Raw genomic sequence first — 115,343 nt, forward strand, 5'->3', positions numbered from 1 at the left:
ATGTACTCGGGTGTGAATCAAGTTCTTGTCAGTGTTTCGTATCGATTGGTCAATGATGAAGTACGGGGATTGTTAGACCTGAAAGATCCGATTTGGTCGAAGAAAATGGTGATTAAAAAAGTAAATCTAAAACTCTAAGGGGATATCCCCTTAGTTCATTTCGACTTTAATAATAAGATCGTTTCCCTCTTCAACAATTGAAAAATTATGTTTTTGACAAAATGTTTCATTCATCTCTTCAGCCCACTCTTTTGCTTCAATTAACGCATCATCTTTGTTTGCAAATGTTTTAATGCTTTCCATACCGCTTCGTTTGAAACAGCCGCACTCTTTTTCCATTTTTACATTGAACATATTTGACTCCTGGTAATTTAGATTGATTTTTTGGAAGTATAGTTCTAAAAGTTTAAAAAAATCAGACAAAATATAAACGATTTGAAACTAAAGGTTATCTTTATGTTTTCTAATACTGATACTATCATGGTATTTTATGTAAACTTCAGCTATAATTCCATTTGAATTTTGGGTACCTTCTAAAGAGATTGACGAATCTTTTTCAAAGGTGCCCTCGCGGATGAGAATCCAACTTATCCTCACTAAAATTTCTCTCCCCCATGAGTGGGCAAGCGTAACTGGTCGGAATGGTTTCCGATGGCGTATATAAAAAGGTAAATCATGAACGTAATAGAAACACCAATCACAGAAGAAAATCTCGCGACATTTGAAGATTTCGGTCTCCGCGAAGAGATTATGCAAAGCATCCGTCATGCCGGATTTAAAACACCAAGCCCGATTCAACAAATGGTTATTCCGGTTATTATGGAAGGGCGTGATGTTGTAGGACAAGCCCATACCGGTACCGGTAAAACAGCTGCTTTCGGTCTTCCTGCATTGAATAAAATGCATTTAAAAGGGGGAATTGAAACCCTTATCATCACTCCGACACGTGAACTTGCGAATCAAGTCAGTGATGAAATTTTCAAATACGGTAAGCACTTGGGTGCACGTACTGTAACGATTTACGGCGGTTCATCATACAACCGTCAGATGGATTTGATCGAACGCGGTGCGCAAGTCATCATCGCAACTCCGGGACGTTTGTTGGATATGTTGAGCCGTAATATGCTTAAAGGATTTACCCCTTCAACCGTCATTTTGGACGAAGCGGATGAAATGCTTGATATGGGCTTTTTGGACGATATCAATGAAATTTTCAGCTATTTGCCGACTGAACGTCAAACATTGCTTTTCTCTGCAACAATGCCGGCTCCGATTAAACAGTTGGCTGAACGTATTTTGGTAAATCCGTTTTTTGCTTCGATTACAAAATCTGAGACAACGAATACGGATATTACTCAACAATACTATGTTATTGAAGAATCAGAGCGGGATGATGCGATTATCCGTTTGATGGATGCGGAAGATGCGAAAAAAACAGTCGTATTCTGCCGAACCAAGAAAGAGGTTGATCGTCTCTCCAATGTCCTCTCAGCTGCCGGATACTCAGCAAAAGGACTTCACGGAGATATGGAACAACGTCAACGTGAGAGTGTTATTAAAGGGCTTAAAACCGATGCAGTGGACGTATTGATCGCAACTGACGTTGCAGCGCGCGGATTGCACATCGATGATGTTACACACGTTTTCAACTACCATATCCCGTTTGACCCTGAGAGTTATGTTCACCGTATCGGCCGTACCGGCCGTGCAGGTAAAAAAGGGGTAGCGATTACCCTGGTAACTCCGATGGAATTTAAAGAGCTTCAACGTATCCGTGCAAAAGTCGGAACTACGATGGAACATGCTTATATTCCAAGTAAATTGGATGTTAAAGAGGCTCAAGTAACCCGTTTGGTTAATGAAATCGAAAAACAGCATATTTATGACGAAGCGCACAAAGTATTGGATTTATTGAAACAAGATTACGATCAAGAGCAAATAGCCTATAAATTGATCTCTGTGTTGATGGAACGCAATACCGTACAGGGACCGAATAATATCGGTATCGCAGCAGAGCGTTTGGAAAAAATTCTTCATAATCTAGAGCGTCGAGGTAATGAGCGTGGCGGACAACGCAGCGGCGGTTTCAACCGTAATCGCAGCGGCGGTGGCGGATATCGTGGTAGCAATGACCGTAACGCAAGCGGTGGCGGATACCGTGGCAATAATGATCGCAATGCAGGCGGAGAACGCAGTGGCGGCGGCGAGCGCGGAAACGATCGAGGAGATCGTTCACGCAGTTTTAGCGGCGGTAATCGTTCAGCTAGCAGCAAACCTAGAAGTTAATTCAACTTTTAGCTCTTCTATAAACAGCTCCATCGGAGCTGTTGACACCAATCCCTCTCTTTGTTTAACTCCCCACATCGGTTCCGGAAAATAGCTGTCATTTGCATAGCGTGCCATTATATGCCAGTGTACTCTCGGCAACATATTCCCGAATGAGGCGATATTGATTTTATCAGGTTTAAAATAGGCAAGCATTTTTCTTTCAATGATGTCTAAAGATTCCCAAATAGACTCTTTTTCTTCACGTGTACATTCTGAAAATTCTTTGTGATGCGTATGCGTAAAAACTTTAAGCCAGGGTATTTCACTGTCGTGGATTTCAATATAAATGAGAGGATTGGAGTAAATCATATCGAACCTTTAAAAAGATTCGATAGTGTAACAATATTTAGATATTTTTTCCTGCAAACGGAACAAGGGCACTACCCCATGTTAATCCGCCGCCGAACGCATCAAGAAGCATCAAATCGCCTTCACGCAATGTTCCTGATTCGTAGATGTCGTTGATCGCCATTGGGATCGATGCTCCGGATGTATTACCGTATTTTTCGACCGTCAAAACGACCTGTTCATCTTTGAGTTCAAGTGCATCACCGACTGCTTTGATAATACGGTAGTTGGCTTGATGAGGGACGAAATGGGTAATTTTGGAAGACTCAATGTTATTTTGTTCCAAAATTTCGACCACATCGGCAGTGAGAGTACGGACTGCGACTTTAAAGGTCTCGTTTCCTTTCATACGCATAAAGCACCCCGCAGCTTCACGGTCGAGTTCATCATGCGCCGATCCGCTTCCGCCGTTAGGCGTCATCAACAAATCCGCGAAAGAGCCGTCTGAACCAGTGTGAATATCGATAACTGCTTCATTTTTATTTTCAGTTGCACTGATAACGGCAGCCCCGGCACCGTCACCGAAGAGAATACAGGTTCCGCGATCGGTATAGTCCGTAATGGCACTGAGTTTTTCGGCACCGACGATCAATACATTTTTTTTCATTCCGGATTCGATAAATGCTTTTGCAATGCTGAGTGCGTACACAAATCCGGTGCAGGCAGCCGAGATATCATACGCCATGACTTTACCGAGACCAAGTTTAGTGGCAATGATGGTCGCGGTTGAGGGCATACAAAAATAATCCGGTGAGATAGTAGCACAGACGATCATATCGATCTCTTCTTTTGCCAGACCGGAGCGTTCAATCGCGATTTGCGCTGCTTTTACACCCATATCGCTGGTTCGCTCATCAGCAGCTGCGATATGACGCTCTTTGATTCCGGTCCGTTTTGTAATCCACTCATCACTGGTATCAACCATTACCTCTAATTCGGCATTGGTTAAAATTTTCGAGGGAACATAAGCTCCGATGGAACGAAACGCAGCGTACATGGTTAGCCTTTATAAGGGATCGAAGTTATTTTTTTAGCTCTTCTAAACGATTTTCGATATGTTCGTTTACGCCGTTATCTACATAACGGATAGCTTGAAAAATAGCATTTTTAATTGCTTTAGGGTTGCTTTTCCCGTGACTGACGATAGCACACCCTTTGATACCGACCAAAGGTGCTCCTCCGATTTCAGCATAATCGATCTCTTTTTTAAGAAGATGGAACACTTTGCGCATCAACAATGCCCCGGTAATCGCTATCGGCGATTTCCGGATATATTCTTTGATAAAGAAACTGATCGTTGACGCAACCCCTTCGGAAGCTTTAAGTACCAGATTACCGATAAAGCCGTCACATACAATGACATCGCAGCTTCCGTCAAAGATATTATTCCCTTCCACGTTTCCGATAAACCCTCTTTGCCCTTCAAGCAATTTGAAGGCTTCTTTGGTAATTTCATTCCCTTTGGAATCTTCTTCACCGTTAGCAAGCAATCCGACGCGAGGTTCACTCAGTTTGTACATATCATGGGCATAATAATATCCCATGATAGCAAATTGGAACAAATGTTCTGCTTTGCAGTCGACATTGGCGCCGGCATCCATCAAGATACTTCGCTTTCCGCTTTTTGTCGGCATGGAAGTAACCAATGCAGGACGCAGTACATTTTTAAGACGTCCTAGCCGAAGCGTAGCAAGTGTCATCGTCGCACCGCTGTGACCGGCACTGACAACTCCGTCAGCTTGACCGTTACGCACGAGTTCAACCGCTTTATAAATCGAGCTGTCTTGTCGCTTGAGTGCATCTGTTGCGGCATCACTCATGTCGATAACGTCATCCGCTTCAACAATTAAAATTTTATCTTTATAGCCCTTGGGTAATAAAGATAAAATCTCATCTTTTTTACCAACTAGAATTGGTTGAAAACTCTTTTCTTTGAGTGCTTCAAGTGTCCCTTTAACAATCGGTTCGGGACCGAAGTCCCCGCCCATTGCATCAATTGCAATTCTAATCATCGATTACTTGTACTCACCGGTTGTCGGGTTGACATAGTGAGACAATTTGTACGTGCCGTCTTTGTCTTTGACCGGACGAGCAAGAGAAATTTTATAGTGAGTTCTGCGTTTTGCGGCGCGAGAATGACTCACTCTTCTTTTAGGTACTGCCATCTTTTATAGTCCTTTCTTGTTTAAGTTTAAACACCGGGTGAATACATCCCCCCGGTTACGTTAACACTGGGTTTCCTTCGGCAGGAAGCCCGATGCACTTCGTGCGCTTATCAGAACTCTCGATCTAACGAGGTTCCTTCGCAGTTTTTGCAACAAAAATAGTCGCTTTTAATCAATTCGATTTCTGATTGTAGAAGTTCTTCCAAATCAATCATCGATTTGTCGATTTCGACGACATCCAACTCTTCGTCGTTGCCCTCATAAATCCCGTCGCTAAGGTAGAAAGTAATCTCTTCATTTAAAGATCGTTCTACCTCTTCGGCACACTGATCGCAGGGAATCGAAATACTCCCTGTAATTGTACCGTTTAATTGGGCAAGATTACTTTTTTTCATGATCAAATCACCTGAAAAAAAGGCATTGTCACTATTTGCCTCAAAATGAAGCGGTTGTGATCCCAATTTTTTAAATGCTATTTTCATGGCAATTACGAAATTTCGCGGCCTGAAAAGAAAAATGCGATTTCATTTTTAGCATTTTCAACTGAATCACTTCCGTGAACAGCATTAGCATCGATGTTTTCAGCGAAATCAGCACGGATTGTTCCAGCTTCTGCTTCTTTAGGGTTTGTTGCACCCATCAAGTCACGGTTACGTAGAACAGCGTTTTCGCCTTCAAGAACTGTAATAACAACAGGACCGCTTACCATAAAGTCAACGAGATCGTTGAAGAAAGGGCGAGCAGCGTGTACTGCGTAAAATGCTTCAGCGTCTTGACGGCTGAGCTGAACTTTTTTCATAGCTGCAATTTTAAGACCATCTGTCTCAAAACGATCTAAAATTTTTCCAATGACACCTTTTGCTACGGCGTCAGGCTTGATGATTGACAACGTTTGTTCCATCAATGCTCCTGTTTTGTGTGTAAAAAATAGAACGGGATTATAGCCAAACAATAATTTAAGTAAGATTAAAGATCGGAAAAGAAAGAAAAAGGGAGGAAATGAGCGTAACCAAAGGGAAATAAATCCCCTCGGTTCTCTCAGTGTATTAGTTAACGACGTTTGCTTTTGAAGAACGCATTTCAGCGGTTACATCATCGCGGTGAGCAGGACTTGCACCGATTTCATCCCATGTGATACAACCCTCAGTCGGACAAGCTGTTGCACAAGCAGGCTCATCATGGTGACCGACACACTCGACACATTTGTCAGCGTAAACGTAATAGATCTCTTCACCCGTTGGGTTATCGTCCTCGTCTACGATCGCTTCTACCGGACACTCGTCGATGCAAGCGCCGCAGTTAATACAGGTATCATTAATGACTACTGCCATAGGGTTCTCCTTGGTTGATAAATATGGGGTAACTATAACAGAAGAATTTTAAACCCACCTAAAAAAATAGGGGGTTCAATAGAGATTATGGATAGAGTGTTACGGAAAGAGAATTATAGACCGAGATACGCGCGGATGGCATCAACTTTATCGGTTTTTTCCCATGTAAATTCAGGAAGTTCCCGTCCAAAATGGCCGTATGCCGCCGTTTTTCGATAAATCGGGCGTAATAAATCAAGAGATTCTATAATGCCCTTCGGCGTAAGGTTGAAGAGCTCTTTTACGCAACTCTCCAGTTTTTCTTCAGGAACAACGGAGGTTCCATGAGAATTCACCATAATAGAAATAGGTTTTACGACACCGATGGCGTAAGAGACTTGAATGGTTGCTTTTTCACATGCACCGGATGCAACAAGATTTTTAGCAACATAGCGAGCGGCATAAGCGGCTGAACGGTCTACTTTGGTCGGGTCTTTTCCGCTAAATGCACCCCCGCCGTGAGGGCAGGCTCCGCCGTACGTATCGACAATAATTTTACGGCCTGTTAGACCTGCATCTCCTTGCGGACCGCCGATGACAAATTTACCGGTTGGATTGATGTGATAGACAATATTCGGGCTCATAAGCTCTGCAGGGATAACGTATTTAATAACTTCTTCGATGACATCGGCATGAAGTTTTTCCTGAGAGATTTCCGGAGCATGTTGTGTGGAAACAACAACGGTTTCAACAGAGACCGGTTTGTCATCGACATAGCGGATACTGACTTGCGTTTTTCCATCCGGGCGAAGATATGGGATAATCCCTTCTTTGCGTACTTGTGCAAGACGTTCAGCAAGACGGTGAGAAAGATAAATCGGCAAAGGCATCAAAACATCGGTTTCACGACAGGCATAACCAAACATCAATCCCTGATCTCCTGCACCGATTTCACCGCTTTCTTGATCGACTCCCTGATTGATATCGGGAGATTGTTCGCCGATACCGTTGAGTACGGCGCACGAGCGGTAATCAAAACCGTAGGTTGCGTCGGTATAGCCGATTTCACGGACAACCTGACGGGCGATCTCCTGCATCGGAGCATACGATGTTGTTTTTAGCTCACCCGCGATAACGCAAAAACCGTTTGAAACAAGTGTTTCACATGCGACACGCGCTTTTGGATCATGCTCAATGATGTAGTCTAAAATAGCATCACTGATCTGATCGGCCATTTTGTCCGGATGCCCTTCGGTGACCGATTCAGAGGTAAAAATATATTCTTTAGGCATAAAAATCCTTAGAGGAAATGTAAAATCTTTGTGGTTGAGCGGATTATAGCGAACCCTTTTTTAAAAAATCTCTTTCCCAAAAAAAGTCGATCCAATCCGTAGCTTCGTGTAAGGAAAAATCAGGTTGCATGAGGGCGCTTGGTTTGGTAAAGAGAGTCGCCACTTTAAATTCGCATAAGGGATTTTGTAGACGGAGCATTGGGAGAAGCGTCATAAGTGTCTTACCGCTGTCAACAATATCATCCACAATAAGAACGTGTCGCGAACAGCTGAGATCGCAGTGACTTAAGATACTCACCTTTTCGCGTTGCGCATCTCCGTCGTAACTCTCTACCCGAATACTGTGCAGATTGCGAATGTCTAAAGCCATAGAAAGGGCGTGACCAAGGCTCATTCCCCCTCGTGCAACAGCGAGAATCGTATCGGCCTCAAAAGGTTTGCATTGTACACTTAAGAGTTGAACATCGGTACAAAATCGTTTATAATCATAGTATATCATTTTGAAATCATATCATAAGGGCATCTGCGCTATAATATAATATCAATTAAAGAAAGCGCAGCTATTAACGCATTGTGCGCTCAGCCGAGCGAGGTTACCATCTCGCAACGGCATAAACACTAGGAAATGTATGAAAAAATTAGCGATTATCGGTCGTCCGAATGTCGGCAAGAGTTCCCTTTTTAACCGTTTGCTCAAACAGCGTGATGCCATTACTTCTGAGCAGGCCGGGACGACGAGAGATGTCAAAAAACGGGTTGCCGTCGTGGTGGACAAAGAAGTAGAGATACTCGATACGGGCGGTTTGGACGAAGGGTGTGAGCTGTTCGACCGGATCAAGGAAAAATCCCTTAAAGCGGCACATGAAGCAGATATTATCCTCTTTATGGTGGACGGTAAAAGTCTTCCGGAAGAAGACGATAAAAAACTTTTTTATGAACTTGAATCGATGGGAAAAGCGATCGCGCTTGTCGTCAATAAAATCGATAATGACAAAATGCAAGAGAAGCTTTGGGAATATTATGAATTCGGTACGGATCGTATTTTCGGTATTTCAGTTGCCCATAATCGATCGGTTTTGCCACTTTTGAATTGGATTGCGTCAGAGCTTCCGGACTCTTCTATCGTAGCCCCTGAACCTGAAGTGGCTGAAGAAGATGAGATGGACGGTTTTGATGCCGCTTTGAGAGCATCTTCAGATGATGAAGAGTTTGATGAGGATGAAGATGATGGATTCTTTATTCCCGAAGAAGATGACGAAGAAGAGGAAACATCGATCGAAGCGCTCGAGGAAGCGTATCGCGGTATCGTCAAAGAGTACGAAGCTGGTGATGTCAATCAGATGAAAGTCGCGATCATCGGTCGTGTCAACGTCGGCAAGAGCTCACTCCTTAATGCATTGCTCGGAGAAGACCGCTCGGTGGTCAGTTCGGTAGCCGGAACAACGATCGATCCGATCGATGAAACGATCGAATATAATGATAAAAAGATCACCTTTATCGATACCGCAGGGATTCGTAAACGGGGAAAAATTCTCGGGATTGAAAAATATGCCCTGATGCGTACCGAAGAGATGTTGGAGACGGCGGATATCGCATTGCTCGTACTCGATGCGTCGCAGCCGTTTATGGATTTGGATGAGAAGATTGCCGGTTTTGTCGATAAAAACCGTCTCGCGTGTTTGATTGTCCTCAATAAATGGGACTTGGCACCACGCGAAGATTACGACAAAATTATTGCGGAAGTACGCGACCGCTTTAAATTTTTGAGCTACGCTCCGATCATCACGATTTCGGCACAGAGCAAACAGCGGGTCCACAAGATTTTTGAAATGCTCCTCAAAATCAATGAAAACTATTCACAGCGTATTCCGACCGGAAAACTCAACGAGGTTATCCAAGCAGCAATGCGCAAACATATCCTGCCGAGTATCAACGGGATGAATATCCGTCTCTATTTCGCGACGCAGTACGATATCCGTCCTCCGCGTATCGCATTGATTATGAACAAACCGCAGGGACTCCATTTCAGTTATCGCCGATATTTGACGAATCAGTTGCGAGAGCAGTTTGATTTTGAGGGAACTCCGGTACTCTTTAAAGCGAAAGCGAAAAATCAGAAGAAAAAACCGCAGCCGCATAAAAAACGGTCAATGTGGTAAAACAAAAGCCACATGGCTTTTGAGTACTAAAACGGTTTTACTATAACCAGTGCAACAATTCCCATTAATAGAAGGGTGGGAACTTCATTATACATTCGAAAAAACTTCCCGCTTTTATAGGCCGTATTTTCTTTGAGTTTCAGACGGTAATGTCCGAGTGAGAAAAAATAAGCGCTCAAGATAGCTACCAGAGTCAGTTTGGCGTGCATCCATCCCCCCATTTGAAACACATTGATTCCGTAATGTCCGGTCGAGAGTACTATCAAGGCTGTTCCCGAAAGTAATGTTGCCCAAAATGCAGGGACGCCGATGTACTTATAAATCTTCATTTCCATCACTTCGACTACTTCGATAAACCCGTGGTTCGTTCCGTTTTCGACATGGTAAACGAAAAGGCGGGGAAGGTAGAAGAGGACGGCAAACCATGAGACCATAGAGATGATATGAAACCACAAAATCCAGCTATACATAATGAATATCCTAAATGAAAAAATGAGCGCGGTGTAACTGCGTGTGGGCATCCTGCCGAAGGAAACTCAGCGTTAGCGTAGTCAAGCGGAGCTTTGCTTCGTGCGGACGTTAACCGAGATAATGGAAGGATAGCGAAAAAAGATTAATTGTTACAGATTTTTTTTGACAAAGGCGATAATTTGGGGAGTCGGCAAGGCACCGCTGAACTGATCGACGATACGGTTATTTTTAAAAGCGATGACGGTCGGAATGGATCGGATACCGAAACGTGCTCCAAGCTGTTGCTGCTCTTCCGTATTGATTTTAATAAATTGCGCTTTGAGAGGAAAGGTTCTAGCGGCTTCTTCGAATGAAGGTGCCATACTTCGGCACGGTCCGCACCACGGTGCCCAAAAATCGGCGATAATCAGCCGCTCGTCATTGAGCATTATCCGATCAAAACTCTCTGTGTTGACTGAGATCGGTTTGGTATCGAGAAGAGATGCTTTACAATGCCCGCAGGCAGCTTTTTGATAGGAGTCTTTGACGGGGATGGCATTGACACCCCCGCAGTGGGGGCAGACGACGTTGATTTTACTCATCGTGTTACTCAGCGGCTTCTTCGATAACTTCAATTTCGCGAAGTGAAGTAGCGTGGTGGTCTTTTACTTTATCATGGAGACGGCGAAGGGCTTTATTCGCCCGTTCAATCGCCATATCGATTGCAGTATCGAGATCTTCGTCGACATCCGAAATAACGACGGGTTGAGCGTGGGCAATGTGCATGTCAAACTCGACGCCAACCCCTTTTTTCTCTTTAGTAATCATAACATTGACAGTTGTAATGTCCAAATGATAACGTTTGAAATTTTCAATAGCGGTAGCAATATGATCGTTTAGATGTTGAGTAAGTTTTACTTCTTTTGAGCGAATTTGGACATTCATAATGAATCCTTTTTGTGTTGAACTATCGAAAAATATAGCATATCTTTTCTTAAGAGGAAGCTTAAGAGACTCTGCGGTAAAATTACTTTATGTTCAAGGAGATATTGTGCGAGTTTTAACGGGTATTCAACCATCAGGCGATTTACATATCGGAAACTATTTCGGTTCGATCAAAGCTATGATCGAATCACAAAAGGATCATGAGGTCTTTGCGTTTATCGCAAACTATCATGCAATGAGTTCCCTCAGCGACGGGGAGCGGCTGGCAAAACTGACGATGCAGGCGGCGACCGACTTTTTGGCACTCGGAATGGATCCGGAAAAAAGTACCTTCTGGGTGCAGTCGGACGTAAAAGAGGTCTTGGAACTGTATTGGGTATTGTCTGGTTTTACGCCGATGGGATTATTGGAACGGGCGCATAGTTATAAAGACAAAGTAGCCAAAGGGATCGCGAGCAACCATAGTCTGTTTTCGTATCCGGTCCTTATGGCGGCGGACATTTTACTGTTCGGATCCGAAGTGATTCCGGTGGGGAAAGATCAGATTCAGCATGTTGAGATCGCACGTGACATTGCAGTGAAATTCAATAATCAATACGGCGATGTCTTTGTCCTTCCGGAGTTTCGTGTGGATGAGGACGTTGCAACCGTTCCGGGAATTGACGGACAAAAGATGTCGAAAAGTTACGGTAATACGATCCCTATTTTTTCGGAAGAGAAAATTCAATCGAAAATCATTAAGAAGATTGTCACTGAAGCGGTACCGATGGAAGATCCTAAAGAGTATGAGGATTGTAACGTCTATAATATTGCCAAGCTCTTTTTGGATTATGAGGAGTGTGTGGCTCTCCAAGAACGTTATAAACGCGGCGGAGAAGGACACGGACACTTCAAACTCTATACCCATGATGTTATTTGGGAATATTTTCGACCGTATCGCGAGCGCAGAGCCTATTTCGAATCGCATCAGGATGAAGTGAGAGAAATTTTATATGCCGGTGCGGCAAAAGCGAGTGCAGCGGCACAGCCGATCATGGAGAAAGTCCGCTCCCTAACCGGTATCAAGTATTAAAGGAATCAGGATGAAAAACTACATTATCAAACAAATCGCCGATTCGGCGGCAACGAAACAAGCTATTTTGGAAAATGACGCATTATTGGAAACCATTGTCACCGTTGCAAAAGCGTGTGTCGAGGTCTATCGTCAGGGTAAAAAAACCATGTTGGCCGGTAACGGCGGTTCAGCTGCCGATGCACAGCATATCGCGGCAGAATTGGTTGGGCGGTACGGTTTTGACCGTCCTTCAATCCCTTCTTTGGCACTTACTACCGATACGTCTAATCTGACGGCTATCGGAAACGATTACGGATATGACAAAGTATTTTCGCGTCAACTCGAGGGGATGGCACAGGAGGGAGATATCTTTATCGGTATCTCTACATCGGGAAATTCCCAAAACATCATCAACGCGTTTGAATCGGCAAAAGATCGCGGGGTGACTACGGTAGCTCTCGTCGGACGCGACGGTGGTAAGATGGCGGCAATGGCGGATTATGCGATTATCATCCCATCTCAAGCGACACCGCGTATCCAAGAATCCCATATTCTGATCGGGCATATCCTCTGCGATATTATTGAAAAAGAGCTTTTCGGCGGCGGAGTAGCATAAGTGTCACAAAAAGCCCTTTTCCTAGACCGTGACGGCGTTGTTAACGTCGAGAAAAATTACCTCCATAAAATCGAAGATTTTGAACTCATGGAAGGAATTATCGATGTATGCCGCCGCTATCAGGATGAAGGGTATCTGATTATTATCGTGACCAACCAATCGGGAATCTCGCGGGGATATTACACTGAGGAAGATTTTGCACATCTCAGCCGATGGATGGTAGAACATTTTAAAGAATTCGGTGTCACTATCACCCATATTTATCACTGTCCTCATCATGAGAGTATTGACGGTGTATGTGAGTGCCGTAAGCCGGAACCGGGAATGTTGTTATCGGCGAAAAAAGAGTATGGCTTAGATATGGCCTCCTCCGTGATGATCGGGGATAACGAACGGGATATCGAAGCCGCTTTGAAAGCGGGAGTCGGGACGAATATTCTCCTCTCCGGCGAAGCTGCAGCTTCGAAAGCCAATACCATTATTCACTCACTGCGGGAGCTTCTTTGATGCGGATACTCAATACAGGCGGAACGTTTAATAAACGGTATGATCCGATCAAAGGAGAACTGTTTGTTCCAAACGATAATCTAGCCGTCGAACAAATCGTAAAATCTTTGGTGATCTCTATTCCGCTCCAAGGGGTACTTTATAAAGATTCTTTGGAGATGGATAACCATGATCGCTCTGTCTTGGCACATACGATTTCTTCATTAGAAGAAACAATGATTATTGTTGTTCACGGTACCGATACGATGGATTTGAGTGCCGAATACGTAGCGAGTTTGGGATTGGACAAAGTGATCGTTTTTACCGGTGCGATGATCCCTTTTAGTATTGATCCGACTGAAGCAACGGCCAATCTCTCTATGGCGATAGGGTATGCACACAATGCAAAACACGGTGTTCATATCGTGATGCAAGGTGTTATGGGACCATACGATCAAGTCAAGAAAAATAAAGCGGCAGGAAAATTTGAATATGTCTAAAGTCAAATGCGATCACTGTCATCTGGAATTCAGCGATGAAGTGATGATCCATGACGGAGAGTACCGCTTTTGCTGTAACGGCTGCCGCGGGATTTTTCATCTTCTCAAGGACGAAGGGCTGGAGAGTTTTTATTCCAAAATGGGGGACACGACCCTCTCTCCTCCGACCGAACAATTCGAAGCAAGTACCAATTTTGACACTCCCGCTTTTCATGAGCGTTTTGTAACGACAACCAAAGAGGGACTCTTGCAAGTCTCTCTCGTGATCGAGGGAATCCATTGTGCCGCGTGTGTATGGCTAAATGAAAAAGCGCTCCATAAGATGGATGGTGTGATCGAAGCCCATATCAACTATACGAACAACAAAGCACGCATTACCTGGAATCCCGAGAGCGTCAAGCTCTCTGCTATTATCGATATGATCCGTGCGATCGGTTATAACGCTTTTCCGTATGATGCATCGTTGCAGGAAGTGCGTGCGAATAAAGAGCGTAAAGATTATTATTTGCGGATGGCGGTAGCGACGTTTGCGACAATGAACATGATGTGGATTGCCGTCGCTCAGTATGCCGGATATTTTACGGGGATAACTCAAGACGTCAAAACGATTCTCAATACGGCGGAGTGGTTTTTAGCCACACCGGTACTTTTCTACAGCGGATGGATTTTTTACCGCGGAGCCTATTACGGGTTACGAAATCGCGCCGTTACGATGGACTTACTTGTCGTGACCGGGTCGAGTCTCGCGTATTTTTATTCGATCTATATAACCGTCTTTGAAAAAGGGGAAGCCTATTTTGATTCGGTAGCGATGATCATCACCTTTGTCCTTTTTGGAAAATTCCTCGAAGTCCTTAGCCGTAAAAACGCTGCCGATACTCTCGATATTATCGGAAAACATATTCCGCGAGAAGTGAGTATTGTGGAGGGGGAAACCATCCGATCCGTCGATGTCAACGAAGTCAAAGTGGGGGATATCATCGTCATCCGTAGCGGTGAACGTTCAGCAATCGACGGTGAAGTGATCTCGGGGGAGGGGAGTTTTGATGAATCCAACCTCACCGGAGAATCAGAACCGATATTCAAACGCCTCGGTGATAAAATCATCAGCGGGACGACGAGTATTGATGCCTTGATCCATTACCGTACGACCAAAGATTTTGCCCACTCGACCCTCTCGAATTTGGTGAATCTCTTAGAGAATGCGATGGCACAAAAACCCTCGATCGAGCAGCTCGCCAATCGTCTATCGCAACACTTTTCTTCTACGATTCTCTTTTTGGCGATTGCAACGTTTTGGGGATGGTATTTTTGGCCGCACAGTTTTGATAGGGCGCTTATGGTCGGGATCTCGGTCATTATCATCGCATGTCCGTGTGCGTTGGCTCTTGCAACTCCGGTTGCAACGCTGGTAGGATTGGCATTGGGGGCAAAGAGGGGAATTCTCTTTAAATCGGCGGCTCAGATCGAGACGATGGCAAAAGCGACGATGGTGGTATTGGATAAAACCGGCACCATAACTCAAGGACGTCCCGAAGTGGTTTATGCAACACTGCATCACCCGTTTGATCAGAATGTATTGCATACACTTGTTTCTTCATCCAAACATCCGATCAGCAGAGGTGTACTGGAGTATTTGGAACGTACGGAGGAGGAGGTAGATTCAACCACACTCGAAGAGGTACGTGAAATTCCTGCACGCGGTATGGTAGGACGGGCAAACGGTGTAGTTGTCGCCGGAGGAAATGCACTGTTGATGCAAGAACTGGGTATTGCCGTGGACGCCGTAAGCGATAAAAGTATTTTTTACTATGCGGTAGATAATCTTCTTGTTGCCGTGTTTGAACTTCGGGATCTTCCTAAAGCGAGAGCGCATGAGTCGATGGAAGACTTAAAACGCTCCAACCTCCGTGTTGTGATGCTCACAGGTGATCATGAAGCGGCGGCACAGCGTGTTGCAAAAGAGGTGGGGATTGATGAGGTACATGCTCATCTTACCCCAGAGGGGAAAGCGGCATTTATCGACAAAGCACATCAGGATGGTCATATTGTCGTCATGGCGGGGGACGGTGTAAACGACTTGTTGGCTTTAGCCGCCGCTGATATTGCCATCGCTATGGGTAACGGTAGTGATATCGCGATCGAAGTGAGCGATGTGGTGCTCATGAATGATTCGCTGACTTCGCTAACAGAAGCGTTCGGGATCAGTCGTAAGACATACGGTTTGATTAAACAAAACCTTGGTATCTCACTGGTCTATAACTCGATTACAATTCCGCTTGCGATGATGGGGTATGTGATACCGTTGATTGCGGCAATTTCGATGTCGTTTAGTTCGCTCTTGGTTGTCGGTAATTCGATGCGGGTGCGTTGGCTGTATAAATAGTTATATACTTTTCTTTTTCATAAGAAAAGTATCAAAACAAGGGAACCGCTTTTGCGAAGCAAAATGTTTCTGTGAAAAGAAAATCGTCCCAAAAACAGAACGCTTCCAACCGCTTTGGCACTACTGCCAGCGGTCGGGCTCTTGGTATGTTTGTGGGACAAAATTGATAAAAGGAATTCTGTGGATAGTTGGGTAATCGCAATGATGCTCGGTGCATCGATCTTTTTAGGCGGAATAGCGTTGGCGGCTTTTATGTGGGGAATTAAAAACGGTCAATTTGACGATGAGACGAAAATGATGAATCAAGTGCAGTTTGATGACGAAGCGGAACTCAACGATGCAGCCAATCAGCAGCGTAAGCAAGAAGCAGTGAATAAACGAGATTATAAACCGGAATAAATTCTGAAGAAGAGAAAGACTCACCGCACTTGCGGTGAGCGAGGTATTATTTGATTGTTGCGATGTAAGCAGCGATTGCTTTGATATCAGCGTCAGAGTATGCTCCAACTTGACCTTTCATCAATGCACCCATTCCAGCTTTGTTCAAAGTACCAGCTTTGTACCCTTTAAGAGCAGTTTCGATAGCTTCTGCAGACAAACCTTTTACGATAGGTGATTTACCAAGAGCAGATTTTTCGAAAGAAGCACCATGGCAAGCAGCACATTTAGCAGTTAGGGCTTTACCATCGGCAGCCATCAAAGATACACCAGCGAACAACATTGCAAGAGCAATTTTTTTCATTTGTTTTCTCCATTAAAAATTTCGTCGTCATTATAGTCTTAGCAATCTTAAATCACTCTAACATTTCTCTCCTTTAATAGAAGCTTTGTTACAATATGCTACTACCTGTAATTAGAGGAAAAATATATGCGCTACAGTTCTGCCGATTTGAATCGAAAAACCATTTTAATCACGGGAGGGGCGGGATTCATCGGATCCAACCTCGCTTTCTATTTTCAGGAGAACTATCCTGAAACCCATGTTGTAGTTTTGGACCTTTTCCGCTCGAATATTACGTTGTCGAACGGCAATCTCAGAAGTTTCGGTCATTTTAAAAATCTCTTGGGATTTCAGGGTGAAGTGATCAGCGGTGATATCAATGACACTGCATTGCTTTCAAAGCTCAAACGCGATTATCAATTCGATTACATTTTCCATGAAGCCGCAATTTCCGATACCACGGCACTGGAACAGGATTTGATGATTCAGACCAATGTCAACGCGTTTAAAGATCTCCTCGATATCGCTGTGGCACACGGTGCCAATATGATTTATGCTTCTTCCGGAGCCACCTATGGTGATGCCCCTTCGCCTCAGCGTGTCGGACGAGAGGCTCCTCAAAACGTTTACGGTTTTTCAAAATTGATGATGGACCATTTAGCGCATAAATATACCAAGAAGTACGATCATATCAGTATTGTGGGATTGAGATATTTTAATGTATACGGTCCTAGAGAATTTTTCAAAAATAAAACGGCGTCGATGGTCGTACAATTCGGTCATCAGCTGTTGGCAGGGAAAAATCCGAAACTGTTTGAAAACTCGGATAAAATCTTACGCGATTTCATCTACATCGAAGATATCATTCAAGCCAATGTTCTCTCTATGAATCCGAAAGAGAACGGTGTTTTCAATGTCGGTACCGGAAAAGCGCGATCGTTCCAATCGATGGTGGATATCCTCCAGAACGAACTGGGGACGTCTTTGAGCTGTGAATACATCCCCAACCCGTATATCGGACGCTATCAGTTCCATACGGAAGCCGATATCGAGTCTACAAGAGCGATCTTGGGATATGAACCGCGCTTTAGCTTTGAAGAGGGGATTGCGGCATACGTACCGGAAATCAAGCGTCTGTTTGAGCAGGAACTCTAATGAAAAAGTTAAACGAAACCCATCCTCATATTCTCGTTATCGGTGATTTGATGATCGACCACTATCTTTGGGGCGGATGCGAGCGTATCTCTCCCGAAGCTCCGGTACAGGTTGTTGATATTTCTCGTGAGACGACAGTGCTCGGCGGTGCCGGAAACGTGATCAACAACTTAATCGCTTTAGGCGCGCGTGTGAGTGTGAGCGGTGTCATCGGTGACGATGAAAACGGCGAAGAATTGCGAAGTATGCTTTCGGCCATCGGTGCAAACAGTGACGGTCTTATGCGCCAAACGGGGAGAAAAACATCCAAAAAAAGTCGAATCATCGCTTCGAATCAACAAATTTTGCGCTACGACAAAGAATCGAAAGAGTCAATTGATAAAGTGAGCGAACGTTCTATCGTCTCATATGTTATTGATGTCATCGATACGTGCGATATTATCATCCTTTCCGATTACGGAAAAGGGGTCATTACCGATGCCGTTGCGGGCGGGATAATCGCTACGGCAAAAGCAGCAGGAAAAAAGGTTTTGGTTGATCCGAAAGGGAAAGATTATCGCAAATACCGCGGAGCCTATTTACTGACACCGAACAAAAAAGAGGCATCGGAAGCGACAGGAATCGTAATCAAAGATGACAAAAGTCTCCAAAAAGCGCTTATAAGTCTCAAAGAAACGTGTTCTCTCGAATGTTCGATGATAACCCTGTCCGAAGACGGTATCGCGATCTATGACAAAAGTATGCGCCGCTTTCCTACCGTGGCCAAAGAGGTTTATGATGTGACAGGTGCGGGGGATACGGTGATCGCATCCCTCTCATTTGCTTTGAGTGCGGGGCTGAGCATCGATGAAGCAGCCCCATTTGCTAATCATGCCGCCGCCGTTGTCGTCGGTAAAATCGGTTCGGCTACCGTTACGCTTGCCGAAATCGAGGAATATGCCTCCAGTCTGCACCAAAGCACGTCGGATATGCACATCAAAACGCAAGAAGAGATTTTTGCTATCTCCGAGCGTTTAAGACGTGAAGGGAAGAAGGTAGTCTTTACCAACGGATGTTTTGATATCCTCCATGTCGGGCATGTGAAATATCTCCAAGAGGCGAAAAGTTACGGGGATGTCTTGATTGTCGGGCTCAATTCGGACAGTTCGGTTCGTACCCTGAAAGGTCCGACCCGTCCTGTGAATCCCGAAGCGGATCGTGCCTATATTTTAGCCGCGCTCGAATCGGTCGATTTTGTGGTGATGTTTAGCGATGAAACTCCGTATGAACTGATTAAAAACATTGCTCCCGATATCCTTGTCAAAGGGGGAGATTATGAGGGCAAATCGGTTGTTGGAGCGGAATTTGCTAAGGAACTGCGATTGGTGCAGTTTGTGGACGGAAAAAGTACGACTGCCACGATAGCTCGAATTAATGAAGGGACACTATGCTAAAAAAAATAATTTTATGCGCTTTACTCAGCAGTGGGGCATTCGCCGCACACCAAATTGAAGCGAATGTGAACAGCAGGGATGTCGAAGGGCAAATCCGTTTAGACATGGGTCGTATGGGAAATGCGATGCAAAATACCTATATCGGTGCACGTTTTTTAAACGGGGATAACAACAACAGCAATACGATTGCCAATACGGACCCGTTGATGGAGGTCTCATTTATGGTGATGCGTCCGGTTCAAGGGGTTCAAGGATTGAAACTTGGGCTGGGAATCAAAGGAGAATACACCAAATTTGACGGTAATACGTATGCGGCGATTCCTTTGGGTGCCGAAGCGGAACTTCTGCTCCCTTTGAATACCCCTTTCCCGTTTTATCTCGGAGGATCGCTCTATTATGCTCCGTCGGTGTTGAGCTTCAAAGACGGGGATTCGTATTTGGAAACACGCCTGCATTTGGATGCTGAGCCGATCGATAACGGCCGGGTCGAAGTGGGATACCGAAAAATCGATACCAATATCAAAAGCCGTGATGTGACGTATAACAGCTCATGGTATTTCGGGCTTAGATTAGACTTTTAATTTCAGACTTTTCTTTTTAATAAGAAAAGTATGCAAAAGAAAATCGCCTCTACAACAAATCGCTAGCGGTACGCTTTCGCACTACTGCGAGCGACCTTGCTCTTGGTGTGTTGTTGAGGCTAGATTAATTTTTGAGCAGCTTCAATTACTTCTGCTGCTGTAATACTTTTCATACATTCGTGGTGTCCGAGCGGGCACTCACGTTTCATACACGGTGCACACTCCATATCATGTCTCACTATAAGACTTTTTTCATTCATCCATTGCGATGTTTCCAAATGCCGTGTCGGTCCGAAGATCGCCACTGTCGGTACCTGATAGGCTGCTGCGACGTGCATCGGGCCGCTGTCGTTGGTAATAAAAAGATCCAATCCGCCGATAAAACTGCATAACTCCTGAATCGACGTTTTTCCTGCAAGATTGGTAACGTTCAAACCGCTTAAGCGTGATTCGATATCGTTGGCCATACCCACTTCATTGGGGCCGCCGAAGAGGATAATATCGAAGCGCTCACTCAAAGCACGCGCCACTTCGGCAAACTTTTCGGGATACCATCGTTTGGCGCTTCCATAGGTTGCTCCCGGATTGAGTCCGAGGGTAGGGCGTTTATACGGATGCAGCGGAATATGCAGTCTGAGGTTTTGAATGACCAGAGGCGACGGACTCAGACTTTGGGCGATATCGCGGTACTGTTCCACCAGATGGGAAGGATGGTGCGGCTTGATGGCATGCGTCAATAAGAGTTTTGAATGCCAGCTCTTCCGTCCCGCCGTAATTGGTGTTTTTGTCCACGAGAGCAGCAGGGAGGAGTGGAGCTGATTGCGAAATGTTATCCCTATGTCGTGACGACCCAACTCTCGAGCAAATCGCAGGGTATTGACGAGACGATTGCCCCCTTTTTTCGTTTCATCGACATAATGCCGTACGCATTGGGGATGATATTTGAGCGCTTCGATGCTCACAAACGAACCGACCAATGTGAGCTCCGCTTCGGGATAGAGTGCGCATAGTGCTTCGATAGAGGGGGTCGCCATTACGGCATCGCCTAGCCAGTTGGGGAGAATGACGAGTAGTTTCACGAAGCTGCCTTATAAGTGTAGAGTGGTGTCGAAGTGGGATCCCATGAAATATGCAATTCTCCTCTTGGGGTAGAACAAACGAGAAGATGCCCCTCATTATTCGTGCGATAGCGTATAAACTCGGCATCCTGTAAATGAAACAGCATGGTTTTATAGGCATTAAAAGAGGGGCGTTTTCGTATCCCCTCGCGGTTATCGATCAGCCCGTATCCCGGAGCAATGAGTTGATGCCAGAAGACGCAACTCACCTGCTGTGACGCAAAAGCGAGGAGATGATAGCGCACCATATAGTCACTGTAATCCTCTTCGCTCACACATTCCGTTTCACTGGTCGGAGCATACGGGGCGGTGTTTTTGATCGGCCAGTTGGTTTCAGTAATGATTAACTCATCGGATGTTTTGGGACTTAATCGTATCAAAGCAGCCAAAAATCGTATTTTTCCGATCAGGTCAAACCCCATTTGGGTATTTTCGGGAGCACCGCGGCGATCGACGTAGAGAAGGCTTCCGAGCGCATCGTAACGGATCGGTTTGAGGTTGAAGAGGGTGTGGGCGGTGAAATGGTATTCGAAATCGATAACATTGGAACCGATCAGTTTGAGATGGGGGAATCGCTCTTTTTTGAGTGCGTAGGCAACCGAATAAAAATTGAGGTATTCATTAACACTGAAAAATCCCCATTTGGCACGGTTGATAGTCGAACCGATAACGTAGGTATGGCAAACTCTCTCTAACGCTTCGAAGATTTGGATGAAGTGATCCTTGCTCATATCGGGACTCGTGATGTGCTCACGGTCTTGGAGCAATGCAACGGTGATCTCTTTGTCTTTAAAAGAGCGGATAAAGGTGACGTATTCGTGTAGCCGATCCATCTCCCACAGCGGAATACGGATCAGGAGCTTTTTGATCCCCAGCTCATCGACCAGATAAGGGACCGTATTGGGTTCATAAGAGAGATTGACCCCCATACCGAAAAAGTGTTCTCCGCTTATATGTCGACGCGGTATAAACGGCATGATGAATGCGGAGACGGGGAGGGTGAGCAACGCAACGCAAAATGTTTTGATTAGCGAAGGAAGAGCACTGCGCCGCATGCTGCGTTTTAATGCTTTATCTTTGATGATGGCGGGCTGATCGGAATAATGATCCCAGGCAAACGGTGCTTTCATACGCGTATTATAGCGTTTTCTTTACCATCAATCAGGTAGAATACCGATACTAAATACGGGGTGATGACATGAATATAATGGTGGTTCGTAACGATAAACTGGGGGATTTTATCACGGCATTGCCAACCCTGTATGTTTTAAAACACTATAATCCTTCCAACCGTATTATCGCCCTTGTAGCACCTCTCAACCGCCGTTTGGCCGAGTCATGCGATTTTATCGATGAGGTGGTCGTTGATACGGGAGACGATATTCTAGAGCTTGCCTTTAAAATCAAACAAGCCCAAATCGACGCTTCCGTTACCCTCTTTTCCAATACCCGTGTGGCGATTGCGCAGTGGATCGCCCGAATCCCTGTCCGTATTGCCCCGGCTACCAAAATAGCCCAATTTTTTTACAACCGCCGTATCACGCAACGCCGCAGCCGCGTGGAGATGGCGGAGTTTGAATACAATCTGGAGTTGGCCAAAGCGCTGTTTAGCGATATTTCACTCGATTTCCCCACGCCGCTATTGCACTTTGAGGGGAGCGAAGAGGCTTATTCGGACTTTTGTGCGGAATTCGCCATTACAAAACCTGTGGTAGCGTTTCATCCCGGTTTCGGCGGTTCTTCGGATGCCAACTGGACGCTAAGCGAATACGTCGAACTGGTACGCATCGCTGAGGCTGAAGGGAATGTCGATGTGGTGATGACGTTCGGTCCGGATGAAGAAAAGCTGTATGAGGAAGCGAAAGAAGCATTGTGTGAGAGCAGGGTAGTACTATACCGTTCGGTAGGAAGCGTGGTCGATTTTGCCAAGCTTTTGAGCTGTTTTAAACTGTTTATAAGTACATCGACCGGAACGTATCATTTGGCAAACGCGGTAGGGTGCGAGACGTTTACATTTTTTGCCGATACCCGTTTCGCTTCGGCATTGCGATGGAAAAGTATTGGGGAAAATCAGCACCACTTTATGATCCCCCTCAACCCGCAGGGACGGTCGGAGATGTTCGAGAAGGTTAAGAGAGAGCTGAAAAATCGCCTTTCATCGCTTTCTTGAGCCTTTTTTTGAAGTTTTTGACCCGTTTGTTGGCGTCATTATGCCGTTTCATTTCACGGATTGCGAGCGATTCATCCAGACCGCTGAGCCGAGCGTATTCGCGTCCCATAATTTCGAGTTCCTCATTGCTTGCCCAGAGTTTGTTAAAATTTTCACACCCTTGAATCGGGGTGATTTCTCGAAATTCCATCCGGTTGATATCGACGATACTGAACTGATATCCTGAATCGGTTCTTTTTATTAAAATATTGCCAGGTGAATAATCGAGATGCCATACCCCTTTTTGGTGCAGCTCGTAGGTATAGGCGGCAAACGCGGTAAAAATCGCTTCCCGATCACTCAATGGCTCAAGTAACGGAGTACGAATGGTGAAATCGTACTCAAAATATTCGCTGATAAAATAACTGTCCGCTAATAATCCTGATTCAAAAAACTCAATGAGGGCGATCGGCTGAGGGGTTGAAATATCGAGTTCTCGCAAACGCAGGGCGTTATGATATGATTTATAGGCTTTGCTGTGACGAAAATTGGAATAGACGATACGATTTATCACATGGGGGACTTTAAACGATTTTACGACGGTTTTAATCCCCTGAATATCAATGATTTTGAGTTCATTACGGGCTTTGTGGATCGAGTGATCGTCTTGGGCAAAAATGGTTCGGATCGCTTCAAACGAGGGTTTGAGGGATTCAAATGCCGGATTATATTCGTATCGGATATTCATAGGAGTTAGAAAAGTCCTTAAGAGAGGGTGTGATATGATACTAAAAACTCTGTTGGATGATACTGAAAGGCTGAAAGAATGGGTGTTTCCGTCGTTATAATTGTAAAAAACGGAGCCGCAACACTCTCTTCGTGTTTGGAGAGTCTGAAAGCTTTTGATGATGTGGTCGTCTACAACAACGGATCGACGGACAACACAGCCGAAATCGCTTCAGCATATCCGAACGTTCGGCTCATAGAAGGGGAATTTATCGGGTTCGGTCCGACGAAAAATGCAGCGGCGGAGTATGCCGTGCATGATTGGATACTCTCTCTCGATGCGGATGAGGTAATGGATGAAGCGATTGTCGCTGAGATTATGTCGCTGGCACTCGAATCCAAAACGGTTTATACCCTGTTGCGTAAAAACTTTTACAAAACGACGGAAATCCGCCATTGCTGGGGTGCGGATGAAATTGTCCGTATCTATCACCGCAAAACGACCCGATACAGCGATAAGCACGTGCATGAGCATATCCTAAGCGAGGGGTTGGGCCGTTCTACGCTTCACAACAGTTTCAGCCATTATCCCTATCAGAGTATTTCGGAATTTGTGATCAAAGCCGATCGTTATTCCACTCTGTTTGCAACCGATAACGTCGGCAAAAAATCTTCTTCTCCCACTAAAGCGTTTTTCAACGGGCTCTACTCGTTTTTTCGCACCTATATCCTCAAGCGGGGATTTTTGGACGGGTATGCGGGACTTATCATCGCATTTTCCCATATGGCGACCAATTTTTACAAATATATCAAGCTTTATGAATTGAATCTCGAACAAAAGAGACAACGTGGCGAATAAGATTTGCGAACTATGCCTCTCCCCCGATTTGGGAGGATTGGAACTGTATATGATGCGTTCTGCACGCTATCTTAGTGAACACGGCGAATGCATCAGCGTTATCAATGAAAACGGGAAGCTCAAAGAGCAGTATGAAAAAAATGGACTCCCTTTTATCCCTCTGAAACGCCGCAATACACTCTTTTCGTGGTTCAGTGCCCGTACCCTTGCCAGAATAATTGATCAGGAAAAGATCGATGTCGTGCATCTGCACTGGACGAAAGATTTGCCGCTGGCTGTCATGGCAAAATTGATTTCCAAGCGCAAACCCCGTGTCGTACAGTCGCGCCATATGACGATGACCCGTTTCAAAGACGATTTCTATCACCGATTTCTCTATAAAAATCTGGACATGATGCTTCCCGTGACGCAGCAGGTTAAAACGCAAATCGAAAAATTCATCCCCGAAGAGATTCGTCCGAAAGTAGAAGTTCTCTACATCGGTGCCGAGCAACCGAAAATCATTTCCGAAGAAGAAAAACAAATCCGTCGCGAACGTTTGGGTCTGGGGAGATCGTTTACAGTTGGTATCGTAGGACGGATAGAGGTTCAAAAAGGGCAGCATCTGGTACTCGAAGCGCTCATGAAACTCACTCAAAAAGGGATCGATGCCAAAGCGCTGATCGTCGGTCACGCAATGGATGAGGTGTATTTGCAGCGTTTGCAGGAAGAGTACAGGGATATAGCTGTATTTACCGGATTTACCAATGAAGCTCAGACAGTGATGCAGGTATGTGATACGGTTGTTTTGGCAACGGAAAAGGAGACGTTCGGACTGGTACTGATCGAAGCGATGATGTGCGGTGTCTGCGTCGTAGCCAGTGACAGCGGCGGGCCGCTGGAGATTATCGATGACGGGGTAAACGGGGTGTTATTTAAAACGTTTGACAGTGATGATTTGAGCGTTAAATTAGAGAGACTTGCGTATGATATCCATATGCGTATGGACTTTGCCAAAGCGGGACAACTCAAAGCGATGGAAATGTTCGAGAGTCAAAAACAGTTTAAACTGTTGCAACAAACTTTACTGAAAGCGTAACAATGAAATTATGGTTTGAAAAAGGTGCGTGGGCATCTAAACAAGGAATAAAGAGTGCAGGGCGGATGTCCCCCGAATCAGTAAAATCGATAGTGGTTATCCGTCATGCCGCAATTGGGGATATGATGGTGTTACGGCCGTTTTTGATACAAACACGGTCATTTTTTCCGAATGCCACGATCACACTAAGTATTGTCAACACTTACAGTTATGGTGCTCCGGTCGATCTAGTAGATCGTATTCATGTTGTCGATAAAAAGATTGAGGGAAAAAAAACCTCTTTCTTCTCGCGTTTAAAACAAATACGAGAACTGGAAGAGCACGATATATTGTTTGATATGGCCGATACGGCCTCTTCGGCAATGGTTTCTTTTTTTGCGAAAGCGGTCTTGAAAATCGGGTTCCCTTACCGGCGGTTTAAAAATTTTCTTTTTTTCGATGTCAGTGTTCTTCGTTCCGATTTGGTCCCTGAAATGGAAATATTGCTTCATATGCTTCACATTCTTGGAGCGCCGAAGGAAGCAAAGATCGACTATGGCTACAAAGTATCAGAGAAAAAAGAGTCTCGTATTATCTATTTCATGGGGGCATCGGTTCCCTCGAAACAGTGGCCCAAAGAGTCGTTCAGCGTATTGATCCGTAAAATGGCGCAAGCCTATCCGGAACACGAGCATATTTTGCTCGAGGGGATTGGGGCAAACGAAAAAGTGGATGATACGGTATCGGTATTGGCGGATTTGCCCAATGTCTCCAAATTAAGTGCGCTGCCTCTGGAAGAGATGATCGCATATCTGGGCTCTTCGCAGACCGTTGTGTGTAACGATACGGGAATCCGTAATATGGCTATTGCGGCTGAAACCGCGACGGTCGGTATCTTTTTTTCTACGGTTCCCTACCGCTATCTGCCGAATCCACAGATACATACGGCTGTTTTTAATTCGGACGGTTCGATTCCATCGGTCGATAATGTGTTTGAGGCACTTCAATCCGTAGTGAATCGATTATAAAGAGGAAAAACAATGATATTGAAAACGGGAAAAATCGTTAATCTCATCCGTTACGGAGCGGGGATACCCAAAAGTATCTATTTCAATTTTAGAGTTTTACCTTTTTTGCAGGCGATCCGTCTTCCGATTATTGTCTCCCGCAAAACAAAACTACAATCGCTGTCGGGCAAAGTGAAGATAAGTACTCCAAAAACAGGGATGATCCGGATCGGTTTCGGGAATATCGAAATGATCGATTATCGGTATCAGCGTACCGTCGTGTTTTTGGAAGGAACTCTCACGTTTAAAGGTAAATGCAAAATAGGGCTGGGTTCGAAATTAATCGTGACCGGTGAGTTGGAATTGGGAGAAAATTTTTTGATTTCGGGTGACGGCACGATTATCTGCAACAAAAAAATCACCATCGGCGACCACTCGCAAATGGCATGGGAATCGATTATTATGGATACGGATCATCATCAGATTTACGATGAAAACAATCGCTGTATCAATGAAGATAAAGAAGTCTCAATCGGAAATAATGTATGGATCGGTGCACGAAGCTTTATTCTGAAAGGAAGCTCGGTCAAGGATGGCTGCATTATCGGTGCCAATACTACCGTGACAAAGCCTTCTGATGCGCTTAATGCTATTATAGCCGGTAATCCCGCTCGCGTGGTGAAGGAAAATATTACGTGGAAATAATGTTAATGAGCTTTTTTTAAATACATCCGCAAATTTTGATCTACTTGATCTAGATAGGCTTCCAGATTTTGTGGTGTTACATAGGTTCCGGAGTACTTTGCGATTGATGCTTTGCTGCCTATGACTTCCGATAGTATCGAATCGCCTGTTTTGCAGGAAAAATGAAACTGGTCTTCATAAGCGTAGGGATCAGTATTGATGGCCGTGATTGCATTGTAATCCCAAACAGGCTGAACAGTAGTTACTATGTATTTTAGAAGTGCTTTTTGAAGAAAAAATTTATTTTGTTTCATCGTAATCTGTTTGATCCATAGCGGATTCATAAACAGGTACAGCCGAATCCCTTTTTGGTCGCACAGTTTTTTGATTTCTTTCAATTGGTTTAGTCTTTCTTGCGAAAGTTTATCTTTTTGTATATGCCAAAAAGGAGGCTTTTCGATAACGTTCTTGTACGTATAAGATTTTAATGTCGTTTGATTTTCCGCTGCCTTGAGGTATTCGATCCGTATGTTTTGTCCATGCGGTGTGTAGTATTCATTGAGCGACGGTATTGCTTTTATATTAACTTGAACGGTTTTAAGGGAATCTTTGAGCGTGTCGTAATTCAGATAGGACGACATCTGAGGTGTATTTTCCAAATGATAATAGGCTAGCAGCGACGCAGGAAGAGTATCGTTCGATTGATAGGCATCTGCATAGGCAAACAGATCGATACCGATAATGAGTGTTTTGACTTTTCGAGTCTCGACAAGATATTTAATGTAGAGATAGTATTCGTCTTCCGATGCGCTACAAAATGCCATGTTTAGCGTTTCGTCTTTTGTAATAGAGGTAACAATATCCGGATTCAGGCGCAACGCTCTGGAAGAGCCAAAAATAAAACTTTCGACATGGGGATATTTGGATAAAAGGGTAAACTTGTCCTGACGCTCGTTCTGGACTCTTTTTTTTGCATTTATTTTTAGAGGAAAAGCATGGTTGTATCCGTAGGGGTCGATGACATAATTAAACGCGCCGATCGCGGCAAATAAAAAGAGGGTAATGCCCACTAATCCATACGAAAAAAGACGATGTTTCATTCTGTGCCTTCAAAAATTGAAATATAAAAATTCACTGTTTTTAGATAAATGGAGGAGCGCATCCAGCAGCACAATAACGATAGCCGCCAAATTGAATTTGGACGGGTAGAAACGTTGCGTAAGGCTATTGGAATTAGGGGTTGCGATAACAAGGATAAAAGCGGATACGATCCAAATCCACGTCGAAGCACTTCCCCCCAAGTGGATCATGAATTGTCCAAATTCGATACCGGCACTTTTCAAAACATTAAGATGTTTTTCTAATTTTTCAGAAACAATAATGTCGCCGAATATCATTCCATGGAGTACGTTAGCCGCTTGATCCCAATCTTTAGCTCTAAAAAATACCCACGTGATATTGACAAAGTTGAAGGTGATGAACCAGCCGAAGAAACGGCTCACAGAGAGTCCTGTTTGCTGCCATGCACGATGGAGTACGATGGCACTGCCGTGCAATGCGCCCCAGGCGACGAACATCCAGCTCGCACCGTGCCAAAGCCCTCCGATCAAAAAGACGCTAAAGAGGTTGGCGTAGGTGCGGAGTTCGCCGCTGCGGTTTCCGCCGAGGGGGATATAGATGTAGTCGCGTAAAAAGCGCGAGAGGGTGATGTGCCAGCGTCTCCAAAAGTCTTGAATATTGAGCGCTTTGTAGGGGCTGTTAAAGTTAACGGGAAGACGGATATTAAAGAGTAACGCAACCCCCAGCGCCATATCCGTATACCCGCTGAAATCGAAATAAAGCTGAAACGTATACGAGAGACTTGTTGCCCATGCTTCGAGCAGGTTGAGTGCCGAAGTCGTATCGAATCCGGTATTGGCCCACACCGAAAACGTATCGGCGATGATGACCTTTTTAAAAAATCCGATGGAGAAAAGAAAAAGTCCTGCGGAGATGTTCTTGTATTGGATGACTTTATTTTTGAGTCCGTCGAACTGCGGCATCATCTCTTTGTGATGGAGGATCGGTCCGGCAAGCAGATGGGGGAAAAACGTGACGAAAAGGGTGTAGTTGAGATAATCCATCTCTTTGACTTCGCCACGGTAGGCATCGACGAGATAGGCAATCTGGGTAAACGTGAAAAAACTGATCCCCAGTGGCAGAATGATATGCATCAGTTCCCAATGCATCCCCAACACCATATTGGCATTCGTAATAAAAAAATCCATGTATTTGAAATAACCGAGCAAAAAGAGATTTGAGAGAATGCCGAACGTCAAAAGCGTTTTGGGAGAGAACGCTTTTTTAGAGGGGCTTCGAAGAGACTCCATCTTCGATATCGTCGATCCGACAGTAAAGTTTACGAGAATCGAACCCAAAATAAGGGGGAGATAAAGGATATTCCACCAAGAATAAAAAAACAACGAAGCCAATACCATCCACCCTTTGGAGGCATAGGTAAGACGTTTTTTATTAAGCAAAAAATAGATAAACAAAGTAATTGGCAAAAAGAGAAAAATAAACTCGTAACTGTTAAAAAGCATAAAAAACAAACTCCATCTTAAAAAAAATCGGGAAAGAGTATTTTACTGACCGCATGATTAATTTGCCCCACAGTGCTTTTAGTGCGCGTTCGAAAATTTCTGATAGACGAATTGGCGCGCTTGCTGGCTGTAATCGGCTTTGTAGGAATATTTTTTGCTGTCATTGGCAGCTATGAGATTGATCAATCCAAAGTATAAAATGATGATAAAAAGATATTTTATCACGTGTTTTGAATCCTTGCTAATATAAGAGTCAATTAAAATGATAATCGGCAATAGAGAAACCCCAAAAGTGATAATGACATGCCAATAATTAAATACGATGGGTGATAGAGCGCCGCTGATTAGTATAGCGATAAAGGCTCCAAGCGCATACATCGATAGCCATTGCTGTTGTGAATAATCCGAAACGGATCGTCTAAAAGCAATAGGTTTGATGGACTTCCAGCTGTAATAGTTGGCTTTCCATACGATCCATAAACTTGCGATGCCGATGATCTCGATCATCCCTTTGTAGGTGTATTGCACTGTTTTTTGCATCATAGGATGGCTAGTAAGCCAATCAAAATTAGTGTACATGGACAGCGTATTGCTAAATAAGAATGAAGGATATCGGAACCAATAAATGATCCCTTTGAAAATAGGATAAACATGTACAAGTCCCCATCCGATATAGCGGGCATGGTCTTTATTCCCCGGATTTTGTCTTATTTCAGGGTGGGAGAGATACGCTTGGAAATAAGGAATTAATGAGAGAGCGGTAATGAAAAAGGCTGCTATTACGGCAAACCAATTGATTTTAATGATTCCTCGTACGTAGAGATAGAGAGAAATCATTGCGAGGATGATCCAAGAGTAATGAAGCTGCATTGCCATCGCTATCGAGAGAAGGTGTAGGATTGTATAGCCAAACGATTTGTCCTCTCGCATGTGGTATGCCGACCAAAAATGTAAGGCAGTGAAAAAGAAAAGATACGACGGGTTATAGATGACATTTTCAAATAAAAACCACGGATTGAGCCAATACAGGAATAAAAAAATAAGTTGAATCGTGAGGTTAAAAATTTGTTTAATGACAGCATTGAAAAGTAAAAAAGATGCTAAGTGGAGTGCAATCAACAAGACCATAGGTGCCCATGGCGAATCCCAAAACATGAGCGGAATACCGACTACCAGCGCTGAGAGCAATCCGGGGACATTTCCTACCGCACTTGCGGCATTCCCATAAGATTGCCATACGCCTTTATATGCACCGAGATACCCTTTTTCCAGCATTTGAAATTGATCGCCGGTAAGGATTTGATGATTTGCATAGAGGAAGGAAAAAAACAACCCTATCAGCAACCCGAAAGCAAAGAGAAACGTGAAATTTTTTTCGAGGAATTGAGGTTGCAATATCTTCCTTTAATGATGACGAAATGTCCAAACTTTATGAATAACGAATGTTATCAACGGTAATAGTATAACAACGATGAGTGTTTTTATATAACTATTGTACCCAACTAATATATTAGAAAAAAATAATGAAGCCAAAAGTGCTCCGAATTGAACAAGAAAATAGCGAAAGGCTTTGGGAAGGGAAAGGGAATGGAGAAAAACATATCGTGATTGAACCGTATAGGAAAACATAAATGCGACGGAAAATCCGGCCATATTGGCAAACAAGAGTGAAGCGTTGACGAAATAAAGCCACAAAAATGCAATCCCCAGATGAATCAGGGTAGAGGAGCCTCCGATCAAAGCATAACGGATCAGTTTACTCTGATAGAGTTTAGAAATCATCGTGTTAATATTCATTTTCGATGATGTATGCCGGTCTTCGTTTGCTCTCCATATAAATACGCCCGATGTATTCTCCCAATATCCCGATCCCCATGAGTTGGATACCGCCGATAAATAAGATAATGGTAATAAGAGATGCATACCCCGGACTGTCGATACCGTAAATTAGGGTTTTTACGATGATAACACTACCGTATATAAATGCCAAGAAGGCGATAATCACCCCCATATAAAGCCAAATTCTCAAAGGAACGGTGCTAAAACTGGTGATACCGTCCAGTGCAAAATTCCATAGCTTCCATCCGTTAAAACTGGTAGTACCGGCCTTACGCGGCGGACGTGTGTATTCGACAACCGCCGTTTTAAAGCCGACCCATGCGAATAGACCTTTCATGAAACGCTGGTTTTCCGGGAGTTGCCGGAGCTCAGTGACGACTTTTCGACTCATCAGTCGGTAGTCTCCAACATTGTCTGGGATGCTAACGTGTGAGATCTTATTGTGCAGTTTATAGAAATATGACGCACTCAGTTTTTTAGCCAAAGAATCGGATGTCCGGTCGACTCTTCTGGCGACCACGACATCGGACCCGTTTTCATATTCTTGGATAAAATCTTTAATTAACTCAGGAGGGTCTTGAAGATCGACATCGATCGGGATAACGACTTCGCCTTGGCACACATCGAGTCCGGCGGTCATCGCCGCTTCTTTACCAAAATTTCGGGAAAGATTGATGATACGGATATGAGGATAGTTGGCTTTTGCGTCAAGCAAAACTTTGAATGTATTGTCACGACTGCCGTCATTGATAAAGATAATCTCATATGGTTTTTCGAACGACTCCAAAATAGGGGTAACGGAAGATAAAAAATAACCGATAACCTCTTGTTCATTATAGCATGGGCAAATGAGGGACATAAAGGGAACGGTAGGTGTTTGCATCGTATCCCATTCTCCGTTTTTTTGATTATAACAAAAATAGATAAATATATATTATTCTGGAGACTTAGAAAGTGTTGCTGAAAGTGATAGGCTTGTTATGAAGATAAATAAAATAATCGGAAACTGTAAAATCCACAGCGGTTCGGCGACGCAGGCGACGGTAAATAAGCTCAGCCCCAAAACGCTAAACTCTTTTATCTCCCGATCTTTTATGTTTAGTCGGAACAATTCGATCAAAAGCCATACCATCAGAGCAAATCCGATCAATCCCCCCTGCGCCAGTATCATCAGATATTGGTTGTGATAGTGTATCGTGCTGCACCATTCGATGGTAGAGGGGCTAAAGCCGTGATCGTTTGCGGCCAGAGCTTTTGCCGCGGCATGTTTGTAATCTCCTATCCCCTCTCCGAGAAGGGGATGCTTTTTCAAGATATCGTAGGTAATGACCCAAAAAGCACCGCGCAGTCCCCATGAGGTATCGAAATTACCCTCTTGGAGCTGTCGGACGTCATTGACTCCCATATCGAAGCGTTTTTGAAACAGGTCGAGCGAGGTATACGCTCCGGCGAACACAAGGGTACTTAGCGTGGCAAAAAGTAAAAATGATTTCAACGTGAGACGGAAATGAAAGATGACCGCGACCACCATCGTGACCAAAAACGCTAGTTGTCCGGTTCTGCCGGTGGAGAGCATCAGATTGCCCGTCGAGGTGAGAAAAAAGAGGAACATCGGAAGTTTGGAACGCCACGTGTAGCGGACGGAGAGAAGACGGCTGAGAAGGAGGATCGACGTCGTAGCCAAAAAGACGCTGTAGTGGATATGGGACATAAACGGAGATGGATAGTTTGGGCTACGGCCGTTAATCGTCCAAAGTTCGAAGAAAATACCGTAGGCGAGTATCTCGCTGATGAACATTCCCCCCAAAAATGCGGTGATAATCCGGGGAAGCCACTCTTTTTTAAGCGATACGGCTAAAATGGGAATAACGATCCAGTAGCTGTAGAGACGTATCTGCTTCAGCGCTTCGGCGGTATCGCTGGACCATAAAGCCGATGCAAACATAAAAGCGATAAAAAGCCCCATTACCTGAACAGCCCGGCTCGATTTGAGTATTTTCCATCCGCTGCGGTAGTTTTTTCCCGCCACAAAGAGAAGGATAAACCAGATAACAAAAAAACTGACAGCTGCACGAGAAAGTGGAAGAGTAAATGCAAAAAGAAGGGTAGAATAATAAAATATACGGTTATAAGAATTCAATTTACTCCAATTCTGACAGTGTAGTAGAGTATTATAATCAAAAAGGAATAATAGGACAGTTTAAAATTTAAAAGCTTGTAAAATGTTCACTTGATAAGGGGTTTTTTAGTAAAAGCTGACTATAATCCTCCTCTTCAAGAAGCCGGCATAGCTCAGTTGGCTAGAGCAATTGATTTGTAATCAATAGGCCCGGGGTTCAAATCCTCGTGCCGGCACCATCAAATGTTTTGTTTATCTCTCTCAACAGAAAATCTAGAGCGTTGTTAATACAGATTGAAGTGCTCCGTATGTAAAATTTCTCCATGTTGTTCAATTCATTTGATTTTATCTTTATATTTCTTCCCGTGCTCTTAGTGATCGTATATGCTCTCCGATCCTATTCATATTCGGCAACACAGATAATAATGATCTTGGCATCGTTGGTATTCTACTCTTTACTGGATGTGCGTCATCTGGGTGTATTGATTTTTTCGGCAGCGTTTAATTATGCCATCGGCGCCGCATTGACGTACCGCATCAACGCATTAAAAAATACACAAAGCTGGCTGATCGCGGGGATCGGGTTTAATCTGGCATTGCTGGGCGGATACAAATACATCGGATTTGCTGCGCAGCTTGCCGGTATTGATATCCCCCCGGTAGCCGCCCCTTTGGGAATCAGTTTCTTTACGTTTCACCAATTGGCCTATTTGATCGATATTCATCGGCGGCGTATCCGTCCGAGCGGTATGCGCGATTACGCCCTTTACGTAACGTTTTTCCCTCATCTGATTGCCGGTCCGATCATGCGTTACGGACAGTTTGCCCCTCAGTTAAGCCCTCCTGCGCGTACGATTGCGTATGGAGCGGGTCTCTTTTTCTTTTCCGTAGGATTGTTTAAAAAAACGGTTTTAGCCGATACGTTTGCACCGATATCCGACCGGATATTTGCCGTTGCAGCGACATCTTCGGGGGTTGAGCGGCTTGAAGCGTGGAAAGGGGCTCTTGCGTATGCCTGGCAGATCTATTTCGATTTTTCTGGGTATGCGGACATGGCCATCGGGTTAGGGCTTCTTTTGGGGATCGCTTTGCCGATTAATTTCGATTCACCGTACAAAGCGACGTCGATGGCCGATTTTTGGCGCAGGTGGCACATTACCCTTTCCCAATTTTTGCGCGACTACATCTATATCCCTTTAGGGGGGAGCCGGCACGGGAAGATACGTCAGAGCGCAGCGCTGCTGGTGACGATGTCGTTGGCCGGATTATGGCACGGTGCGGCATGGACGTTTGTGGTGTGGGGAACGCTGCACGGAGCTTTTTTGGCTATGGTACACGGCTGGCGCTGGGGTCCAGGGCGTAGGATCATATTTCCCCGTTTAGTTTCTATTGGGATGACGTTTGCTTCCGTAACCTTGTTGTGGGTTCTTTTCCGAGCTGAAAACTGGGAAAATGCGATGCATTATTACCATGCGATGTTTGCGTATCCGGCACCGGTTTCCCTGCCTCTGAATGCAATGGAGTGGCTAAGCAATGCCGTATGGCGCGAATGGCTCTGGATCGGAGCCGGCGGATTGGTGATTTTTGCCCTGAAACCGGCCGCACACTGGGTGGGATATGATCACGATACGCATGTAATTGAGCGTCTTGACGTGACATGGCGTCATGCGATTATATCGGGGATTTTGCTGTGGATATCGTTTAAAGCGATGAGCGGCGAGCCTTCCCGAAGTTTTGTTTATTTTGTGTTTTGAGGAATGCGGGTGAAAATTGTAGCGATACTTTTGGCAACGATGGGGATGATGACGTTTGGGTGGATAGCCGCCGTTTTTCTTCAAACTTCGCGTCCTACTGCATCTTCTCAGTGGATCGCCGATGCGTACGCACTTAAAACGGCGGCGGCGCAAAAAATCGAAGGAAAAAAAATAGTGATCGTCGCCGGTTCGACAGCTTTGTTCGGAATAGATTCAAAAAAATTGGAAGAGACCTATCGTCTTCCGGTCGTCAACTTCGGGGTCAATGCCGGATTGCTTCTCCCTTACGTCCTTTTGAAAAGCCAGAGCGTTTTAAAAAGAGGGGATATCGTGATTTTGCCGCTGGAGTACCATTTTTATACGTATGATGGTATTCCCAATGCTCAAATGATCGATCAGATATGGTCGCGCGATCCCTCTTTTTTTTGGAAGCTTTCATGGAAAGAGCGTCTCAGTATGCTTTGGATGACCCCAATATCCCGTCTGGTAGACGGATTCTTGGCACAGGGGGGATCGCCGATGATGTGCGGCCCCTACGGGTACAAAAATCTGGATGAGCGGGGAGATCAAACCCATACGTCGGAAGAAGAGGCAAAACAGTGGGCAACTGATTGGGAAGGCTTGAAAAAAGAGCTTCCCCGCCGTTACGGTGCTGTAGGCAACGTTGATTCTTTGGGGTGGAAATGGCTGCGCCGCTATGTCGCATGGGCTGCGCAAAACGGTATTTGCCTGATTGTAACGCCATCGACGATGATGTACGACGATAGCTATTGGAAAGATCCCGAAGAACGCCGGTTTTACGAAGGGCTAAAAGCAAGAATTGAAGCACTCGGCGTTCCGTTTATCGGGAATCCTTACTCTACGATGTACGGCAGAGAAATGTATTTTAACACCGACTTTCATTTGATCGATACCGGCAGAGAAGTATGGACACAGCAGTTGATAAATGATTTGGGATCAGATATTTCGAAATGGTGTATACATGGATGAATGAATACAAAAGCTATGGGCAATGTTCTCAAGGACTGGTGTAAAAATTTTATCTTGTTATATTTGATTGTGATATTTTTTAAGAAGTGATTTCGTACTCAAACTTATCAGAATAGAAAATATTTGAATTATATGATGGATAATATAAGAGATATACCAGTTTTAGGTAATAAGAGAAATTACACTGGTCAAAAGCTATGATCCATCTTCCGAGAGGAAGATGATGAATTGAATCGTACTACTACTATTATGCAAATGTTTCAAATACATTTTGCGCCGGAAGAATTGTTCCCACAAGGCTTACAGCGATTGTATGATCGGTAGTGATTGCTTCAGGCTTAAACCATGAATTAGCACTAAATCCAGTATAGTTATTATCAACGTAGACTACATATGAATTGTCATTGTTACCAATGGTTTCTCCTGAGGCTCTCATATACCAAGTGCCCCATGAGTCGTTAATAACGATAGTATGATTGTTATCGACATTCCAAGTCCCTTCCATGAATTGCGTTGGACTCATGCTTTCGTGAAGGGTTCCATTTGAATCGAAGATCATTGTCATAATATCTGCTTTTAAATCACGGGGGCCAGGAGTCCCAGTGTATGCTCCATCCGTTTGATCACCTGAAATATCATAAAGTGTTCTACCTGAAAGCCACTCTTCTGTGAAGTAAAAAGAGTTCACTGGAGTGTTCTGAATAATAGTGTCTTCTGCACTTGTGACAGATTCCTCGGAAGCATCAACATTTGCCATAACGGTGTGTGCAAATGTTGGATCATTGAGTCCTGCATTTGCGAACGCAAGACCGATAGTGGTCTTATTGGTCAAAATTGTTGCATCCGAACCCAATGCTCCATTCGTAACTGCGAGAATAAAGTTTTGATTCGAAATGGTATGGGTATTTAATTCATTTGCCCAGTAATCGAGCCCTGCTTGATCCGGAGGACGATTGAAAAGGTTTTGATACACAGATGTTACAAATACGGTTGTTTGTGTTCCTATCGGGTAAAGATTTTGTGTTTCCGGCTGATCAAAGAAACTTTGAGAAATATCTTCTAAAGACATTCCTGAATTAACCCAGTAGTCAAGTCCGGCTGCATCCGGAGCACGGTTGAACGTAGCGACGTAAAGTTTAGCGACATTATCGAGTGTTGCAAGTGACATATACAAACTTCCTTTAACATTTAAAATATCAAAAATTTAGTGTGATAAATATAATAATTATAATTATTATAATTATTATATAAAGATTCCCTCTTTAAGAGAGAATTTTAGATAAGGATATATCCATCTAAAGGTACAGAAGAGAGAAATGCATCGATTGTGGAAGCTGTTTCACCTATGTATTCAGCAGAATTGGCAAAACTGACGATCATTCCTCCGCGATTTCCGCTGACATTAATTTCGGCGAGCCAATAATCATAGCCTGCTTGATCGGCAGCGCGATGGAGAATATTCTGATAGAGGAGATTGACAAAATCGGTATTTGAAACACTTGCGCCATACATGTTTTGAAATTCAGTTGAATCAGTAAAGGCTTGAGCGGCACCTTGGATCGTATTTCCATTTCCGCCGAAGATAGGGCTGATTAGATCATTAACCCAATATGTAAGTCCGGCTTGATCGGGATCACGTCCAAAGAGTGCGTTGTAAAAGCGTGAAAACTCTTCTTGATTGTCACGTACTTCGACAGCATAGGGAACACTCATACTTCCATCGTCAAAACTGACATATTCTATATTAGTAAGAAGATCTTGTAATGTTCCCCTATCTACAGTATAAGTGCCGTCACCGTTATCATGAATATTGAGAGTATTACGAATACCAGAGTATAACGCATAATCGATTCCGTCCCCTCCGTTAAGAATATTATTGCCATCCCCTCCGACAAGGTGGTCATTGCCGGCTTCTCCGTAGAGAGTATCGTCACCGGCACCGCCGCTGATATTATCATCGCCAGCTCCGGCCCATAAAATATCATCACCACTACGTCCGTCCATAATATCGCTTCCAGATGTTCCGATAATGGTGTCGTTGGAGTTTTCTAGCCCCATTCCTGTGACACTTCCTCCATTGACGTGATAAGTCCAAACTCCTGTCTCGTTGGTCCCAGCCAATACACTATTCTCGAGATTGAGCATAAAATTCTGATCACCCGAAAAATAAAATTCGTAGTAATTAGAGCTATCTCCTGCAGAGAAACCGGCACGTGCGACTGTTCCGCCTAGTCCTGATGTCCCGTCACTAGCATCTCCTGTCGTCCAATTGATATCTTCATAACGGAAAATAATATCAAAATTGCCATTTCCAGTAGAGATAAGCTGAAGCTGAAATGCATTGAGCTTATCTGTATTTGTATAGTAATATCCGACATCATCCCATGTAACGGTAAATGTTCCCGTCGTTGGGTCGATATCGTACCACGTTAGATTAGAACCTTGAGAATTTCCACCTGCTGTTGGGGTGACATAGCCGTTAGGATTAGTATTGGTATATGGTGTGCGTGTATCGACATCTGCCCAAAACGGTGCAATAATCGGATAATAAAAATCCGCACCGATAGCGGAAGGTGTAAAAGAAGAAAGAGAACTTCCAAATGTAATATTGCCATTATTGTTTACATAAACACCATTCCAAGTCTGACCAAAAAAGTTGAGTCCGTTTGGAAAAATGGAAGTTAAATCGATGGGTGTGTAAAAGCTGTTTGACCCATCATCATTTCTTGCTAGAGAATTTTCTCCAAAACCGACTGCTCCTCCTAAACCATTAACTAAAGATGCCATAATAAACCCTTTTGTGTTTGAATTTCTAAATATTAATCTAAATAAACTTAAGTATCTCTATTAAAACTCATAATTTATGAACAAACTATATATATGGATATTTTCTAATAAACCAGTGCATTAATGCAAAAAGCTATCATTAATTAGCTCATTTTTTTCTAACACTTAACATTGTTCTAAATAAGAGCTTTAACTTTTTTTGGTTATTCTATACTTTTAATTAATGATGATGGGTGAATGAGGAGGAATATACACAGTGAAAGAGATGCTTGCAAAAGCTATTTTGATATTCTCTGACATTATAATGATTCTATTAGCGATTTTTGTTTCGTACGGATTACGAGATTGGTTCGATGGCACGTTTCTTCCAAAAATGACTGAACCTTTACGCTTTTACAGTACGATGTTGTTACTTCATACAATAACTTTAAGCATTTTCTTTTTAGAAGGGATTTATATGAAGCGGTACGATTTTTGGCAGGAATATAAACGTGTCGTACGTGCTCTACTGATTGCTTGTGTTGTGATTTTTGCCGTTTTGGCGTTGAGCAAAGAAATACAAACTTATTCGCGGTTTATCTTGTTGTCCTCGTTTGCTTTGTTATTTATTCTTATGCCGTTCGAAAAATATATTTTAAAACGCTGGCTCTACCGGATGAAAATTTGGGGGCGCGAAGCGCTTGTGTTGGGTGATGATCCTTTTTTTGAGAAGGAAGTTTTTGGAAATCCGTATCTGGGATATATCCGTTCGGATAGTCATCCCGCTAAAACTCTTTTTATCGCTTCTAACCATCAAAGTGCCGACGAGATAGAGATGATTTTAGACGATACTGTTAAACATAAGCAAGAGGTTATTTTTATCCCGCTGATCAAAAGTTACGATTTTTCCGACTCATATATAATCCATCTTTTTAATGCCCGTACTAATTTGATTGTTTTGGAAAATAAACTCCTTAGCCGAGTAAATCAACTACTCAAAGGGTTCTCTGATTATCTTTTGACACTGCTTCTTTTCCCATTTGCTTTTCTCTTGATAAGTGCCATCTCCGTATTGATCAAATATCAGGAACCGCATTCACCAATTTTCTTTCGGCAGCCCAGAATGGGTAAAGATGCCAAATCGTTTGTTTGCTATAAATTTCGTTCCATGCACCATGATGCCGATGCCCTTTTGGACGAGTACCTTGTGACGCATCCTGAAGAGGTTGATAATTACGAGAAGTACCACAAATACGAAAACGATCCCCGTGTCACCCCTATTGGACGGTTTTTACGTAAAACCTCTTTGGACGAATTACCGCAGATTCTCAATGTTATCCGAGGAGAGATGAGTCTCATTGGCCCCAGACCTTATATGTTTGAAGAGGAAGAAAAAATCGGTGAAAAGACATCGATGATTTTGGCCGTAAAACCGGGGATCACAGGGATGTGGCAGGTTTTGGGACGAAGTGATATCGATTTTAAGAGCCGTGTGACTCTTGATGTCTGGTATGTACGTAACTGGAGCCTGTGGACCGATTTCGTTATTTTAGTCAAAACGATTAAAGTGGTACTACAACGCGAAGGGGCGATTTAATGCGCCTTATCGTGAATTGTTCTCCCCTGCGTCCCCCGCTGACAGGGATAGGTCATTACACGAGAGAGGTGCTTCTGCGTCTGATCGAAGATCCTGAAATCGACGATATGGAAGGGTTTTATTTCCACCGTTGGCTTTCCCGTGAGCAGATACGCACACTACTCTATCCTATCGAGGCATCTTCCCAAACTTTTTCCCGTTCGTTCGCCCAAAGAGTTGCCGCTTTGCCGGGCGGACGCGAGTTGTACCGTTTAGCGATACGCTGGCTCCATCGAAACAATCTTGTGAAGCGTAAAGAGTGGCTTTACTGGGAGACAAACTACACGCCCCTTCCCTTTGAAGGGAAAATTGTAACGACGGTGTACGACCTCTCCCATGTCCGTTTTCCGCAGTTTCACCCCAAGAGCAGGGTTTCTTTTTTTAACAACAAACTTCCAAAAGCGCTGTCAGAATCGGCGGCAATTTTGACGATATCCGATTTTTCAGCGCACGAAATCATGGAGTTTTACGGGATCGAAAAAACAAAAATCACGATTGTTCCCCCCGCCATTTCACCGGTATTTCACCCTCGAACGCGAGACGAGATCGAATCGTTTCGCCGCCGCTGTTTCCTCCCTCCCCGTTATCTGCTGAGCGTGGCGACTCTGGAACCGCGAAAAAACTTTAAAAACCTGTGTCTGGCATACGCATCGCTGGATGAGAGTATCCGTATGGCCTTTCCGCTGGTATTGGCAGGGGCTTCCGGGTGGCTGAGCGATGACCTTGAAGCGCTTATGTCACCGCTGGAGGAGCAGGGACACATTATTCGTCTGGGCTACGTCCCCGCAAGCGATTTGCCGGTGCTCTACGCGGCTGCAGACGCTTTATGCTATCTCTCTTTGTACGAAGGGTACGGGATGCCTATCGCCGAAGCGATTGCTTCGAATATCCCGGTACTGACATCGGACTGTACCTCTATGCCCGAAGCGGGAGGAAACCGTGCGTGGTATGCGACTCCTACCTCGGTCGTTTCAATTGCCGACATGCTCCAAAAGATGCTCTCTTCGGCAACGCCTCTGCATCCTCACTCATCGGCGCATCTGCCGCCGCCGCGCATCCACTCGTGGGAAAATGCAGCGGCGTCAATTATGGCATTGTTCCGATTCTGCTATAATTGCGATCAATAATGGGCACAAACATCGTCCGCTGGATCATGTTTGATGTTTGCCTTGGATATTAAGATCAGATAAAAATATTAGGGATAAAGGATTTTTTGATTTATGAAAAAAGCGATTGTTACAGGAATCACAGGTCAAGACGGTGCTTATTTGGCAGAATTGTTGCTCGAAAAAGGGTATGATGTCTACGCAACGTACCGTCGCACCGCATCGGTCAACTTTTGGCGTATCGAAGAATTGGGGATCCAAAACCATCCGAACCTTCATCTAATCGAATACGATCTCACTGACCAATCCAATACGATCCGTATGGTGATGGACATTCATCCCGATGAAATCTATAATCTTGCCGCGCAGAGTTTTGTCGGCGTATCGTTTGATCAGCCGATTGCGACGGGGCATATCACCGGTTTGGGTGCGCTCCATTTGCTCGAAGCGATCCGTATTGTCAATCCTAAAATCCGCTACTATCAGGCTTCTACCTCCGAAATGTTCGGCAAGGTACAAGAGATTCCGCAGAGCGAGACCACCCCTTTTTATCCCCGGAGCCCGTACGGTGTAGCCAAGCTTTATGCCCACTGGATGACGATTAATTACCGTGAAAGTTACGGTATTTTCGGCTGTAGCGGTATTTTGTTCAACCATGAATCGCCGCTTCGCGGACGCGAATTCGTGACGCGTAAAATCACTGATTCGGTCGCGAAGATCGCTTTAGGCAAACTCGATTGTATGGAACTGGGCAATCTGGATGCCAAACGCGACTGGGGGTACGCAAAAGAGTACGTGGAGGGGATGTATTTGATGATGCAGCACCACACTCCCGATACGTTTGTATTGGCGACCAACCGTACCGAAACGGTACGCGATTTCGTTACGATGGCGTTTAAAGCTGCAGGCGTGAGTATCCGCTGGAGCGGCGAAGCCGAAAATGAGATCGGAATCGATGATGCGAGCGGAAAAACGCTGATCCGCATCAATCCAAAATTCTACCGTCCTGCAGAAGTCGAGTTGTTGATCGGAACTCCGGAAAAAGCCCGTAAAGAGCTTGGATGGGCACCGTCAACTTCACTTGAAGAACTGTGCGCCATGATGGTACATGCCGATATGGATCGCAACCGTGCCGGCTTCTCTTTTTGATTCCGTCGTCCTCCTCACCGGAGCCGACGGATTTACAGGGCGTTATCTGCACCGCGCACTCGAAGAGGCGGGCGCGCGTGTCGTAGTATTGGATGTCGATCTTCGTGACCGCGACGCGTTAAACGCCTTTTTTGAACCGCTTGCAATCGACTACGTCGTTCACCTCGCTGCCATCAGTTTTGTCCCACACGGATCGGATTTGGATGTCTATGCCGTCAACCTTTTCGGTACCCAAAATCTTTTGGAGGCATTGAGCCAAACCCAAAAAACACTCAAAAAAGTAATCCTTGCCAGTACCTCGAATGTCTACGGCAATGTGCTGGAGATGCCGATTACCGAAGCGCTTTGCCCCGCTCCGACAAACCATTACGCCATTAGTAAACTGGGGATGGAACATATCGGTGCGTTGTATCGCGACCGTTTCGGCGTCATTGTCACACGACCGTTCAACTACACTGGTGCCGGGCAGGCGGATCATTTTCTGATCCCCAAAATCGTGAGCCATTTCATCCGGAAAGAGCCGATTATCGAATTGGGAAATATCGACGTGTCACGCGATTTTTCAGATGTCCGCTGGATCGTCGAAGCATATGTGGGACTTTTGGCCTCCGAGTGCTACTCTGGGGTATTCAATCTCGCCTCCGGCACCCCTAGAACGATTCGTAGCGTTATTGCCTCGCTCGAATCGCTTAGCGGCCATGCGGTGCAGATTGTTCAAAACCCAGCCTTTATCCGTTCGGGCGAAATTACGGTGCTGTGCGGCAGTTCCCAAAAGCTATATGATCTTATACCAATGCTGCCTCAGCCGATCCCGTTTGAGCAGACCCTTGAATGGATGTTGAATGCGTCGCAAAGCATGAAAGGGTGAATCGATTGTTTAAAAGTTTATGGCACTACCGCACCTTTGTCATCTCCTCGGTTGTAGCGCAGTTTCATGCCCGTTTCGTCCAAAATAAACTGGGGGTGCTGTGGATGATCGCCAACCCTTTGGCGCAAGTCACGGTGTATGCCCTCATCCTTTCATCGATATTGGCCGCCAAACTTCCCGGTATCAACAATACGTATGCGTACGCGATCTATTTGACGGCAGGGATGCTGGCATGGACCCTTTTTACTGAGATACTCTCGCGCAGTGTCACGCTGTTTGTGGATAATGCCAATCTGCTCAAAAAATTGGCTTTCCCAAAGCTCACCCTCCCTTTAATTGTTACGGGGACGGCACTTATCAATGCATTATTGCTCCTTGTCGCCGCAATGGGCGTTTTCTTTTTGCTGGGGCACCATGTCGGATGGGTCGTTTTATGGCTTCCCCTTTTATTTGTGTTGACGATTCTGCTGGCGCTATCTTTGGGAACGTTGCTGGGGATTTTCAACGTCTTTATTCGTGATATCGGTCAATTGGTTCCTATTGTGATTCAGTTTTGGTTTTGGCTTACCCCTGTGGTCTATGTCCCCACGATCATTCCGGTACGTTACCGTGACTATCTTGCGTACAATCCTGTGACCCCCCTGGTACAGGGATTTCAAAACGTTTTGGTTTTTAACCGTCCTCCCGACGTTGAAGGATTGGCATTGATTGCTCTTGTCTCACTGCTCATCGGAGCGGCCGCCATCGCGCTTTATCGCAAAGCATCTGCAGAAATGGTTGACCTTTTATGATCTTGTTAGAACTTTCAAATATTACTAAAGCGTACCGGGTCTATACCTCCGAATTTCATCGCTTTTTGTCGTGGTTCGTCCCTTCGGTTTCCCCGGTCGAAGAGACACGGGTACTTGACAACCTGAACCTCACAATCAAGCAGGGAGAATCCATCGGGATCGTCGGTCAAAACGGTGCAGGTAAAAGCACCCTTCTGAAATTGATTACAGGGATTATCAGACCTACGTCCGGCACGATTGGCATACATGGGAAGATTGCAGCGATTTTAGAATTGGGAATGGGATTCAACGCTGATTTTACAGGGCGCCAAAATGCTTACAACGCACTTGGAATAATGGGATTTACACATGATCAGATTACTGCTATCATCCCTGAAGTTGAAGCGTTCGCCGAGATTGGTCACTATTTTGACTTACCTTTACGCATATACAGTAGCGGGATGCAGATGCGTGTTGCTTTTTCGGTTGCTACGGCGTACCGACCTGATATTTTGATTGTGGATGAAGCCCTTTCCGTAGGAGATGCCTATTTTCAACATAAAAGTTTCGCACGGATCAAAGAATTCAAAGAGTTGGGCACAACCCTTTTATTGGTTTCCCATGATGAAACAGCGATACAAAATATATGTGACCGTGCTCTTTTATTGGAAAAAGGGACGATAGTCCATGACGGAAATCCTGAAGATATTTTAAATTATTATAAAGCATCGATTGCTGAAAAAGAGAAAAATACGATCAAAATGACACAGCTTGACAATGGCAGAATTCAAATAGTTTCCGGAAGCGGTGAAGCTCGAATCCGATCGTTAACATTGACAAATGAAAAAGGGGTCGAAACAGATACCTTTTATGTCGGTCGAAAATTCCAAATGTCCGTGATGGTTGATGTACATGAATATTTGGACTCTTTAGTTTTTGGGTTTTCGATCAAAGACAGGCTGGGACAGATTATGTACGGTACGAATACATGGTATACCAAGCAAAACCTGTGTGAAGTTGCGTCTGGAACGCTCCTGGAATACACCGTATCATTTGATCTTTGTTTGGGTGTAGGCAATTACTCTATCCAATTGGCGCTTCACGATCAAGAGACGCATCTAAATCGGAATTATGAGTGGATAGATATGGCAGGAATGTTTACGGTTTTGAACGAAGAAGAAAACTTCTTTATAGGGCTGTCATGGCTTAACCCCGATATAAGGATGAAGACAATTGAAACATTTGATTAAAATAGGGCTGATTCATACAAGGGTGCTTATTTATAAAAGGCCTACGCTGGACAGAAATATAAAAAAAATTCTTAAAAAATTTCCTTTTCTGACGTCGAAATTGAAAAAGATGGTGCAAATTCCGGTACATACGATAGGAAATGTCGGCTCTGATCATTTTCGGTTCCCCTTGGATACAGAATTGGAAACATGTTCGGATAGGGCAAAAGAGATATATTACAGACTTAAAAATGATGTTGAATAAAGGTTTAGGATGCGAATAGTTATTGATTTGCAGGCATGTCAGTCCAGCAGCAAACTGGGAGGGATCGGAAGATATTCGATGAATCTGGCTGAAGCGATGGTTCGCCAATGCGGGGGGCATGAGCTTGTTTTTGTATTAAACGATCTTTTTCCAGAAACAATACCGGAACTCTATGAATCACTTGGGAAAATAATACCGAAAAAACAGATACGCGTGTTCAGTGTCCCCGGCCCGCTAAACGAATCAAATCCGGAAAACCGGTTCAGAATACGTTCTGCAGAAATTTTGCGCGAACGTTTCATGGCAGATCTCAATCCAGATATCGTTCATGTGAGCAGTTTGATAGAAGGATTGGGAGATAATGTTGTAACCTCTGTAGGCGAAGTGTTTCCAGGAGAAAAAACAGGTGTCACTCTTTACGATTTGATTCCTCTGGTTGAGAAAGATACTTATCTACAGGATATCGTTACCAAGGACCATTATTACAATAAACTTGAGTATCTCAAAAAAGCGGGTTCTTTACTGGCTATTTCGGAATTTTCCAAACAAGAAGCGATAGAATTATTGAACATTGATCCGGAAATTATTACAACCATTTCTTCAGCCGTGGATAAAAAGTTTCGACCCTTGAGCATCCCCCGTATAGAAGCCGAAAAAGTTCTTAAAAAACACGGAATCCATCGAAAATTTTTGCTTTTTACCGGCAGTTTTGATCAAAGAAAAAATCATGAAAGACTTATTAGGGCATTTGCTTGGCTCCCTGAAAAAATCCGTAAAGAGTTTCAACTGCTTATAATCGGAAATGGGTGGGATTCTATATATGCTCATTTGCGCAGCGTAGCAGCTCGTGCAGGCCTCTCTCACGATGATTTGATCTTTGCCGGGCATGTATCGGATCATGAACTGTTGACCATATACAATACGGCACATCTTTTTGTTTTTCCTTCATTGTCTGAAGGCTTTGGTCTTCCGGTACTGGAAGCCATGTCCTGTGGAATTCCGACTATAGGTTCAAACACGACAAGTATTCCGGAGGTAATCGGGCTGGATGAAGCCCTTTTTGATCCTTATAGTATAGAATCAATCGGAAGCAAGATACTCCATGCATTAACTGACGAATCTTTTAGAACCCATTTGAAAAATCATGCGTTGGAATATGCGCAAAATTTTTCGTGGGATGCATCGGCAAAAAAAGCTATTGAAGCGTTTGAAAGACAGTACGAACAGACAAAAAACTGCTATTCGCTTTCATTCGATCAAACATTGGACAAACTTTCAAAAATAGCCAAGAACTATCCGATAAAACAAAACGATCTGGTAAAGGTGGCTGCATCTATCGAAGCAAATGAAGCGGCTTCGTCGGTGACAGACTCTTCCCAAAAGATAGGCTGGATATCAACATGGAATACCCGCTGCGGCATAGCTATGTATTCCCGATATCTTGCAGGGAAACACATCTCTGAATACACCGTCTTTGCCCCGTTTGAGCAGACTTTGCTCTCACAGGACGAACCGAATGTCGTTCGATGCTGGCAACCGGATAACGATGACTTAAAAAGGCTGGTTAAAGCGATTCAAGAGAATGATATTGCGACAGTAGTAATACAATTTAATTATGGCTTTTTTCAATTTCCGGCATTGCAAACCTTTATCCAAGAGATGGTTGCACAAGGCAGATCCGTTGTTATTACGCTTCATGCGACAACAGACAATACGCAAAAGCAACTGATTGGGATTCGGCAGGCGCTTCGTCTTTGCGATAAGGTGATTGTACACGCAGAAAATGATCTTGAAAATCTTGGAAAAATAGGCGTAACTGAAAATGTCGTTCTTTTCCCTCAAGGTATTGTTGATACGCTTCCTTCAAACGTTGATACGGATGATATAACGGCCCCTTTTGTGATTGCAAGTTACGGTTTTTTTCTTCCCCATAAAGGCTTTTTGGAACTGATTGATGCTTTCAAACGCTTGATTGACAGAGGCGTTCAAATTCATTTGCTCATGGTAAACGCTGCATATCCTGCAGAGGTCTCTGAATCCTTGATAGCACAGGCACAGAAGAAAATTGCCGCCTACAAAATCGAAAAAAATGTGACGTTGCTGAGTGAATTTTTACCGGATGAAATGAGTTTGGGATATTTGGCAAAAGCCGATTTGATTATTTATCCTTATCAGGAGACGGGAGAATCATCCAGTGCTGCAGTTCGTATGGGGTTGGCTTCACTTCGTCCTGTTGCGGTGACCCCTTTGAAAATTTTTGATGATGTACGGGACATTGTGATTACCCTTCCATCGACGACGGTAGAAGGTATTGCCGATGGAATTGAGGCATTTATCCGACAAAAGGGAAAAGGGGATTCGGTTGATTTTGAGCGCTCATCCCGTGCCGTAAAATGGAGGGAAGAGCGCTTATATTCCCGCCTATCGGAACGTTTCTTTGATCTCCTTTCCCAATCCGGTCAGAAAAGATCGAAAGGAGGAAGTGCGTGATGAAGACAGGCAGACTGAAACAACGGGTTGGCTCTTTTTTAAATACTCTGATACATCTTAACAATCTGAAATTTCGTGTATCGCTTGCGGAAGAGGAACTTTACCGCCTTAGAGATGAAAACACTGTTTTGAAAGATCGTATTGAAATTTTGGAACAACGCATGGAGTCTTTGGAACCTATGGTCGAAAAAATGGTCACACGGCAGATCTATTATCAGACGCTCTCGCTTCAACAGCGCCTCGACGAAGCGGGACTCGATATACAAATCCTTGCACACTCTTCCGACGATACCGTGGTATGACTTTATCCGTAGCAATACATCAATTTACCCCATCTGTTGCCGTAGGAGACGGTGTGAGCGGAGGGGTTTTATTGACTCAGACACTTTTATCCGAGCTGGGGTTCATTTCTCGTATTTATGCCCGAAAAATCGATCCGATCCTTTCAAACCGCGTTGATTCGATAGAAGACTTTGATCCTGCACCTGACGATATACTCCTCTATCATTACTCGATAGGACATCGTGACCACGATGCGCTGATGGTGCTGGATGTCCGTAAAATCATCGTTTATCATAACATTACCCCTGAGTTTTTTTTCGCAGATACCCCCCGTTTGTATGCACTGTGCAGATTGGGTCGCATGCAGCTATCTGTATCATCGTCATATTTTTGCGGTGCTTATGCCGATTCGGAGTACAATGCCCGTGAATTGAAACGCTTGGGCTACCCAGATGTGCAGGTACTGCCGTTACTGGTCGATACATCAGAACCTATGATTCAGCCTGATGTCTCGACGCTTCCGCCATTGGGAGAGAAATATGTTATCCTCTTCGTCGGCAGAATCGTGACAAACAAAGCGCAGCATCAGCTTGTTGATATCCTCTATGCGCTAAAGAACCGTTCCGTTGTTGATGTCGTTCTTGTTCTTGCCGGAGGGTTCAGTGACAGCACGTATGCTGAGTTTCTCCGCAAGCATATTTCTTTGTTGGAATTGGATGGCGATGTCATGATTACGGGGAAAATTTCGGACGAAGCCCTCGGTGCCCTCTATACGCGTGCAGATCTCTACCTATCTATGAGTCTGCATGAGGGATTTGGTATTCCCATGATCGAAGCGATGCGATACGATATTCCCGTATTGGGGTACGATATTGCCGCTGTAGGAGAAAATCTCCCGCTCCAGGCCCGACTATCATTTAGAACCCCCACACAAGTCGCCGAAAAAATTATCAAGCTGATGGAAACACCTGTTCTCCGCACCGTTTTGCTCCTGCAGCAGCGTGAAATCCTCCGCCGTTACGAGCATGCGGAACTACTGAACCGGCTCGCTTCATTTTTGGCTGATATGGGGGTTATTTCACCGAATCCACCTTCTGGGTTCATGGTACCGCGAGAAGATCGCATCCGCATTGACGGCCCGTGCGACAGTACCTACAGTCTTGCATTGGTGAACCGCGAAGTGGGTCGCGCATTGCTTCAGCAGGGAATGGAAGTTTCGTTGTTCGCGACCGAGGGACCGGGAAACTATGTGCCGAACCGTGATTTTTTAGCGAATGATCCGGAGGTACTTTCCGCATTGTCAGATATCCCTATACATGCTCGTAGTGTTATCCGAAACCTCTATCCGCCGCGTGTTTCTTCGATGGGAGGGGTATTCAAACTATTAGGTCCATACGGCTGGGAAGAATCGGTATTTCCGCCAGAACACGTTCAAAATTTTAACCGCCGTCTCAGCGGCATCGCCTGTATGTCGACGTATGTGGCAAATGTGCTGCGCGATAATGGAGTTAACATACCGCTGTGCATTTCGGGAATCGGTGCTGATCATATTCTGCGACATCTTCCTGAACCTCTTGGATTTGACCTTCCGGAAGGGATCAAACTGCTGCACATCTCTTCGTGCTTTCCGCGCAAAGGAGTCGATGTCTTGATTGCGGCACTGGAGGAGGTCGGAGTGCCGTTAACACTGGTTGTCAAAACCTTTCCCAACCCTCACAATACCCTTCGCGCCGATTTGCTCCGTTGGGGGTGGGAAAACACCGCGCATGACCTCTATATTCGAGCAGACAAAAGGGTGATGATCATCGAAAATGACCTCTCGATGGCGCAGGTACGGACCCTTTACGGCACGTGCGATTGCCTTGTAGCACCGAGCCGCGGTGAAGGGTTTGGCCTGCCGATGGCCGAGGCGATGTTACTGAATCTCCCTGTAATTACGACGGGCTATGGGGGACAGAGCGACTTTTGTACTGCAGATACCGCATGGACGGTAGGGTATACGTTGGCTCCGGCCGATACCCATATGGGCTTGGCTGGCTCGCTTTGGGCAGATCCGGACAAAGATGACCTTTCTCGTCAGATTATGGCGGTCTTACAGCTCTCCACAGACGAAAAACGCCGAAAAACCGACGCTGCACGCACCCTTATAGAAACCCGATACACATGGGCGGCCGTTGCACAGAAAATGGTGGACTTTATCAATCTTTTGGAACATTCCGCATCTTCTCCGAGCTGTTTAAGCGAAACGATGCAATAGCTGTTATATCCCCTGGTATTTGATTTTCCCCTCTGATGGTCTCTGCTAGAAAAATGATAGTGTTTTGACAACATGGAGAGGCAAATAAAGGGGCTGAAAAGTAACATTATCACGCAGGAAAACAATATAGATTCATGAGTAATGAATGTAAATTGCAAATAATTAGCTATAATAGCAGCGCATTTAATAGTTTATCGTGTTGAGTTCGTTAGAGATTTCGGACACTTTGAAAAAAGTGAGAAAGTTTTTTTGATCGATAAATGGACGATAAAACATTAGAGATGGTCTTGGACGCGCTGTTTTAAGGATATATTAAAATAGTATAGAGGATAATACTTATATCATCGAGTGTAGTTAGCTCGGTGCGCGCACAAAACTAAAACTAAAACACAAAAGGATTCACATGGCAGTAACAAATCAACAGGTTGCAGAACTTTACGTTGCAACATTTAACCGTGCACCCGATGCAGACGGTTTGGATTATTGGGTTAACCTTTCAGGTTTAACCATTGAGCAAATCGCCCAAAGCTTTTTCGATCAGCCGGAAACACAGGCATTGTATCCAGCAGGGAATACAGATGCTGAATTTGTAACTTCTATCTATTCAAATCTTTTCAACCGTACTCCTGATGCAGCTGGGCTTGCATATTGGGTCAATGAGCTTGCGAACGGAAACATGACTCGTTCAGTAATGATCGAAGCGATGAAAGACGGCGCACTTGGTGCAGATGCGATTCTTGTTGCCAACAAAGCAGAAGTAGGTCTTTACTATGCGAATGCGGGTCTTACAGGTACAGATTATTCATTGGCGTCAGTTACAGCATACCATTCATCAGTTGTTGCTGCAGAAACTGCGATTGACAATATCGTTGCAAACGGCGGAGACATCGCTGCGACAGGACAAACGTTTGTATTGACTACAGGTCAAGACAATGTTGTCGGAACAACATTAAACGATACGATTACAGGTATTGTAGACGGAACGCATGACACATTGACACTTGGTGACAGTATCAACGGCGGAAGCGGTGCGGATACATTGAAATTGATTACGGATGCGTCAACTGTCAATATGGGCTTGGCAACAATTACGAGCGTAGAAAAAGCAATCGTAAACGATTATACGCATAGCCTTACAACATTGAACATCGATAACAACGCATTTGCAGCATTGACAGTAGACGGTATTGACAATTCAACATACATCAATGACGTTGTTGGATCAACGGCTGTTACATTGACCAATCTTGGGACTTCAGCAAGCGCATACGTGTATTTCAGCGACAGCAGTGCTACGGCATTGTCAGGAACTGTTGACGGTGCAGACAGCGCATATGCAGAATTCAACTATGCGAATCTTACGGCTACAACGCTTGACATTACTCTTGATGTTAAAAACGTAATGAATTCAGATGTTTATGAATATGCTGATAACAACGGAAACAACACGGCTGTGACAGCGATTAATACAACGATTAATCTTACAGACGCAACCGATTCATACGTGTATGCGGAAACGTATAATGCTTCTGAAGGAATCGAACGTACCGCGACAGTTACGATTGCAAACGTTGACAATTCATACGTTGAAATGGATGATTACCACAGTACATTGTCTAACAACACGATTAACCTTTCAATGAGCAATTCAGACGGCGCAGGTTTCGAATTCTATCCGTACGATGATACCAATAGCGTACAATCAAGCGGTTCGACCGATACGTTGAATATCACATTGGACAACGTTACCAGTGTTAACAATGATTCATTTATCGATGTATATGACATGGAAAATATCAACGTTGTGGTAAACGGCGCTTCGGTATTGGATTATATCGATGCGTATTCTTACGGAGACGGTACGTATCCGGCAGTACAAACGTATACCATTACGGCAAACGCTGACTTGACAGTGAATACGATCGATGTGACAGATGGAGGTGTTGCAAACTTCACCATTACCGGTGCCGGAAATGTAACGTTTGACACCAACGGCGATAACGATGGTTTGACAGTGGACGCAGCGGCAATGACAGGTGACTTGACATTGGGCGCATACTCAGACAATGGTGCATCTCTTGATACAATCATCGTTGATGTTCAATCTGGAAGCGGTAACGATACCATTACATTGGATACGGTACAGGCAAATGTTTCTACAGGTGCAGGTAATGACCGCGTAGACATTACAGGATTGGATTTCGGTGATGCATTGGCAGGTACACTTAACGGTGGAGAAGGTCGTGACACGATCGTAATTGCGAACGGTGCATTATTGTACGCTGCAAGTGCTGCGAACATCAGTAACTTCGAAGTACTTGATTTCACTGCGGGTATAGGTACATATGATATGTCTGTTGAACCATCATTGAAAGATGTGAGTGCAAACGGTTATATCGCTGGCGCTGTAACAATCGACAACGCTGCGGCGGATACCAAACTTTCTCTTGATTCATTTGTAGACACAGATGCTATTACTATGGCTCTTGCAGATGCAACAGGAACAACCGATACTCTTGGTATGACGGTTTCTGCTACAGATACCAATACAGACACAACGGCGGATAATGAATCAAATGCTGTTATCATTGCGACAGGGTATGAAACAATCAACCTTACATCAAACGCGACGACAGCATCTGTAGAATCTTCTTTGGGTGCGAACGATGCATTGACATCAGCAGATTATAACAACACAGTTGATTATGATGCGGCAAATATGACAAAACTCGTTATCGACGGAAACGCTCAAGCGACGGTAACGTTCACAGATGCTACAGCATTGACTTTCGTAGATGCAAGCGCAAATACGGCGGGTGTTAACGTAGACGCGTCAACCGGTTCTATTACGGGTGGTGTAACATTCAAAGGTTCTGCAGCAGCGGATACATATACATCAACTGCTAATGGTGACCTTATCCAAACGAACGCAGGTGCGGACACTGTTACTCTTGGTCTAGGTGATGACACAATCCGTTTTGCAAGCAAAACAGATTCACAAATGACATTGACTGATACAACTACTCCGGCAGATGGCGTAGCAGATACGATGACTGGATTTGACGTTATCACTGGCTTTAATACATCTGGTACTGACTTGATCGAGTTGTCTTCACTTCTTAACTTGGCGACAGGTGATGCACGTGCGGACATCATCCAAAAAGGTGCGATCGGCGGTACTACTGCAGCAGCAATGCAAACGTTCATTGGCACAGGAGCAGATTTCTTCTCTACTGGTGTTGTTGATCGTGCTGTTGCATTTGCTACAGACGGTACTAACGGATATGTATTCGTAGACGTTAACCATGACGGTAGCTATTCAGCTGCTAATGATATGGTGATCGAGCTTGCTGGTACAACTTCATTTGCTGTAACTGACATTACTTTCGGTTGATCATCCTAAGCGATCTGCTTTCAGTAGAACGTTTTTTCAAAGCCTCTTCCCTTGATAGGGCGGAGGCTTTTTTTTTTACCCCTATCAGAGTACAAAGAGGAACGAATGGAAAAAAAGATTTTAAAATTCAACGACAAAGAATACAAAATATCTGATCTTTCAGAAGAGGCAAAAGCCCAATTGACAAACCTCCGAGTTTGCGATGCTGAAATTTCCCGATTAAAAGCGCAATTGGCAATTACGGAAACGGCTCGTAATACTTATACTCAGGTTTTATCGAATCTGCTTCCGAAAAAATAACGTGACTCCCGGTTTGGGGTCATATTCATCTGTTTTACAAATCTCCTCTCTTCTCTCAAAACACTTCCCCTCAGCGCATACGATATCAAATAAATCATCGAACAATGGCCACACAGAAGTGAATTTTCACCTTTTCATCGATGCGGGCTTCAATATCTTCAGAAATCACCAACTTTTATACACTAATAAGGATATATTAAAATAGTATAGAGGATAATACTTATATCATCGAGTGTAGTTAGCTCGGTGCGCGCACAAAACTAAAACTAAAACACAAAAGGATTCACATGGCAGTAACAAATCAACAGGTTGCAGAACTTTACGTTGCAACATTTAACCGTGCACCCGATGCAGACGGTTTGGATTATTGGGTTAACCTTTCAGGTTTAACCATTGAGCAAATCGCCCAAAGCTTTTTCGATCAGCCGGAAACACAGGCATTGTATCCAGCAGGGAATACAGATGCTGAATTTGTAACTTCTATCTATTCAAATCTTTTCAACCGTACTCCTGATGCAGCTGGGCTTGCATATTGGGTCAATGAGCTTGCGAACGGAAACATGACTCGTTCAGTAATGATCGAAGCGATGAAAGACGGCGCACTTGGTGCAGATGCGATTCTTGTTGCCAACAAAGCAGAAGTAGGTCTTTACTATGCGAATGCGGGTCTTACAGGTACAGATTATTCATTGGCGTCAGTTACAGCATACCATTCATCAGTTGTTGCTGCAGAAACTGCGATTGACAATATCGTTGCAAACGGCGGAGACATCGCTGCGACAGGACAAACGTTTGTATTGACTACAGGTCAAGACAATGTTGTCGGAACAACATTAAACGATACGATTACAGGTATTGTAGACGGAACGCATGACACATTGACACTTGGTGACAGTATCAACGGCGGAAGCGGTGCGGATACATTGAAATTGATTACGGATGCGTCAACTGTCAATATGGGCTTGGCAACAATTACGAGCGTAGAAAAAGCAATCGTAAACGATTATACGCATAGCCTTACAACATTGAACATCGATAACAACGCATTTGCAGCATTGACAGTAGACGGTATTGACAATTCAACATACATCAATGACGTTGTTGGATCAACGGCTGTTACATTGACCAATCTTGGGACTTCAGCAAGCGCATACGTGTATTTCAGCGACAGCAGTGCTACGGCATTGTCAGGAACTGTTGACGGTGCAGACAGCGCATATGCAGAATTCAACTATGCGAATCTTACGGCTACAACGCTTGACATTACTCTTGATGTTAAAAACGTAATGAATTCAGATGTTTATGAATATGCTGATAACAACGGAAACAACACGGCTGTGACAGCGATTAATACAACGATTAATCTTACAGACGCAACCGATTCATACGTGTATGCGGAAACGTATAATGCTTCTGAAGGAATCGAACGTACCGCGACAGTTACGATTGCAAACGTTGACAATTCATACGTTGAAATGGATGATTACCACAGTACATTGTCTAACAACACGATTAACCTTTCAATGAGCAATTCAGACGGCGCAGGTTTCGAATTCTATCCGTACGATGATACCAATAGCGTACAATCAAGCGGTTCGACCGATACGTTGAATATCACATTGGACAACGTTACCAGTGTTAACAATGATTCATTTATCGATGTATATGACATGGAAAATATCAACGTTGTGGTAAACGGCGCTTCGGTATTGGATTATATCGATGCGTATTCTTACGGAGACGGTACGTATCCGGCAGTACAAACGTATACCATTACGGCAAACGCTGACTTGACAGTGAATACGATCGATGTGACAGATGGAGGTGTTGCAAACTTCACCATTACCGGTGCCGGAAATGTAACGTTTGACACCAACGGCGATAACGATGGTTTGACAGTGGACGCAGCGGCAATGACAGGTGACTTGACATTGGGCGCATACTCAGACAATGGTGCATCTCTTGATACAATCATCGTTGATGTTCAATCTGGAAGCGGTAACGATACCATTACATTGGATACGGTACAGGCAAATGTTTCTACAGGTGCAGGTAATGACCGCGTAGACATTACAGGATTGGATTTCGGTGATGCATTGGCAGGTACACTTAACGGTGGAGAAGGTCGTGACACGATCGTAATTGCGAACGGTGCATTATTGTACGCTGCAAGTGCTGCGAACATCAGTAACTTCGAAGTACTTGATTTCACTGCGGGTATAGGTACATATGATATGTCTGTTGAACCATCATTGAAAGATGTGAGTGCAAACGGTTATATCGCTGGCGCTGTAACAATCGACAACGCTGCGGCGGATACCAAACTTTCTCTTGATTCATTTGTAGACACAGATGCTATTACTATGGCTCTTGCAGATGCAACAGGAACAACCGATACTCTTGGTATGACGGTTTCTGCTACAGATACCAATACAGACACAACGGCGGATAATGAATCAAATGCTGTTATCATTGCGACAGGGTATGAAACAATCAACCTTACATCAAACGCGACGACAGCATCTGTAGAATCTTCTTTGGGTGCGAACGATGCATTGACATCAGCAGATTATAACAACACAGTTGATTATGATGCGGCAAATATGACAAAACTCGTTATCGACGGAAACGCTCAAGCGACGGTAACGTTCACAGATGCTACAGCATTGACTTTCGTAGATGCAAGCGCAAATACGGCGGGTGTTAACGTAGACGCGTCAACCGGTTCTATTACGGGTGGTGTAACATTCAAAGGTTCTGCAGCAGCGGATACATATACATCAACTGCTAATGGTGACCTTATCCAAACGAACGCAGGTGCGGACACTGTTACTCTTGGTCTAGGTGATGACACAATCCGTTTTGCAAGCAAAACAGATTCACAAATGACATTGACTGATACAACTACTCCGGCAGATGGCGTAGCAGATACGATGACTGGATTTGACGTTATCACTGGCTTTAATACATCTGGTACTGACTTGATCGAGTTGTCTTCACTTCTTAACTTGGCGACAGGTGATGCACGTGCGGACATCATCCAAAAAGGTGCGATCGGCGGTACTACTGCAGCAGCAATGCAAACGTTCATTGGCACAGGAGCAGATTTCTTCTCTACTGGTGTTGTTGATCGTGCTGTTGCATTTGCTACAGACGGTACTAACGGATATGTATTCGTAGACGTTAACCATGACGGTAGCTATTCAGCTGCTAATGATATGGTGATCGAGCTTGCTGGTACAACTTCATTTGCTGTAACTGACATTACTTTCGGTTGATCATCCTAAGCGATCTGCTTTCAGTAGAACGTTTTTTCAAAGCCTCTTCCCTTGATAGGGCGGAGGCTTTTTTTTTACCCCTAGCAGAGTACAACACATAACATGGTTCCATAGTACAAATATCGATTGTAACCTACTGTAAAGCCCTTTTTCAACGAATAAGTTTCATTTTTCACCTCTCTTGCAAATACACTCTTCATTTATGATCTTCTTAATACAGAAATGGACGAACCGTAATCATGCAGAAACCATTCGAAAGATGGTAATATTATTGAAACCGTGCACATTTGAACAGAGATATGGCATACTTATAAATATTGATGAGTGGAGGTGGCAAATGGCTATTACGAATCAGAGCGTAGCGGAGTTGTATGTTGCTACGTTTAACCGTGCTCCGGATGCGGCAGGGCTTTATTACTGGGTATATCAGTCGGGTTTGCCGACGTTGGAAGATATTGCCCAAAGTTTTTTCGATCAAAGTGAAACGCAGGCGATTTATACACCTTCTATGAGTGTAAGCGAGAAGATAACACTTGCCTATCAGAATCTCTTTAACCGATCGCCTGATTCCGACGGATTGGCGTATTGGGTACAGCAGCTCACCACGCATACCATCTCGCAAAGCAATATGCTTATAGCTTTGATAAACGGAGCACATGCACCGACCGGGAGTACTTTGGATGCAAATATTCTGGATAATAAAACGGCGGTCGGGCTTTACTATGCACAGGCAAATCTGAACGATGTCGATTTGGCTGTATCGGTTATGACCGGTGTAACGGGCGACAGTGCCACTGCCGGATCGGCGATCGCGAGTATCGACACGATTGCTAACAGCACCATATTCCTTGATCCTGCATCGGATACGGGGGTCAGTCACAGCGATCATATTATAAATCAATACAACAGTGTAAAAGTATCCCTTAAACTCTCTCAGGCGGACAGCGTTGTCGAATTTTTTGATGATCTTAACGGTAACAATCAGCAAGACGCAGGAGAATACATCAATTCGGTTCCGTTCTCCCGAACTGCCACAGAATATACTGCTTTGCTTGACCTTGTTAACCAGGTTGTACCTGATGGCTCTCCTCTCCCAGATGGTGTTCACGCGATCAAGGCGATGCAGCTTGATACATCCGGAAATTTGCTGGCTGTCTCTTTACCTTTGAATATCACGCTCGACACAACAGCGCCGGTGATTTCAAATTTTGGCCTTCCCGCCAGTGAGGGAAGTCGTATATCCCCCGAAATTTTTGCGACCAATTCCTTTGAATTTTCATTGGTCGGAACGACGGAGTCGAATGCGACGGTAGTCTTGTATGACCAATGGGAGGTTCAACTATCGGCAACGACGGCAGATAGCAACGGCAATTTTTCCTTTGGTACGGTGAGCGTTCCATACGAGCTCCATGGTCACACCTACAAGTTTACGGCAAGAGCAACTGACCTTGCCGGAAATTCACCCGATCAGAATATTGCTCCGATCTGGGTGGGCATCGATACCGATCAGCCCGGTTCCTTGCTGATGTGGTATGATAACAGCTATGAGCAGATAGATCTGATGACCTATGTACAGCGCTCTAAAATTGCGATTGGCCAAACAACTGGCGAGATGAATGGAGTGACCTCGTGGTACAGTGTCAACAGTGGTGCAACATGGAATCAGACTACAAGTCAGAGTCCATCGTTTGATATTGCACCGGGACAATACGCCGCAAGTCAGATTCAAGTCAAACAGCTCGATGCCGCAGGAAATTCGACAGGAACAACATTTAATTCCAATGCATTTACGATCAGCAGTTCACATGACATCAGCTCTTCTTTATTGCTGGGCTATACTCCTCCGGACTCATCTAACAACAATGCCAACACTGTTACAGTCAATTTAGGGAATGATCATGTTTTAAACAACGGCGATGTGTTTACTTTCAACTATGACGTCAGTCAGATACTCTCATTAACTCAGGTAGGAGAAATAATACGTTTTAACAATGCATCGCTTATTCCGGTTTCGAAACCTTCCGATGGATTAGTCAGTGATCAGCACTATTTTGCTGTCAGGGGAAGCTATAATGAAGCCACTGAAACTTTTACCCAAGATGACAATTATACCGGTGAAGGTATGGCAACGCTGGTCGTGTTTGACGGAGACCAAATAGCAGGCGCGATAAAACAGCAGGGCATGGTGCTGGTGGGGATATCTCCGCTGCACATGCACCAAAATATGGGCGAAATTGTCCTGTTTTAAAAAGGGGGGGATATTTGCAAAGGAGACAGAATGCATGGACATAGGGTGACATAGTTCAGCCAGATTCTTTATCTTTTACCTTTTAAAAATCTTCCGCAAAAAGAGGCGGCGTGCATTCAAATAGATTAGCAATCATTGCAAAAACCTTTACCCCTTATTATTCTGAGCGCGAAGATCGGATTCGTTTAGTGATCAATTATGCTGACTATCCGAATCGGGTAGACTTTTGGATAACCCGTGCATTTTTACTCAAATTACTCCCATCGTGGGAAGACTATCTTTACCGGCACGGAAACGCCAAAAATTTCGCTTCTGCTAAATCTTTGGATAACAGTCGGTCAGGACCTTCTGCAACTGATGGCGGAACACTGGTAGTGATGGAGAAAGAAGCGGTATTGCTTGATGGGGTAGATATGACATTCAACTCTGGAAAAGGGGTATTTGAGATACGTCTAAGAGGCAGAGGTGCAGTCACTCTTGCTGAGTTGGACGATAGGCTTATGATGGCTGTGATTAGATCGATCTTCGCGGCAGCACCCCATCTGCATTGGGGAATATCACCGGCTTTACTGGAAAGTTAACACAAAGTTTGCTACAATTTCAAATTATTTTTTGATTTATTGCAAATAATAGTGATTTCTTTATTTTTTTGCCAAAGGTACTTTCCGTATATGTCACAACACCCCAAAAAACCAGATGAAAATGAATTAAAAAAAGCAGTTTTAGTCCTCAAAAAATCATTTTATTTTGCCGGTTTCGTAAGCCTGTTTATTAACCTGTTGATGCTGGTTCCCTCGTTATATATGCTCCAGTTGTACGATAGGGTATTGGCAAGCCGTTCGCAAGAGACTTTATTGATGTTGACGCTTATTGTCATAGCGATGTTTGCAGTGATGGGGACGTTGGAATTTGTCCGTTCGCGTGTTTTGATCAGAGTGGGAAACAAGATTGATTCACAGATGAGCACACGTCTTTTTGATGCGATGTTCGCTCTGGCAAATCGCTATCCGGGGAAATCAACGGCACAGCCATTGGGCGATTTGGCACAAATCCGCCAATTTTTGACAGGGACACCATTATTTGCTTTTTTTGATGCCCCTTGGATGCCGATCTATATTGCAATTATGTTTTTATTCCATCCTCTCTTCGGTTGGTTTGCCATTTTTGCAGTGATTGTTGCCCTTTCTCTGACGCTTATTAATGAAAAACGGACAAAACAAGTGCTGGAAGCCTCAAATCGTCACTATCAGTCTTCCCAAAGCTTTATCCAGGCAAGTTTGCGAAATTCTGAAATCATCGAAGCAATGGGGATGCATGCAAATGTCCGCCGAAGATGGTACAGCCGCTACATCTCATTTCTAAACGAGCAGTCCAATGCCAGTGATGAAGCAGGATTATGGTCGAATGTGAGTAAAGTTGTCCGTATGCTGATGCAGTCTATGGTATTGGGACTAGGCGGTTATTTGGCAATCATCGGTGAATTGACACCCGGTATGATGATCGCCGGATCGATTATTATGGGACGTGCATTGGCGCCGATCGATTTGATGACGAGTACATGGAAACAATTTACCTCGGCGCGGATCGCGTATCAACGCCTTGGTGAACTTTTAGCTGAATTCCCAGAAGCAGCACATCCGACACCGCTCCCGGCACCAAAAGGATACATCGATTTGGAAGGGATTGTGGTTATTCCTCCCGGATCAAAAATACCGTCGCTTCGTGGAGTGAGTATGTCAATTAAAGCAGGAGAAACGATCGGTGTTATTGGACCGAGTGCGGCCGGTAAGTCTTCTCTGGCACGGGCGATGCTTGGTGTTTGGCCGTGCATCAATGGGAAAGTCCGCATTGACAGTGCGGAAATATCCCATTACGATCGTGGAGATTTAGGAAGTTATATCGGTTATTTACCTCAAGATGTAGAACTTTTCGACGGTACAATCAGTGAAAATATTGCCCGTTACGAAGATCCTAAACCCGAAATGGTCGTTGAAGCAGCCCAAGTAGCGGGTGTTCATGAAATGATTTTACAATTGCCTCAAGGATATGACACGCCGATAGGGCCGGGAGGGATTGCTCTCTCAGGCGGACAACGTCAACGGATCGGACTGGCACGTGCAATTTACTGCTATCCTAAAATTGTCGTTCTTGACGAACCAAATTCGAATCTCGATGATGTAGGAGAACGGGCATTGGTAGGGGTTATTTTAGAGCTTAAAAAGCGGCTTACCACTGTTGTCCTTATTACGCACCGCCCGTCCATTTTGGGTGTGACGGATAAAATCGCCTTTATGCGTGAAGGACAGCTTCACCTTTTTGGATCACGTGACGAGGTGCTTGCAGCCCTTGCTCCAAAACCACAATCGACGATTCAAGAACCACAAGGAGTACAATCGTGAGTCAAACAGAAAATGTGCAGCTCGTTTTACCCGAAACACCGCCTTCTCCGCAAACGGAAGATCGTCATTATCGACGGCTCGGATTGATTGTTCTAGGTCTGTTGGTTGGAGTGTTCGGAGTATGGAGTGCATTCGCTCCTTTAAGCAGTGCTGTCGCGGCATCGGGAAAAGTTAGTGTTGCTTCCAGCAATCGAATGATTCAACATTTAGACGGCGGGATTGTCAAAGCGATTTTGGTTAAAGATGGTGACACTGTAAAAGTCGGTCAGGAACTAATAGAGCTCGATTCTACCCAGGCCAATGCACAATTACAGATTATTTTGTCTCAGTATTATGAAAATCTTGGTACAGAGTCACGGTTGATTGCCGAACGTGACGGCAAAAGTTTTATTACATTCAGTCCGGATATGGATAAAATGCAAAATTCTGCTGCACGAACAATGATTATGGAAGCGCAGAGAAGAGAATTCACTGCCAGAGCACAGCAGCTCATCGATGAAAAACAAGTCCTTACAGAACGGATTGAACAGCTTCATAATCAGGTCGATGGGCTGGAGGCTACCATTGCCAGTAAATCATCGCTTTCAAACTCATACGATGGTGAGATTAAGGAATGGGAAGTACTCTATCAGCAGCAGCTGATCGATAAAATGAGATTACGCGATGTTAAACGTGAAAAAGTTCGTACAGATGGTGATATCGCCAATGCAAAGGCCGAGATTGGACGAGCAAAAGCACAAATTAGCGAAGTACAGGCGCAGATGATAGCTGATAAACAAAAATTTATACAGCAGGTTGTCAGTGAACTGAGTGATGTTCAAGCCAAGTTGTCAGATAATCGTGCACGACTTTTTGCCCTTCAAGATACCTTGAAACGGACAAAAATGGTCGCTCCGGTCGAGGGGATCGTTACTAATCTTCAAATTCATACAATCGGAGGGGTTGTTCCTTCCGGCAAGCCGGTCATGGAGATTGTTCCAGAAGGTGAACCGCTTATCATTGATGCAAGAATTGCGGCAACCGATATTGTTAATGTTCACGTTGGACTTAAAGCGGAAATCCGTTTCCCGGGATTTTCTCATATCAAATCACTCAATACAGTCATGGGAGAAGTGATTCAAATCGCTCCTGATACAGTGGTGGATGAAACGACAAAAAGCCTTTATTATCCAGCTCAAATTCGTGTTACCGCAGAGGGTCAAAAAGAGCTTTTGCGGAATCATTTGTCAATACAGCCGGGCATTCCTGCAGAAGTTATGATTGTTGTTGCCAGCCGAACTTTCTTGGATTATATAATACATCCGTTTAAGTATATGGCTGCCAGAGCTTTCAATGAGCAGTAGCCTTCGGGTTGCCGTTATTCATGACTGGCTGACCGTAATGGGGGGAGCAGAATATACCCTTAAACAGGTATTAGAAATGTACCCTCAAGCAGATATCTACACAATCGTCGATATTCTTCCAAAAGCAGAACGCGGCTGGTTGGATAGGCATCGTATATTCACATCCCCTTTGCAAAAAATCCCATTTTTGGCAAAGCATTATCGTCATATGATTTGGATGATGCCGTTTTGGATTGAACAGTTTGACTTGGAACAATACGATCTGATTATTTCTGATTCGCATGCCGTTGCCAAGGGTGTAATTGTTCATCCTCACCAAAAGCATTTGGCTTATATCTATTCTCCAATGCGTTATGCATGGGATTTAAGTTATGAACATGATCGTATCGGTGTCTTGGGAAGAGGGTTTAAACGGTTTTTTTTACGCCATTGGTTCTATCATTTTCGATTGTGGGATACGGCATCTTCCCTTCGTCCTGATGTCATAGTGGCTATTTCTCATTTCATCCGAAAGCGTATTCGCAAATCATGGGGAAGAGATGCAACTGTTATTTATCCTCCTGTTGATATAGAAGGTACTATTTTTACGGCACAGAAAGAAGATTATTATATTACGGTGTCACGATTTGTCCCTTATAAACGAATTGATCTGATAATAGAAGCGTTTCGTATGATGCCCGATAAGCAGCTTATTGTGATAGGTGACGGACCGATGTATCATGATCTCTCCAAAAATCTTCCAGATAATGTGACATTGGAAGGGTATCTCGAGCGAAATATGATGCTGAAAAAACTCTCTTTGGCCAAAGCGTTTATTTTTATGCCAAAAGAAGATTTCGGTATTGCTCCGCTTGAAGCGCTAGCGTCCGGAACGCCTGTGATTGCATACAGATGCGGTGGTGCGGCAGAAACAGTGAGGGGTCTGAATCAAGAGAACCCGACTGGGGTCTTTGTTGCCCATCAGAATGAGGAATCTCTGAGAATGGCAGTTGCTCTTTTTGAATCCAATCAAGAAAAATTTGTTCCTGAAAGGTGTAGAGAGTGGGCAATGAATTTTTCAACAAGCCGTTTTAAGGAAGAATTTATGAAAAAAGTTGAAAAACTGATGGAGGATCAAGAATGAAATTAGCCTACAGTGTAATCTCCATAATGGCATGCAGTATCCTCGGTTGGGGTGCAGAACCTCTGATGTTGAGTAATGCATATGATTTGGCACTTAAAAATGAACCGCACCTACGCTCGTTAATGCTTAAAACTGAGGCGACAAAAGAGACGGTGGCACAAAGCAGATCCCGCTTGTATCCGCAGCTTCAGGGGACACTTTCGTGGGGTAGTTATGGATATGATGCGCAGTATCTTAAAAAACCGGTAAATGAAAACTATAAAAGTTATTCAGTATCGGCATCGCAAGTACTCTATCATCCGGAATTGTGGCGTGGAATCGACGAATCCAAAGCACGGCAGCAAGCCGCAAATTTTCAACTTCTATCTGAAGCGCAGAAATTGGGAATAGATGTTGCAAAAGCGTATTTTAATCTCATTAAAACTGCGGGTAATGTTGAACTTCTTACATCCAAAAGGGATTATTATGAAACCAAATTCAAAGAACAGGAAGAGAAACTCAAATACGGACTAACCAACCGTATCGATTTACTTGATGCAAAATCACACAGTGACAAGGCTTTGTCCGAATTACTTGCAGAACAAAAACGTGCGAAAGTTGCGGTACTTAGACTTGAACATTTGATCAAAGAACCTGTTAAAGATCTGCCAAAATTTGATTTTACAAGGGTAGATTTTGACAAATTATTTCGTAACCGTGCAGAATGGGAAGCAAAACTGGAAAATAATCCGAATTTAAAAGCTTCGGTTGCGGCAGAAGAAATTGCGACACATCAAGCAGCTATCCGAAAGTATGATCATTATCCGAAAGTCGATTTAAACGTTGTTCGCAAAGAGACCTATACCCAAGATACTGTTGCGCATAAATATGACAATCAGGCAATTGTTCAAATGTCCATACCGATTTTTCAAGGTGGATATGCTCAATCACGTGTGCGTGAGGGCGAGATGTTATTGGAATCCGCACGTAGCGATGTTGAATATAATCAGTTGGATACACGGCAGAAATTTGAAGAACTGTGGTCAGAAAGTCAGCTGAATGTAGAAACGCTTCAATCGCTCAAAGAGTCTGAAAAATCAGCAGAACTTTATTTAAAATCTGTTGAGCAGGGGAACGCAGCGGGATTGAAAAGTTTGCTGGATGTTCTCGATGCCAAAGCTAAATTGTATGAAGTTAAACGCGATTCGATCGATGCGGGATATGAATTAGTCAACAATTATTTAAGTTTGTTGGATGTTACCGGAGAACTAAGCAGTGAAAATATTGCACTGTTAGAAAATATGACATGTCAGGGAGAACAATAATGATTCCAGTCGTTGCCGTTGTATTATCAGGAGGGTCGGGTACACGTTTGTGGCCACTTTCACGAAAAGCATATCCGAAGCAATTTTTGAACCTTTATGGTGAAGGGACAATGTTCCAGCAGACACTGGAACGTTTAAAAGGGATACAAGGGTTGAGTGAAATCATTGTGGTTGCAAATGAAGAACATCGCTTTGTCGTTGCTGAACAGATGCGCCAGTGTAAAATTAAAGGAAGAATTTTACTTGAGCCTTTTGGAAAAAATACCGCTCCTGCTATTGTTTTGGCTGCACTGGACGTATTAAAACGTCATTCAGATGCCCATCTTTTGGTTCTATCTTCAGATCATGCTATTGAATCGGTACCTATATTTACGAAAGCTGTGAATTCGGCAGTAACTTTGAGCAATGATGATTTTTTGGTGACATTCGGTGTCTTTCCCACATCTCCTGAAACAGGATATGGTTATATTCGCATATCAGATCCGCTTGGTGCAAAAATAGGGTACCGAGTGGGTGCCTTTATCGAAAAACCGAATCAGGATATGGCTGAAAAGATGCTTGCACAAGGCAGCCATTATTGGAATAGCGGTATGTTTATGTTTAAAGCGACCCTTATATTGGATGAGTTGCGCCAATTTCGACTGGATATATACGAAACGTGTCTTCAAGTTGTATCGTCAGAAGAAAATGATCTTGATTTTATACGATTCGATTCAGAACTGTTTGAATCTATCCCTTCCGAATCAATAGATTACGCTGTAATGGAACATTCCAAAAAAGGTGCAATGGTTCCATATGAAGGGATGTGGAGCGATGTAGGGTCGTGGGAAGCATTGTGGAACATCTCTGGACCTGATGAATCAGGAAATGTAATGATTGGGAATGTATTGGCTCTAAAGACAACGAATTCTTACATTCGCAGTTCATCAAAACGTGTTGCTGTTACGGGTGTAGACGGACTCATTATTGTTGCTACTGATGATGCGGTGCTAGTTGCTGATAAATCACATTCACAGGACGTCAAAGATCTTGTTTCGGCGCTAAAATCATGTGATATTGATATTGTCGAGAAACATCAGGAAGTTCATCGTCCTTGGGGCTTTTATACGACATTAGATAAAGCAGATCGTTTTCAAGTTAAACGTATTGTTGTGAAACCCGGAGAAAAGCTCTCGTTTCAAATGCATTATCATCGTGCAGAACACTGGGTAATCGTTCAAGGGACAGCAAATGTCACTTTAGATGATAAAACCTACATATTGGGTGAAAATCAGTCAATACATATACCTCTTGGAATGAAACATTCTCTTCAGAATCCTGGAAAGATTCCCTTGGAAGTGATTGAAGTCCAGTCTGGAACTTATTTGGAAGAAGATGATATCGTTCGTTTTAAAGACGAGTACGGAAGAGCTTGATCAATTAAAGAGTGTTTTTTTGTAACAATAAAATATACGATCATTTTAAACTTAGATGATTATCGTTTAGATGTCACTGGATTTTAACACAATTTTTGTCATAATTATTAAATGAAAATATTAATGATAGATCGGAGCGGCTTTCAGCTTCAAACTCGGAAAATGTTGTTAGAAGAAGAGATCAATAGAAGCGTCGATACAGCGTGTACATTAGGCGAAGTATTTATCACTTATCAAAAAGAAAAATATGATGTAGTCATTATTGATCACAATATTGAAAATGGCCAACAATGTGTCGATCATATTCTCCAAATAAGTCCGGATCAGTCGATTTTGGTTGTCAGTGATGCTATCCATTGTGTTATACCGAGATGTGAAGATTGTGTGAACAATCATTATATACGTCGTTTATTCAATCCTACACCGATTAAAAATATTGTCCGAATGGTAGAAGGCTTTAGAGGTTATAAATGTGACCATTATGACCCTGAAACCAATCGAATCAAAGTCTAGAAAGAGATTTTCATGGGTTTTGAATCGGATAAGTCAATCGTGTTTCTCATAGCAAAAGTGAGAAACATACTTAAAAAAGAGTTTGAAAACGTACTTAAACCCTATGACCTGTCGTATGCCCATCGTGTGATTCTGATCCGATTAAGTGAAAAAGACGATTGCACCCAGAAAGAGTTGGCGCAAGATACCTATTTTGAGCAATCGAATCTTACTTTGATGCTGGATAAACTGGAGACAAAAGGTCTCGTCAAACGCGTACCGAAAGAAAACGACAGAAGAGCCTATATTATTAAAATTACCCCGGAAGGACAGAAACTTAGAGATGTACTCATCCAAATGGGAGACACCGTTATGGAAAAAGCGTTGAGCGGGGTTAATAAAAAGCAAAAAGAAGAATTGACCACTTTATTGGAAACGATATATCAGAATCTAAAAAGGTGAAAAGAGCGTAGAAATTAAATTTTTTTCACGCTAGATCCAATACTTAGACTAAGAAAAATAACTAAAAATGAGCAATTGTAGAGATTTTACAACTCTTTTCATATTATTTCTGGATTCGCTTCAATAATCATTGCATCAAGCAATGCAAAGAGTTCACGACTTGATTCTTCCATTTTAGTCACATTTGCAATAATTTGCGGATGATTTTGTGTAACTGAATATTCTTTGTTGACTGCGGAGTTAAGTGCTTCCAATGCCATACGATGCACAAGTGCATGTGGTGATTCCATTCTTTGATACGCTTTGGTATGTGAGAAGAATTGTTTACCCGCTCCGCTATCGTACCATTTACCCATTCGACAACCATGATGGTCCGTAAAGCTTGACACTTTTGCGCTATCTTTTCTGATAATAGTTGAATACGTCTCATGTTTAAAAATAATATGGTCAACTTTTACGAGAGTCGCATTCAATGAGGCACTGATATATTGTGACATCTTAGCTGTCGTAGAGACTGTTGTGGCAAAATTGCCGATTACTTCTTCAAACGTATATATATTTGTGCGAGAATCTGCTGCTATGAAACCAATTTGTTCAGAACTTGTCAAGATATCACTTGCTTCTTGCTGAAGTGTTTGAAGTGTCATCGATATCTCCATGGTTGCTTTTTGCGTTCGTTCAGCAAGCTTGCGTACTTCGTCAGCAACCACTGCAAATCCTCTTCCATGCTCACCTGCTCGTGCCGCTTCGATAGCAGCATTGAGTGCTAACAGATTTGTTTGATCGGCAATATCTTTGATAAGATTAGCAATTGTCGTAATTTCTCCCGTCTTTTCATTTAAAGATACAATTGAGGTACCAGATTCGGAAATAAGTTCCAATAGATGTTCCAAGTTCCCTATTACATTTCCAATCGATACTTGGCTTTGAGCAACTCTTTGTGCTGTCTCAGATGAGGCATTACTGATGCGTTCTGAAAATTCTAGATTTTTAATAATATCATTTTGTATAACAGATAGACCGCTGCCTACGCCACCGCTGGTAAGCTCAAATGATGCAGAAAGCTCAGCGGTCATTTTTCCTCTGTACGATTCTGAAATCAAGCCAATAGCCCTATTAAGCTCAGGACATGCTGCGGCAAAATCCCCTTTATATCCCTCGCTAAATATAATTCTTTTACTGTTACCAGAATTAGCTGCTTTAATAGAATCTCGGATATCACGCATCATCTGTTCCGTCTGATCAAGCAGATCATTAATTCCCCATGCTACACTTTGCATTACATGGGTACTTGGAATACTCGTAATTCGTTCTGATAAATTCCCACTTCCGGCTTTTATAAGAACATCCCGTATTTGGCGGATTGTATTGTCCATAAAAATTTTTTCACAAGCCTCTTCCTCCGGTATGAACAAGCCTAATAAGGCCATAATTCCTAGTACAATAGAGGGGATAACCATTCCAAGAAAGGCAAAATAAATTGCTGCCCCTGTTGAGAGTATCAGATACAGAAGCGTTTGTTTATTGTTGAAGGCTGAGGATAAACTCGTCATAACTGATCCCTTTTTCATTCAAGATTTTATCAAGTAATACTTTTGAAGCTTCTACTCCACCACTATGCTCAGCCGAAATAAGCTGTGTGTACAATGCAGGAATGACCGACATTGCTTTTGCGCTTGGTTTGCGCCGAACCGAATGGAAATCGCGAATATTTCCATTTAATTCAAGCGTTGCCGTTACGTTTGCAAAAACCCAATAATAAGATCCATCTTTGCAAAGATTTTTGACATACGCAAATATCTCTTCTTTATTTTTGATACGATCCCACAATAGTTTAAAAACAATTTTAGGCATATCCGGATGACGAAGAATAGAGTGTGGTGAACCTATCAGTTCACTCTCTTCATACCCCGAAATTTTTATGAAAATCTTATTTCCATAAAGAATTTTTCCATGCCCATCGGTCTTTGAGACGATAAACTCATCTGCATTTAACATTCTTTCTAATTGAGTTGGGTGTGGCCGCTGCATATATCACCTCTTTTATTTTGAATGGTATATTTATTTGCTCTTTATGCTCTTTATATGTACCTATTTCCTTCTAACTACTACTTATGCTACTACAATTTGTAGTAATGTTATGTGAATTAATTATTTTGCTATGAGGGAGCTTTTTGGATGCAACATTTTGTAACATTTTGCAAATCGGTAGGATATGAGATCGGTTATGTTAAAGCAGAAGAATCTTTACGAATTGGTAGATATTAAAATTCTTTGAAATTGGCTATTTTATAGCGTTTGTGAAGGGTGGCTCCGAATGCTGGATTCGAACCAGCGACCAAGTGATTAACAGTCACCTACTCTACCGCTGAGCTAATCCGGAACAGAAAAATAGAAGTATCATAAAATGGCTCCGAATGCTGGATTCGAACCAGCGACCAAGTGATTAACAGTCACCTACTCTACCGCTGAGCTAATCCGGAATGTTTATGAGGGCGTAATTATACGTTATGAAGGCTCAATTGTCAATAAAAATAGGGCTATTTGGAGCGTTTTCGATGTATATTTTCGGTTGGAGTAAAAAAGATTACGTTTGAACGATCAATTTGAGTGATTTTTTCTTGTTTTAAGAGATTTTGAAAACGCTCTTTGGATTCCGAATCAAAAAGGGCGTCAATATCATCCATCGTCAATGGGCGTTTATCAAGTGTTGCCAGTATCTCTTCATCGGTATAAATGCTTGGTGTAGCGGTTGCATGGGTACGCGATACGATGTGAATCGGGAGTGTCGGATCAAAATGGTGTGAGAGGGCGTACAGTTCATCAAAACGTAACCCCTGGACCGCATATGCCGGAGGACGGTCAATCGTCCCTATATCGATACGTTCGCAGTGGATGTCGAGTAAAGCGGTGTTGAGTGCTTTTATTTCGCTGAGGCTGTCGTTGATACCTTTGACGAACAGTATCTCTAAAAACAGCTTCCCTTTAAATGTATGGGAAAAACGGGTAATACTTTCAATGATCGTAGAAATCTCGATCCCCTCAGCGGGGCGATCTATTTTTTTGAATGTTTCGGGAGTCGCCGCATCGAGAGAAAGCTTGACCTGATCCAGTTTCAAAAGAGAATTGAAAACATTCTTGTCACTCAGACATGCACTGTTTGAGAGAATTAAGGTTTGGATATTCCCTTTCATTTGATCGATTTGATCAATCAGCTCACTCAAATAAGGGTACATAGTAGGTTCACCGTTAGCCGTGATCGTAATTACATCAATAGTAGGGTGATTGATCAGAGCTTCTTGCAAATCGGTGATGATTGTTTCTACCGGAGTAATTGTATGCTGGTGTGCCATCGCGGGTGCAGGAGCAAGTTCACAGTAGAGACAGTCAAAATTACATTGTTTGCTAGAAGAAGAGAGGTCGATCCCGAGCGATACGCCGAAACGGCGTGAATGCACAGGTCCGAAGATCGTAGACATAATCAGGCTTTTTTACTCACACGTTGGCATTCAGAGACGAAATGCTTTGCATTTTCAACAGGTACATCGGGGAGAATCCCATGTCCGAGATTGAAAATATGGCGTTTGCCGCCCATAATCTCTTGAAGTGCTTCAACGCACGCCGTTGTTTCCTCTTTCGAATACAGACGGCACGGTTCCATATTTCCTTGGAGGACATAGCGGTCTCCGAGTTTTTCTTTGGCTAACGCCATAGGGGTGCTCCAGTCGACGCCGAAAACATCAAAGTTCCCATAGACTTTATCCAAAAAGGCTGTGATCCCTTTCGGAAACATAATGACCGGAACATGAGGATATTTTTCTTTGAGATACTCGGCGATCTCCACCATGTAGCTCCATGAAAACTCATCGTATTTGCTCGGCTCGATTGCAGCGGCCCAGCTGTCGAAGATTTGAACGACATCGATACCTGCTTGGATCTGTTTTTCCATGTACAGTTTGACCACTTCGGTCACTTTACGGAGGATTTTATGAAGCAGCTGCGGGTTTGAATACATCATTTTTTTACAAATGTTATAGGTTTTCGTCCCTTGCCCTTCGATCATGTAGGTTGCCAACGTCCACGGTGCACCGGTAAAACCGATAAGGGCTTTGTTATCATCACGTGCGTCGAGCTGCGCTCTTAAAATCTTGATGGTGTCATACACATAGGTAAGTTTAGATGCCGCTTCATTCCCACCGATAAGTGCATCTAAATCTTCTTCCGTCGCAACGGGCTTTTCAAAAACGGGACCTTCTCCTTTGATGAAATCGAGTTTCATCCCCATCTCGTTCGGAACGACCAAAATATCGCTGAAAAGGATAGCCGCATCGACACCGACGATATCTACAGGTTGGATGGTCACTTCAGCTGCCATATCAGGTGCATGGCAAAGGTTTAAAAAGTTTCCCGCACGTTTGCGAACTTCCATGTATTCAGGAAGATAGCGTCCTGCTTGGCGCATCATCCAAACAGGGGTATAGGGTGTCTCTTTTCCGAAACACGCATCGACAAAAATTTTACTCATGATGACCTACTTTGCTCAAGAAATAAAGACCGACGGCAACTGCCGTGATCGAGAGGGCGAGATAAAAAAGCTCTAGTGCTCCGGTAAATACGGTATGCCCAACTTTTTGGAAGAAACCGACCACAAGGACCATGACGATGACTTTTGAAATTTTGTCTTTCAGTTGATCCAGAGAATGAACTGCCAGAAGCTGGTTTTCTTTTCCATCTTCGTCTTTTGCCGGATCAATATCTGAGATAAAGAGTTCATACAGACCGAAAGAGAAGATGATCATAACGACACCGATGAGGTAGAGATCGACCGCACCGATAATACCGCCGACAATCTCTTCGTGAAAGTGTTCCGGATGTGCATGGGTTGCATAAACATTGATAACGTATGCGGCAGTTTGAAAAATATCAATACTCGCAATCGCAAAGAGTAAAACTGCTCCGACAAGACCGAAAATTACTGCTAAGACGATGATGAAGCGTGAGTTCCAAAGTCCGTGTTCAAATATCTTTTCGATCAAATTCATGATTATTCTCCTTGCATTTCTACCCATTTTTGGGCAATTCGGACGGCATTGGTAGCTGCACCGACACGTAGATTATCCGCTACAACCCACATATGAAGCACATTATTCCGATAGATATCGTTACGGATACGTCCGACAAAAGTTTCGTTTTGATCCATGCACAATGACGGCATAGGATAAATACTCTCTTCAGGTGTATCCAAAATAATGATGTTCGGCGCTTTGCGCAAAAGTTCCCGTGCTTCGTTCGCATCAACGGCACCGTCAAAGGTAAGGGTCAGAGTTTCAGCATGACCGCGTAATGTCGGGATACGGACACAGGTTGCGCTTACTTCGATCTCTTTGTGCATGATTTTTTGAGTCTCATTCACCATTTTGAGTTCTTCTTTGGTATAGCCGTTATCGGTGAATGAATCGATTTGCGGAATAGCGTTGAGAGCGATGCGATGAGGGAATTTTTTCGGTTCAACATCATCGAGTTTAAAGGCAAAAAAGGCTTGCATCTGCTCAACCAATTCTTCCATTGCCGATTTGCCGGCACCGGAAGTTGCTTGGTAGGTGCTTACATCGATACGTTGCAAATCGTATGCGTCATCAAGAGGTTTAAGCGCTTGTACCATTTGGATGGTTGAACAGTTCGGATTGGCAATAATTCCGCGATTTTTCCACTGAGCGATGTCTTCAGGATTGACTTCAGGAACAACGAGGGGGACATCCTCATACATGCGAAAATGGCTGGTATTATCGATGACGACTGCACCTGCCGCTGCCGCATAAGGGGCAAATTCTGCCGATACACTTCCTCCGGCACTGAACAGAGCAATGTCAATCTCTTCTTCGTCGAATACGGTTGGTGTCAACTCTTTAATAACGAGTTCTTGATTGTTGAATGAAACGGTATTTCCTGCACTGCGTGCACTGGCCAATGGTACGAGTTTGGCAAGAGGGAAGTCGATCTCTTCGAAAATGCGTAAAATTTCTTCTCCGACAGCACCGCTGGCACCGACGATAGCAACGTTATAACGTTTCATAGGAAGCTTTCCTTGGGGATGATATAGTAGTCACCCATAAATATTTTTACGCGATTATATCGAATGAAGACTTGGAAGGGATTGAAATTATTGCGCCTCTTACGAGAGGCAAGTTTTGTACTTAAGCAGCAAACGTAGCCAAAAAGATAAATTTCTTTAGGGTTTAATACGGATATTAGATTCTTCCCAAACCACGTGCTTCTAAAAAAAGGTCTTCGGTATCGATTATGTTGCCGTCGCTCAAAATAGCGGAACGTTCGACAACCGAGATAAGTTCGCGGATATTTCCGGGCCAGTTGTATTGTTCGAGAGCATTACGGGCACCCGCTGTAAATGATTTAACTTCAAATCCGTATTGGGTACAGTTTTGGATAAGTACCGATTCGGCAATGGAGAGTATCTCTTCACGCCGTTCGCGCAGCGGAGGAATATGCAGCGGGATTGTATTTAGGCGGTAATATAAATCTTCGCGGAATTTCCCCTCTGTGATTTTAGTATGCAGATCGGCATTGGTTGCACAAATAATCCGTACATCGATTTTAGTATTTTTCGATGCTCCCAAACGACGGATTTCACGTTCTTGCAAGACACGAAGCAGTTTGGCTTGGAGAGGGTAGGGCATTTCAGCTATTTCGTCGAGGAAAAGTGTCCCTCCCTCGGCCAGCTCAAATTGTCCAGCTTTGCTTTCGCATGCATCGGTGAAAGAGCCTTTTTCAAAACCGAACAATTCGCTCTCAATCAGATTGTCGGGAATTGCCGCCATGTTGATCGCGATGAATGGTTTGGAAGCACGGGATGAACTTTCATGGATATGACGGGCAAAGAGCTCTTTTCCGACACCGCTTTCTCCGAGCAGCATAATGCTGGCATCGGTAGTTGCGGCTTTGGCGATCCGACTAAGCAGTTTGTCCAAAGCGGGAGAGCTTCCTAAAAAGCTAGGATTGGATGTCATAGGAAGAGAAGAGTCTTTAGGCGTTTTTTTCGTCACGGTCGCACTGCGTTCGATCGCCGTGATCAGGGTTTCAATTTCGAAGGGTTTGAGGAGAAAATCTTTAACGCCCAGTTGGATAGATTCGATGGCACGGGTAAGGGTTGCATTGCCTGTAATGATTATTACTTCGTATTTGCCTCCGAGTGTTTTAACGAACTCAATCCCATCCATTCCGGGCATATTGATATCGCTGATAATTAGATCGAAAGAATCGTCTAATTTTTTAAGGGCATCTCGAGGACTTTTAAAGGTATGAACATCGTATTTCTCATAATCGCCCATTGCGATCTCCAGTGATTTACGCATATTGATATCATCTTCGACAATGGCTATTTTCATTTGCTTCCCTTATTTGAGTAGGGTGATTGTAACCAAGTCTCCATTAAACTCGACTGCATAGCATTGTGTAGGGAGGGTAAGCGTTTGAATACTTTTGAGTTGGGTTGAGGTGAGTGTTTCATCACTTTTGAGACGAAAATCCTGTGAGGCGGCATATTCTAAAAAGAGTGTCCGATCATGGTTTAGGACCGCCTCAAGGGACTCATTGTCACGGCGTTGGAGAGATAATACCTGTCCGTGATTTTGAGGGCAGGGCTGCATTGCTTTGGATAGGGAAAAAGTCTCTTCAATGGGCTGAGCGTTTTTAGTGGTGAGCCGATACCCTATATAGTAGTTTTCGGCTCCATAGGAGAGGGTCGAGATTAATGCAAGACTCGTGAATACGAAAGAGCGATTTCCATTTCGACTTCGCACAGACCCTCTTTAAATGTGGTATTGAGAATATTGGCTCCGCGAACGATCGCTTCAACCGAGGTTTTAGTGCTGGATTGTTGCAACATCATATTTTTTATGGTGTCTTGGCCTTCAACTTGTACCCCTTTGACCCGTTCTGCGATAAGACGGTATCCGTCTACCATTGCTGCGCGTTTGGCGAGTGCATACGCTTGGGCAGGAGAAGCTGTTACGGAAGGGGCTACCCCTTGACCGGTGACGGTGATGACCAGTTCGTTCTCAGCTCTTAATACAGGCTCGACGCAGTTGCCGTCTGTGCCGCTGTAGACACATTTGACTTTTTGTTCGGAGGATTCATCACTCGAAAAAATACCCGCTTGCAGTGCAGTTACACTGAGCAAAAGGGCGAGAGCAGCAGATAGTCTCATTCTGGTTCCTTGAGGGGTTTGGAATAGTTGCTAATGAATAGCAAATACTATTCCAACTCTAAAGTTCCCTCTGATGCTTCGGACTCTTCTTCTTCTTCTTCATCTTTTTTCGGACAACGTGAGATACTTGCGACATCATCTCCCTTGACGATATAAACACCGCTTGTATTGCGTCCTGATTTCGCAATGGTTTGCATATCGACTCGGATCATTTTGCCTGCTTTGGTCAGAGCCATGAGATCCATGCTTTCGTCAACCATCACACAACCGACAACCGTAGTTCCGGTTTTTTGGTTGAGTTTCATAGCGATAACACCGGATCCGGCACGGTTAGTAAGACGATACTCTTCCGCAGTCGTTCGTTTTCCGATCCCTTTTTCGCTGACCATCAGGATCTCTTCTTCATCGCTTTTAATGATATTGGCATCAACGACGACGTCGCCTTCGATTTTGAATTTGATACCGCGAACACCACGGGTACTACGTCCCTGATCACGGGTTTTTTCAATTTCAAATTTAATACATTGTGCATATTTAGTGACGATAAAGAGATATTTAGTCTCTTCGGTCGCAATGTGGGCCGTGATCAATGCATCATCCTCATCGAGTACGATTGCGCGGACACCGTTGCTTCGGATATTTGAGAATTCGTTCAGTGCCGTACGTTTGACGATACCGTTTTGGGTAAAGAATACGAGAGATTTACTCTCATCAAAATCGGTTGTCGGGATGATAGAACGGATTTTTTCATCCGCTTCAAGGTTGATAAGGTTAACAACCGCTTTCCCTTTTGCCGTACGTGAACCTTCAGGGATTTTATACACTTTGAGCCAGTGAAGCTGTCCGCGGTCTGTTACGAACATCAAGGTATCATGGGTGTTGCACGTATAGAATTTCTCAATAAAGTCATCATCGTACGTCGTAACGGCAACTTTTCCTTTTCCGCCTCGGATCTGTTTTTCATACGCTGCAAGAGGAACGCGTTTGATGTATCCGCGGTGGCTGATGGTGACAACCATAGGCTCATTCGGGATCAAATCTTCGATATTAATATCATCATAGTTATCTTCGATATCGGTGACGCGCGGAATATTGTATTGCTCGACGAGCTCAACAAACTCCTCTTTAATAATTCCTTTGAGGACTTCTTCGCTTCGAAGGATGCTCTCTAGGTATTCGATATGAGCCAAAATCTCTTTGAGCTCATTTTCGATTTTATCGCGTTCCAATCCAGTAAGACGTTGGAGACGCATATCCAAAATAGCTTGGGCTTGGATCGGTGAAAATCCGAATTCAGAGATAAGGCCGTTTTTAGCGGTTTCGCCGTCGGCACTTGCACGAATAAGTTTGATAATCGCTTCAATATGATCAAGCGCTTTTTTCAAACCTTCCAAGATATGGGCACGTGCTTTTGCTTTTTCAAGATCGAAAATTGTGCGACGGATAATAACTGTTTTACGGTGGTTGATAAAGTGTCCCAACATCTCCAAAAGGGTGAAGACACGCGGTTCTTGGTTGAAGACCGAGAGCATGATGATCCCGAAGGTTGTCTCCATGTTGGTCGATTTATAAAGATTGTTGAGGACGATTTCACTCATCGCGTCACGTTTGAGCTCGATGACGACTCGGATCCCTTCACGGTCGGATTCATCGCGGATCTCACTGATCCCTTCGATAAATTTATCCTTGACCAAATCGGCGATCGTTTCGATCAAACGGGCTTTATTAACTTGATACGGAAGTTCATCGATGACAATAACGTCTTTGTTCGATTTTTTCTCAATATGGGTTTTAGCACGTACACGGATTCGCCCGCGTCCTGTTTCATATGCGTCCAAAATCCCTTTTTTGCCGTAAATGGTTCCCCCTGTAGGAAAATCGGGAGCTTTGATAAACTGCATGATTTCAATAAGAGAAGCATTTGGGTTATCCATAAGATGAACCAGCGCACTGAGGACTTCATTTGGATTATGGGGAGGGATATTGGTCGCCATACCGACGGCAATACCGCTCGAACCATTAATAAGGAGATTTGGAACACGGGTAGGGAGAACTTCCGGTTCTTGGGTGGTACCGTCATAGTTATCGACCATGTCGACGGTATCTTTTTCTAAATCTTTGAGGAGTTCTCCGGCATAGCGGGTCATACGTGCTTCGGTATAACGCATCGCTGCAGCGTTATCGCCGTCAACCGAACCGAAGTTTCCCTGTCCGTCTACCAGCGGTGCACGCATTGAGAATGGTTGTGCCATACGAACCAACGCATCATAAACAGAAGTATCACCGTGAGGGTGATACTGACCGATTACGTCCCCGACGATACGGGCTGATTTTTTGTACTTAGCACCTGCTGAAAGGCTAAGTTTGTCCATGGCATAAAGAATACGTCTATGTACCGGTTTCAAACCGTCCCGGACGTCTGGAAGGGCACGCCCGATGATAACGCTCATCGAGTAATCAAGATAACTGCTCTTGAGTGTGTCTTCTATATTAATGTCATTTATTTCGCTGTTGTCTAGCAGATCGTTCATGCGGTCCCCAAAAGTGAAGATAATATGGCTGATTATAACCGAATGAGCCTTAAAATCTAAAAAGCGCTTTGATTTGCTAAATTAGTTAAATAAGGTTACAATTATCATAGACTATTCGATGGAGCAAATACTATAATGAAAAAAATTGAAGCGGTTATCAAACCTTTTAAACTCGAAGAAGTAAAAGACGCATTGGCAGAGATCGGAATTACCGGAATGACGGTAAGTGAAGTAAAAGGATACGGTCGACAAAAAGGGCACAGCGAGTTGTATCGCGGTGCCGAGTATGTCGTTGACTTTCTTCCGAAGATCAAAATGGAAATGGTAGTGGATGATGCAATGGTAGATCAAGTCGTCAATGCCGTCGTTGAAGCGGCACGCACCGGCAAAATCGGTGACGGTAAAATCTTTATCAGCGATATCAATAAAATCATCCGTATCCGTACGGGTGAAACGGATAGCGACGCAATTTAATCAGCACCTACTAATACTATAACTCACATTTGAATGTGAGTATAGGTAAAAATCATCTCATTCTTTTTTTCCACAACATATATTTTTTCCTTATATTCAAAAAACAAGCTGTTTTTAATTTCATCTTTTAAATTGATTAATTTTTAATCAGCAATCTGTACTCTCCTCTTTAGATTACTTTGTACAATGGTATTCGACATTTAGTTAAATACGGACCGTTGAAAAAGTCCAAATTAAGGAGAAAAAATGAAAAAGTGGCTTTTAGCTTTATCGCTATTGGGCGTATCGGCATTTGCCGATGACGCTAATGCAACTGCTGTTGCAGCGGCTGCAGAACCTGTACTGAATTCAGGTGATACAGCATGGATGATGATCTCAACTGCATTAGTTATGTTGATGACACCAATCGGTTTGGCGTTGTTTTACAGCGGTATGACTAGAGCGAAAAACGTTCTAAATACATATGCAATGGTTTTTGGTGCATTTACGATTGCAATGATTGCATGGGTAATCGCAGGATTCTCGATCGCATTCGGTACGGCTGAGGGTTCAATGAACCAAGTGATCGGTGGATTTGGCAATGTAATGCTTAGCGGTATCAGCTGGACAGATTTTGCAAGCGTAGAGCTTGGGCAACTTTATCCTAAATTCGTTTTTGTTGCGTTCCAAGGGACGTTTGCTGCAATTACAGTTGCGATTGTTGCCGGTTCTGTTATTGAACGTATGAAGTTCTCTACATGGATGGTATTTGCGTTTATCTGGACAATCGTGGTTTATGCACCGATTGCACATATGGTATGGGGTGGCGGTTACCTCTTTAACGAAGGTGCGCTTGACTTTGCAGGTGGTACGGTTGTTCATATGAACGGCGGTTTGGCTGGTCTTGTATTGGCTGTATTGATCGGTAAACGTGCAGGATATCCAAAAGTGGCTATGAAACCTGTAAGTGTTATTCTGACTGCAGTGGGTGCAGGTATGCTTTGGTTTGGCTGGTACGGGTTTAATGCCGGTTCAGCTTTCGGTGCAAATGCGATTGCAGGTGTTGCATTCCTTACAACAACGATTGCTGCTGCCGTTGCAACGGTTACATGGATTGTTGTTGAGTATATGGTATTCAAAAAACCGACATTGCTCGGTGCTGCGTCAGGTGCAATTGCCGGTCTTGTCGCGATTACTCCTGCTGCAGGGTTTGTAAGTGTTAGCGGTGCATTGATCGTAGGTATCGTAGGTGCAGTAGTAGCATTCTTTGGTGTAACAGCATTGAAGAAAAAATTGGGTTATGATGATTCTTTGGATGCATTCGGGGTTCACTTCCTTGCAGGTTTATGGGGTGCTATCGCAACCGGTATCTTTGCTCTTGATGATAAAGGATTGCTATGGGACGGGCCGCTTAAAGCGTCTGGTGACCGTATGGGACAAATCATGGTTCAAGGTGAATCAGCTCTATTGGTCGGATTGTTTACTTTAATCGGTACGATCATCGTGTACTATGTTGCAATGGCATTAACCGGCGGTTCACGTGTTAACGAAGAACAAGAGAGCCAAGGTTTGGATGAGTCTGTACACGGTGAACGTGGATTTAATCTTTAAGAAGGAATGAACAATGAAAAAAATTGAAGCGGTTATCAAACCTTTTAAACTAGAAGACGTAAAAGATGCTCTTGCGGAGATCGGAATTACCGGAATGACGGTAAGTGAAGTAAAAGGGTACGGACGACAAAAAGGGCACAGCGAACTTTATCGCGGTGCCGAGTATGTTGTTGACTTTCTTCCGAAGATCAAAATGGAAATGGTAGTGGATGATGCAATGGTAGACCAAGTGGTTAACACGGTTGTTGAATCTGCCCGCACCGGTAAAATCGGTGACGGCAAAATCTTCGTTAGCGAGATCAGCAAAATCGTCCGTATCCGTACGGGTGAAACAGATATTGAAGCCATTTAATCATCTGATTAAATTTTAATCATATTTTCTTCTCCAATTGTCTTGATTGGATATATAATGCACACCTTTATCTCAAATTAAAGGTGCTGCATGGATACTGCGTACGTTATCGACACTCTCTTTGCCCTTTTTTCAATCACTTTGATTATCTTAATGGTTCCTGGTTTCGCAATGCTCGAGGCAGGTTTGGTCCGCACAAAAAACGTTTCCAGTGTTTTAACCGTCAATGTAATGATCTACGCGGTTGCGTCGATGGCATTTATTTTGATCGGATTTCATTTGGCATTTGGCGGAACAGAGACGACTAGCATGAGCAAGTGGGCTTTTTTTATGTTCCAGATGGCCTTTGTCGGTAAGGCGATCAATATTATGAGCGGTGGAGTCGGAGAACGAGCCAAGCTGTTGCCGTTGACCTTGTTTACGATTATTATGGGTGCACTGATCTATCCGACAGCGGTGAATATTAGCTGGGGAAGCGACTGGATCAAAGATACGATTTTTGATCTAAATTTTGTTGATTTGGCCGGTTCAACCGTTATTCATTCGACCGGAGGATGGGCGCTGCTTGCCGCTATTTTAATCATCGGACCGCGTAAAGGGCGCTATGTTGGAGATCAAATCCGTGTTATTCCCGCGTCTAATATCCCGTTGGTTGTTTTGGGCGCAATGCTTCTTTGGATCGGATGGTTCGGATTTAATGGCGGTTCAGTCGGCTCAATCGCTACCAAAGAGGCGGCAGACAGCGTTGCATTGACGATTTTTAATACCAATGTCGCGGGATTGGCGGGTGCGATTTCGGCAGGTATTATCATTTATGCACGCTATAAACTCTTTGATATCACGATGATTCTCAATGGGGCGTTGGGCGGATTGGTAGCGATTACCGCAGGTCCTCATTTGTATACATTATATGATTCTTTGGCCGTCGGTTTGATCGGCGGAGTGTTGGTCGTTCTTGCGATTCCGATTTTTGACCGTTTCCGAATTGATGATCCGGTCGGGGCATTGTCGGTCCATTTGGTAAACGGTATTTGGGGCACGTTGGCAGTCGGGATTTTCGCTTCAAATGCTGAAAAGGGGATAACGTTTTTAAATCAGCTCAAAGGGGTTGCCGAAATTGCTGTATTTGTATTTACCGTATCATTTGTAGTGATTTATGCAATCAATAAAGTGGTGGCATTTCGCGCATCGGATGAAGATCAGCTGCAAGGGCTCGATGTCAGTGAATGCGGGCTTGAAGCCTATCCCGAATTTAAACGGGCTATTTAATACCTTACTTAACACTTTTGTAACACTTCTTTATTATTCTTCTACGGGGCTTTTTGCCCCATAATACACTCTTTTACTGTTCACATTGTATAATCGGTTATTGTTTAAACGAAAGGTTTTTATGTCTATTTATCGTGAATATGATATCCGAGGAATTTATGAAAAAGAGCTCAATGAAGAGACGATTACCCGCTTAGGGTATGCTTTGGCGGCTCAGATGACAGAGTACGGTGAATACGTCGCCGTTGGATACGATGCGCGCTCCCATTCTCCGATTCTTTTTGAATATTTAATCAACGGTCTCAATGCCGGAGGGATGAAAGTTTTAGGGATGGGAATGGTACCTACACCGGTCAATTATTTTTGCAATTATCAAAGTTTTGAGGGTATTACACCGTGTGCTTCGGTGATGATCACCGGTTCGCACAACCCGAGTGAATACAACGGATTTAAAATCACGATCAATAAAGCCCCTTTTTTCGGCGAATCGATTTATGCTCTCGGGCGTATGATCGAAACATCGCCGTTTCCTCCGAAAACAGAACGTCAAGTGGTAGAGATCGATGCCCTGAGCCGCTATAAGACGTTTATGGTCGAATCGTTCGGACATTTGCGCGGAATGAAAGAACGGATTGTGTATGACTGCGGTAACGGCGTAGCAGGTCTTGTAATTGAGGATATTTTTAATGCGCTTGAGCTGAAAACCCAAGGGATTTATGTTGATCCCGACGGAACTTTCCCGAACCATCACCCCGATCCGAGCGAAGAGCACAACCTCGAAGACGTTAAAAAACTTTTGGCCGAAGAGGGTGATATTGCTTTTGCCTATGACGGAGATGCGGATCGAATTGCGGTATTGACCCCTAAGAATAACATTAAAGGGGACATGATGGCCATCTTGTTCGCTTTGAAGATGAAAAATCCTACCGTAATCGGTGAAGTGAAATGCTCGCAAGTGATGTATGACACCCTGCGTGAGCGCGGAGCGACTGCCGTCATGTACAAAACCGGGCACTCGAATTTGAAAGTCAAAATGAAAGAACTGCATGCCGATTTGGCGTGTGAAGTGAGTGGTCACGTCTTTTTTGCCGATCGTTATTTCGGCTATGACGATGCGATTTATGCGACCTTGCGAATGCTTGAACTGATCCAAGAAGGTATTGATTTGGATGCGGAGATCGCGAAACTTCCACAGGTATTTTCAACTGAAGAGATCAAAGTAAAAACGACGGAGCAGGAGAAATTTCCGCTTGTCGCCAAACTGAAAGAACTTTTGCAAACACCTCCGGCAGAATTTCCCGCTATTCGTGATATCATCGAAGTGGACGGACTAAGGGTCATTTTTGAAAAAGGGTGGGGTTTGGTACGTGCCAGTAATACAACCCCTATTCTCGTTACCCGATTTGAATCGACAGAGCCGGCGGAAGCGGTTCGTTATGAGGAAGCGCTCAACGCTTTGATTCAAGAAGCTCAACATCAGTTAAAGGTATAAAAATGAAAACAATAACGTTAACCATGCCGTTGGATATGCATCTGCACTTACGTGACAATGAGATGCTCGAAACGGTTGCTCCACTCACCTCGTATAGTTTTAGCGGCGCACTTGTCATGCCGAATCTTGTCCCTCCCGTAACGTCTAAGGAGATGGTCAAAGAGTATAAAAAACGGATCAAACATGCGATTGGACGGGATGATTTTGAACCGTATATGACCCTGTTTTATCAAAATTACAGCCGAGCTTTTTTGGAAGACGTGGCGGAAGAGATCACCGCGATCAAACTTTATCCCAGCGGTGTAACGACCAACTCGGAAGGGGGGGTTTCAAGTTTTGATATTGAATCGATGCGCCCAACACTTGAAGCGATGGCCGATTTAGGGATCGTTCTGTCAGTACATGGAGAGACAAACGGTTTTGTCATGGATCGTGAAGCGGAATTTATGTCTGTTTATGAGATGCTGGCATCCAATTTTCCAAAATTGAAAATTGTAATGGAACACATCACGACGGCGGAAGCGGTGGCCATGTTGGATCGCTACGCAAACCTTTATGCGACCATTACGGTACACCATTTGATGATTACCCTCGATGATGTCGCGGGGGGGCTGCTTCGACCGCATCTGTTTTGCAAACCGATTGCAAAACGTCCGGAAGATCGGGCCGCACTTCTCAAAATTGCACTTGATGCCCATCCGAAAGTGATGTTCGGATCCGATTCCGCACCGCACCCGAAACACACAAAGGAGTCGTGCGGATGCGGGGCAGGGGTATTTACCGCTCCAATCGCATTGCAGCTGCTGTGCGAAGTGTTTGATGCACACGATAAACTGGATAATCTCCAAGCCTTCGTCAGTGACAACGCACAACAAATTTACGGGATTTGCGCCGAATTTAAAGAGGTTGTGTTAATTAAACATGATTTTGTCGTTCCGGAAATTTATGGCAGTGTTGTACCGATGAAAGCGGGCGAAACACTCCGATGGGCGATTGAGCGTGTCGACTAAAATTTTGCTTCTCGAAGACGATTTGCTGTTCGGTGAATCGATTATGGACCTCCTTGAAGAGGAGGGATTCGAAATGGTTTATTGCCGTAACGGGCAAGAAGCGTTGGATGAAACGTACAAAAACCATTTTGATCTTTATCTTTTGGATATTAATGTTCCGCTGATAGACGGTTTGTCGCTTTTAAAAGAGCTGCGCCGTGCAAATGACACCACACCTACGATCTATCTGACGTCTCATCAAGAGATTGAAACACTTTCACAGGCATTTGAAATCGGTGCGGACGATTATCTCAAAAAACCGTTCAATACCGATGAACTCTTGGTTCGTATACACGCTTTATTACGCCGAAGCAAAGGAAAAAACCGTTTGTGTATCGGAGAGTTGTGTTTGGATGAATTGCACAAGTGTATTTTGTTAGGGGGAAAAGAGATCCCTTTCTCGCTAAAAGAATACCAGTTGATGTCCCTTTTTATACGCAATGCCGGAGAAATTGTGACGAAAGAGATGATTATGGATACCCTCTGGAGCCCTTCTGAGATGATCAGTGACGGAGCGATACGGGTTTATGTGAACCGTCTCAAACAAGAGATCGGCAGTGAGTCGATTGTTAATATACGCGGGGTAGGATATCGTCTTGTTTCGTAGTTTCACCATTGCATTGGCTTCGCTATATGTGACGACAACCGCTATTTTGATCACCGGAATCTATTACGTTCATCAGATATTGGGTGTTCAGCATTGGGGAATTATCGTATTTGTTTCTTTGATTATAACTCTTGTTGCAGGGGGTGTTTTGGCTAAAATCGCGATCACACCGTTGAGGGAGCATTTTGAGCATTTGGAACGATTTTCGAAAGAGACATTGCATGAGTTGAATCTTCCGATCAATACGATCACAGCCAATGTCCAAATGCTCCGTAAAACGCATGATGACGAAAAGTCTTTAAAACGGCTTGAGCGTATCGAGACAGCGGCAGAGATGTTGAAAGAACGATATAACGAACTCGATTATTTGATCAAAAAACAGACGGAACGTGAACAGATCGAATCTTTTGAACTCCGTGATGTGATAGAGGAGCGTTTGGGATTTTTGCGTGCTCTTTATCCTGCCGTGGAGTGGGAAGTTGTTTTGGAATCATGCGACGTCAGTCTGGACCGAATCGGATTTGGGAAAGTGATCGATAATTTAGTCGAAAACGGCGTTAAATACTCTCCTCACAATCCGCATATTACTATTACGCTGTACAATTGCGTTCTGAGCATTTGTGATCAGGGAATCGGTATGGATGAGATTACTTTGATGCGAATCTATGATCGTTATTTCCAAAATGATACTACAATACCGGGATATGGAATCGGGCTGAGTCTTGTGAAACGGTATTGTGATCGTCATCATATTAATCTGCATGTTTCTTCCAAAGTTGGAGAAGGGACATGCGTCAAACTTGAATTCAAAAAAAAGGAAAAAAATGGAAAACAGTAGTTGGCTGGAGTTTGCACATTCGGCTGTGGATTATGGGATTATCGGCATATTGGTACTCATGAGTATCGTCTCGTTGTGGCTTTTTATTGAGCGGATGATGGCATACGGAGCCGTTCGTGTCGGAGATTATGAGACGAAAGAGGAATTGGAACTGGATTTAGGGAACAATGTCAGTACGATTGCTACCATCGGATCGAACGCACCTTATGTCGGACTGCTTGGAACTGTTTTGGGGATTATGATCACCTTTTATACCCTCGGTGATGTCGGTGCGGTTGATCCGAAGAAAATCATGACGGGGCTTGCTCTTGCGCTCAAAGCGACTGCAATGGGTCTTGTCGTTGCAATCCCTGCTATCGTGTTTTACAATATTTTGCTCCGTAAAATGGAACGTCTTTTAGCTCAGTGGGATATCAACGCTCACCAAAAACGAGGGTAATTCTATGAGAATGAAGCGTATCGATACGATAAATGTTATCCCGTTCATCGATATTATGCTGGTCCTTTTGGTGATGGTTTTGACTACCGCTACGTTTATCCGAACAGGACTTATCCCGGTCGATCTTCCCGAAGCCAAAGGGACGGCAGCGGAGCATAAACCGAGTGAAATGAAACTGACGATCAAAAAAGACGGGACTTTGTGGGTCGATGAAAAAACGCAGGTAAGTCTGGCAGAATTTGAGAAGCGTGTGAGCGAAGGCGGAAAGAATATGACGGTGGTCCTTTACAGTGATAAAGAAGCGGCATTTCAAAATTTTGTCGGAGTCATGGATGTCTTAAAACGACTCGGACACGAGCAGCTTTATATCGTCACTGACAAGCAGAAATAGTCGTGCATCAAATCAGCAACTACGTTTACGCGCGGGATGAATTGCTTGCAATGGATATCCCTACCAAGCGACTTCCGAATCCTTATCATGATTTCCCGTATATGGTTATCGAGGGGGTTTTGAGTCCTGCCGAATGTCGTGCCATTACCGCAGCGGCATTAGAGGATAAAGAAGCGGTTCAGGCAGAATTACGGGGACGTTCACTCGATACTGCTATTCGTAAAACCGATATTCATACACTTTCATTGGAACATCGAGCTGTGTATGACTGCCGTTTTGAAGCGGTAAGAAAAGAGATTGAAGATTTTTTTGCCCTTTCCCTCAGTACTTCGACCGATGTCCAAGTATTGGGGTATGAGAGCGGATCGTTTTATGTCAAGCACAGTGACGATGCGAGCGAACTGCAAAATCGCGATGGACATACTGTCGGATTTCATACCGTTGCCCCTGAGCGAAAACTCACGACGGTATTATTTACCACCTCCTACACCCCCAATCCTACGGATACCGATCATTTCAGCGGAGGCGAACTTCTTTTTAACTACCTGTGTGACGAGGGAGGAAATACGATCACTTTGCGCCCGGAAGCAGGGGATATGGTAGTGTTTTTCAGCAACCCCTATTTTTCTCATGAAGTCCTACCCGTAAAATCAGGATACCGTCTCAGCCTAGTACAATGGCATAATGCCCACAGTTAAGCTATAATTTCTTATCTTTTTTTGAAGGGCATTAATGCGCTACTTTTATACTTCTTTTATTATTCTTGCTATCGGATTGATAGCGGGGTATTTTCTGGGGGGGTTCGAGGGCGTTTATATCGCCGCGTTATTGGTTGTACTGGAAATCTCGCTTTCGTTTGACAATGCCGTAGTAAATGCCAAAATATTGGAGACGATGGAACCGGTATGGCAGGAGCGGTTTATCCTTTTCGGTATGCCGATAGCGGTGTTCGGGATGAGACTTTTATTTCCGTTGGCAATTGTCTCGATTGTGACGGGAATGGGGCTTTTTGAGACCCTTCAGGTAGCCATGGATGAGCCTCACCGGTATGAAGCAATCCTTAAAACAACCGAAACGACCATTTTTGCCTTCGGGGGCGCATTTTTGCTCATGGTATTTTTGGATTTCTTTTTCCAGGAACATGATGTCAAATGGGTCACCTTTGTAGAGGGTTCCAAGATGATGGAGCAGTTTTCCGGAGTAGCGAACATCGAGCTGATTACCGCAATTATGGTTGGAATCGGGTTAGGTCATCTTACGCAAGACTTCGGAGTCGTATTGGCCTTTATGTACGGGGTTTTGCTCCACTCGCTCCTCAATATGCTCGATCACTTCCTCTCTTCCGATACGGTCAAAAGCGGGATCGCCGGGTTTATCTATTTGGAAGTATTGGATGCGAGTTTCAGTTTCGACGGTGTGATCGGGGCGTTTGCCCTTAGCAGCAATATTTTTATCATTATGATCGGGCTAGGAGTCGGAGCGATGTTCGTTCGGAGCATTACCCTCTATTTTGTCGAGCATAAAACCCTTTCACAATTCCGCTATCTCGAACACGGCGCCCATTACGCGATCGGGATTTTGGCCATTATTATGCTGATGAAAATCACTACTCATATTGACGAAGCGGTGACAGGTACGATCGGTATCGGATTGATCTCAATTGCCTTTTTACATTCGATTTGGGAAAACAGACAGGCGAATACAGAAGAGTAATTTTTCCCTGCCGTCTTTAGACGGCATCCTCTCCCTTTTTCTTCCCTTTATAGTATTTTATTATTCCGTATATGCTAATCACTATCCATGTAGATTCCATCAGAAATGAGGAAAGATTCCAGTTATACAACAGTGAAATGATAATGAGAAAGGCTCCAAGTGTATTTAAAACGGAGAAACCTAAATCTTTTGCATCCATTTTCTCAAATTGCAACAGTGTATAAGCGATGATGATAACGATTACACCGAGGATGCCGAAGAAGTCGCTAAGTGTTACATGCATAGGGAATTCCAATTTTAGGATGATTAGAGAAGTGTAGCGAATAAGAGTTAAAGAGAGAGTGTTACAGAAAATATGATTTTATTCGCTTAAAAAATACATTATATAGACCATTCTTTCCACGATATGATACAATAGTTGCATTATGATAGTTTTGTTTTTTTAATAATTCTCTCAAATTGAAAGTGGAAGTGTAGAGTGAAAATTGTCCATTCATCGAAACGTATCATATCCCTATTATTGGCACTGATCAGTTTGATAACTTTGATTTTTTTGTATATGGGGCATCTACAGCACATACTGGTTTTGGAAACGATTGTAGAAAATGAGAAAGATATTGGCGGTAAAATTTATACGAATACTTTTAAATTGGTGACCGAACATTATGAATCGGTCGCAAACAGTCTTTTATTGAATGATGACATTACAAATGCTTTTGAGAAACGCGATCGGAAGAAACTGTTAGCCTTGACGGAACCGATTTATAAACAGCTCGTCGCTCAAAATCCCTATCTTAAAATTATGCATTTTCACACACCGAAAAGTGTGAGTTTTTTAAGGGTTCATCAGCCGGACAAATTCGGAGATGATTTGAGCAGTTTTCGATACATCGTCAATAATGTCAACGCACAAAAGAAAAAGCAAACCGGGCTGGAAGTGGGGCGCTATGGGATCAATTATCGGGTTGTCGTACCGGTTTTTAATCATCAGGGAAAACATTTAGGCTCATTTGAATTCGGCATCGACATCGATTATATTTTCAATATTTTCCATAAAGATTATGGGCTTGAAAATATTCTTTTCGTCAATAAAGAGGTATTCAAAATCATTCACGGAAATAATAAAAAATTGAAATATAAATCTTTTTCCGATAAATATTATGTTTTGGAACCTTCGGATAATTCGATCAGCAATATTATTACTCCGTCGGATCTTGCTAAAAACTACTTTTTTGTTAAATACAAAGGGATGGAAAATCTGGTCTTTACCGTAACGGAGATGAAAAGTGTTACGGGAGAAGAGATCGGGGAAATCGTGTTTGTCAAAAATATGAACGCGTATGATTCGCAGATTACTTTTTTACGAAATATCTCGGTCGCCTTGGGATTGTCACTTGTATTTTTATCGTTTTATCTACTGAGAAAAATCTTCCATCATTATACCCATGCGATTGATACGTATCAAAGTCAGTTGGAGATTAAGAACAGAACACTTTCCAAACTCAGCAATATAGACCATCTGACCAAAGCACATAATCGACGATCGATTGAAAGAGTCTTGAGTAAAGAACTAAATCGAGCCAAGCGTTACGAAAAACCTCTCTCCATCATCATGATAGATTTGGATAATTTTAAACATGTGAATGATATACATGGGCATAATGCAGGGGATACGGTATTAAAAAATACAGCAAAAATAATACAGGGGATGATTCGGGAATCTGACTATTTCGGTCGATGGGGCGGAGAAGAATTTGTGCTTATTGTTACCGAAACACCGATAGAAAAAGCCGCTATTGTTGCTGAACAAATCCGAAAAGCGATCAATACACATGATTTTTCCGAACCTTCCACGGTGACATGCAGTATCGGTATGGCACAAATGCGTACGGGTGATAATGCAACAGAAGTAGTCGCAAAAGCCGACAGTGCCTTGTATCAAGCAAAAAACAGCGGAAAAAACAAAGTGGTTTTGTATAAAGAGAAAGGAGAATAAAAGGGATTTGTTTGGTTTTGTTCGCCGAAACACCAAGCAGTTGGTGTTTCTTGAGGCGAACTTACATCATACCCGGCATACCGCCGCCCATGCCGCTCATGTCCGGCATAGATGGTTTGTCTTCTTTGATTTCATGGATCGTTGCTTCCGTTGTTAGAAGCATACTCGATACCGATGTTGCATTGGTCAATGCAACGCGCTCAACTTTGAGCGGATCGATGATTCCCGCTTCGTACATATCGACGTATTCGCCGGTAGCTGCGTTGAATCCGATGTTTTCGTTGGTCGCATTCGCGATTGTGTTGACGACAACACCCGCATCGTATCCCGCATTTTCAGCGATTTGTTTGACCGGTGCTTTGATCGCACGGAGGATGATTTCCCAACCGATTTTTTGATCTCCGCTAAGATCGTGAGTAATTTTTGCCGCCGCACGGATCAATGCCGCACCGCCTCCGATAACGATACCTTCTTCAACTGCTGCTTTGGTTGCTGAGAGAGCATCGTCTACACGGTCTTTTTTCTCTTTCATTTCGGTTTCGGTCGCCGCTCCGACTTTGATAACCGCAACACCGCCTGAAAGTTTCGCAAGACGCTCTTGGAGTTTTTCTTTATCGTATTCGCTGGTTGTTGCTTCGATTTGAGTACGGATCTCTTTGATACGCATTTCAACCATTGCTTTTTCACCTGCACCGTCTACGATGGTCGTGTTGTCTTTGCTGATAACAACGCGTGACGCTTGACCGAGGTCTGCTACGGTTGCGCTGTCGAGCGTACGTCCGATCTCTTCAGAAATAACTTGTGCACGAGTTAATACCGCGATGTCTTGGAGCATTGCTTTACGACGATCACCGAATCCCGGAGCTTTTACCGCAGTGATGTTGAGTACGCCGCGTAGTTTGTTGACAACCAATGTTGCTAACGCTTCGCCTTCGACGTCTTCAGCGATGATGAGAAGCGGGCGTGAGCTTTTTTGAACTTGTTCCAATACCGGAAGAAGGTCTTTGAGGTTTGAGATTTTTTGATCGAAAAGGAGGATAAACGGATGATCCAACTCTACGGTCATTTTCTCAGAATTTGTGATGAAATACGGGCTGAGGTAACCGCGGTCGAATTGCATACCTTCTACAACGTCGAGCTCATCGTTGATCCCTTTTGCTTCTTCTACGGTGATAACACCGTCACGGCCTACTTTATCCATCGCTTCTGCGATCATTGCACCGATGCGCTCATCGGAGTTTGCCGAGATGGTTGCAACTTGAGCGATCTCTTTTTTATCATTGATAACGCGTGACGCCGCTTTTAGCTCTGCCAAAATCGCTTCCGTCGCTTTGTCCATACCGCGTTTGATTTCGATCGGATTGGCACCCGCAGTAATGTTGCGAAGCCCTTCTTTGAAAATCGCGTTGGCAAGGATGGTTGCAGTAGTAGTACCGTCTCCCGCTTCGTCCGCAGTATTGGAAGCTACTTCACGAACAAGTTGCGCTCCCATGTTTTCAAGAGGGTCTTTGAGTTCGACCTCTTTAGCAACCGATACACCGTCTTTTGTGATGGTCGGTGCGCCGTAGCTTTTTTGGATAAGAACATTGCGCCCGCGCGGCCCCATTGTTACTTTAACAGCGTCGGTAAGTTTTTGGACACCTGCGGCGAGTTTGTTACGTGCGTCGTCTGAAAAATGGATCTCTTTTGCCATGTTAATATTTCCTTCTTAATAGTGTTTGGTTATTTGATAATTCCGAGTAAATCATCTGTTTCGATGACCAAATACGATTTTCCGTCAAGAGTGAGTTCACTGCCGGCATATTTACCGAATACAACAGTGTCTCCCGTAGAAACGTTTTCTACCTCTGTGCTCACAGCAAGGACAGTACCTTGTGAAGGTTTCTCTTTTGCATTGTCAGGGATAATAATCCCTGAAGCGGTTTTGGTTGCCTCTTCAAGACGTTGAACCAAGACTCGTTTTCCAAGCGGTTGAAAGTTCATAGCATTTCCTTTTAAGTGATTTATATGCTCGGGATTGTACACGAGTTTAGGTTAATTGTCAATGTCTTAGTCTATACGACTCAATTAATGTGAGCTTATAGTGTGTATATTAAATTCGGATTTTATTTTTTTTTACTTTTAGTACATCTTTTAGTTTTTAATAAGCAATGGTTGACTATAATTCCGGCCTTATCCAATTCTACTTAAAGATGGCTGGGTAGCTCAGCTGGTTAGAGCGCTGGTCTCATAAGCCGGAGGTCGGGGGTTCGAGTCCCCCCCCCGCCACCATCTGAAAAATCCCTGTTTTACACATCACGAAAAAAAATCTACACTATAATTTACGTATGCAATCAACAGATGTTTTTATCATTGTTATGAAAGTGTGAAGTGAAAAAAAAGATTCAAACAGAGTTTTATACCAATAAATCGTATTTTTATTTCGGTACATTGATCGCTTTGCTGAGTATGTTGCCACAGTTATTCTTTTCTCCAAATTCGGTTCATTCTACTTATTTGCTCATTACGCTCGTTTTGTTGATCATGATCCCGAAGTTCAGCAAGATACTCTTGTCTATTTTTATCATCTTTATCAATCTCAGCAACATACTGATCGGCCATATCGCCCTTCATTGGGGGTATGCATTAGCGGATATCAAACCTCGTATCGAAGTTGCTTTTTTATCTCCGATTTATGAAACCAGAGAATATATGACGCACTATATAGACTACAGGGACTATATCCTCGTTTTCTATACTTTTTTTGTTTTGTATCTTTTATTCAAATTTATACGACATTTCACCCACTCTTACAAAGTTTTTAGAATTATAGGGCTGGGGGTCTTTGTATCGATACTTTTGTCGGTTACTTTTTACATTAATCCGGTCAGGGAATTCGAACCTTTCAGCGTTCCGTGTGAAGTGTGCAGTGTGATGGACGATAAAAAGAAAATTGATCAGATTATGCAAAAAAGAGAAGAATACATAAGTCATCTCAAAATACTCAAAGCCAATAAAAAACATCAGATTTACGACAAAGTGATAGTCGTCATGGGTGAAAGTGCCAATAAAAACCATATGTCACTTTATGGTTATAAATTTCCGACAACTCCCTTTTTGGATTCGCTCCGACAATCTCGTGATCTGTACGTCTTTAATGCTATTGCACCTACGAATCAGACGCGATATTCACTCCCCATCGATTTAACCGAAGCGAATGTGCACTATTATGAGAACCGGTATTATCACTCATGCTCTATACTGACAAATTTCAAAGCCAATGATTATGAAACGTATTGGATTTCCAATCAGGGGCGGGTGGGGAAAAACGATTCATCGATCTCATCAATGGCATATGAAGCGAATTTGTCATTTTTTGCCAATCTGAATTATTTGGAAGCTAAAACCGATGAGGTTCTCTTGGATTATCTGAATAAACTGCGAACAAATCCGGGAAAAGAGATGTATCTCGTACATATCATGGGATCGCATTCGGATTATGTAAACCGATATAACACAGAGACTGCTTTGTTTAAAAATGCAAAGAATATTGTGGAAGAGTACGATAACAGCATCCACTATAGCGACTACATTTTAAGTCAAATTTTTGAGCGATTCAAACATGAAAGATTGCTGCTCATCTATCTATCGGATCATGGAGAAAATATCAATCTTGAAAACAACGGGCATGGTTTTTTGCCGCCGTTTAAAGATGAATATACCGTCCCCTTTGTCATTTACAGCAATGTTAAAAATCCGAGATTAGACGAAATTTATCGGGATAACAAAAAAGGGTATTTCAATTTGGAAAATTTTAACTATATCGTTCAATATCTCAGTGGGATCACCAATCATAAAAATTTATCATTCTCGCATGACGTTATGGCTGTCGAACCAAGCAATATATTCAATTTCGATGAATTGGATTTTTATAATTAATCTTCCTGATTTACGATCCTGGCCCCATTGCATTAGAAGCCACTTTCCCAGTATATTTGAATATCTGCGCTCCATGCATACTGATAGCCCCCTCCAGAACATCAAGTGCTGCAAACAATTCCTCTGATTTGTCCTTTAACAGATGATATTTCTTTTTGATTTGAGAAGAAACGGATAAGATCGGATGCCACCACAAAACGATTTTTTGGATACCGAACATCATTTTATTTTGCCCCTTGCCGGATTTCAATGCAAGAATGTCCAAATATAAATCATGCAGTTCTTTATGGAGTGTATCGACCGTTGCAAATGAAGTATAAATTTTGGAATTACGATCGAGTGATTTGAATTCACTTATAAGCCATTTTCCAAGTACGCATTCTGTTGCGGATGATTCGATTAGCGGCGAATCGGACAGAGCGTTTCCGACCAGATCTTCAACCCTGCTGATCCATCTAAGATGTGCTTTTTTTGCGTCATGCAATCCGACTATAATTGCTTTTTGTGTCATTGCAATTCCCTATTTTGAATTCCAAATACGATGATAGATTCTATCGATCCTTTCTTTAAAATATAATAATAAAAAACCCAAATAATTAAAAATAAGTTGTTTTTAGAAACAAACGCATGGAATAAACTCGTTGTAAAATAGATTCTCGAAAGGGTTGAGACTAAAAAAAATTAACTGTATTTGGTACTGATGAATTATATTTTTTTGGTAACTTTTCTGAACGATTCATGTGTTATAATCTATGAAATTTGCACCTAAAAAGGATGCGGAACGATGCTATTAACACTTATTCTATTACCGATAGCAACGGCTTTTTTAACACTGTTCTCCTCCAAACGTATGCAGTATTTTTTGAGTGGGGCTGTTTTAGCGATCGGGAGCTATCAATCGATTGTACTTTTTACCTCCGCAGAAAACATGTCGTTTCATCTCTCTTCTCTTTTTAATACCGTTATCATTGCCGCAGATATTATTTTATTGCTCTATTTTTTATATCAGGGTACGAAACACAACAGCTCGAAAGTCATCGTGTTAGCTGTCGTACAGTTAGTGCTGTTTCTATACATTGAGCATGCTGCTTCATCAGGACATTCAGCACAGGTAGTGGTTGATGGGCTCTCTAAATATACAATGGAGTATGATATTTCCTCTGGACATTCGGCAGAGATAGTGGTCGATGGGCTCTCCAAATTTATGTTTCTTATCATCAATATTGTGGGTGGGATTATCGTACTGTATTCCGTCCGTTATATGGAAGATGAAGAGGCAACACTGCGCAAAAAACAGCTTTTTATTGCCGGAATGTTCCTTTTTCTGTCGGTCATGAATGCTATTGTCTGCGCAAATTCTCTCATGCTTTTCTTCTTTTTATTCGAGATGACTACGTTGGCATCGTATCAGCTTATCGCTTTTCGCAATGATGAACTCAGCCGTACAAATGCCCTCAGAGCGCTTTGGATGAATCAAATCGGAGGAGCGGTGATCTTAGCAGGGGCACTAATCGCGCTTCGCAGTGCGAATACTTTGATGTTTGACACGCTGCTTCAGCATTCTGGAGGGATGTTGCTTCTTGCTTTGGCGCTGTTAAGTATGTCGGCATTGGTGAAAGGGGCATCGGTTCCGTTTGATAGCTGGCTGTTGGGAGCTATGGTTGCGCCTACCCCGGTGAGTGCGATGCTCCATTCGGCTACGATGGTCAAAATCGCTCCGTATTTGATTTTAAAACTTGCACCGGTACTTGGGACGACGCTACTCGGAGGGGTTTTATCCATAATAGGGGCTCTGGTATTTGTCGCCGCGTCGTATCTGGCGTTGTCTCGTTCGGTTTTCAAGGAGATATTGGGATATTCTACCGTGGCTCTTTTGGGGTTAATGATGGCTTTAGCGGCAATCGGTACGAAAGAGACGATGATGCTTGCAATGGTGCTGATGCTCTTTCATGCCCTCTCCAAAGCGCTGCTTTTTTTGGCGGCGGGAGTTTTGGAAAAACAGTATCATCTCAAAAGCATCGAAGAGATGAGTGCACTGGTGCATCGTGCTCCCAAAACGGTCGGCTATATCGTGCTGGGGTTTGTTTCGTTGACGTTGCCGCCGTTCGGTCTCTTTGTAGGGAAACTTTTTGCCATTACTTCGGTGGCATCGCTTCTGCGGGAACGCCCTTTGTTAGTGATCGTACTGGTCTCTATGGTCGTCGGGAGTGCATTGCTGGTGCTTTTGTATTTTAAAGTCTCTTCGGCGCTTCTCTCCAACCCTTCCGATACGCTCTCTGCTGAAAGGGAACGCATACCCTATGGCTATAATATTCCGTTGATTTTTTTGACTCTTCTGATCGTGGGGTCCGGTGCCGGATTCATCATTATCCAGCACAATGTATTACTTGCATTGCTGGCGGTTCCTCTGACCTTCGTCTTTGTTTTGCCGAGGGTTATGCGGGGGATGGAGCGATATGATCGGACTGACCCTTACCACTGCGGAGAAAAAGAGCCTTTTGATGCGGCCTTGGTCTATTTTGAACCTTCCGTTCGAGTAAAACGGATGATTTACTGGAGTTTTACCCTGCTGTTTGTTTCGGTAGCGGTTATTGGAGGGCTCTCATGATCTGGGTATGGATTGCACTTGCACCGATTTTGGGTGGTTTGGTTTACGGAGGCGAACGGGTACTGCGGGCTCGGATGCAACGGCGTCAGGGGCCTCCGGTCTTGCAGCCGTTTTATGACATGTTTAAACTTTTGGATAAACGGACATTGATCGTCCATGCTCCTCACGCACTGCTGGGGGTTGCCCATTTTTTTGTCCTTTGGTTTACCGTCGCGGCGATCTTTTTGGGATGGAATCTTCTCTATATCGTGTTTCTACATCTGTTTGCCCAAATGCTGCTGATTCTAGCAGGCTATAGCGTGCGATCGGCGTATTCGCACCTGGGTGCGAATCGGGAGCTTTTGATGCTGATCGCGTATGAACCGATACTGATTTTGGTAGCGGTCGGTTTTTATCTGCAAAGCGGAAGTTTCGATATCGCACAGATCGTCCGAGGGGGAGGATATTTAGTCCAAATGCCGCTGCTGTTTGTCGCATTAGCGATGATCGTTCCGATCAAAGTGAAAAAATCGCCGTTTGATGTCGGTGAGGCGCATCAGGAGATTGTCGGCGGAGTCGAGATCGAGTACAGCGGTCTGTTTTACGAGTTCTTATATATGTCTCGCTTTCTCGAATATATTTTTATCTATAGTTTTGTTTTTATCTTCGCAGGAGTATCGTACGGTCTTGGAGCAGCTTTGGTTGCAGGGGTCTTTTTGTTGGTGAATCTGGTTGATAATGCAACTGCCCGTGTACGTACAATGCATATGGTTAAAATCATCTATGCGGTGGCTTTGAGCCTGTCTATCGTCAATATAATGTGGATCGTGCTATGAAATTCTTTACCGCATTTCGTAAAAAATCACCCTGGATATTGCATTACAATGCCGGAAGCTGCAACGGATGCGATATCGAGATCCTCGCGGCGCTGGGACCGAAGTTCGATTTGGAACGGTTCGGGGTGATCAATACGGGGAATCCGAAGCAGTCGGACATCTTTTTGGTGACGGGGCCGGTGACGTACCGCTCCCGCGAACGTCTGGTAGAACTTTATTCACAAATCCCTGAACCAAAGGTGGTGATAGCGGTGGGATCATGCACGGCCACAGGGGGAGTATTTCGGGGGATGTATAACGTCGAAGACGGAATCGATCAGTACATTCCTGTAGACGTTTATGTTCCGGGCTGTGCTTCGACGCCTCAGCTGATCATTGATGCGATCGTCAAAGCACTGGAGATTTTGGAAACAAAAAGCAAAGAGATCGAAAAACCGTTTAAACTGTTCGGCGCCATTGCTATGGTCGGTAATAAACTGAGCCGGCTTAATATGGCAACAAGGGTGAAACATGATGAAATATGAGATAACATTGGCCACTCTGTTGGCCGATATCGGTGCGTTTTATGAACCGAAAAAATGGCATTTTCTGACAGTTAACGGAATCGATTTGGGGGAAGGGAAAATTGAGCTGCAATGGATTTTTTCCAAATATCATGTCAAAGACGAAATTGTCATCTATTATGCTATCAGCGATTATGAGACGCCGATCCCTTCAGTCGTTTCGTTGATTCCGTCGGCGTTTATGGGGGAGCGGGAGATTGTCGACATGTTCGGGCTTACTGTAGAGGGGGCGGAAAAAGGGCTTTACCTCGATGAGGACTCTCTGCCGCATCCGCTAAGGGGTGAATCATGAAAAAAACGATTCAGATTCCTTTGGGATCTCAGCATATTTCGCTGTTGGAGCCGATCCGGTTTAAATTCGAATGTGAGAACGAAAAAATCATCGGTGTCGATGCCGATGTCGGGTTTGTTCACCGCGGTGTCGAACTGGCCTGTACCCGCAGTTTTGAGTTTAAGCAGGTGGGATATGTCGTAGCCCGTGTCTGCGGGCTTTGCGCGATAACCCATTCGCTCTCCTATACCCTTGCAGTCGAAAAACTGCTCGGCTATGAAGCGAATGATCGGATCAAATATCTGCGGATGCTGATGGTGGAACTCGATCGCATCCATTCGCATATGCTGTGTCTGGCTCATACGGCGGAAAATGCAGGATTTGAAGCGCTTTTTATGCAGATTATGGCCGATCGGGAATTGGTGATGGATCTTCAAGAAGCGATCAGCGGGAACCGGGTTCAGTTCGATTTTATCGCTATCGGCGGGGTAAACCGTGATCTAACACCTGAACTGACATCACTGATACATAAAAATCTCACGTTGCTCTCCGAAAAAATCGATACGCTGATAGGACTTTTCGACAACAACTGGTCATTGTCGCTTAAATATAAAGGAGTGGGTGTATTGAGTTTGGAGGATGCCTATACCTATAACGCTCTGGGACCGCTGGCCCGTGCAACCGGTCTGGCAACGGATGTGCGTGTCGAGACAAGCGATTTTCCTTATGAGGCGATAGGATATAAAATGGTTCTTGAATCCACAGGAGACATATATGCCCGTAATTTTGTCCGTCTTCGGGAAATTGTGAACTCGATTGCCATGTGTAAAAATATCGCCGATAATCTCCCCTCAGGAGAGATACTGGAGAAGACGAAAGGGAAACCGAAAGGGGAAGCGGTTGTGCGAGTCGAGGCTCCTCGCGGAGAACTCTTTTATCTGGTGCGCGGTAACGGCGGAAACATGCTCGAGCGGGTTCGTATCAAGACTCCGACCTTTTCGGGCATCCCTGCGATGATGGAGGTGTTCAAAGGTTCTGAATATGCCGATGCCCCTGCCATTTTGGCATCGTTTGATCCGTGTATGTCTTGTACGGCGAAGTAGGAGAATAGTATGTTTAAGTCGATGTTTGAAGCATTGATGAATCTCTTTAAACCGGTACATACGCTAAACTATCCCGCCGAAGAGATGGTTCTTCCAAAAGGGTACCGTGGATTGATCGAATATGACAAAGAATCGTGCATTTTCTGTGACAAATGCGAAAAGGTATGTCCTCCCGGAGCGATTTTGTTTTATCAGCCGCTAGAAGGGGAAAAAGAGTATCGCTATAATCCGTGGCTTTGTATCTACTGCGGAGAATGCGTACGTGCATGTCCCAAACCCGAAGAGGCATTATGGCAAAGTGAAACAAAACAACGCTCAGCCGTGAAAGAAGACGGGGCAAACGAGGGATGGTTCGCGTGGGAAGAAGCATGCAAACAAAGCCGCGAAGCGTATAAAGCGCTCAAGCAGGCGGGTAAAATCCAAAACAAGAGTGAGGAGTAAAGAATGCGTATCGTAATTGTCGGAGGCGGGATAGCCGCTGTATACATTGCCAATACTCTTATGGAACAAAATAGCGGATCTGAGGTGGTGATCGTTTCGGATGAGGAGCATCCTCCGTACGATCGGATTCACCTGTGTAAATTGGTAGAAGATTGTAAATGTGTCGATTCCATAGAGTTGGAACTTCACCCCGCCGTTCGATTGGAATTGAACCAAAAAATCATCTCTATCGATTCTGCAGAGAAACGCATTTTCAGCGAAAATGCCGCATTCCATTACGATAAACTGATCATCGCGACAGGTTCCCGTCCTAAGGCACTTTTTGATATCTCCGGCATTGAAAATGCGGCAACGTTCAGAAGCCAAAAAGATTGTGAGCAGATTGCGCAGGGGATGATCGGCAAAAACGTCGTGATTGTCGGAGCGGGTCCTATCGCATTGGAACTTCTTGACACACTCATGCGCAGCAGTGCTCCGCAGAGCATCACCCTGCTGGTCCGAAAAAACTATCTCTACTCCGCCTCGATCAGTCGTGAGGGGTTGGCGCTGATACGTGAAATTTTCGAAGCCGATCCCCGTATCAAAATCGATTTTAATGACGCGATTGTTGATCGGGAGATTGTCGGATCGGAAATTAAGCGTATCTTGACCCGTAACGGGACGGAAATAGATAACCCATTCCTCATTTTCGGAGTCGGAATCGATCCGAATATCCCGTTTGCCCGTGACGTACTCGAATGCGATCGGGGCATATTGGTCGATGAGCGGATGCGTACTTCCGATGAAAATATCTACTGTGTCGGAGAAGCGGCACAGCTCCGAGAGGGGGGATTCATCGCCGGACGGGTGAAAGAGTGCACGATAGAGGCCGATGTCGCCATTGCCAATATCTTGGGCGATACGAGTAAAACTTTCAAAGAAGAGGTTTCCATCGATGGGCTTAAAGTGGGATCGTTTTTGTTTGCCGACGTTACCGCAACCGATTTTGACCCGAATGACCAAGAGAACGAAAATATCCTGATCTCTCACGGAGACCGTATTGATCAGTACATCGTCAATCACGACAGGCTCAAACGCTTTATCGGGATCAATACCAATATCGATCTGCTTGCCCTCAAACGTCTAATCGAAACCGATGCGCCGATCGATGCGGCGTATCTCTATTCGAATCGTCTGATGTCGGAATACGGAAAACTCGTTTGCAGCTGCGAAGGGGTGCATGAACTGGAACTGGTCGATATCATCCGCGAGAACGCCATAACGTCGTTTGCCGATCTCAAAGAACACTCCAAAGCGGGGCGTACCTGCGGACGGTGCAAACAGGATGTGTGTGCGATCATCTCCGCAACTCCGGTCGATCCGGTAGAGGCGGCGCGTCTGCGTGCCGAAAAAGAAGCGGCGGCTCAAGCGGCGGAACTGGAAAAAGTACGTGCGCGGATCGAAAAATACAATCGTCTCCATCCGAGAAATCAGTTGAATGCCGAGAATTTCCACGAGGCGTTGGAATCGTTTGAAATGAGTCGCGAATTCAACCGATGGGTATCGATGATTACCGCATCGATGCATCTGCACCCTCAGTTCGAGGAGGTTGTAGAAGAGGGGGTGACACAGCTGAATAAAATCCCGATCATTTGGCTGGAACTCGCCGATTGTACGGGTAACTCTGAAGCGTTTATCAAAACCTCCCACCCCAAAGTGGATGATCTGATCCTCAAATATATCTCGCTCGATTATCATGAACTTCTGATGGCGGCATCGGGGGATCAGTCGGAATCGGCACTGGAGAACATTTTGCGTAATGACAGCGGGAAATATCTTCTGATCGTTGAGGGGGCGGTTCCCCTGGGGATGGACGGCAAATTTTTGCGAATCGGTCCGAAGGGGGAAACGGGCGTTGATTTATTGCGCCGCGTTGCCAAAAATGCCGTAGCCGTCATGGCGGTCGGATCATGTGCGTATGACGGAGGGGTTGTCGCAGCCGCACCGAATCCGACAGGTGCCGTCGGAGTCGCGGAAGCGTTGGGTAGAGACGATATCATCAACCTCCCCGGATGTCCGACGAATCCGATCAATATCGTCGGAACCCTGCTTCAATACATCATGTTCGATGAATTTCCAAAACTCGATTCCAAAAACCGTCCCGAATGGGCATACGGGTTCCGTGTCCATGATAACTGTGAACGCCGCGGTCACTACGACGCAGAAGAGTTTGTTCGCGAATGGGGAGACGAAGGGGCGAAGAAGGGGTGGTGTCTTTTTGAAATGGGGTGCAAAGGGCCCTACGCCGATCTCAACTGTTCACTCGTAAAATTCAATGAAGGGACGAGTTGGCCGGTACAGGCTGGTCACGGATGTTTTGCCTGCGGACAGGGAAAAATCGCGTTTGACAGCTACGCCAATAATCGTAAATTACCGGAGGGAAGTCATGAGTAAAAAGATAATTATTGACCCGATTACCCGAATCGAAGGACATCTGCGGATTGAGGTTGAGATCGATGAGAATAACATTGTAACTGAGGCATGGGCATCGGGGCAGCTTTTTCGCGGGATCGAGACGATTTTACGCGGACGGGATCCCCGAGATTCGGGATTGATCGCTCAGCGTATTTGCGGTGTTTGTACCAACGTCCATTACCGTGCCTCGATCAGTGCGGTGGAAGCGGCCTACGGAATTGAAATACCTCATAATGCCGAGATCATCCGTAACCTCGTCACCCTCTCGTTGTTTGTTCAAGATCATATCGTCCATTATTATCATCTCCATTCACTCGATTTCGTCGATATTACCGGTGCTCTCGCCGCTGATTGCACGAAAGCCGCCAAAGATGCCGAGAAATGGTCGGATCATCCGTATCGTAACTCTGACGGTCATCTCGAAGCAATCAAAGAGAAGCTGGAAGGATTTGTCAACGCGGGACGGTTAGGGTTGTTTGCCAACGGCTACTGGGGACATGACGCCTATCGATTGAGTCCTGAGGAGAATCTGGTCCATATGAATCATTACTTGGAAGCGTTGCGGATTCAACGCGAGCTTTCTAAAGCGGTGGCGATTTTCGCAGGTAAAACCCCCCATCCTCAAAACCTCGTCGTCGGCGGAGTGACGAGCGTCGCCGATATGCTCAACCCTCAACGGCTGAACGACTTCTTGTTCATTATCAAAGAGGTACGGGACTTTATCGAACGTGCTTATATCCCCGATACTCTGATGCTCGTTAATGCTTACCGCGATTCAATAAAAGCGGGAGAAGGGCGTACGGTCGGAAATTTTATGTGCTGCGGCGGATACCGATTCGGAAAAGACCGGCATCTGTTTGAGAGCGGTGTGATCAAAGGGCACAATTTCGAGAGTATCGAGCCGTTTGATGCGGCTAAAATCACCGAAGAAGCCTCTCGCTCATGGTATGAGAACGATGCACCGCTCTCTCCGTATGATGGGGAGACGACACCGTTTTATACCGATCTCAATGAAGATGGTTCGCTTAAAACCGAGGGGAAATACACGTGGGTGAAAGCGCCGAGATATGATGGCAATGTCATGGAAGTGGGACCGCTGGCGCGGATGATCGTCGGGTATGCAAAACACTCTCCCGTCATTCGCCCTTATATGGAGCGGTTTATGAAACGTTCCGAGATGGAGCTGATCGATTTTTCGACAACGGTGGGACGAAATGCGGCGCGTGCGATAGAAGCACAGATCTGCTGTGATTATCTTTTCGATACGATGAGTGATTTGATCGAGAATATCAAATACTATGATGAGACGACATGGACGAAATATGTGTTCGAAGAGTTGCCTCAAGAGGCAAAAGGGGCGGGGATTTTCGAAGTACCGCGCGGGGTACTGGGACATTTCGTCCGGATAGAGGATGCTAAAATCGCCAACTATCAGGCGGTCGTTCCGACGACGTGGAATGCTTCTCCCAAAGGTGCGAAAGAGGGACGCGGAGCGTATGAGGAGTCGTTGATCGGCATAAAACTCTCGAATCCTTCCGCTCCGCTTGAAGTGTTGCGTGCGGTTCATTCGTTCGATCCGTGTTTGGCATGTGCCGTTCATGTGATCGATGCAACGGGACGGGAATTGTCACATTATAAAATTCTGAATTAGTATTCGCTATAATTATGAAAACGAATGCGTTCTACCTCTGTTGAGGGGAGGGCAGGTAACGGACTTGATTCCGTTACGATTCGAAATCATAAACGGTAGGAATAGAAAATTTGGCACGATTAACGAAAGAAGAACGTAAAGTTTCCATCATGACGAAAGCGTTGGAGCTCTTTTCCAAAGAGGGGTTTTATCAAACTACAATGCCCTCTATCGCTGAAAAAATCGGAATGAGTGTCGGGAATCTTTATAACTACTTTACCTCGAAAGAGATGTTGGCTAAAGATTTGATCCTTTATATCGCCAATATTTTGGGGGAAGAGATTCGGAAAATCAATGAAAGCCCTCTTAGTACAAAAGAAAAAGTCGAAGCGATTGTCCATATGTATTTTAAAATCGCACAAGAGCGTCCTGAAACGATCGAGTACTTTTTACGGGTCTATCTCTCCAATCGCGAAGTATTTCAGAACTGTTGCGAAGGGATGATCTGCGTTTCGGCCTTTGTGACCGAACTGATGATATTTTTTGAAGAAGGGGTGCGTTCTGGCGAACTCAAAGACCAAGACTTTTTCAGTGCATTCGGCCTTTTTATGGGGTATTTGGGTGGAATGGTATTTATAAACGGGGAAAAAATCCTCCCTAAACCGTTGGAGAGTTATGAAGCCTCCATCAGCGATAACATCTACAATGCCCTCAAATCCCGCTAAACTCAAGATGATTTGGTTGCAGGGGATCACCTGCAACGGCAACACGCACTCATTTTTAAATGATCCGGCATTAGAGACTCTTCTGGAATCCTCTGAGTTTATTCATCATCCGCTTTTACCGTGTTCGATGAATTTGCGCCAACTGGTAAAAAAACTTCCCAAATCCGATATTCTTATTTTCGAAGGGGCGTATAAAGCTGATTTTGAGCGTGCCGGTATGAGAATGGAAGAACTGTTAAATACGCTTGCTTCCAAAGCAAAACATATTATTGCGATGGGAAGCTGTGCGAGTTTCGGCGGTATCTTTAAAGAAGCAGACCCTGAACATATAAGCGGCATTTTGTTTGATAAAGAAAAAGAGAGCGGCCCTTTGAAAGAGATGCGGGAGAAAGTGATTACCCTCAGCGGTTGCCCCGCTCACCCGAAGTGGCTAAGCTTTGTTATTGAAATGATGCGGTTGGAAAAAACAATCGCGGTAGATGAGTTTCGTCGCCCGAAAGAACTGTATGCCTATCTAGTCCATAACGGATGTTTGCGTAACGAATATTTTGAATGGAAAGTCGATTGCGACACATTTGGAACCAAAGAAGGGTGTCTTTTTTACGATCAGGGGTGCCAAGGTCCCTTTACCCACGGCAGCTGTAACAAGATACTGTGGAACGAGGTGAGTTCCAAAACCCGTTCCGGTACGCCGTGTGTCGGTTGCACCGAGCCGACATTTCCAAAACGGGAACTTTTTACGACGAAAACCTATATGTCGATTCCCGCTGAGATGCCTCTTGGGGTACCAAAACGGAGCTATTTGGCATTGGCCGGAGCAGCAAAATCGTTTCATATCAAACGCCTTGAAGGGAAATTGATCGATGATAACGCATGAACTGATCGAGCGGATCGAAGGAGAAGCGGTACTCGATTTTAAAACCGACAAAAGCGGTCACGTTCAGGAAGCATCTATCCGGTTTCTCCATTTTCGTGGGATGGAAGCGATCTTAGAGGGGCGTAATGCGCTGGATGCATTAGTCATCGCTCCCCGTGTTTGCGGCATTTGCGGACATTCGCATCTGATTGCGGCGGTTCGTATGTTGGAAAATCTGTATGCTTCCGCAGGTAGTGCTGTGAAGGTAACTCCTAAAGCGCACGCACTCCGGGAAGTGACGAGAGTGTGCGAATTGATGCAGAACCATATCAAGTGGCTTTATCTTGTAATGCTGCATGAGAGCGGTAAGCTTTTAGGAAAGGAACCTCAGGTTGCCCTTAGAGCGCTGTACGCTTCTTCTCAGATTAATCAAATGAGTGCTTTGTTCAGCGGACAATGGCCTCATAGCTCATACGCCCATCCGGGCGGCGTCACATGCGATCCGACCCATATTGAAGTGATGCAGGCGTTGAAACTGCTATCCGATGTCGAACGTTTTATCGAAAAGGATGTTCTAGGGTGTAAAACCGAAAATTTTGAAGCGAATATGGATGTCGAATCGCTGCTTTTGATGGAAGGGGATTTCGGAACGCTATTGCGTTATTTTGAGCGGTTGGATTTGTTAGATTTAGGAAAAAGTCACGGACGATTTTTGGTGCTGGGTGAAGATGCGCATGAGATTACCCCTAATGAACGCAGCTATGCACACATAGATTTTGTGAGTGAAGATGATTCACAGACATTTGCTCACGGAGGGAAGACCTATGCAAAAAATGCACTGTATCGCGGAAAGTTTTATGAAACCGGCCCTTTGGCTCGAGCCATCAGCACTGAACGCTCTGGGGTGAGTGCGCTGTATCAGCAATACGGCGATACGGCATTGACCCGGATTACGGCCCGAATCGATGAGGTAGTTTCCCTCATAGCCTATGTACGTTTGCTCCTCACTTCACTTGATTTCACGGAATCTTCCTTTATTCCTCCCGTATCGATTGAGAGTATCAGCGGGAAGGGTGTAGGGGTGGTTGAAGCACCCAGAGGTTCTTTGATCCATCGCGCAACGGTTGAAAAAGGGAAAATAGCCTCTTACTCCATTATCACTCCGACACAGTGGAATCTCGGAAACGGCACCTATGATTCGCCCGGGATTGCCCAAAAAGCAATGCTCGGAATTGAATCTACGGCAAAAGCCTCTCTTATTTTTCGAACTTTCGATGTCTGCTCTGTCTGTACGACACACTAAAATAACTTTTTAGAAATTAACTTTTTACACATCAATAATATTTATTTATGTATATCTGGGTAGAAATGATGCCGATATTGTCCCATAAATATATAAGAAATTATATTTTTCAATAAATTTTATGCTTTAAATATTCGTTTAAGTTATCCAGACGTACAATACTGAATGATTGTTCATAAATATTTGAGGAGGGGACCATGTCCGATAAAATAGAAGCGGTTAAAAAACTGTTTACTTCGAAAAGTTCGCGCGTTGAAACGAACAAGGGTGATACGTATTACCAAGACTTGTTTGCAAAATGTGAAGCGCGCTTAAATGAGATGCGTGCACAAACGCCTGCCAATAGACTCGATTTTTCAGAGCTTTTAGAAGAGAATGGAATTGATAGACGAGAGTTTATGAAATGGGCGAGTGCGACGACGGCCATGTTGATGCTCCCTCCGATGTTTACACCGCTGGTCGCTGATGCTGCGGTCATGATGAACCGTGCCCCTGTTATTTGGCTGGAACTTCAAGACTGTGCCGGTAACTCTGAGGCACTTTTACGTGCAGACGGGCCAAAAATTGATGAGATCGTTCTCGATATCATCTCTCTCGAGTATCATGAGACTTTGCAAGCTGCAGCCGGTTTTCAGGCCGAAAAACAGCTTGATGAGGCGATGGAAACATTTAAAGGAAAGTATCTTTTATTCGTAGAAGGCTCTATTCCGATGGGAATGAACGGGCAATACGGGACGATTGGTGCAGCAGGTGAAACATTTCATGACCACTTGATGCGTTGTTCTGAAAATGCAGCGGCGATTGTTGCGGTCGGTGCATGTGCAACATTCGGCGGTATTCCGGCTGCTTCACCGAATCCTACCGGTGCGGTTGGGGTTATGAATGTTGTCAAAAATAAACCGATTATCAATATTCCTGCGTGTCCTGCAAATCCGGCAAATATGGTCGGAGTTATTTTGCATTATCTATTGACAGGACAAATTCCGGAGCTTGATTCACTATTGCGTCCTAAGTTTGCGTTTGGATACCGTATCCATGATAACTGCGAACGCCGTGCACACTTTGATGCAGGTGAATACGTAGAAGAATGGGGTGACAAAGGGGCTCAAAATAATTTCTGTCTTTATAAAATGGGTTGTAAAGGGCCGATGACATTTAATAACTGTTCTATTGTCCGCTATAACGAAGGGATCAACTGGCCTATCGGAGTAGGACGCGGATGTATCGGATGTTCTGAACCCGATTTCTGGGATAAATACGCATATGAGCGTCCGATGGCGGATGCGAAAATCAAAGCACCTACCGGCGGTGTAGAAAAAACAGTTGACGAATTCGGTTTGGGCATGCTGACAGCAGTCGGTATCGGTATCGGTATCCATGCAGCAGCAAGTGCCGTAGCAGGTAAACGAGAAAAATCAGGAGAGAGCCATGAGTAAACATATTGTAGTTGACCCTATTACACGTATTGAAGGGCATTTGCGTATTGAAGCAGTAATTGATGAGAATAACACGATCGTTGATGCATACAGCGCTTCAACCATGTTCCGCGGTATTGAGACGATTTTACAAGGGCGTGATCCGCGTGACTGCGGTTTGTTGGCGATGCGTATTTGCGGTGTGTGTACCGGTACCCACTATCAACGTTCTATCGAAGCGGTCGAAGATGCATTTAAGATCACTATTCCTAAAAATGCACGTATCGTACGTAACTTGATCCAGGGTGCGTTGTATGTGCACGACCACCTCGTTCACTTTTATCATCTTCATGCTCTCGATTTTGTCGATGTTGTTTCGGCTCTTTCGGCTGATCCGGCTAAAACGGCGGCAGAAGCACGTAAATGGGCTGCTGTTGCGGGTGAATCACCGTTTATCGATGGTGAAGGCGAATTTAAAGCGATTCAAGATCGCGTGGCTAAATTTGTGAAACAAGGGCGTTTGGGGATTTTCGGAAACGGATATTGGGGGAATGCCCATTATAAATTGACTCCGGAACAAAACCTTATCGGAGTTGCCCACTATCTTCAAGCGTTGGAAATCCAACGTGATTTGGCAAAAATGCAGGCAATCTTCGGAGGTAAAAACCCGCATCCGCAATCGATTGTTGTCGGTGGAGTAACGTGTGTTCAGGATATTCAAAACCCTGCTCGCATTGCACAATTCAAATCATTGCTTCTTGCCGGGCGCAAGTTTGTAAAAGAGGCATATTTACCGGATGTTTATATGGCGGGTACAATGTACGCCGGTGAAGCAACGGATTCTAAAGCGACATTTACTGAGTTGATGGCTGGCAAAGGGGTCGGTGGAACCGGAGGCGGACTGCTTAACTACATGAGTTACGGCGATTTCCGTCTGGATGATACCGGCTTTTATAAATCAGGGCTCCTTTTCCCAAGCGGTATTGTTTACGGCGGCGACATCAGTAAAGTAGCTGATGTAGACCAAGCAAAAATTGCGGAAGACGTGACTCACTCGTGGTATAAAGGGGACAAACCTCTTCATCCGTATGAAGGGCAAACGATTCCGGAATATACGGGTCTTGATAAACGTGAAGACGGTATTGCTTATCTCAAAACCAAAGAGAAATACAGCTGGATCAAATCACCGATCTATAACGATACCCGTGTTGAAGTAGGACCGTTGGCCCGTATGGTCGTCGGTGTTGCACGAAAAGACAAACGAATTACAAAATATGTGACAGAGTTCTTACAACGCGGAAATCTTCCGATCGCAGTATTGTTCAGTACTGTCGGGCGTACTGCGGCACGTGCTATTGAAACTTCGTTGATGTCTGATGTAATGATTGAATGGGTAGACGAACTAGCGGCAAATGCAGCGGCTGGCGATCTTAAAACGTGGACTGATTTTAATTTTGACGAAGTCAGTATGAGTACCAAAGGTATGGGGCTTGCAGAAGCACCGCGCGGTTCATTGGGGCACTGGGTTAGTATTGCAGACGGAAAAGTAGTTAACTACCAAGCGGTCGTTCCTTCAACGTGGAATGCGGCTCCGCGTGACTATAAAGGACGTATGGGTGCGTATGAAGCGAGTTTGATCGGGACTAAAGTAGCCAATCCTGAACAACCGCTGGAAATTATCCGAACTATTCATAGTTTTGACCCATGTATCGCTTGTGCCGTACACGTTGTCGATACCAAAGGTAAAGAGCTCGCTGTTTACAAAGTAGATACCTCTTGCAGTATCTAAGGAGATAACATGAATCAGGAGTACAAACAAGTCAAACGCATGACCCCGGCCATGCGCATCATCCATTGGTTGAATGCGTTTAGTATGATCGGGGCCATTGCGACGGGTCTTTATATCGGACATCCGTACTATCAGACGTTCATCGCAGATGGTGCAGTCGATAAGTATGTAATGGCATGGAACCGGTACGGGCATTTCATTATTGCCATCATCTTTGATGTGACGTCGGTTGCAATCGTCTATCTTTATTTTTTCAGCCGGTTTGAAAAGCCGTATAAAAAGGTTATTCCAAATGCTAAAAATCTGATTGAGTTCAAAGATGTTGTCGTAAATTTATTGTCATTAAACCGTAAAAATGAGTTTAACTCAACGCATTCGGACAGTTTCAATACGGTCTATTTCACGATTTTCCATTTGCTTTTGCTTTGGATGCTGTTTACCGGTCTTCAAATGTACGTATGGGGATTGGGATCAGGACTAAGTTCTATCGGATCATGGTGGCCGTGGATGCTGCATGTTGCGACTGACTGGACATTATATGTTACAGGCGGAAGTAAAATGGATGTGCGGTTGTCGCATCACTATACTATGTGGTTTATTATTTGCTGGATTGTGTTTCATATCTATTATCAGGTATGGAGAACGATTTTCTGGAAAGAGGCGGATATTGCGATCGTCATCGGCGGTTCAAAATTTGTTAAACAAGACAAAGCTAATAAAAAATAATTGTTCTCAAACAAGCCGATGAGCGTATTGCTTCTTCGGCTTGTTTCATAGTGTTTTCATATATCCCCTGCGGGGGATCGATGAAAGAACTATCGACTTAGTATCATGAAGGATTCTTATGGCATTTACATTAGAGGTCATGACCTCTTTTTCTCAACCGTATATTAAAAATTATTTGATTTCTACAATCCGTTCTTTTAACATCAAAGCCGTTGTCCATCAGCAAAAATCAAAAATTATTTGTGCTTTTGAGAGCAATCATGAAAAACTTCAAGAGTGTATCGAGACGATCGGGAACACATTGCCGGCTTCATGTTTCATGAGTGGCTCACAACATTATGACATTGAGGGGGAACCTGAAGCCTTGCCTGACTTTGATGTTGAGTATCCGCTTGGCCTCGGATTGTGCCCGAGCTGTCAAAAAGAGATGTTCGATCCCTCTTCAAAGCGGTATTATTACCCTTTTACCCAATGCACCCATTGCGGCGGACAATACGCGTTTTTCGAGCACTATCCGTACGAGCGGAGCAATACGGTACTTAGTTATGTACAACCGTGCCCGACGTGTGAAAAGGAATCGAAAACATATGGCCGCCGTGAAAAACAGGTGTTGAACTCATGCCATGAATGTGGTATTCCGGTAAAGTTATTGCATAAAGAGAAAGAGCGTTACGCCAATGATGCGGGGAGCTTTAGAACGATGTTCGAAGTTGCTGCCAAAGCGTTACGCGACGGTAAGACACTCCTTATGAAAACGACGCTGGGATACCGCCGTTTCTACCGGGCGGAGAAGCTGGAATACGGGTCCGTTTTGATGTTGGTCAATGCGACGAAAATCACCGACTATTGCTCTTTGATTAATGATGAATTTAATGCATTGCTGAGTATCGAACGTCCGATATTGCATGTCGCTCTTAAAGACGAAAGCCTCAGAAACACTTTTGGAACCTCCATTGACGTCAAATATCCCGATGAGGGATTTTCGATTTTGCTGGGAAAAGAGTTGACACAGCTGGGGTTGGACTACATTGCGTACGAAGCGTTGGAACATCCGTGCGAAGCAGATTTTGTGATGGAATTTGATCTCAATATCCAGCATCAGAGCGATATGCGTCTCTTCATCAACAAAGATATCAAATTCATTACCTCCGGTGAACGGGTTTCATTTCCTTCACGTTTTCCTGTCGGAACCGATACCTTGAGTATCGCACACGGTCTGGTTGGGATCAAAGATGAGAAAGGGATGCTGTTTGATCAAATGGGGCGATTCACCTCTGCCTCAACGGTAAAAGTCAATCAGCTCGAAACCGAGACACCGGCGGTTGAATCAAACAACTTTCACACGATGGCCGAAGATGAAGCCTCTTTTATGTCGGTCATTGCGGAACACGGCAAATTCGGAACCAAAGTGGTCGGAGCCTATTTTCAGGAAGAACCCTCATTTTTGTATTATGACGGTAAAAAAGTGATTCGTGTTGTCCCTCCCCATACGTTCAGTGCGGCAGGATTGATCGATCAAATGGCTACTCTGCGTGAGGGCTCGGATCGCTTGGTTGAGAATATCAAAAATAAATTGCCGCATATGTATGAATTGCTTTTGGAGCTCGAACAAAGTGATGCGACTTTGTTTGAAGTGACTGCCATGATTTTGGGCTTGGAAGACAAAAGCTACGAAGGGGTCATGCGAGAAGCTCTGAAATTTATCGGTAAAGGTGGACTCCAAATCGATACCAAAGTCCACGACAATCGATTTAATCACGTCGCCTTTTTATCCAGTATCATCAGCTACCAAATAGCGGGTGTAGATTCAGTATATCTAAGCTATTCTATCTTCGAATCGTTCGGAGACTATTTCAGCGAATTGTTGAATGAAATCAAAGGGAAAACCAAAGCGACGGATATTGTACTCTGCGGCAGTTACTTCGGAGGGCAATCGCTCTATAGCCGGTTGCAGAGAAATTTGAAAGCAACACCTCCGCTGCTGAATGTGAACTATCCGATCGGGAAGGAAAATTGCGTTGTCGGTGGGGTCTTTTTATAATCAAAATGTACGTATCCTAGTTCAAGGATTAGTTCAAGGGGTTGGATTCCGCCCGTTTGTCTACCGAATGGCAAAACAGCATCACATTAAAGGAACCGTTTGCAATACCCCTGAGGGGGTTGTGATCGAGGCTCAGGGGGTATATTGCGATGCGTTCGTAGATGCCCTGCGTACGAATCTTCCCCCAAGAGCCCGTATCGACTCACTGAGTGTCAGTGAGGTAACTGATAGTATTACCTACGATGATTTTGAGATTTTAGAGAGTTTTATGGGAGAGGGGAGCGTCGCTATTCCCTTGGATAGCGCTTTATGCTACGCATGTGAAGCCGAG

Annotated in this window: 109 protein-coding genes and 4 tRNA genes (2 of these 113 only partly in view); 72 read left to right on the forward strand and 41 right to left on the reverse strand. The window is 44.1% G+C overall.

Annotated features, from left to right (window positions below; translation table 11 throughout):
• Positions 1-138: the 3' end of a multiheme c-type cytochrome gene (locus PHE37_RS04050; RefSeq protein ID WP_299997470.1), read on the forward strand. It extends 1,053 nt beyond the left edge of the window; the window shows 138 of its 1,191 coding nt (coding positions 1,054-1,191); its start codon lies off the left edge, out of view; its stop codon occupies positions 136-138.
• 12 nt (positions 139-150) lie between these two features.
• Here PHE37_RS04050 and PHE37_RS04055 read toward each other — a convergent pair whose 3' ends face one another.
• A complete protein-coding gene (locus PHE37_RS04055; RefSeq protein ID WP_299997467.1) occupies positions 151-354 on the reverse strand; it encodes a hypothetical protein in 204 nt (67 codons plus the stop codon).
• 321 nt (positions 355-675) lie between these two features.
• Between PHE37_RS04055 and PHE37_RS04060 the strand changes: the two genes are divergently transcribed.
• Positions 676-2,286 (forward strand): DEAD/DEAH box helicase, encoded by a 1,611-nt coding sequence (locus PHE37_RS04060; protein WP_299997465.1) that lies wholly within the window; start codon positions 676-678, stop codon positions 2,284-2,286.
• Here PHE37_RS04060 and PHE37_RS04065 read toward each other — a convergent pair.
• From PHE37_RS04065 to PHE37_RS04105, 9 genes are all read right to left on the reverse strand, one after another.
• The gene (locus tag PHE37_RS04065) at positions 2,260-2,637 is read right to left on the reverse strand and encodes an HIT domain-containing protein (RefSeq protein WP_299997462.1); all 378 of its coding nucleotides are present in this window, start codon (positions 2,635-2,637) and stop codon (positions 2,260-2,262) included. The genes PHE37_RS04060 and PHE37_RS04065 overlap by 27 nt on opposite strands.
• A 37-nt stretch (positions 2,638-2,674) precedes the next feature.
• The gene (locus PHE37_RS04070; RefSeq protein WP_299997459.1) at positions 2,675-3,673 is read right to left on the reverse strand and encodes a beta-ketoacyl-ACP synthase III; all 999 of its coding nucleotides are present in this window, start codon (positions 3,671-3,673) and stop codon (positions 2,675-2,677) included.
• Positions 3,674-3,698: 25 nt separating this feature from the next.
• Entirely contained in the window at positions 3,699-4,688 is a 990-nt protein-coding gene (plsX, locus tag PHE37_RS04075; RefSeq protein WP_299924967.1) for a phosphate acyltransferase PlsX, read from the reverse strand.
• Positions 4,689-4,691: 3 nt separating this feature from the next.
• Positions 4,692-4,841, reverse strand: a complete 150-nt coding sequence (rpmF, locus tag PHE37_RS04080) for a 50S ribosomal protein L32 (protein WP_013461018.1) — start codon at positions 4,839-4,841, stop codon at positions 4,692-4,694.
• Between the two features lie 110 nt (positions 4,842-4,951).
• Positions 4,952-5,323 (reverse strand): YceD family protein, encoded by a 372-nt coding sequence (locus tag PHE37_RS04085; RefSeq protein ID WP_300008233.1) that lies wholly within the window; start codon positions 5,321-5,323, stop codon positions 4,952-4,954.
• 5 nt (positions 5,324-5,328) lie between these two features.
• Positions 5,329-5,742, reverse strand: a complete 414-nt coding sequence (gene ndk / locus PHE37_RS04090; RefSeq protein ID WP_299924962.1) for a nucleoside-diphosphate kinase — start codon at positions 5,740-5,742, stop codon at positions 5,329-5,331.
• Between the two features lie 145 nt (positions 5,743-5,887).
• Entirely contained in the window at positions 5,888-6,172 is a 285-nt protein-coding gene (locus PHE37_RS04095; RefSeq protein WP_299924959.1) for a 4Fe-4S dicluster domain-containing protein, read from the reverse strand.
• 113 nt (positions 6,173-6,285) lie between these two features.
• A complete protein-coding gene (gene metK / locus PHE37_RS04100; RefSeq protein WP_299995652.1) occupies positions 6,286-7,443 on the reverse strand; it encodes a methionine adenosyltransferase in 1,158 nt (385 codons plus the stop codon).
• A 43-nt stretch (positions 7,444-7,486) separates the two neighbouring features.
• Positions 7,487-7,942: a phosphoribosyltransferase family protein gene (locus tag PHE37_RS04105; protein WP_299995650.1), complete on the reverse strand. Its 456-nt coding sequence runs from the start codon at positions 7,940-7,942 to the stop codon at positions 7,487-7,489.
• A 130-nt stretch (positions 7,943-8,072) separates the two neighbouring features.
• Between PHE37_RS04105 and der the strand changes: the two genes are divergently transcribed.
• Positions 8,073-9,602, forward strand: a complete 1,530-nt coding sequence (gene der, locus PHE37_RS04110; protein WP_299995648.1) for a ribosome biogenesis GTPase Der — start codon at positions 8,073-8,075, stop codon at positions 9,600-9,602.
• A gap of 26 nt (positions 9,603-9,628) precedes the next feature.
• Here the strand turns inward: der and PHE37_RS04115 are convergent, their stop codons facing one another.
• The 3 genes from PHE37_RS04115 to raiA form a co-directional block, all read right to left on the reverse strand.
• The gene (locus tag PHE37_RS04115; protein ID WP_299995647.1) at positions 9,629-10,072 is read right to left on the reverse strand and encodes a CopD family protein; all 444 of its coding nucleotides are present in this window, start codon (positions 10,070-10,072) and stop codon (positions 9,629-9,631) included.
• A gap of 150 nt (positions 10,073-10,222) precedes the next feature.
• Positions 10,223-10,654 carry a thioredoxin TrxC gene (gene trxC, locus PHE37_RS04120; protein ID WP_299995645.1) on the reverse strand — a complete coding sequence of 144 codons (432 nt, stop codon included), beginning with the start codon at positions 10,652-10,654 and terminating at the stop codon, positions 10,223-10,225.
• 4 nt (positions 10,655-10,658) lie between these two features.
• On the reverse strand, positions 10,659-10,997 hold the full coding sequence (gene raiA / locus PHE37_RS04125; protein ID WP_299924941.1) for a ribosome-associated translation inhibitor RaiA: 339 nt from the start codon (positions 10,995-10,997) through the stop codon (positions 10,659-10,661).
• 106 nt (positions 10,998-11,103) lie between these two features.
• Here raiA and trpS point away from each other — a divergent pair, with 106 nt between their 5' ends.
• The 6 genes from trpS (at position 11,104) to ccoS (ending at position 16,438) form a co-directional block, all read left to right on the forward strand.
• A complete protein-coding gene (gene trpS, locus PHE37_RS04130) occupies positions 11,104-12,069 on the forward strand; it encodes a tryptophan--tRNA ligase (protein WP_299995643.1) in 966 nt (321 codons plus the stop codon).
• A 10-nt stretch (positions 12,070-12,079) separates the two neighbouring features.
• On the forward strand, positions 12,080-12,667 hold the full coding sequence (gmhA, locus tag PHE37_RS04135; RefSeq protein ID WP_299995642.1) for a D-sedoheptulose 7-phosphate isomerase: 588 nt from the start codon (positions 12,080-12,082) through the stop codon (positions 12,665-12,667).
• A complete protein-coding gene (gmhB, locus tag PHE37_RS04140; protein ID WP_299995640.1) occupies positions 12,668-13,174 on the forward strand; it encodes a D-glycero-beta-D-manno-heptose 1,7-bisphosphate 7-phosphatase in 507 nt (168 codons plus the stop codon).
• Positions 13,174-13,653: an asparaginase domain-containing protein gene (locus PHE37_RS04145; RefSeq protein ID WP_299995654.1), complete on the forward strand. Its 480-nt coding sequence runs from the start codon at positions 13,174-13,176 to the stop codon at positions 13,651-13,653. The genes gmhB and PHE37_RS04145 overlap by 1 nt, the downstream gene beginning before the upstream one ends.
• Positions 13,646-16,039 carry a heavy metal translocating P-type ATPase gene (locus PHE37_RS04150; RefSeq protein WP_299995638.1) on the forward strand — a complete coding sequence of 798 codons (2,394 nt, stop codon included), beginning with the start codon at positions 13,646-13,648 and terminating at the stop codon, positions 16,037-16,039. Before PHE37_RS04145 ends, PHE37_RS04150 begins: the two co-directional genes overlap by 8 nt.
• 180 nt (positions 16,040-16,219) lie before the next feature.
• Complete coding sequence (gene ccoS, locus PHE37_RS04155; protein WP_299995637.1) at positions 16,220-16,438, forward strand: cbb3-type cytochrome oxidase assembly protein CcoS; 219 nt, start codon at positions 16,220-16,222, stop codon at positions 16,436-16,438.
• A gap of 46 nt (positions 16,439-16,484) precedes the next feature.
• Here the strand turns inward: ccoS and PHE37_RS04160 are convergent, their stop codons facing one another.
• The gene (locus tag PHE37_RS04160; protein ID WP_299995636.1) at positions 16,485-16,781 is read right to left on the reverse strand and encodes a c-type cytochrome; all 297 of its coding nucleotides are present in this window, start codon (positions 16,779-16,781) and stop codon (positions 16,485-16,487) included.
• Between the two features lie 126 nt (positions 16,782-16,907).
• On the opposite strand from PHE37_RS04160, the gene rfaD reads away from it, so the two are divergent.
• Genes rfaD through PHE37_RS04175 form a run of 3 tightly spaced genes read left to right on the forward strand, consistent with a single transcriptional unit; the run spans position 16,908 to position 19,929 of the window.
• Positions 16,908-17,915: an ADP-glyceromanno-heptose 6-epimerase gene (gene rfaD / locus PHE37_RS04165; RefSeq protein WP_299995635.1), complete on the forward strand. Its 1,008-nt coding sequence runs from the start codon at positions 16,908-16,910 to the stop codon at positions 17,913-17,915.
• Positions 17,915-19,348: a D-glycero-beta-D-manno-heptose-7-phosphate kinase gene (rfaE1, locus tag PHE37_RS04170; RefSeq protein ID WP_299995634.1), complete on the forward strand. Its 1,434-nt coding sequence runs from the start codon at positions 17,915-17,917 to the stop codon at positions 19,346-19,348. Before rfaD ends, rfaE1 begins: the two co-directional genes overlap by 1 nt.
• Complete coding sequence (locus tag PHE37_RS04175; protein WP_299995632.1) at positions 19,342-19,929, forward strand: YfaZ family outer membrane protein; 588 nt, start codon at positions 19,342-19,344, stop codon at positions 19,927-19,929. Before rfaE1 ends, PHE37_RS04175 begins: the two co-directional genes overlap by 7 nt.
• 119 nt (positions 19,930-20,048) lie before the next feature.
• Here PHE37_RS04175 and waaF read toward each other — a convergent pair whose 3' ends face one another.
• Both waaF and PHE37_RS04185 read right to left on the reverse strand, forming a co-directional pair.
• Positions 20,049-21,008, reverse strand: coding sequence for a lipopolysaccharide heptosyltransferase II (waaF, locus tag PHE37_RS04180; protein WP_299995630.1), 960 nt, complete (start codon positions 21,006-21,008; stop codon positions 20,049-20,051).
• A complete protein-coding gene (locus tag PHE37_RS04185) occupies positions 21,005-22,177 on the reverse strand; it encodes a glycosyl hydrolase (RefSeq protein ID WP_299995628.1) in 1,173 nt (390 codons plus the stop codon). Before PHE37_RS04185 ends, waaF begins: the two co-directional genes overlap by 4 nt.
• Positions 22,178-22,245: 68 nt before the next feature.
• Here PHE37_RS04185 and PHE37_RS04190 point away from each other — a divergent pair, with 68 nt between their 5' ends.
• Entirely contained in the window at positions 22,246-23,217 is a 972-nt protein-coding gene (locus PHE37_RS04190) for a glycosyltransferase family 9 protein (RefSeq protein ID WP_299995626.1), read from the forward strand.
• On the opposite strand, the gene PHE37_RS04195 is transcribed toward PHE37_RS04190, so the two are convergent.
• Positions 23,177-23,944 carry a lipopolysaccharide kinase InaA family protein gene (locus tag PHE37_RS04195; RefSeq protein ID WP_299993723.1) on the reverse strand — a complete coding sequence of 256 codons (768 nt, stop codon included), beginning with the start codon at positions 23,942-23,944 and terminating at the stop codon, positions 23,177-23,179. The genes PHE37_RS04190 and PHE37_RS04195 overlap by 41 nt on opposite strands.
• A gap of 78 nt (positions 23,945-24,022) precedes the next feature.
• On the opposite strand from PHE37_RS04195, the gene PHE37_RS04200 reads away from it, so the two are divergent.
• From PHE37_RS04200 to PHE37_RS04215, 4 genes are read left to right on the forward strand one after another with little or no spacing between them, the layout of a single operon-like run.
• A complete protein-coding gene (locus PHE37_RS04200) occupies positions 24,023-24,781 on the forward strand; it encodes a glycosyltransferase family 2 protein (protein WP_299993724.1) in 759 nt (252 codons plus the stop codon).
• On the forward strand, positions 24,771-25,859 hold the full coding sequence (locus PHE37_RS04205; protein WP_299993725.1) for a glycosyltransferase family 4 protein: 1,089 nt from the start codon (positions 24,771-24,773) through the stop codon (positions 25,857-25,859). The genes PHE37_RS04200 and PHE37_RS04205 overlap by 11 nt, the downstream gene beginning before the upstream one ends.
• A 2-nt stretch (positions 25,860-25,861) precedes the next feature.
• Complete coding sequence (locus tag PHE37_RS04210; protein WP_299993726.1) at positions 25,862-26,866, forward strand: glycosyltransferase family 9 protein; 1,005 nt, start codon at positions 25,862-25,864, stop codon at positions 26,864-26,866.
• 12 nt (positions 26,867-26,878) lie between these two features.
• Positions 26,879-27,550, forward strand: a complete 672-nt coding sequence (locus PHE37_RS04215) for an acyltransferase (RefSeq protein ID WP_299993727.1) — start codon at positions 26,879-26,881, stop codon at positions 27,548-27,550.
• 2 nt (positions 27,551-27,552) lie between these two features.
• Here PHE37_RS04215 and PHE37_RS04220 read toward each other — a convergent pair whose 3' ends face one another.
• From PHE37_RS04220 to PHE37_RS04245, 6 genes are all read right to left on the reverse strand, one after another.
• On the reverse strand, positions 27,553-28,629 hold the full coding sequence (locus tag PHE37_RS04220) for a hypothetical protein (protein ID WP_299993728.1): 1,077 nt from the start codon (positions 28,627-28,629) through the stop codon (positions 27,553-27,555).
• Positions 28,630-28,638: 9 nt separating this feature from the next.
• Positions 28,639-30,111, reverse strand: a complete 1,473-nt coding sequence (locus PHE37_RS04225) for an MBOAT family protein (protein ID WP_299993729.1) — start codon at positions 30,109-30,111, stop codon at positions 28,639-28,641.
• Positions 30,112-30,189: 78 nt separating this feature from the next.
• Positions 30,190-31,506: a 3-deoxy-D-manno-octulosonic acid transferase gene (locus PHE37_RS04230; protein WP_299993730.1), complete on the reverse strand. Its 1,317-nt coding sequence runs from the start codon at positions 31,504-31,506 to the stop codon at positions 30,190-30,192.
• A 9-nt stretch (positions 31,507-31,515) separates the two neighbouring features.
• Complete coding sequence (locus PHE37_RS04235) at positions 31,516-31,893, reverse strand: GtrA family protein (RefSeq protein ID WP_299993732.1); 378 nt, start codon at positions 31,891-31,893, stop codon at positions 31,516-31,518.
• Positions 31,894-31,897: 4 nt separating this feature from the next.
• Positions 31,898-32,833, reverse strand: a complete 936-nt coding sequence (locus PHE37_RS04240) for a glycosyltransferase family 2 protein (RefSeq protein WP_299993733.1) — start codon at positions 32,831-32,833, stop codon at positions 31,898-31,900.
• 51 nt (positions 32,834-32,884) lie between these two features.
• Positions 32,885-34,090, reverse strand: a complete 1,206-nt coding sequence (locus tag PHE37_RS04245; protein WP_299993734.1) for an O-antigen ligase family protein — start codon at positions 34,088-34,090, stop codon at positions 32,885-32,887.
• 141 nt (positions 34,091-34,231) lie between these two features.
• Between PHE37_RS04245 and PHE37_RS04250 the strand changes: the two genes are divergently transcribed.
• From PHE37_RS04250 to PHE37_RS04260, 3 genes are all read left to right on the forward strand, one after another.
• A tRNA-Thr gene (locus PHE37_RS04250) sits at positions 34,232-34,308 on the forward strand.
• A 186-nt stretch (positions 34,309-34,494) separates the two neighbouring features.
• A complete protein-coding gene (locus PHE37_RS04255) occupies positions 34,495-35,823 on the forward strand; it encodes an MBOAT family O-acyltransferase (protein ID WP_299993735.1) in 1,329 nt (442 codons plus the stop codon).
• Between the two features lie 9 nt (positions 35,824-35,832).
• A complete protein-coding gene (locus PHE37_RS04260) occupies positions 35,833-36,813 on the forward strand; it encodes a hypothetical protein (protein ID WP_299993736.1) in 981 nt (326 codons plus the stop codon).
• 247 nt (positions 36,814-37,060) lie between these two features.
• On the opposite strand, the gene PHE37_RS04265 is transcribed toward PHE37_RS04260, so the two are convergent.
• Together PHE37_RS04265 and PHE37_RS04270 are read right to left on the reverse strand one after the other, a co-directional pair.
• The gene (locus PHE37_RS04265) at positions 37,061-37,981 is read right to left on the reverse strand and encodes a DUF4214 domain-containing protein (protein ID WP_299993737.1); all 921 of its coding nucleotides are present in this window, start codon (positions 37,979-37,981) and stop codon (positions 37,061-37,063) included.
• A gap of 107 nt (positions 37,982-38,088) precedes the next feature.
• Positions 38,089-39,600, reverse strand: coding sequence for a nidogen-like domain-containing protein (locus PHE37_RS04270; RefSeq protein ID WP_299993738.1), 1,512 nt, complete (start codon positions 39,598-39,600; stop codon positions 38,089-38,091).
• A 265-nt stretch (positions 39,601-39,865) separates the two neighbouring features.
• Here PHE37_RS04270 and PHE37_RS04275 point away from each other — a divergent pair, with 265 nt between their 5' ends.
• The 21 genes from PHE37_RS04275 to PHE37_RS04375 all read left to right on the forward strand — a co-directional run bounded on the left by PHE37_RS04275 (position 39,866) and on the right by PHE37_RS04375 (position 69,389).
• Positions 39,866-41,176 carry a sugar transferase gene (locus PHE37_RS04275; protein WP_300008250.1) on the forward strand — a complete coding sequence of 437 codons (1,311 nt, stop codon included), beginning with the start codon at positions 39,866-39,868 and terminating at the stop codon, positions 41,174-41,176.
• The gene (locus tag PHE37_RS04280) at positions 41,176-42,342 is read left to right on the forward strand and encodes a glycosyltransferase family 1 protein (protein ID WP_299993740.1); all 1,167 of its coding nucleotides are present in this window, start codon (positions 41,176-41,178) and stop codon (positions 42,340-42,342) included. The genes PHE37_RS04275 and PHE37_RS04280 overlap by 1 nt, the downstream gene beginning before the upstream one ends.
• Positions 42,343-42,435: 93 nt before the next feature.
• Positions 42,436-43,470, forward strand: a complete 1,035-nt coding sequence (gmd, locus tag PHE37_RS04285; protein ID WP_299993741.1) for a GDP-mannose 4,6-dehydratase — start codon at positions 42,436-42,438, stop codon at positions 43,468-43,470.
• Positions 43,430-44,338 (forward strand): GDP-mannose 4,6-dehydratase, encoded by a 909-nt coding sequence (locus PHE37_RS04290; protein ID WP_299993742.1) that lies wholly within the window; start codon positions 43,430-43,432, stop codon positions 44,336-44,338. Before gmd ends, PHE37_RS04290 begins: the two co-directional genes overlap by 41 nt.
• On the forward strand, positions 44,335-45,129 hold the full coding sequence (locus tag PHE37_RS04295) for an ABC transporter permease (RefSeq protein WP_299993743.1): 795 nt from the start codon (positions 44,335-44,337) through the stop codon (positions 45,127-45,129). The genes PHE37_RS04290 and PHE37_RS04295 overlap by 4 nt, the downstream gene beginning before the upstream one ends.
• A complete protein-coding gene (locus tag PHE37_RS04300) occupies positions 45,126-46,358 on the forward strand; it encodes an ABC transporter ATP-binding protein (protein ID WP_299993744.1) in 1,233 nt (410 codons plus the stop codon). The genes PHE37_RS04295 and PHE37_RS04300 overlap by 4 nt, the downstream gene beginning before the upstream one ends.
• A 253-nt stretch (positions 46,359-46,611) precedes the next feature.
• A complete protein-coding gene (locus PHE37_RS04305) occupies positions 46,612-49,092 on the forward strand; it encodes a glycosyltransferase (protein WP_299993745.1) in 2,481 nt (826 codons plus the stop codon).
• A complete protein-coding gene (locus PHE37_RS04310) occupies positions 49,089-49,394 on the forward strand; it encodes a hypothetical protein (protein WP_299993746.1) in 306 nt (101 codons plus the stop codon). Before PHE37_RS04305 ends, PHE37_RS04310 begins: the two co-directional genes overlap by 4 nt.
• On the forward strand, positions 49,391-51,631 hold the full coding sequence (locus PHE37_RS04315; RefSeq protein WP_299993747.1) for a glycosyltransferase family 4 protein: 2,241 nt from the start codon (positions 49,391-49,393) through the stop codon (positions 51,629-51,631). The genes PHE37_RS04310 and PHE37_RS04315 overlap by 4 nt, the downstream gene beginning before the upstream one ends.
• A 403-nt stretch (positions 51,632-52,034) precedes the next feature.
• Complete coding sequence (locus tag PHE37_RS04320; protein WP_299993748.1) at positions 52,035-55,025, forward strand: DUF4214 domain-containing protein; 2,991 nt, start codon at positions 52,035-52,037, stop codon at positions 55,023-55,025.
• 105 nt (positions 55,026-55,130) lie between these two features.
• Positions 55,131-55,325, forward strand: a complete 195-nt coding sequence (locus tag PHE37_RS04325; protein ID WP_299993749.1) for a DUF6447 family protein — start codon at positions 55,131-55,133, stop codon at positions 55,323-55,325.
• A gap of 287 nt (positions 55,326-55,612) precedes the next feature.
• Entirely contained in the window at positions 55,613-58,603 is a 2,991-nt protein-coding gene (locus PHE37_RS04330; RefSeq protein WP_299993748.1) for a DUF4214 domain-containing protein, read from the forward strand.
• 337 nt (positions 58,604-58,940) lie between these two features.
• Entirely contained in the window at positions 58,941-60,851 is a 1,911-nt protein-coding gene (locus tag PHE37_RS04335; RefSeq protein ID WP_299993750.1) for a DUF4214 domain-containing protein, read from the forward strand.
• Positions 60,852-60,961: 110 nt separating this feature from the next.
• Entirely contained in the window at positions 60,962-61,432 is a 471-nt protein-coding gene (locus tag PHE37_RS04340; protein WP_299993751.1) for a hypothetical protein, read from the forward strand.
• Positions 61,433-61,522: 90 nt separating this feature from the next.
• Complete coding sequence (locus tag PHE37_RS04345) at positions 61,523-63,250, forward strand: type I secretion system permease/ATPase (protein ID WP_299993752.1); 1,728 nt, start codon at positions 61,523-61,525, stop codon at positions 63,248-63,250.
• Entirely contained in the window at positions 63,247-64,593 is a 1,347-nt protein-coding gene (locus tag PHE37_RS04350; protein WP_300008237.1) for an HlyD family type I secretion periplasmic adaptor subunit, read from the forward strand. The genes PHE37_RS04345 and PHE37_RS04350 overlap by 4 nt, the downstream gene beginning before the upstream one ends.
• Positions 64,583-65,716, forward strand: coding sequence for a glycosyltransferase (locus tag PHE37_RS04355; protein WP_299997132.1), 1,134 nt, complete (start codon positions 64,583-64,585; stop codon positions 65,714-65,716). Before PHE37_RS04350 ends, PHE37_RS04355 begins: the two co-directional genes overlap by 11 nt.
• Positions 65,713-67,020: a TolC family protein gene (locus PHE37_RS04360; protein WP_299997129.1), complete on the forward strand. Its 1,308-nt coding sequence runs from the start codon at positions 65,713-65,715 to the stop codon at positions 67,018-67,020. Before PHE37_RS04355 ends, PHE37_RS04360 begins: the two co-directional genes overlap by 4 nt.
• Positions 67,020-68,435 carry a mannose-1-phosphate guanylyltransferase/mannose-6-phosphate isomerase gene (locus tag PHE37_RS04365; RefSeq protein ID WP_299997126.1) on the forward strand — a complete coding sequence of 472 codons (1,416 nt, stop codon included), beginning with the start codon at positions 67,020-67,022 and terminating at the stop codon, positions 68,433-68,435. The genes PHE37_RS04360 and PHE37_RS04365 overlap by 1 nt, the downstream gene beginning before the upstream one ends.
• 123 nt (positions 68,436-68,558) lie before the next feature.
• Complete coding sequence (locus PHE37_RS04370; protein ID WP_299997123.1) at positions 68,559-68,948, forward strand: hypothetical protein; 390 nt, start codon at positions 68,559-68,561, stop codon at positions 68,946-68,948.
• Between the two features lie 12 nt (positions 68,949-68,960).
• Positions 68,961-69,389: a MarR family transcriptional regulator gene (locus PHE37_RS04375; protein WP_299997120.1), complete on the forward strand. Its 429-nt coding sequence runs from the start codon at positions 68,961-68,963 to the stop codon at positions 69,387-69,389.
• 98 nt (positions 69,390-69,487) lie between these two features.
• Here PHE37_RS04375 and PHE37_RS04380 read toward each other — a convergent pair whose 3' ends face one another.
• From PHE37_RS04380 to gyrA, 12 genes are all read right to left on the reverse strand, one after another.
• A complete protein-coding gene (locus PHE37_RS04380) occupies positions 69,488-70,942 on the reverse strand; it encodes a methyl-accepting chemotaxis protein (protein WP_299997117.1) in 1,455 nt (484 codons plus the stop codon).
• Positions 70,911-71,420 carry a PAS domain-containing protein gene (locus PHE37_RS04385; protein ID WP_299997114.1) on the reverse strand — a complete coding sequence of 170 codons (510 nt, stop codon included), beginning with the start codon at positions 71,418-71,420 and terminating at the stop codon, positions 70,911-70,913. The genes PHE37_RS04380 and PHE37_RS04385 overlap by 32 nt, the downstream gene beginning before the upstream one ends.
• A gap of 277 nt (positions 71,421-71,697) precedes the next feature.
• A tRNA-Asn gene (locus PHE37_RS04390) sits at positions 71,698-71,772 on the reverse strand.
• A 25-nt stretch (positions 71,773-71,797) separates the two neighbouring features.
• A tRNA-Asn gene (locus tag PHE37_RS04395) sits at positions 71,798-71,872 on the reverse strand.
• A gap of 57 nt (positions 71,873-71,929) precedes the next feature.
• The gene (locus PHE37_RS04400; protein WP_299995862.1) at positions 71,930-72,868 is read right to left on the reverse strand and encodes a radical SAM protein; all 939 of its coding nucleotides are present in this window, start codon (positions 72,866-72,868) and stop codon (positions 71,930-71,932) included.
• A gap of 2 nt (positions 72,869-72,870) precedes the next feature.
• Entirely contained in the window at positions 72,871-73,914 is a 1,044-nt protein-coding gene (gene hemE, locus PHE37_RS04405; RefSeq protein ID WP_300008239.1) for a uroporphyrinogen decarboxylase, read from the reverse strand.
• Positions 73,907-74,431, reverse strand: a complete 525-nt coding sequence (locus PHE37_RS04410; protein WP_299995867.1) for a YqhA family protein — start codon at positions 74,429-74,431, stop codon at positions 73,907-73,909. Before PHE37_RS04410 ends, hemE begins: the two co-directional genes overlap by 8 nt.
• 2 nt (positions 74,432-74,433) lie before the next feature.
• A complete protein-coding gene (locus PHE37_RS04415) occupies positions 74,434-75,462 on the reverse strand; it encodes an aspartate-semialdehyde dehydrogenase (protein WP_299995869.1) in 1,029 nt (342 codons plus the stop codon).
• 175 nt (positions 75,463-75,637) lie between these two features.
• Complete coding sequence (locus PHE37_RS04420; RefSeq protein ID WP_299995870.1) at positions 75,638-76,792, reverse strand: sigma-54 dependent transcriptional regulator; 1,155 nt, start codon at positions 76,790-76,792, stop codon at positions 75,638-75,640.
• A 9-nt stretch (positions 76,793-76,801) separates the two neighbouring features.
• Positions 76,802-77,206 (reverse strand): hypothetical protein, encoded by a 405-nt coding sequence (locus PHE37_RS04425; protein WP_299995873.1) that lies wholly within the window; start codon positions 77,204-77,206, stop codon positions 76,802-76,804.
• Positions 77,155-77,613 carry an LPP20 family lipoprotein gene (locus tag PHE37_RS04430; protein ID WP_299995875.1) on the reverse strand — a complete coding sequence of 153 codons (459 nt, stop codon included), beginning with the start codon at positions 77,611-77,613 and terminating at the stop codon, positions 77,155-77,157. The genes PHE37_RS04425 and PHE37_RS04430 overlap by 52 nt, the downstream gene beginning before the upstream one ends.
• A 47-nt stretch (positions 77,614-77,660) precedes the next feature.
• A complete protein-coding gene (gyrA, locus tag PHE37_RS04435) occupies positions 77,661-80,144 on the reverse strand; it encodes a DNA gyrase subunit A (protein ID WP_299995877.1) in 2,484 nt (827 codons plus the stop codon).
• A gap of 135 nt (positions 80,145-80,279) precedes the next feature.
• Between gyrA and PHE37_RS04440 the strand changes: the two genes are divergently transcribed.
• The 12 genes from PHE37_RS04440 (at position 80,280) to PHE37_RS04495 (ending at position 90,358) form a co-directional block, all read left to right on the forward strand.
• The gene (locus PHE37_RS04440; protein WP_299924792.1) at positions 80,280-80,618 is read left to right on the forward strand and encodes a P-II family nitrogen regulator; all 339 of its coding nucleotides are present in this window, start codon (positions 80,280-80,282) and stop codon (positions 80,616-80,618) included.
• A gap of 246 nt (positions 80,619-80,864) precedes the next feature.
• Positions 80,865-82,208 carry an ammonium transporter gene (locus tag PHE37_RS04445; RefSeq protein WP_299995881.1) on the forward strand — a complete coding sequence of 448 codons (1,344 nt, stop codon included), beginning with the start codon at positions 80,865-80,867 and terminating at the stop codon, positions 82,206-82,208.
• Between the two features lie 13 nt (positions 82,209-82,221).
• Positions 82,222-82,560, forward strand: a complete 339-nt coding sequence (locus tag PHE37_RS04450) for a P-II family nitrogen regulator (RefSeq protein WP_299924788.1) — start codon at positions 82,222-82,224, stop codon at positions 82,558-82,560.
• 90 nt (positions 82,561-82,650) lie between these two features.
• Complete coding sequence (locus PHE37_RS04455; RefSeq protein WP_299995883.1) at positions 82,651-83,829, forward strand: ammonium transporter; 1,179 nt, start codon at positions 82,651-82,653, stop codon at positions 83,827-83,829.
• Between the two features lie 121 nt (positions 83,830-83,950).
• Positions 83,951-85,321, forward strand: a complete 1,371-nt coding sequence (locus PHE37_RS04460) for a phosphomannomutase/phosphoglucomutase (RefSeq protein WP_299995885.1) — start codon at positions 83,951-83,953, stop codon at positions 85,319-85,321.
• Positions 85,322-85,323: 2 nt separating this feature from the next.
• The gene (gene pyrC, locus PHE37_RS04465) at positions 85,324-86,331 is read left to right on the forward strand and encodes a dihydroorotase (protein WP_299995887.1); all 1,008 of its coding nucleotides are present in this window, start codon (positions 85,324-85,326) and stop codon (positions 86,329-86,331) included.
• Entirely contained in the window at positions 86,321-86,977 is a 657-nt protein-coding gene (locus tag PHE37_RS04470) for a response regulator transcription factor (protein WP_299995888.1), read from the forward strand. The genes pyrC and PHE37_RS04470 overlap by 11 nt, the downstream gene beginning before the upstream one ends.
• Complete coding sequence (locus PHE37_RS04475; protein ID WP_299995889.1) at positions 86,967-87,815, forward strand: HAMP domain-containing sensor histidine kinase; 849 nt, start codon at positions 86,967-86,969, stop codon at positions 87,813-87,815. Before PHE37_RS04470 ends, PHE37_RS04475 begins: the two co-directional genes overlap by 11 nt.
• Complete coding sequence (gene exbB / locus PHE37_RS04480) at positions 87,802-88,254, forward strand: TonB-system energizer ExbB (protein WP_299995892.1); 453 nt, start codon at positions 87,802-87,804, stop codon at positions 88,252-88,254. The genes PHE37_RS04475 and exbB overlap by 14 nt, the downstream gene beginning before the upstream one ends.
• A 4-nt stretch (positions 88,255-88,258) precedes the next feature.
• On the forward strand, positions 88,259-88,645 hold the full coding sequence (locus PHE37_RS04485; RefSeq protein WP_300008242.1) for a biopolymer transporter ExbD: 387 nt from the start codon (positions 88,259-88,261) through the stop codon (positions 88,643-88,645).
• Between the two features lie 2 nt (positions 88,646-88,647).
• Positions 88,648-89,343, forward strand: a complete 696-nt coding sequence (locus PHE37_RS04490) for a 2OG-Fe(II) oxygenase (protein ID WP_299993721.1) — start codon at positions 88,648-88,650, stop codon at positions 89,341-89,343.
• Between the two features lie 34 nt (positions 89,344-89,377).
• A complete protein-coding gene (locus tag PHE37_RS04495) occupies positions 89,378-90,358 on the forward strand; it encodes a DUF475 domain-containing protein (RefSeq protein WP_299993720.1) in 981 nt (326 codons plus the stop codon).
• 16 nt (positions 90,359-90,374) lie between these two features.
• Here the strand turns inward: PHE37_RS04495 and PHE37_RS04500 are convergent, their stop codons facing one another.
• Positions 90,375-90,641, reverse strand: a complete 267-nt coding sequence (locus PHE37_RS04500) for a hypothetical protein (protein WP_299993718.1) — start codon at positions 90,639-90,641, stop codon at positions 90,375-90,377.
• 195 nt (positions 90,642-90,836) lie between these two features.
• On the opposite strand from PHE37_RS04500, the gene PHE37_RS04505 reads away from it, so the two are divergent.
• On the forward strand, positions 90,837-92,354 hold the full coding sequence (locus PHE37_RS04505; RefSeq protein WP_299993717.1) for a diguanylate cyclase: 1,518 nt from the start codon (positions 90,837-90,839) through the stop codon (positions 92,352-92,354).
• 61 nt (positions 92,355-92,415) lie between these two features.
• Here the strand turns inward: PHE37_RS04505 and groL are convergent, their stop codons facing one another.
• Together groL and groES are read right to left on the reverse strand one after the other, a co-directional pair.
• Complete coding sequence (gene groL, locus PHE37_RS04510) at positions 92,416-94,047, reverse strand: chaperonin GroEL (RefSeq protein WP_299993716.1); 1,632 nt, start codon at positions 94,045-94,047, stop codon at positions 92,416-92,418.
• A 29-nt stretch (positions 94,048-94,076) separates the two neighbouring features.
• Positions 94,077-94,337 (reverse strand): co-chaperone GroES, encoded by a 261-nt coding sequence (gene groES / locus PHE37_RS04515; RefSeq protein ID WP_299993715.1) that lies wholly within the window; start codon positions 94,335-94,337, stop codon positions 94,077-94,079.
• Positions 94,338-94,548: 211 nt separating this feature from the next.
• Between groES and PHE37_RS04520 the strand changes: the two genes are divergently transcribed.
• Together PHE37_RS04520 and PHE37_RS04525 are read left to right on the forward strand one after the other, a co-directional pair.
• Positions 94,549-94,625 (forward strand) — tRNA-Met (locus tag PHE37_RS04520).
• A gap of 99 nt (positions 94,626-94,724) precedes the next feature.
• Positions 94,725-96,272: a phosphoethanolamine transferase gene (locus PHE37_RS04525; protein ID WP_299993714.1), complete on the forward strand. Its 1,548-nt coding sequence runs from the start codon at positions 94,725-94,727 to the stop codon at positions 96,270-96,272.
• A 10-nt stretch (positions 96,273-96,282) separates the two neighbouring features.
• Here the strand turns inward: PHE37_RS04525 and PHE37_RS04530 are convergent, their stop codons facing one another.
• Positions 96,283-96,783, reverse strand: a complete 501-nt coding sequence (locus PHE37_RS04530) for a CZB domain-containing protein (protein ID WP_299993713.1) — start codon at positions 96,781-96,783, stop codon at positions 96,283-96,285.
• A gap of 273 nt (positions 96,784-97,056) precedes the next feature.
• Here PHE37_RS04530 and PHE37_RS04535 point away from each other — a divergent pair, with 273 nt between their 5' ends.
• The 16 genes from PHE37_RS04535 to hypF all read left to right on the forward strand — a co-directional run.
• Positions 97,057-98,880: a proton-conducting transporter membrane subunit gene (locus PHE37_RS04535; protein ID WP_299993712.1), complete on the forward strand. Its 1,824-nt coding sequence runs from the start codon at positions 97,057-97,059 to the stop codon at positions 98,878-98,880.
• A complete protein-coding gene (locus tag PHE37_RS04540) occupies positions 98,877-99,695 on the forward strand; it encodes a complex I subunit 1 family protein (protein WP_299993711.1) in 819 nt (272 codons plus the stop codon). The genes PHE37_RS04535 and PHE37_RS04540 overlap by 4 nt, the downstream gene beginning before the upstream one ends.
• Positions 99,692-100,219, forward strand: a complete 528-nt coding sequence (nuoB, locus tag PHE37_RS04545; protein WP_299993710.1) for an NADH-quinone oxidoreductase subunit NuoB — start codon at positions 99,692-99,694, stop codon at positions 100,217-100,219. The genes PHE37_RS04540 and nuoB overlap by 4 nt, the downstream gene beginning before the upstream one ends.
• Positions 100,206-100,550, forward strand: coding sequence for an NADH-quinone oxidoreductase subunit C (locus PHE37_RS04550; protein ID WP_299993709.1), 345 nt, complete (start codon positions 100,206-100,208; stop codon positions 100,548-100,550). The genes nuoB and PHE37_RS04550 overlap by 14 nt, the downstream gene beginning before the upstream one ends.
• Positions 100,547-101,632, forward strand: coding sequence for a nickel-dependent hydrogenase large subunit (locus tag PHE37_RS04555; RefSeq protein WP_299993708.1), 1,086 nt, complete (start codon positions 100,547-100,549; stop codon positions 101,630-101,632). The genes PHE37_RS04550 and PHE37_RS04555 overlap by 4 nt, the downstream gene beginning before the upstream one ends.
• Before the next feature lie 9 nt (positions 101,633-101,641).
• Positions 101,642-102,073 carry a 4Fe-4S dicluster domain-containing protein gene (locus PHE37_RS04560; protein WP_299993707.1) on the forward strand — a complete coding sequence of 144 codons (432 nt, stop codon included), beginning with the start codon at positions 101,642-101,644 and terminating at the stop codon, positions 102,071-102,073.
• Between the two features lie 3 nt (positions 102,074-102,076).
• Positions 102,077-104,506 (forward strand): hydrogenase small subunit, encoded by a 2,430-nt coding sequence (locus tag PHE37_RS04565; protein WP_299993706.1) that lies wholly within the window; start codon positions 102,077-102,079, stop codon positions 104,504-104,506.
• Positions 104,499-106,178, forward strand: coding sequence for a nickel-dependent hydrogenase large subunit (locus PHE37_RS04570; RefSeq protein WP_299993705.1), 1,680 nt, complete (start codon positions 104,499-104,501; stop codon positions 106,176-106,178). The genes PHE37_RS04565 and PHE37_RS04570 overlap by 8 nt, the downstream gene beginning before the upstream one ends.
• Before the next feature lie 110 nt (positions 106,179-106,288).
• On the forward strand, positions 106,289-106,882 hold the full coding sequence (locus tag PHE37_RS04575; RefSeq protein WP_299993704.1) for a TetR/AcrR family transcriptional regulator: 594 nt from the start codon (positions 106,289-106,291) through the stop codon (positions 106,880-106,882).
• Entirely contained in the window at positions 106,833-107,759 is a 927-nt protein-coding gene (locus PHE37_RS04580; RefSeq protein ID WP_300008244.1) for a hydrogenase, read from the forward strand. The genes PHE37_RS04575 and PHE37_RS04580 overlap by 50 nt, the downstream gene beginning before the upstream one ends.
• On the forward strand, positions 107,746-109,041 hold the full coding sequence (locus PHE37_RS04585; protein ID WP_299993702.1) for a nickel-dependent hydrogenase large subunit: 1,296 nt from the start codon (positions 107,746-107,748) through the stop codon (positions 109,039-109,041). Before PHE37_RS04580 ends, PHE37_RS04585 begins: the two co-directional genes overlap by 14 nt.
• 197 nt (positions 109,042-109,238) lie before the next feature.
• Positions 109,239-110,477: a hydrogenase small subunit gene (locus PHE37_RS04590; protein ID WP_299993701.1), complete on the forward strand. Its 1,239-nt coding sequence runs from the start codon at positions 109,239-109,241 to the stop codon at positions 110,475-110,477.
• Positions 110,470-112,245: a nickel-dependent hydrogenase large subunit gene (locus tag PHE37_RS04595; RefSeq protein ID WP_299993700.1), complete on the forward strand. Its 1,776-nt coding sequence runs from the start codon at positions 110,470-110,472 to the stop codon at positions 112,243-112,245. The genes PHE37_RS04590 and PHE37_RS04595 overlap by 8 nt, the downstream gene beginning before the upstream one ends.
• A gap of 9 nt (positions 112,246-112,254) precedes the next feature.
• Entirely contained in the window at positions 112,255-112,971 is a 717-nt protein-coding gene (locus PHE37_RS04600; protein WP_299993699.1) for a cytochrome b/b6 domain-containing protein, read from the forward strand.
• Between the two features lie 118 nt (positions 112,972-113,089).
• Complete coding sequence (locus PHE37_RS04605; protein WP_299993698.1) at positions 113,090-115,012, forward strand: hypothetical protein; 1,923 nt, start codon at positions 113,090-113,092, stop codon at positions 115,010-115,012.
• A protein-coding gene (gene hypF / locus PHE37_RS04610; RefSeq protein ID WP_299993697.1) for a carbamoyltransferase HypF crosses the window boundary here: on the forward strand, positions 114,996-115,343 show its 5' portion. The gene runs 1,908 nt beyond the window's last position; 348 of the gene's 2,256 nt are visible here — the first part of the coding sequence; its start codon is at positions 114,996-114,998; its stop codon lies beyond the right edge, outside the window. Before PHE37_RS04605 ends, hypF begins: the two co-directional genes overlap by 17 nt.

This window comes from Sulfuricurvum sp. (genome assembly GCF_028681615.1).
GTDB lineage: Bacteria > Campylobacterota > Campylobacteria > Campylobacterales > Sulfurimonadaceae > Sulfuricurvum.

Excerpts from the sequence above, each read along its gene's own strand:
- PHE37_RS04055 (WP_299997467.1), bottom strand. The coding sequence starts at position 354 with ATGTTCAATGTAAAAATGGAAAAAGAGTGCGGCTGTTTCAAACGAAGC.
- PHE37_RS04060 (WP_299997465.1), top strand. The coding sequence starts at position 676 with ATGAACGTAATAGAAACACCAATCACAGAAGAAAATCTCGCGACATTT.
- PHE37_RS04065 (WP_299997462.1), bottom strand. The coding sequence starts at position 2,637 with ATGATTTACTCCAATCCTCTCATTTATATTGAAATCCACGACAGTGAA.
- PHE37_RS04070 (WP_299997459.1), bottom strand. The coding sequence starts at position 3,673 with ATGTACGCTGCGTTTCGTTCCATCGGAGCTTATGTTCCCTCGAAAATT.
- plsX (WP_299924967.1), bottom strand. The coding sequence starts at position 4,688 with ATGATTAGAATTGCAATTGATGCAATGGGCGGGGACTTCGGTCCCGAA.
- rpmF (WP_013461018.1), bottom strand. The coding sequence starts at position 4,841 with ATGGCAGTACCTAAAAGAAGAGTGAGTCATTCTCGCGCCGCAAAACGC.
- PHE37_RS04085 (WP_300008233.1), bottom strand. The coding sequence starts at position 5,323 with ATGAAAATAGCATTTAAAAAATTGGGATCACAACCGCTTCATTTTGAG.
- ndk (WP_299924962.1), bottom strand. The coding sequence starts at position 5,742 with ATGGAACAAACGTTGTCAATCATCAAGCCTGACGCCGTAGCAAAAGGT.
- PHE37_RS04095 (WP_299924959.1), bottom strand. The coding sequence starts at position 6,172 with ATGGCAGTAGTCATTAATGATACCTGTATTAACTGCGGCGCTTGCATC.
- metK (WP_299995652.1), bottom strand. The coding sequence starts at position 7,443 with ATGCCTAAAGAATATATTTTTACCTCTGAATCGGTCACCGAAGGGCAT.
- PHE37_RS04105 (WP_299995650.1), bottom strand. The coding sequence starts at position 7,942 with ATGATATACTATGATTATAAACGATTTTGTACCGATGTTCAACTCTTA.
- der (WP_299995648.1), top strand. The coding sequence starts at position 8,073 with ATGAAAAAATTAGCGATTATCGGTCGTCCGAATGTCGGCAAGAGTTCC.
- PHE37_RS04115 (WP_299995647.1), bottom strand. The coding sequence starts at position 10,072 with ATGTATAGCTGGATTTTGTGGTTTCATATCATCTCTATGGTCTCATGG.
- trxC (WP_299995645.1), bottom strand. The coding sequence starts at position 10,654 with ATGAGTAAAATCAACGTCGTCTGCCCCCACTGCGGGGGTGTCAATGCC.
- raiA (WP_299924941.1), bottom strand. The coding sequence starts at position 10,997 with ATGAATGTCCAAATTCGCTCAAAAGAAGTAAAACTTACTCAACATCTA.
- gmhA (WP_299995642.1), top strand. The coding sequence starts at position 12,080 with ATGAAAAACTACATTATCAAACAAATCGCCGATTCGGCGGCAACGAAA.
- PHE37_RS04145 (WP_299995654.1), top strand. The coding sequence starts at position 13,174 with ATGCGGATACTCAATACAGGCGGAACGTTTAATAAACGGTATGATCCG.
- PHE37_RS04150 (WP_299995638.1), top strand. The coding sequence starts at position 13,646 with ATGTCTAAAGTCAAATGCGATCACTGTCATCTGGAATTCAGCGATGAA.
- PHE37_RS04160 (WP_299995636.1), bottom strand. The coding sequence starts at position 16,781 with ATGAAAAAAATTGCTCTTGCAATGTTGTTCGCTGGTGTATCTTTGATG.
- rfaD (WP_299995635.1), top strand. The coding sequence starts at position 16,908 with ATGCGCTACAGTTCTGCCGATTTGAATCGAAAAACCATTTTAATCACG.
- rfaE1 (WP_299995634.1), top strand. The coding sequence starts at position 17,915 with ATGAAAAAGTTAAACGAAACCCATCCTCATATTCTCGTTATCGGTGAT.
- PHE37_RS04175 (WP_299995632.1), top strand. The coding sequence starts at position 19,342 with ATGCTAAAAAAAATAATTTTATGCGCTTTACTCAGCAGTGGGGCATTC.
- PHE37_RS04185 (WP_299995628.1), bottom strand. The coding sequence starts at position 22,177 with ATGAAAGCACCGTTTGCCTGGGATCATTATTCCGATCAGCCCGCCATC.
- PHE37_RS04190 (WP_299995626.1), top strand. The coding sequence starts at position 22,246 with ATGAATATAATGGTGGTTCGTAACGATAAACTGGGGGATTTTATCACG.
- PHE37_RS04195 (WP_299993723.1), bottom strand. The coding sequence starts at position 23,944 with ATGAATATCCGATACGAATATAATCCGGCATTTGAATCCCTCAAACCC.
- PHE37_RS04200 (WP_299993724.1), top strand. The coding sequence starts at position 24,023 with ATGGGTGTTTCCGTCGTTATAATTGTAAAAAACGGAGCCGCAACACTC.
- PHE37_RS04210 (WP_299993726.1), top strand. The coding sequence starts at position 25,862 with ATGAAATTATGGTTTGAAAAAGGTGCGTGGGCATCTAAACAAGGAATA.
- PHE37_RS04215 (WP_299993727.1), top strand. The coding sequence starts at position 26,879 with ATGATATTGAAAACGGGAAAAATCGTTAATCTCATCCGTTACGGAGCG.
- PHE37_RS04220 (WP_299993728.1), bottom strand. The coding sequence starts at position 28,629 with ATGAAACATCGTCTTTTTTCGTATGGATTAGTGGGCATTACCCTCTTT.
- PHE37_RS04225 (WP_299993729.1), bottom strand. The coding sequence starts at position 30,111 with ATGCTTTTTAACAGTTACGAGTTTATTTTTCTCTTTTTGCCAATTACT.
- PHE37_RS04235 (WP_299993732.1), bottom strand. The coding sequence starts at position 31,893 with ATGATTTCTAAACTCTATCAGAGTAAACTGATCCGTTATGCTTTGATC.
- PHE37_RS04240 (WP_299993733.1), bottom strand. The coding sequence starts at position 32,833 with ATGCAAACACCTACCGTTCCCTTTATGTCCCTCATTTGCCCATGCTAT.
- PHE37_RS04255 (WP_299993735.1), top strand. The coding sequence starts at position 34,495 with ATGATCTTGGCATCGTTGGTATTCTACTCTTTACTGGATGTGCGTCAT.
- PHE37_RS04265 (WP_299993737.1), bottom strand. The coding sequence starts at position 37,981 with ATGTCACTTGCAACACTCGATAATGTCGCTAAACTTTACGTCGCTACG.
- PHE37_RS04270 (WP_299993738.1), bottom strand. The coding sequence starts at position 39,600 with ATGGCATCTTTAGTTAATGGTTTAGGAGGAGCAGTCGGTTTTGGAGAA.
- PHE37_RS04275 (WP_300008250.1), top strand. The coding sequence starts at position 39,866 with ATGCTTGCAAAAGCTATTTTGATATTCTCTGACATTATAATGATTCTA.
- PHE37_RS04280 (WP_299993740.1), top strand. The coding sequence starts at position 41,176 with ATGCGCCTTATCGTGAATTGTTCTCCCCTGCGTCCCCCGCTGACAGGG.
- gmd (WP_299993741.1), top strand. The coding sequence starts at position 42,436 with ATGAAAAAAGCGATTGTTACAGGAATCACAGGTCAAGACGGTGCTTAT.
- PHE37_RS04290 (WP_299993742.1), top strand. The coding sequence starts at position 43,430 with ATGCCGATATGGATCGCAACCGTGCCGGCTTCTCTTTTTGATTCCGTC.
- PHE37_RS04300 (WP_299993744.1), top strand. The coding sequence starts at position 45,126 with ATGATCTTGTTAGAACTTTCAAATATTACTAAAGCGTACCGGGTCTAT.
- PHE37_RS04305 (WP_299993745.1), top strand. The coding sequence starts at position 46,612 with ATGCGAATAGTTATTGATTTGCAGGCATGTCAGTCCAGCAGCAAACTG.
- PHE37_RS04315 (WP_299993747.1), top strand. The coding sequence starts at position 49,391 with ATGACTTTATCCGTAGCAATACATCAATTTACCCCATCTGTTGCCGTA.
- PHE37_RS04320 (WP_299993748.1), top strand. The coding sequence starts at position 52,035 with ATGGCAGTAACAAATCAACAGGTTGCAGAACTTTACGTTGCAACATTT.
- PHE37_RS04325 (WP_299993749.1), top strand. The coding sequence starts at position 55,131 with ATGGAAAAAAAGATTTTAAAATTCAACGACAAAGAATACAAAATATCT.
- PHE37_RS04330 (WP_299993748.1), top strand. The coding sequence starts at position 55,613 with ATGGCAGTAACAAATCAACAGGTTGCAGAACTTTACGTTGCAACATTT.
- PHE37_RS04335 (WP_299993750.1), top strand. The coding sequence starts at position 58,941 with ATGGCTATTACGAATCAGAGCGTAGCGGAGTTGTATGTTGCTACGTTT.
- PHE37_RS04345 (WP_299993752.1), top strand. The coding sequence starts at position 61,523 with ATGTCACAACACCCCAAAAAACCAGATGAAAATGAATTAAAAAAAGCA.
- PHE37_RS04355 (WP_299997132.1), top strand. The coding sequence starts at position 64,583 with ATGAGCAGTAGCCTTCGGGTTGCCGTTATTCATGACTGGCTGACCGTA.
- PHE37_RS04360 (WP_299997129.1), top strand. The coding sequence starts at position 65,713 with ATGAAATTAGCCTACAGTGTAATCTCCATAATGGCATGCAGTATCCTC.
- PHE37_RS04365 (WP_299997126.1), top strand. The coding sequence starts at position 67,020 with ATGATTCCAGTCGTTGCCGTTGTATTATCAGGAGGGTCGGGTACACGT.
- PHE37_RS04370 (WP_299997123.1), top strand. The coding sequence starts at position 68,559 with ATGATAGATCGGAGCGGCTTTCAGCTTCAAACTCGGAAAATGTTGTTA.
- PHE37_RS04375 (WP_299997120.1), top strand. The coding sequence starts at position 68,961 with ATGGGTTTTGAATCGGATAAGTCAATCGTGTTTCTCATAGCAAAAGTG.
- PHE37_RS04380 (WP_299997117.1), bottom strand. The coding sequence starts at position 70,942 with ATGACGAGTTTATCCTCAGCCTTCAACAATAAACAAACGCTTCTGTAT.
- PHE37_RS04385 (WP_299997114.1), bottom strand. The coding sequence starts at position 71,420 with ATGCAGCGGCCACACCCAACTCAATTAGAAAGAATGTTAAATGCAGAT.
- PHE37_RS04400 (WP_299995862.1), bottom strand. The coding sequence starts at position 72,868 with ATGTCTACGATCTTCGGACCTGTGCATTCACGCCGTTTCGGCGTATCG.
- hemE (WP_300008239.1), bottom strand. The coding sequence starts at position 73,914 with ATGAGTAAAATTTTTGTCGATGCGTGTTTCGGAAAAGAGACACCCTAT.
- PHE37_RS04410 (WP_299995867.1), bottom strand. The coding sequence starts at position 74,431 with ATGAATTTGATCGAAAAGATATTTGAACACGGACTTTGGAACTCACGC.
- PHE37_RS04415 (WP_299995869.1), bottom strand. The coding sequence starts at position 75,462 with ATGAAACGTTATAACGTTGCTATCGTCGGTGCCAGCGGTGCTGTCGGA.
- PHE37_RS04420 (WP_299995870.1), bottom strand. The coding sequence starts at position 76,792 with ATGAAAATAGCCATTGTCGAAGATGATATCAATATGCGTAAATCACTG.
- PHE37_RS04430 (WP_299995875.1), bottom strand. The coding sequence starts at position 77,613 with ATGAGACTATCTGCTGCTCTCGCCCTTTTGCTCAGTGTAACTGCACTG.
- gyrA (WP_299995877.1), bottom strand. The coding sequence starts at position 80,144 with ATGAACGATCTGCTAGACAACAGCGAAATAAATGACATTAATATAGAA.
- PHE37_RS04440 (WP_299924792.1), top strand. The coding sequence starts at position 80,280 with ATGAAAAAAATTGAAGCGGTTATCAAACCTTTTAAACTCGAAGAAGTA.
- PHE37_RS04445 (WP_299995881.1), top strand. The coding sequence starts at position 80,865 with ATGAAAAAGTGGCTTTTAGCTTTATCGCTATTGGGCGTATCGGCATTT.
- PHE37_RS04450 (WP_299924788.1), top strand. The coding sequence starts at position 82,222 with ATGAAAAAAATTGAAGCGGTTATCAAACCTTTTAAACTAGAAGACGTA.
- PHE37_RS04455 (WP_299995883.1), top strand. The coding sequence starts at position 82,651 with ATGGATACTGCGTACGTTATCGACACTCTCTTTGCCCTTTTTTCAATC.
- PHE37_RS04460 (WP_299995885.1), top strand. The coding sequence starts at position 83,951 with ATGTCTATTTATCGTGAATATGATATCCGAGGAATTTATGAAAAAGAG.
- pyrC (WP_299995887.1), top strand. The coding sequence starts at position 85,324 with ATGAAAACAATAACGTTAACCATGCCGTTGGATATGCATCTGCACTTA.
- exbB (WP_299995892.1), top strand. The coding sequence starts at position 87,802 with ATGGAAAACAGTAGTTGGCTGGAGTTTGCACATTCGGCTGTGGATTAT.
- PHE37_RS04485 (WP_300008242.1), top strand. The coding sequence starts at position 88,259 with ATGAGAATGAAGCGTATCGATACGATAAATGTTATCCCGTTCATCGAT.
- PHE37_RS04495 (WP_299993720.1), top strand. The coding sequence starts at position 89,378 with ATGCGCTACTTTTATACTTCTTTTATTATTCTTGCTATCGGATTGATA.
- PHE37_RS04500 (WP_299993718.1), bottom strand. The coding sequence starts at position 90,641 with ATGCATGTAACACTTAGCGACTTCTTCGGCATCCTCGGTGTAATCGTT.
- groL (WP_299993716.1), bottom strand. The coding sequence starts at position 94,047 with ATGGCAAAAGAGATCCATTTTTCAGACGACGCACGTAACAAACTCGCC.
- groES (WP_299993715.1), bottom strand. The coding sequence starts at position 94,337 with ATGAACTTTCAACCGCTTGGAAAACGAGTCTTGGTTCAACGTCTTGAA.
- PHE37_RS04530 (WP_299993713.1), bottom strand. The coding sequence starts at position 96,783 with ATGACACAAAAAGCAATTATAGTCGGATTGCATGACGCAAAAAAAGCA.
- PHE37_RS04535 (WP_299993712.1), top strand. The coding sequence starts at position 97,057 with ATGCTATTAACACTTATTCTATTACCGATAGCAACGGCTTTTTTAACA.
- PHE37_RS04540 (WP_299993711.1), top strand. The coding sequence starts at position 98,877 with ATGATCTGGGTATGGATTGCACTTGCACCGATTTTGGGTGGTTTGGTT.
- nuoB (WP_299993710.1), top strand. The coding sequence starts at position 99,692 with ATGAAATTCTTTACCGCATTTCGTAAAAAATCACCCTGGATATTGCAT.
- PHE37_RS04550 (WP_299993709.1), top strand. The coding sequence starts at position 100,206 with ATGATGAAATATGAGATAACATTGGCCACTCTGTTGGCCGATATCGGT.
- PHE37_RS04555 (WP_299993708.1), top strand. The coding sequence starts at position 100,547 with ATGAAAAAAACGATTCAGATTCCTTTGGGATCTCAGCATATTTCGCTG.
- PHE37_RS04560 (WP_299993707.1), top strand. The coding sequence starts at position 101,642 with ATGTTTAAGTCGATGTTTGAAGCATTGATGAATCTCTTTAAACCGGTA.
- PHE37_RS04565 (WP_299993706.1), top strand. The coding sequence starts at position 102,077 with ATGCGTATCGTAATTGTCGGAGGCGGGATAGCCGCTGTATACATTGCC.
- PHE37_RS04570 (WP_299993705.1), top strand. The coding sequence starts at position 104,499 with ATGAGTAAAAAGATAATTATTGACCCGATTACCCGAATCGAAGGACAT.
- PHE37_RS04580 (WP_300008244.1), top strand. The coding sequence starts at position 106,833 with ATGAAGCCTCCATCAGCGATAACATCTACAATGCCCTCAAATCCCGCT.
- PHE37_RS04585 (WP_299993702.1), top strand. The coding sequence starts at position 107,746 with ATGATAACGCATGAACTGATCGAGCGGATCGAAGGAGAAGCGGTACTC.
- PHE37_RS04590 (WP_299993701.1), top strand. The coding sequence starts at position 109,239 with ATGTCCGATAAAATAGAAGCGGTTAAAAAACTGTTTACTTCGAAAAGT.
- PHE37_RS04595 (WP_299993700.1), top strand. The coding sequence starts at position 110,470 with ATGAGTAAACATATTGTAGTTGACCCTATTACACGTATTGAAGGGCAT.
- PHE37_RS04600 (WP_299993699.1), top strand. The coding sequence starts at position 112,255 with ATGAATCAGGAGTACAAACAAGTCAAACGCATGACCCCGGCCATGCGC.
- PHE37_RS04605 (WP_299993698.1), top strand. The coding sequence starts at position 113,090 with ATGGCATTTACATTAGAGGTCATGACCTCTTTTTCTCAACCGTATATT.